At 35.4% G+C, this 115,343-nt stretch carries 98 protein-coding genes, 2 pseudogenes, 1 CRISPR repeat array and 1 other annotated feature; of the genes and pseudogenes, 72 read left to right on the top strand and 28 right to left on the bottom strand.

All coding sequences use genetic code 11. The features are described 5' to 3' along the window. Positions 1-163: 163 nt before the first annotated feature. Positions 164-778: a TetR/AcrR family transcriptional regulator gene (locus FFX44_RS06930; RefSeq protein WP_289979216.1), complete on the bottom strand. Its 615-nt coding sequence runs from the start codon at positions 776-778 to the stop codon at positions 164-166. A 150-nt stretch (positions 779-928) separates the two neighbouring features. Here FFX44_RS06930 and FFX44_RS06925 point away from each other — a divergent pair, with 150 nt between their 5' ends. The 5 genes from FFX44_RS06925 to FFX44_RS06905 all read left to right on the top strand — a co-directional run bounded on the left by FFX44_RS06925 (position 929) and on the right by FFX44_RS06905 (position 6,019). Further along, a complete protein-coding gene (locus FFX44_RS06925; protein ID WP_289979215.1) occupies positions 929-3,742 on the top strand; it encodes a YhgE/Pip domain-containing protein in 2,814 nt (937 codons plus the stop codon). A gap of 364 nt (positions 3,743-4,106) precedes the next feature. After that, positions 4,107-4,697, top strand: a complete 591-nt coding sequence (locus FFX44_RS06920) for a sugar O-acetyltransferase (protein WP_289979214.1) — start codon at positions 4,107-4,109, stop codon at positions 4,695-4,697. Between the two features lie 23 nt (positions 4,698-4,720). After that, positions 4,721-5,335 (top strand): sugar O-acetyltransferase, encoded by a 615-nt coding sequence (locus FFX44_RS06915; protein WP_289979212.1) that lies wholly within the window; start codon positions 4,721-4,723, stop codon positions 5,333-5,335. An 82-nt stretch (positions 5,336-5,417) separates the two neighbouring features. Further along, on the top strand, positions 5,418-5,705 hold the full coding sequence (locus tag FFX44_RS06910) for a transposase (protein WP_289979209.1): 288 nt from the start codon (positions 5,418-5,420) through the stop codon (positions 5,703-5,705). Further along, the gene (locus FFX44_RS06905; RefSeq protein WP_289979207.1) at positions 5,696-6,019 is read left to right on the top strand and encodes a hypothetical protein; all 324 of its coding nucleotides are present in this window, start codon (positions 5,696-5,698) and stop codon (positions 6,017-6,019) included. Before FFX44_RS06910 ends, FFX44_RS06905 begins: the two co-directional genes overlap by 10 nt. Positions 6,020-6,293: 274 nt before the next feature. Here the strand turns inward: FFX44_RS06905 and FFX44_RS06900 are convergent, their stop codons facing one another. Next, a complete protein-coding gene (locus FFX44_RS06900) occupies positions 6,294-6,497 on the bottom strand; it encodes a hypothetical protein (RefSeq protein WP_289979206.1) in 204 nt (67 codons plus the stop codon). A gap of 306 nt (positions 6,498-6,803) precedes the next feature. Next, positions 6,804-6,890: pseudogene (locus FFX44_RS06895) on the bottom strand (transposase); the annotation flags it as partial. A gap of 441 nt (positions 6,891-7,331) precedes the next feature. Between FFX44_RS06895 and FFX44_RS06890 the strand changes: the two are divergent. Genes FFX44_RS06890 through FFX44_RS06860 form a run of 7 tightly spaced genes read left to right on the top strand, consistent with a single transcriptional unit; the run spans position 7,332 to position 12,458 of the window. Then, positions 7,332-8,051 carry a ThiF family adenylyltransferase gene (locus FFX44_RS06890; protein ID WP_289979204.1) on the top strand — a complete coding sequence of 240 codons (720 nt, stop codon included), beginning with the start codon at positions 7,332-7,334 and terminating at the stop codon, positions 8,049-8,051. 32 nt (positions 8,052-8,083) lie between these two features. Next, complete coding sequence (locus FFX44_RS06885; protein ID WP_289979202.1) at positions 8,084-8,386, top strand: hypothetical protein; 303 nt, start codon at positions 8,084-8,086, stop codon at positions 8,384-8,386. Positions 8,387-8,409: 23 nt separating this feature from the next. Further along, a complete protein-coding gene (locus FFX44_RS06880) occupies positions 8,410-9,336 on the top strand; it encodes an ABC transporter ATP-binding protein (protein ID WP_289979201.1) in 927 nt (308 codons plus the stop codon). After that, positions 9,323-10,093 (top strand): ABC transporter permease, encoded by a 771-nt coding sequence (locus tag FFX44_RS06875; protein WP_289979200.1) that lies wholly within the window; start codon positions 9,323-9,325, stop codon positions 10,091-10,093. The genes FFX44_RS06880 and FFX44_RS06875 overlap by 14 nt, the downstream gene beginning before the upstream one ends. A gap of 7 nt (positions 10,094-10,100) precedes the next feature. Next, positions 10,101-10,826: an ABC transporter ATP-binding protein gene (locus tag FFX44_RS06870; RefSeq protein WP_289979198.1), complete on the top strand. Its 726-nt coding sequence runs from the start codon at positions 10,101-10,103 to the stop codon at positions 10,824-10,826. 40 nt (positions 10,827-10,866) lie between these two features. Then, positions 10,867-11,568, top strand: coding sequence for a hypothetical protein (locus FFX44_RS06865; protein ID WP_289979196.1), 702 nt, complete (start codon positions 10,867-10,869; stop codon positions 11,566-11,568). A gap of 26 nt (positions 11,569-11,594) precedes the next feature. Beyond that, positions 11,595-12,458 carry a type II CAAX endopeptidase family protein gene (locus FFX44_RS06860; protein ID WP_289979195.1) on the top strand — a complete coding sequence of 288 codons (864 nt, stop codon included), beginning with the start codon at positions 11,595-11,597 and terminating at the stop codon, positions 12,456-12,458. Positions 12,459-12,537: 79 nt separating this feature from the next. Here the strand turns inward: FFX44_RS06860 and FFX44_RS06855 are convergent, their stop codons facing one another. After that, the gene (locus tag FFX44_RS06855; protein WP_289979194.1) at positions 12,538-13,824 is read right to left on the bottom strand and encodes a GHKL domain-containing protein; all 1,287 of its coding nucleotides are present in this window, start codon (positions 13,822-13,824) and stop codon (positions 12,538-12,540) included. Continuing rightward, positions 13,821-14,528 (bottom strand): LytTR family DNA-binding domain-containing protein, encoded by a 708-nt coding sequence (locus tag FFX44_RS06850; RefSeq protein WP_289979193.1) that lies wholly within the window; start codon positions 14,526-14,528, stop codon positions 13,821-13,823. Before FFX44_RS06850 ends, FFX44_RS06855 begins: the two co-directional genes overlap by 4 nt. A gap of 433 nt (positions 14,529-14,961) precedes the next feature. Between FFX44_RS06850 and FFX44_RS06845 the strand changes: the two genes are divergently transcribed. Continuing rightward, a complete protein-coding gene (locus FFX44_RS06845) occupies positions 14,962-16,332 on the top strand; it encodes an NAD-dependent succinate-semialdehyde dehydrogenase (RefSeq protein WP_289979191.1) in 1,371 nt (456 codons plus the stop codon). A 219-nt stretch (positions 16,333-16,551) separates the two neighbouring features. On the opposite strand, the gene FFX44_RS06840 is transcribed toward FFX44_RS06845, so the two are convergent. The 8 genes from FFX44_RS06840 to FFX44_RS06805 all read right to left on the bottom strand — a co-directional run bounded on the left by FFX44_RS06840 (position 16,552) and on the right by FFX44_RS06805 (position 25,694). Continuing rightward, positions 16,552-18,234 carry an alpha-glucosidase gene (locus FFX44_RS06840; protein WP_289979189.1) on the bottom strand — a complete coding sequence of 561 codons (1,683 nt, stop codon included), beginning with the start codon at positions 18,232-18,234 and terminating at the stop codon, positions 16,552-16,554. Between the two features lie 14 nt (positions 18,235-18,248). Further along, positions 18,249-19,070, bottom strand: coding sequence for a PTS system mannose/fructose/sorbose family transporter subunit IID (locus FFX44_RS06835; RefSeq protein ID WP_289979187.1), 822 nt, complete (start codon positions 19,068-19,070; stop codon positions 18,249-18,251). Between the two features lie 14 nt (positions 19,071-19,084). Then, on the bottom strand, positions 19,085-19,924 hold the full coding sequence (locus tag FFX44_RS06830) for a PTS sugar transporter subunit IIC (RefSeq protein ID WP_289979186.1): 840 nt from the start codon (positions 19,922-19,924) through the stop codon (positions 19,085-19,087). A gap of 13 nt (positions 19,925-19,937) precedes the next feature. Beyond that, positions 19,938-20,429 carry a PTS sugar transporter subunit IIB gene (locus FFX44_RS06825; RefSeq protein WP_289979183.1) on the bottom strand — a complete coding sequence of 164 codons (492 nt, stop codon included), beginning with the start codon at positions 20,427-20,429 and terminating at the stop codon, positions 19,938-19,940. Between the two features lie 36 nt (positions 20,430-20,465). Then, positions 20,466-20,888 carry a PTS sugar transporter subunit IIA gene (locus FFX44_RS06820; protein ID WP_289979180.1) on the bottom strand — a complete coding sequence of 141 codons (423 nt, stop codon included), beginning with the start codon at positions 20,886-20,888 and terminating at the stop codon, positions 20,466-20,468. A gap of 141 nt (positions 20,889-21,029) precedes the next feature. Continuing rightward, positions 21,030-23,636 (bottom strand): sigma 54-interacting transcriptional regulator, encoded by a 2,607-nt coding sequence (locus tag FFX44_RS06815; RefSeq protein ID WP_289979178.1) that lies wholly within the window; start codon positions 23,634-23,636, stop codon positions 21,030-21,032. Between the two features lie 300 nt (positions 23,637-23,936). Then, entirely contained in the window at positions 23,937-24,626 is a 690-nt protein-coding gene (locus tag FFX44_RS06810) for an MmcQ protein (protein WP_289979175.1), read from the bottom strand. A gap of 252 nt (positions 24,627-24,878) precedes the next feature. Next, complete coding sequence (locus FFX44_RS06805) at positions 24,879-25,694, bottom strand: MerR family transcriptional regulator (protein ID WP_289979173.1); 816 nt, start codon at positions 25,692-25,694, stop codon at positions 24,879-24,881. A 97-nt stretch (positions 25,695-25,791) separates the two neighbouring features. Here FFX44_RS06805 and FFX44_RS06800 point away from each other — a divergent pair, with 97 nt between their 5' ends. The 7 genes from FFX44_RS06800 to FFX44_RS06770 all read left to right on the top strand — a co-directional run bounded on the left by FFX44_RS06800 (position 25,792) and on the right by FFX44_RS06770 (position 35,917). Continuing rightward, complete coding sequence (locus FFX44_RS06800) at positions 25,792-27,111, top strand: replication-associated recombination protein A (RefSeq protein WP_289979171.1); 1,320 nt, start codon at positions 25,792-25,794, stop codon at positions 27,109-27,111. Positions 27,112-27,343: 232 nt separating this feature from the next. After that, positions 27,344-27,874, top strand: a complete 531-nt coding sequence (locus FFX44_RS06795; protein ID WP_289979170.1) for an NAD(P)H-dependent oxidoreductase — start codon at positions 27,344-27,346, stop codon at positions 27,872-27,874. A gap of 91 nt (positions 27,875-27,965) precedes the next feature. Then, positions 27,966-30,506, top strand: a complete 2,541-nt coding sequence (locus FFX44_RS06790) for an AAA family ATPase (protein WP_289979169.1) — start codon at positions 27,966-27,968, stop codon at positions 30,504-30,506. A gap of 323 nt (positions 30,507-30,829) precedes the next feature. After that, positions 30,830-31,462 (top strand): superoxide dismutase, encoded by a 633-nt coding sequence (locus FFX44_RS06785; RefSeq protein ID WP_289979167.1) that lies wholly within the window; start codon positions 30,830-30,832, stop codon positions 31,460-31,462. A 179-nt stretch (positions 31,463-31,641) separates the two neighbouring features. Further along, positions 31,642-32,496, top strand: coding sequence for a BglG family transcription antiterminator LicT (licT, locus tag FFX44_RS06780; protein WP_289979165.1), 855 nt, complete (start codon positions 31,642-31,644; stop codon positions 32,494-32,496). Between the two features lie 121 nt (positions 32,497-32,617). Beyond that, positions 32,618-34,432, top strand: coding sequence for a beta-glucoside-specific PTS transporter subunit IIABC (locus FFX44_RS06775; protein ID WP_289979163.1), 1,815 nt, complete (start codon positions 32,618-32,620; stop codon positions 34,430-34,432). A 27-nt stretch (positions 34,433-34,459) separates the two neighbouring features. Further along, positions 34,460-35,917 (top strand): glycoside hydrolase family 1 protein, encoded by a 1,458-nt coding sequence (locus FFX44_RS06770; protein ID WP_289979160.1) that lies wholly within the window; start codon positions 34,460-34,462, stop codon positions 35,915-35,917. A gap of 122 nt (positions 35,918-36,039) precedes the next feature. On the opposite strand, the gene FFX44_RS06765 is transcribed toward FFX44_RS06770, so the two are convergent. Both FFX44_RS06765 and FFX44_RS06760 read right to left on the bottom strand, forming a co-directional pair. Continuing rightward, a complete protein-coding gene (locus tag FFX44_RS06765) occupies positions 36,040-36,612 on the bottom strand; it encodes a hypothetical protein (protein ID WP_289979158.1) in 573 nt (190 codons plus the stop codon). Between the two features lie 271 nt (positions 36,613-36,883). Further along, entirely contained in the window at positions 36,884-39,664 is a 2,781-nt protein-coding gene (locus FFX44_RS06760) for a cation-transporting P-type ATPase (RefSeq protein ID WP_289979154.1), read from the bottom strand. A 471-nt stretch (positions 39,665-40,135) separates the two neighbouring features. Here FFX44_RS06760 and cas9 point away from each other — a divergent pair, with 471 nt between their 5' ends. The 9 genes from cas9 (at position 40,136) to FFX44_RS06715 (ending at position 54,144) form a co-directional block, all read left to right on the top strand. Further along, positions 40,136-43,654 (top strand): type II CRISPR RNA-guided endonuclease Cas9, encoded by a 3,519-nt coding sequence (cas9, locus tag FFX44_RS06755; RefSeq protein WP_289979153.1) that lies wholly within the window; start codon positions 40,136-40,138, stop codon positions 43,652-43,654. Between the two features lie 233 nt (positions 43,655-43,887). Further along, positions 43,888-44,775 (top strand): type II CRISPR-associated endonuclease Cas1, encoded by an 888-nt coding sequence (gene cas1 / locus FFX44_RS06750; RefSeq protein WP_289979152.1) that lies wholly within the window; start codon positions 43,888-43,890, stop codon positions 44,773-44,775. After that, positions 44,765-45,085, top strand: coding sequence for a CRISPR-associated endonuclease Cas2 (gene cas2 / locus FFX44_RS06745; RefSeq protein WP_289979150.1), 321 nt, complete (start codon positions 44,765-44,767; stop codon positions 45,083-45,085). The genes cas1 and cas2 overlap by 11 nt, the downstream gene beginning before the upstream one ends. After that, positions 45,082-46,113 carry a CRISPR-associated protein Csn2-St gene (gene csn2-St / locus FFX44_RS06740; protein WP_289979148.1) on the top strand — a complete coding sequence of 344 codons (1,032 nt, stop codon included), beginning with the start codon at positions 45,082-45,084 and terminating at the stop codon, positions 46,111-46,113. The genes cas2 and csn2-St overlap by 4 nt, the downstream gene beginning before the upstream one ends. A 70-nt stretch (positions 46,114-46,183) precedes the next feature. Next, positions 46,184-47,011: a CRISPR direct-repeat array (repeat unit 36 nt; unit sequence GTTTTTGCACTCTCAACATTTTCCTATCAGTAAAAC). 116 nt (positions 47,012-47,127) lie between these two features. Then, a complete protein-coding gene (locus FFX44_RS06735; protein ID WP_289979147.1) occupies positions 47,128-48,936 on the top strand; it encodes a sigma-54-dependent Fis family transcriptional regulator in 1,809 nt (602 codons plus the stop codon). 528 nt (positions 48,937-49,464) lie between these two features. Next, the gene (gene lpdA, locus FFX44_RS06730; protein ID WP_289979146.1) at positions 49,465-50,805 is read left to right on the top strand and encodes a dihydrolipoyl dehydrogenase; all 1,341 of its coding nucleotides are present in this window, start codon (positions 49,465-49,467) and stop codon (positions 50,803-50,805) included. A 73-nt stretch (positions 50,806-50,878) separates the two neighbouring features. Then, positions 50,879-51,847 (top strand): thiamine pyrophosphate-dependent dehydrogenase E1 component subunit alpha, encoded by a 969-nt coding sequence (locus FFX44_RS06725; protein ID WP_289979145.1) that lies wholly within the window; start codon positions 50,879-50,881, stop codon positions 51,845-51,847. A 25-nt stretch (positions 51,848-51,872) separates the two neighbouring features. Beyond that, a complete protein-coding gene (locus FFX44_RS06720; protein WP_289979144.1) occupies positions 51,873-52,904 on the top strand; it encodes an alpha-ketoacid dehydrogenase subunit beta in 1,032 nt (343 codons plus the stop codon). Positions 52,905-52,917: 13 nt separating this feature from the next. Continuing rightward, positions 52,918-54,144, top strand: a complete 1,227-nt coding sequence (locus FFX44_RS06715) for a dihydrolipoamide acetyltransferase family protein (RefSeq protein ID WP_289979143.1) — start codon at positions 52,918-52,920, stop codon at positions 54,142-54,144. 296 nt (positions 54,145-54,440) lie between these two features. Here the strand turns inward: FFX44_RS06715 and FFX44_RS06710 are convergent, their stop codons facing one another. Further along, on the bottom strand, positions 54,441-55,355 hold the full coding sequence (locus FFX44_RS06710) for a cation transporter (RefSeq protein WP_289979142.1): 915 nt from the start codon (positions 55,353-55,355) through the stop codon (positions 54,441-54,443). 195 nt (positions 55,356-55,550) lie between these two features. Between FFX44_RS06710 and FFX44_RS06705 the strand changes: the two genes are divergently transcribed. Together FFX44_RS06705 and FFX44_RS06700 are read left to right on the top strand one after the other, a co-directional pair. Further along, positions 55,551-56,087 (top strand): TetR/AcrR family transcriptional regulator, encoded by a 537-nt coding sequence (locus tag FFX44_RS06705; RefSeq protein WP_289979141.1) that lies wholly within the window; start codon positions 55,551-55,553, stop codon positions 56,085-56,087. A gap of 156 nt (positions 56,088-56,243) precedes the next feature. Beyond that, entirely contained in the window at positions 56,244-57,200 is a 957-nt protein-coding gene (locus FFX44_RS06700) for a sugar-binding domain-containing protein (protein ID WP_289979140.1), read from the top strand. 33 nt (positions 57,201-57,233) lie between these two features. On the opposite strand, the gene FFX44_RS06695 is transcribed toward FFX44_RS06700, so the two are convergent. Further along, a complete protein-coding gene (locus tag FFX44_RS06695) occupies positions 57,234-57,983 on the bottom strand; it encodes a DeoR/GlpR family DNA-binding transcription regulator (RefSeq protein ID WP_289979139.1) in 750 nt (249 codons plus the stop codon). A gap of 156 nt (positions 57,984-58,139) precedes the next feature. On the opposite strand from FFX44_RS06695, the gene FFX44_RS06690 reads away from it, so the two are divergent. The 11 genes from FFX44_RS06690 to FFX44_RS06640 all read left to right on the top strand — a co-directional run bounded on the left by FFX44_RS06690 (position 58,140) and on the right by FFX44_RS06640 (position 69,712). Next, the gene (locus FFX44_RS06690) at positions 58,140-58,961 is read left to right on the top strand and encodes a glycyl-radical enzyme activating protein (protein WP_289979138.1); all 822 of its coding nucleotides are present in this window, start codon (positions 58,140-58,142) and stop codon (positions 58,959-58,961) included. Between the two features lie 340 nt (positions 58,962-59,301). Next, positions 59,302-61,755: a glycyl radical protein gene (locus FFX44_RS06685; protein ID WP_289979137.1), complete on the top strand. Its 2,454-nt coding sequence runs from the start codon at positions 59,302-59,304 to the stop codon at positions 61,753-61,755. Positions 61,756-61,777: 22 nt separating this feature from the next. Further along, a complete protein-coding gene (locus tag FFX44_RS06680) occupies positions 61,778-62,464 on the top strand; it encodes a fructose-6-phosphate aldolase (RefSeq protein WP_289979136.1) in 687 nt (228 codons plus the stop codon). Between the two features lie 232 nt (positions 62,465-62,696). After that, positions 62,697-62,973, top strand: a binding site (T-box leader). A 55-nt stretch (positions 62,974-63,028) separates the two neighbouring features. After that, positions 63,029-63,529 carry a GAF domain-containing protein gene (locus tag FFX44_RS06675; RefSeq protein ID WP_289979135.1) on the top strand — a complete coding sequence of 167 codons (501 nt, stop codon included), beginning with the start codon at positions 63,029-63,031 and terminating at the stop codon, positions 63,527-63,529. Continuing rightward, on the top strand, positions 63,516-63,989 hold the full coding sequence (locus FFX44_RS06670; protein WP_289979133.1) for an S-ribosylhomocysteine lyase: 474 nt from the start codon (positions 63,516-63,518) through the stop codon (positions 63,987-63,989). Before FFX44_RS06675 ends, FFX44_RS06670 begins: the two co-directional genes overlap by 14 nt. Positions 63,990-64,010: 21 nt before the next feature. Beyond that, positions 64,011-64,781 carry an acetoin reductase gene (locus FFX44_RS06665; protein ID WP_289979132.1) on the top strand — a complete coding sequence of 257 codons (771 nt, stop codon included), beginning with the start codon at positions 64,011-64,013 and terminating at the stop codon, positions 64,779-64,781. 53 nt (positions 64,782-64,834) lie between these two features. Further along, positions 64,835-65,995, top strand: a complete 1,161-nt coding sequence (locus FFX44_RS06660) for an aminotransferase class I/II-fold pyridoxal phosphate-dependent enzyme (RefSeq protein WP_289979131.1) — start codon at positions 64,835-64,837, stop codon at positions 65,993-65,995. 28 nt (positions 65,996-66,023) lie between these two features. Further along, positions 66,024-67,076, top strand: coding sequence for a methionine ABC transporter ATP-binding protein (locus FFX44_RS06655; protein WP_289979129.1), 1,053 nt, complete (start codon positions 66,024-66,026; stop codon positions 67,074-67,076). Beyond that, positions 67,066-67,737: a methionine ABC transporter permease gene (locus tag FFX44_RS06650; RefSeq protein ID WP_289979128.1), complete on the top strand. Its 672-nt coding sequence runs from the start codon at positions 67,066-67,068 to the stop codon at positions 67,735-67,737. The genes FFX44_RS06655 and FFX44_RS06650 overlap by 11 nt, the downstream gene beginning before the upstream one ends. 13 nt (positions 67,738-67,750) lie before the next feature. Next, the gene (locus FFX44_RS06645; RefSeq protein WP_289979127.1) at positions 67,751-68,605 is read left to right on the top strand and encodes a MetQ/NlpA family ABC transporter substrate-binding protein; all 855 of its coding nucleotides are present in this window, start codon (positions 67,751-67,753) and stop codon (positions 68,603-68,605) included. A 12-nt stretch (positions 68,606-68,617) separates the two neighbouring features. Further along, complete coding sequence (locus tag FFX44_RS06640; RefSeq protein WP_289979126.1) at positions 68,618-69,712, top strand: iron-containing alcohol dehydrogenase family protein; 1,095 nt, start codon at positions 68,618-68,620, stop codon at positions 69,710-69,712. 180 nt (positions 69,713-69,892) lie between these two features. Here FFX44_RS06640 and FFX44_RS06635 read toward each other — a convergent pair whose 3' ends face one another. From FFX44_RS06635 to FFX44_RS06620, 4 genes are all read right to left on the bottom strand, one after another. Further along, a complete protein-coding gene (locus tag FFX44_RS06635; protein ID WP_289979125.1) occupies positions 69,893-70,531 on the bottom strand; it encodes a TetR/AcrR family transcriptional regulator in 639 nt (212 codons plus the stop codon). A gap of 46 nt (positions 70,532-70,577) precedes the next feature. Further along, positions 70,578-72,185 carry an ABC transporter permease gene (locus tag FFX44_RS06630; RefSeq protein ID WP_289979122.1) on the bottom strand — a complete coding sequence of 536 codons (1,608 nt, stop codon included), beginning with the start codon at positions 72,183-72,185 and terminating at the stop codon, positions 70,578-70,580. A gap of 1 nt (position 72,186) precedes the next feature. Next, positions 72,187-73,107: an ABC transporter ATP-binding protein gene (locus tag FFX44_RS06625; protein WP_289979119.1), complete on the bottom strand. Its 921-nt coding sequence runs from the start codon at positions 73,105-73,107 to the stop codon at positions 72,187-72,189. A 518-nt stretch (positions 73,108-73,625) separates the two neighbouring features. Then, a complete protein-coding gene (locus FFX44_RS06620) occupies positions 73,626-74,519 on the bottom strand; it encodes an aldo/keto reductase (RefSeq protein ID WP_289979117.1) in 894 nt (297 codons plus the stop codon). 414 nt (positions 74,520-74,933) lie between these two features. On the opposite strand from FFX44_RS06620, the gene FFX44_RS06615 reads away from it, so the two are divergent. The 15 genes from FFX44_RS06615 (at position 74,934) to FFX44_RS06545 (ending at position 89,228) form a co-directional block, all read left to right on the top strand. Beyond that, positions 74,934-75,425: a PTS sugar transporter subunit IIA gene (locus tag FFX44_RS06615; protein ID WP_289979115.1), complete on the top strand. Its 492-nt coding sequence runs from the start codon at positions 74,934-74,936 to the stop codon at positions 75,423-75,425. 193 nt (positions 75,426-75,618) lie between these two features. Continuing rightward, positions 75,619-75,924: a PTS fructose transporter subunit IIB gene (locus tag FFX44_RS06610; protein WP_289979112.1), complete on the top strand. Its 306-nt coding sequence runs from the start codon at positions 75,619-75,621 to the stop codon at positions 75,922-75,924. A gap of 39 nt (positions 75,925-75,963) precedes the next feature. Next, positions 75,964-77,376, top strand: a complete 1,413-nt coding sequence (locus FFX44_RS06605; RefSeq protein ID WP_289979111.1) for a PTS transporter subunit IIC — start codon at positions 75,964-75,966, stop codon at positions 77,374-77,376. Positions 77,377-77,699: 323 nt separating this feature from the next. Next, positions 77,700-78,461: a DeoR/GlpR family DNA-binding transcription regulator gene (locus tag FFX44_RS06600; RefSeq protein ID WP_289979110.1), complete on the top strand. Its 762-nt coding sequence runs from the start codon at positions 77,700-77,702 to the stop codon at positions 78,459-78,461. 25 nt (positions 78,462-78,486) lie between these two features. Beyond that, the gene (gene lacA / locus FFX44_RS06595; protein ID WP_289979109.1) at positions 78,487-78,915 is read left to right on the top strand and encodes a galactose-6-phosphate isomerase subunit LacA; all 429 of its coding nucleotides are present in this window, start codon (positions 78,487-78,489) and stop codon (positions 78,913-78,915) included. 33 nt (positions 78,916-78,948) lie between these two features. Further along, positions 78,949-79,467, top strand: a complete 519-nt coding sequence (gene lacB / locus FFX44_RS06590; protein WP_289979108.1) for a galactose-6-phosphate isomerase subunit LacB — start codon at positions 78,949-78,951, stop codon at positions 79,465-79,467. 13 nt (positions 79,468-79,480) lie between these two features. Continuing rightward, positions 79,481-80,482: a tagatose-bisphosphate aldolase gene (lacD, locus tag FFX44_RS06585; protein WP_289979106.1), complete on the top strand. Its 1,002-nt coding sequence runs from the start codon at positions 79,481-79,483 to the stop codon at positions 80,480-80,482. A gap of 113 nt (positions 80,483-80,595) precedes the next feature. Beyond that, complete coding sequence (locus FFX44_RS06580) at positions 80,596-81,477, top strand: aldose 1-epimerase family protein (protein WP_289979103.1); 882 nt, start codon at positions 80,596-80,598, stop codon at positions 81,475-81,477. A gap of 17 nt (positions 81,478-81,494) precedes the next feature. Then, a complete protein-coding gene (locus FFX44_RS06575; RefSeq protein ID WP_289979101.1) occupies positions 81,495-82,175 on the top strand; it encodes a DUF4867 family protein in 681 nt (226 codons plus the stop codon). 21 nt (positions 82,176-82,196) lie between these two features. Then, complete coding sequence (locus FFX44_RS06570; protein WP_289979099.1) at positions 82,197-83,138, top strand: hexose kinase; 942 nt, start codon at positions 82,197-82,199, stop codon at positions 83,136-83,138. Positions 83,139-83,487: 349 nt separating this feature from the next. After that, a complete protein-coding gene (locus FFX44_RS06565) occupies positions 83,488-84,810 on the top strand; it encodes a Sapep family Mn(2+)-dependent dipeptidase (RefSeq protein WP_289979098.1) in 1,323 nt (440 codons plus the stop codon). 102 nt (positions 84,811-84,912) lie between these two features. Then, a complete protein-coding gene (locus FFX44_RS06560; RefSeq protein ID WP_289979097.1) occupies positions 84,913-86,559 on the top strand; it encodes a peptide ABC transporter substrate-binding protein in 1,647 nt (548 codons plus the stop codon). 22 nt (positions 86,560-86,581) lie between these two features. Further along, positions 86,582-87,496 (top strand): ROK family protein, encoded by a 915-nt coding sequence (locus tag FFX44_RS06555; RefSeq protein WP_289979095.1) that lies wholly within the window; start codon positions 86,582-86,584, stop codon positions 87,494-87,496. A gap of 15 nt (positions 87,497-87,511) precedes the next feature. Next, entirely contained in the window at positions 87,512-88,477 is a 966-nt protein-coding gene (locus tag FFX44_RS06550) for a N(4)-(beta-N-acetylglucosaminyl)-L-asparaginase (protein WP_289979093.1), read from the top strand. Between the two features lie 7 nt (positions 88,478-88,484). Next, entirely contained in the window at positions 88,485-89,228 is a 744-nt protein-coding gene (locus FFX44_RS06545) for a copper homeostasis protein CutC (RefSeq protein WP_354669251.1), read from the top strand. A 951-nt stretch (positions 89,229-90,179) separates the two neighbouring features. Here FFX44_RS06545 and FFX44_RS06540 read toward each other — a convergent pair. The 4 genes from FFX44_RS06540 to FFX44_RS06525 all read right to left on the bottom strand — a co-directional run bounded on the left by FFX44_RS06540 (position 90,180) and on the right by FFX44_RS06525 (position 94,567). Continuing rightward, the gene (locus FFX44_RS06540; protein ID WP_289979091.1) at positions 90,180-91,097 is read right to left on the bottom strand and encodes an aldose 1-epimerase family protein; all 918 of its coding nucleotides are present in this window, start codon (positions 91,095-91,097) and stop codon (positions 90,180-90,182) included. A gap of 90 nt (positions 91,098-91,187) precedes the next feature. Then, positions 91,188-91,964 carry a DeoR/GlpR family DNA-binding transcription regulator gene (locus tag FFX44_RS06535; protein WP_289979090.1) on the bottom strand — a complete coding sequence of 259 codons (777 nt, stop codon included), beginning with the start codon at positions 91,962-91,964 and terminating at the stop codon, positions 91,188-91,190. A gap of 262 nt (positions 91,965-92,226) precedes the next feature. After that, the gene (locus FFX44_RS06530) at positions 92,227-93,066 is read right to left on the bottom strand and encodes a class II fructose-bisphosphate aldolase (protein ID WP_289979089.1); all 840 of its coding nucleotides are present in this window, start codon (positions 93,064-93,066) and stop codon (positions 92,227-92,229) included. A 100-nt stretch (positions 93,067-93,166) separates the two neighbouring features. After that, positions 93,167-94,567 (bottom strand): MFS transporter, encoded by a 1,401-nt coding sequence (locus FFX44_RS06525; protein ID WP_289979088.1) that lies wholly within the window; start codon positions 94,565-94,567, stop codon positions 93,167-93,169. Between the two features lie 412 nt (positions 94,568-94,979). Between FFX44_RS06525 and FFX44_RS06520 the strand changes: the two genes are divergently transcribed. The 5 genes from FFX44_RS06520 to FFX44_RS06500 all read left to right on the top strand — a co-directional run bounded on the left by FFX44_RS06520 (position 94,980) and on the right by FFX44_RS06500 (position 100,724). Next, positions 94,980-96,407, top strand: a complete 1,428-nt coding sequence (locus tag FFX44_RS06520) for an MFS transporter (RefSeq protein WP_289979086.1) — start codon at positions 94,980-94,982, stop codon at positions 96,405-96,407. Continuing rightward, positions 96,400-97,452, top strand: coding sequence for an NAD(P)-dependent alcohol dehydrogenase (locus FFX44_RS06515; protein ID WP_289979085.1), 1,053 nt, complete (start codon positions 96,400-96,402; stop codon positions 97,450-97,452). Before FFX44_RS06520 ends, FFX44_RS06515 begins: the two co-directional genes overlap by 8 nt. Before the next feature lie 20 nt (positions 97,453-97,472). Next, on the top strand, positions 97,473-98,432 hold the full coding sequence (locus FFX44_RS06510; protein WP_289979084.1) for a sugar kinase: 960 nt from the start codon (positions 97,473-97,475) through the stop codon (positions 98,430-98,432). An 8-nt stretch (positions 98,433-98,440) separates the two neighbouring features. Beyond that, positions 98,441-99,412, top strand: a complete 972-nt coding sequence (locus FFX44_RS06505) for an aldo/keto reductase (RefSeq protein WP_289979083.1) — start codon at positions 98,441-98,443, stop codon at positions 99,410-99,412. A gap of 214 nt (positions 99,413-99,626) precedes the next feature. Then, complete coding sequence (locus FFX44_RS06500; RefSeq protein WP_289979081.1) at positions 99,627-100,724, top strand: zinc-binding dehydrogenase; 1,098 nt, start codon at positions 99,627-99,629, stop codon at positions 100,722-100,724. 240 nt (positions 100,725-100,964) lie between these two features. On the opposite strand, the gene FFX44_RS06495 is transcribed toward FFX44_RS06500, so the two are convergent. Both FFX44_RS06495 and FFX44_RS06490 read right to left on the bottom strand, forming a co-directional pair. Next, positions 100,965-101,801, bottom strand: a complete 837-nt coding sequence (locus tag FFX44_RS06495) for a dihydrodipicolinate synthase family protein (RefSeq protein ID WP_289979080.1) — start codon at positions 101,799-101,801, stop codon at positions 100,965-100,967. Between the two features lie 273 nt (positions 101,802-102,074). After that, on the bottom strand, positions 102,075-103,262 hold the full coding sequence (locus FFX44_RS06490) for an NADH-dependent flavin oxidoreductase (RefSeq protein ID WP_289979079.1): 1,188 nt from the start codon (positions 103,260-103,262) through the stop codon (positions 102,075-102,077). A 146-nt stretch (positions 103,263-103,408) separates the two neighbouring features. Between FFX44_RS06490 and FFX44_RS06485 the strand changes: the two genes are divergently transcribed. The 3 genes and pseudogenes from FFX44_RS06485 to FFX44_RS06475 form a co-directional block, all read left to right on the top strand. After that, positions 103,409-103,783, top strand: coding sequence for a helix-turn-helix domain-containing protein (locus tag FFX44_RS06485; RefSeq protein ID WP_289979078.1), 375 nt, complete (start codon positions 103,409-103,411; stop codon positions 103,781-103,783). Positions 103,784-104,118: 335 nt separating this feature from the next. Beyond that, positions 104,119-104,253 (top strand): hypothetical protein, encoded by a 135-nt coding sequence (locus FFX44_RS06480; RefSeq protein ID WP_289979077.1) that lies wholly within the window; start codon positions 104,119-104,121, stop codon positions 104,251-104,253. A gap of 354 nt (positions 104,254-104,607) precedes the next feature. Continuing rightward, positions 104,608-104,816 (top strand): annotated as a pseudogene (locus FFX44_RS06475) (IS110 family transposase); the annotation flags it as partial. Between the two features lie 317 nt (positions 104,817-105,133). On the opposite strand, the gene FFX44_RS06470 reads toward FFX44_RS06475, so the two are convergent. Continuing rightward, positions 105,134-105,889, bottom strand: a complete 756-nt coding sequence (locus FFX44_RS06470) for a MurR/RpiR family transcriptional regulator (protein ID WP_289979076.1) — start codon at positions 105,887-105,889, stop codon at positions 105,134-105,136. A 169-nt stretch (positions 105,890-106,058) separates the two neighbouring features. Here FFX44_RS06470 and FFX44_RS06465 point away from each other — a divergent pair, with 169 nt between their 5' ends. From FFX44_RS06465 to FFX44_RS06435, 7 genes are all read left to right on the top strand, one after another. Next, entirely contained in the window at positions 106,059-107,909 is a 1,851-nt protein-coding gene (locus tag FFX44_RS06465) for a glucose PTS transporter subunit IIA (protein ID WP_289979075.1), read from the top strand. Between the two features lie 31 nt (positions 107,910-107,940). Beyond that, positions 107,941-109,419, top strand: a complete 1,479-nt coding sequence (locus FFX44_RS06460; RefSeq protein ID WP_289979074.1) for a family 1 glycosylhydrolase — start codon at positions 107,941-107,943, stop codon at positions 109,417-109,419. Between the two features lie 236 nt (positions 109,420-109,655). Continuing rightward, complete coding sequence (locus tag FFX44_RS06455; RefSeq protein ID WP_289979073.1) at positions 109,656-109,961, top strand: PTS sugar transporter subunit IIB; 306 nt, start codon at positions 109,656-109,658, stop codon at positions 109,959-109,961. A gap of 29 nt (positions 109,962-109,990) precedes the next feature. Beyond that, entirely contained in the window at positions 109,991-111,223 is a 1,233-nt protein-coding gene (locus FFX44_RS06450; protein ID WP_289979072.1) for a PTS transporter subunit EIIC, read from the top strand. Between the two features lie 49 nt (positions 111,224-111,272). Beyond that, positions 111,273-111,602 (top strand): PTS lactose/cellobiose transporter subunit IIA, encoded by a 330-nt coding sequence (locus FFX44_RS06445; RefSeq protein ID WP_289979071.1) that lies wholly within the window; start codon positions 111,273-111,275, stop codon positions 111,600-111,602. A 20-nt stretch (positions 111,603-111,622) separates the two neighbouring features. Next, positions 111,623-113,080, top strand: coding sequence for a glycoside hydrolase family 1 protein (locus tag FFX44_RS06440; RefSeq protein ID WP_289979070.1), 1,458 nt, complete (start codon positions 111,623-111,625; stop codon positions 113,078-113,080). A 107-nt stretch (positions 113,081-113,187) separates the two neighbouring features. Then, positions 113,188-115,053, top strand: a complete 1,866-nt coding sequence (locus tag FFX44_RS06435) for a PRD domain-containing protein (RefSeq protein ID WP_289979069.1) — start codon at positions 113,188-113,190, stop codon at positions 115,051-115,053. The last annotated feature ends 290 nt before the right edge of the window (positions 115,054-115,343 follow it).

Raw genomic sequence — 115,343 nt, 5'->3', positions numbered from 1 at the left:
CAAAAAAGGAATGTTAAATAGCATAATTTGAATGAATCGAATAACCCCGTATGACTCATTTATTGAAATTAACAATAAAAATTGAGAATTATGCTTTATAACTTTAAAAGAATTATTACAATTGATAGATTTTATGATACACATAACAGAATGTATTTTAAGATTAACTACCTTTTAAATTTATCATTTTATAAGGAGCTAAAAATCTACTCTTATTTATTATTTTAATAAGCTCAGAAATAGGTTCAGGATTACTTTTTCCTATCCAATATTGAAAAATATGAAAAAGCCCAGAAATAATGATCTCTTCTGCATAATCAGCTGGAATTTCATCAGAAAAACTAATATTTCGTTTGTCCATTGTACTCAATATTTGTTCTGAGAGGATCTCCTTTAGGCGTAAACCGAATTTAGGATCTCCTTTTTTTGATAAGAGTACTTTTAAAGTCTTCTTTTCCGTACCTAAATAATCTAAGGTTTGTATAAAAATACGATAGGGTTCATTTTTGGCAGCTTTAATGTCCTTGTCTGTCCATTTCATTATGTCATTAGAATTGATTTCTAAAATTTTTTTGAATTCTTCAGAAATTTCATTTTCAATCTTAGATAATAAATCAAACTTGTCTGTATAGTGAATATAGAAAGTACCTCGACTGATTGCAGCTTCACGGGTAATATTGGATACAGTTAATCTATCGAAACTATAAGATTCAATTAGGTTAATAAAAGTATTTTTAATTTTTTGTTTAGTTGCCAAAGTTCTAATAGTATTTTTCATTATTTTTTACTCCTTCGAAAGAATATGAACACTTTTCCAATTTTTGAATATTGTAATCAAAAATGATTGTGGTTAGTATATTATATGCGAAACAAATAATCAACGTGTTCATTATTTTTGTAAAATGCTTTATATAGGGAGTGTGTAATTTTGATTAGAGCTGAATGGTCTTACTTAAAACAGCATAAATTTATGCTAGTTGTATTGGTAGCAATTATGCTAATACCTTCAATTTACGCGGTTACTTTTTTAAGTTCCATGTGGGATCCGTATGGTAAAGTTAAAGACTTACCCGTTGTGATAATAAATAACGATAAAGCCGTTAATTATCAGGGTCAAAAAATGTCAATTGGGAAATCGTTGGAGAAAAATTTAAAAAAATCTAATGCTATGGATTTTCAATTTCCAACACAAGCTGCAGCAAAGAAGGGATTAAAGAATGGAAAATATTACATGATTTTGACTATTCCTAAAAACTTCTCGAAAGATGCAACCACGTTATTAAAGAACAAGCCCCAAAAAATGCGACTTAGATATCAAACAAGTTCGGGGCATAGTTTTATTGCAGGAAAGCTTTCTCAATCAGCCGCAAGAAATATAGCTCAATCGGTATCTACAGAGGTAACAAGAACTTATTCCAAAACAATGTTTACTCAAATTAAAAAGCTTGGGAAAGGTATGACAACAGCCTCTAAAGGGAATGCTAAATTAGCTACTAGGACTAAAAAAATAAAAAGTGGAAATCCGACAATTACTAGTGGTTTAAATACACTTGTTAAGAGTAGTCTTACTGTTAGTGATGGTGCCAAAAGTTTGCAACAAGGAGTAAATCAATATATTAATGGTGTTACTCAGCTTAAGTCTGGTAGTGTGAAAATAACAAATGGGTTGAATAAAGCGACCACTCAATTGCCAAGTCTTGTTGATGGTGTAAATAAGTTGACTACTGGTTCAAGTACTCTTAGCCAAGGATTGAATACGTATACCGCAGGGGTTAGCAAGGTTAATTCTGGAACAGTTTCTCTTAATTCTGGAGCTCAAAAATTAGCCACTGCTGGTGGTACTCTTTCTACGGGCGTTTCCCAACTCGCACAAGGTTCCACCACATTGAATACAGGAGTGCAAAGCTATACAACTGGTGTTGGTAATGCTTATACAGGTAGTGAAAAAATTTCAAGTGGTCTTTCAAGAATTAATTCAGCACTTAATGATAATGATACAAAAACAAAGTTAAATCAGCTGAAAAGTGGTTTAAACAGTTTTAAAACAGGCTTGGATCAATTAAAAGATGCAACTGATAGCAGTCAAAGCACTTTCTCAACTAGTGAATTGACAACGGCAATGAAAAGTCTGTCTACTGAATTGGCAACAATGACAGAGTATGAATCAACTTTTAATAGCAAATTACAAAGTGTTGCCAAGGCCCAAAATTTAACGAGCACGCAGACTAGTGCTATAGCAAACGCATTGGCTCCCAATGATAGTTTTTCAGTAAGCGTTAAAGAGGCAACAACTTCTTTAAATCAACTTCAAACACAGTTAACTACACTTTCAAATAATAGTGAAAGTTCTGTTGCAAAATTGCAGACTGGAATTGCGAGTCTGCAAAGCAGCTATGGTACAAGTACAGATACTGCCGATTCTAATACAATTTATGGAGGAATAAATGCTATTACTAGTTCCTTGGGAACTGTAACTACAGGAATCACAGAGTTGAGTAGTGGCTCAAGTACTTTGACTAATGGATTAGCTACTTTAAATAAACAATCTTCTAACTTAGTCAGTGGAACAACACAATTAAACAATGGTTTAATAAAGCTTAATAATAGCGCACCAACATTAGTTAATGGAATTAACTCATTAGCAAACGGAAGCAGCCAATTAGCAAGTGGGACTAGTACACTTGTAAATAGTGGCTCACGTTTGACTGAAGGGGCAAGCACACTAGCTACTGGATTGGGAACATTAAATACCAAAGTACCAACATTAAGTTCTGGTATTTCACAGTTAGCAGATGGGAGTCAACAAATTACAACTGGTTTGACTAAGTTAAGCAGTAATGGTTCAAAGCTGTCTAGTGGAACAGCTGAACTTGCTAATGGAGCAACTAAAATTAGCAGCGGCTCAAGCAAACTTGGTAGTGGTTCTAGTAAATTAGGGACAGCTTTAAGCAAAGTACTTGCAGGTAATGAGACCTTGTCTACTAAGCTAGGAACGGCAGGCAAAAAAGTCAATAAAATTAATCCAACTAACTTGACATATAATCAAGTTGCCAAGCCTGTTACAACTAAACATGTTGAAAATGATACTGTGCCAAATAATGGAACTGGAATGGCTCCATATATGTTCTCAGTTGCATTGTTTGTAGGTTGCCTTGCATTAAACTTGATGTACGATACCTATACACCTAGAAAGTATCCGAAAACCGGATTTAGCTGGTGGGCTGCAAAAATGTCAGTGGTAGGTGTATTTGCAATCTTACAGGCACTAGCCATGGATGCATTTATGACATTATTTGTTAATCTAAGTCCTGTAAATTCTTTCTTAACAATAATTACACTCATTATCTCTTCGTTTGCCTTTATAAGTTTAGTAACATTTTTGAACTTGGCATTTGGGAAAGTTGGAGCCTTTCTAACAATGATCTTCCTAGTGCTGCAATTAGGCGGATCTGCTGGAACGTATCCAATTCAATTGTCAAATTCATTTTTCCAAGCAATTCATCCGTTTCTTCCAATCACCTATTCTGTGGATGCACTACGAGAAACTTTGATGATCGGCAATTCTCCTTGGCCTGACTTATTCGTACTTTTAGGTATTGCTGCTTTATTTAGCATATTGATTATATTATTTTTCCAAGCATATCATGGTCGCATGAAAGAAATTGATTTTAAGAATATTGATATGAAAGAAGTTGCTGCGACAAGGAAGCAATCATCAAAGAGAGAAGATACTTCAATATAATACTATGAAAAAAACGAACACATTTTTGAGAAAGTAGTTTACTATTTTTTCAAAAAATGTGTTTTTTAGTCTAAAAATTTAGATGGGAATAGTATTTGATTTCGTCTGATATCAGCCAGAATGGAGAATTTCAATTAAAAAGACTATTGAAGAAATTAGTTTTTTGATATTTTATGTGGCTTTAGATCTAATAAAAGAAATTATATTATAGAGTATATATTTAGTGAACCATGTGTTTTCGAACCAATAGTCTTTAATAATAATAATTTCTTGATTATAATGAATATGTTTACACGTTTTTGTAGAAAATATTTTGTATTAATGATTGGAAATTCTATACAATCTTTGGAGGGAGAAGTACAAAATGAATTTAAAAGAAAAGTTTGCTTATATGGCTACTGGAAGACCATATAATGATCTAGATCCATTGCTAATAAAGGCTCGAGAACAATCACAGTACATGACTAATAAAATTAATCATGAAGGAGATCCTCAAAAAAAGGAGTCTTTAATTTACAAATTATTTGGCAGTGCAAAAACATCTCCAGTAGTTAGTCCTAATTTTCGTTGTGAATTTGGATGTAATATTTACGTAGGTGAGTACTTTTATGCCAATTATGATTGCACCATTTTAGATGGAGCAAAAGTTACAATAGGTGATCGGGTTCTTTTTGGACCGAAAGTAGGTCTTTATACTGCCAATCATTTATTTAATGCTCAAGAACGTGAAGCGGGTGGCTGTATTGCTAGGCCTATCACGATAGGAAATCGTTGCTGGTTGGCAGCTAATGTAACTGTTCTTCCCGGTGTTACAATTGGCAATGATACTATCATTGGTGCTGGCAGTGTCGTTACCCATAATATACCTAATAATGTAATTGCTGTTGGTAATCCTTGCAAGGTGCTAAGAAAGATAACAGATCAAGACAAAACTAATTTTAAAGGTCAGTTTTAATTTAAGATTGCGAGGAATTGATTATGGGAATTCAAAAAGAGCGTATGATTAACCAAGAATTATATTTAGCAGATGATGATGAGCTAAAAAAAGCTAGAAAAAAGGCCAAAGTTCTTATTAGAAAATTCAATTCAGCCGATGAAGAGCATAAAAAGTATCGTTTACAATTAATCAAAGAACTTTTTAAGAATACAGGGAAAAATTACTATATTGAGCCCCCATTTCGGGTAGACTATGGTTTCAATATGTCAATTGGAGAAAACTTTTATGCTAATTATGATTGTATCTTTCTAGATATTGCTCCCATCAAGATTGGAGATAATGTTCTTTTGGGTCCAAGAGTTGGCTTGTATACTGCGGGGCACCCCATTGACTCAGTAATCAGAAACCAAGGCTTTGAATATGGAAAATCAATTTCAATTGGCAATAATGTTTGGATAGGCGGTAATGCCATTATAAATCCAGGAGTTAGTATTGGAAATAATGTGATTATTGGATCAGGAAGTATCGTTACAAAAAACATTCCAAATAATGTCATTGCGGTTGGGAACCCGTGTCATGTACTTCGAAAAATAACAGTTGAGGATAAGAAATATTGGGAACACACAAGGAATAGATATCTTTCGGATGTAGAATAAATATAGGGTATTGTGGGAGTGTGCCATAAGTGAAGTGCCTTACAAAACTTGGACGTGTAAATCAAGTTTTGGAGGTGCTTTTTTGACACGTAATTATACCTACAGTTTTAAGCTGAAAGTTGTTAAAGAATATTTAAATGGTGAAAATTCATTACACACACTGTGTTTGAAGTATAAGATGCCAAGTGATACACCGTTAGTAATTTGGGTGTCGCGTTATAAAGCCTTTGGCCCCGCCGGACTTAAACAGCTTAAACGACGTCGCTATTCTAATGACTTCAAGGTAGCGGTTATTACCTATTACTTGAACCACTCTACCAGTATTCAAAAAACAGTCATACACTTAGAAATTCAATACAGTTGTTATTAAGTAACAAGGCTGTCAAGTTCTTTTTTATCATCAATGGTAGTGTTGAATTTAAAAACTTAAAGAGAATCGAACAACTTAGAAACATTATCGAACTTTATCAAAACGAAAAAATATCTGACTCTGAAAAGGTAGATATTTTATCATCAAAAGGGGTTAAGTATGATGATAATCCAAGCTTAGTAAAATACTCAAAAATTTCCAAAAAGTTTGAAGAGTTGCTAAGAATCGAAATAAAAGAGTTAAAATCGAGTAATGAGAAAAAAAATTTAGAAGAAAGTGAACCTGAACAGCTTTCATTTAAGTTGTTTGGATAATATTATCAAAGCGCATTAACTATGCAGTTAGTGCGTTTTCTCTACTTTTGAACACCTCTACCTAAAATAACACAATGATATTTTAGGGTAAAATTTTGGTCTGCAATCAAAGCAAATTTTCAAATAATCTGTATGAGCAAGTGAAAAACTGTTTTTCGCTACAACGCCATCAAAATTCACTAACAAACCTACTTTTACAAACTTTCCAATGAAATTTGTAAAAGTACCTCAAGCAATTTAACATTGTATCAGCGGCAACCTCTAAATAGAGCCTCTATATAAATACAGGCATTAGCTTGGTATACTCACTGCCTGAATCAATTGATTCAGGCAGTTGAAGTGGATAAAAGTTTCCACTCAATGAAAATTCACTTTCAGCTTGCTGTGCTTTTTGTTGATATTGGCTAGACATAATAACTAATCCAGCTGAGGAAATTATTAATATTCCCAATAAGGCTGACAAAACTTTATTAGTCATCCTAATCACAGCCCTTCCATTTATACATATTAAAATTTATATACTACTTGATTGAGCGATAATAGTACATTCTTTGATGATACTTAACTATGCAATCTTTGAATTAATGTGTTTTAGTTCAAAAATCAGAGAATTTATATACTAAATTAGAAGCTTTTTCACGTATTAATGAGCAAGACAATTTATTTTATTTTTAGTCACCTCATTTTTGAAGACGTAATTGAGTATTTTAGTGGAAGCTCAAAATTTAGACTCCCGCTTGTAACAAGGAATTGACGGAAAAAAAGCACTCTAGCGTGTGTGTGAATTACCACGTTTATTAATATGATCTTGCCGTTGATAACTACCAGACTGGTATCGTTTTATATCAATTCCAACGTAAGCATTAATTTGATTTGCTGTTTAGTATGTATATCTTTTTTTAGGTATTTGTTAATAGGATGTTGCAGAATAAATTTAATATGCCAAGTGCACAAGGTACTTAAAAAATAGTGAATGTCATTCGTTACATTAAATTGGTCAATTGTGACAGTTTGCACAATGCTTGAAAAATAAAGACTATTATGCACTTGTACCAAATGTTTGAGGCATATTCGAAGATATTCATCAAAATACTTAGGTAAAAGGAGCAAAGCTTAATCACAGTTTTGTGTGAGAAGAGTGGAAACCATGAAGAACATTATTACAGTACGTAAAGCAGACAAAGTTGATGCAACAGCATGGTGGATCGTTATCTAATTACTACTAAGTTTGATTGTTGGCGAGGTTATCTTAAAGATGATCCTGCCAATTTTTAATTTAAGAGGTAAGAACATATATTACGAGGAGGAGACTATGGAATATAATAGACCGCGAATTAAGCCGATTTATCCTCTGTATCGACTTAATAAAACTTATTTTCGAATCGGCGCACAGCTAGGTATCACTGTTGAGTTTGGAGATCCAGAAGGGCAACTATATAGCCTTGCCTCTAAGCTAAATGGACAAAAAATTAGTAAAATAATAGTAGAAATGCAAAAAGAATTTCCTGAGTTAACTGTAAATGAAATTATATCTGGGATTGACTTGCTAGATAAGAATGGTGTTCTTGAAGAGACATTGGCAGAAGAAACTGATAGTGAGCGCTATCTACCAAATATTAGTTACTTTAGCCGATTTGTTGGTGTTGAGGGGAACCGCTTTGAAGTGCAAAGAAAAATACATGAAAGTACAATTCTTATACTTGGATTGGGTGGTGGCGGATCTAACATATTAACTTTGTTAGCTGGCCTAGGTCCAAAGAAGATTATTATTGTTGATTATGATCGTGTTGAAATGGGAAATCTTGGTCGTCAATTTCTGTTTCGTGAGGATGATGTGGGTAAACTAAAAACAGAAGTGGCTAAAAAAGCAATTAATGAAATGAATTCTGATATTGAAATTGAGGTGCATGACCAGAAAATTCATAATCCGAAAGATGTACTGCAATACACAGATGGTGTTGATTTAGTAATTTGTGCAATTGATGAACCGCCGTTCATTATCCACAGAGTTGTTAACAAAGCGGTTGTTTAGGTAGAACTACAGCTATATCCGCTGGAGTGGTAATGGATCTTTTTGAACTAGCAATTTTGTCAGGATTTTGGTTGTATTCTAACATATGGTTTTTACCAATAGCATGTTCTGTTTTATGGCCCAGGATTCTTTGGCAGTTCAGAATTCATAAGCGAACAGATGGACAACTATTAATCGCTATGATATTTGATAATCCAACCATGCTTGATGACTTAAAAAATAAAAGGACGGCAGGAATTGCAATAATTAAGATTATAGGAAGAACGGTGACAATAATAATTGTATTAGCTTGGTTATTGCCGCTAATTGTTCATATCTATCAATTAATAGTTTAGGTGGTGGAAGGGAGGTTGAGTATTTGAAGTCAAATTTAGGAATTCATTCGATCACTAAAAGGTTTAAGCATGGTCAAGTGATTGCAAATGATAATATATCAACGCAGTTTTCTCCAGGTATAATTACTGCCCTAACTGGACATAATGGTGCAGGTAAAACCACATTGCTCAAGCAGATTATGGGTATTACTAGACCGGACAAAGGCTCTATCACTTTTGCGGGTCATTCGTTTATTCAAGAACCAGCAGTGGCTCGCAACATGATTTCGATGATGCCACAACTTCATGCACCCCTGACAGGTGTGACGCTACGACAATCTGTTGCAGCTATTCTCAGAGTTCGTGGTTGTTTTGGCACTGACCTTAGAACTGAACTTGATGAGGTTCTCGACAACTTAAGAATTAGTGATTGGGCAAATACCCCAGGAGAAAAGCTATCTGGTGGATTACAGCGATTAACCTCGTTTGCTATGACCGTCGTATCACCAGCGCCAATCCTCTTATTTGATGAACCAACCAATGATGTTGATCCAGTGCGTCGCAAATTAATCTGGCACTATCTAAGCAAGTTAGCCAAATCTGGGCACATTGTTATTGTGGTTACCCATAATCTAGTTGAGGTTGATCAGTATGCCGATCGCTATCTGTTATTAGATCACGGACATTTAGTTAGAGACGAGTCGACAAAGCTAGTTGTGGGTAACCTTCTGGACGAGAATATATTAACTATTACTACTAAGCATCCTTTTGATTCAAGGGATTTTCCAGAATCATTTAAAGTTAAATCCAATAATGATCTGCGATATAAGATATTTTTGAAACATGGGCAGATTATTACGGCTGTTCAGTGGTTACAACAGCGTATGGATGCATCTGAAATTGCGACCTATAGTCTTGCGCCTAATTCACTAGATTCAATGTATGGAGGTCTGACGGATGGGGATAAATAGTGAACAATTAATTGATTGCTCCTTAAGAACGAAATTGCGTAAATTCGGAGGCCTGATTTGGTGGAGTTTAGTCAGACATAAAGTATTATTACCAACTTTTAGTATTACACAAGCAGTATTGGCACTCGCCATTGTATATGGACTAGCGCTCTTAATGCCTAATATGAGCCATCAAGATATTCTGTACCTGTCATCAGGTGCCATTACGATCGGTATTATTGCGGTGGGTTGTGTCCTAGCAGCTCAAATTGTTGGGACTGCCAAACAAGATGGAATTGTTGATTACCAGAAAACATTGCCAGTTGATAGAACAGGGATTATTTTAGCTGACGTAATTATCTGGAGCCTGGCATCTTTACCTGGTGTGCTTATGTCATGTATAGCGGCTGTAATTCGATTTCATGTCCATTTGTATGTCTCATCACTGAGTATAGTCATCGTTTTATTAGCACAGGTAACGATGGTTTTGCTTGGCTTTTCCTTAGCCTATTGGTTATCAGCAAATATTATGGCTTTGGCAACTCAGGTGATTATGATTGGCGGCCTGCTCTTTTCACCTATTACCTATCCAGCGGATCGAATTCCCAACTGGCTAGCATCCGTTTATAATTTGCTCCCATTTGTACCAACGAGTGATTTAATTCGAGCGACATTATTTCATTCAGGAACGTTATCAATTTTTAATCTAATAGTTCTGATGCTGTGGATGGTGATCGCTTTTGTACTATCACTATTTGCGCTAACCAAAAGGGGGTAACTATATTTTGACACAACTGAAAATTAATCACATTACTAAATCTATCAATGACAGAAATATTCTGTGTATCGATAATTTGAACTTTGAAAGCAATGGTATTTATGGACTAGTTGGACCTAATGGTGCCGGAAAAACCACATTACTCAAGTGTGTTTGTGGCCTGCTAGTACCAAGCACTGGTGAGATTAGCATTGATGATTTGCTGCTCAGCCAGAGCACACGAAACGTCTTTCTTAAAAAAATTGGTTCAGTTTTTGCACAATCTGACAGCATTTTTGATTTATCAATTAGAGAGTTGCTGGAAGAGCACTACTACTTTTTCGGTTTAAATGCACCGAAGCAATGGGCAATGGTTTTAGAAAACGTTGGCCTGGATGTTTCCGAGAAACAAATGATTGGCAGCATGTCACTAGGTATGCGCCAGCGGCTGCTATTGGCAGTTGCTATCTCGCACGCACCGGAAATTTTGATTCTTGATGAACCGTTTAACGGTCTGGATCCAGACGGTGTGGTGTTGACCAAAGATTTGATCAAACAACTGTCTCAAGACAAGATTGTGATTATTACTAGTCATTCGTTTGCTGATTTAAATGATGTTATTACGGACGCAGTGGTAATGTCTAAAGGGCAGACAAGTTACCGTAAAACCATTGCAGAGATTAACGCAGAGTTTACCGATGGACTAATGGGTTTTTATCACAGTTTTATTAATAGCACAGCATCGTTGAATTAGTAATGAAATACGTATCAAATTGGATCAGGAGGTCTTGATTGTGAAGCATTTTGATTTTGAATTTTCACGAATGAAAAAAATGCTATTACCCCTTGGCTTAACAACTGGGGTTTTACAGCTATTGTTTCTGTACTTTTTTGCACTGGTGGGACGCTTTGATCATAGCGATTCGAATAGTGTATTAACAAATTACAGTGCTATATTGGGCCTAGCAACGACTGGGACTATGTGTGTTCTATCAATTTATGGAACAGTGCTAGCCAGCAAAATGTTGGTTCGTGATTATGTAGGCATGAACAAAAGTAAAACGTACTTGCTACCAATTAGCCGTAAAGAACTTTTTTACACCAAAACAAAGGCGTTCTCTGCCGTAATTAGTTTACCAATGCTCATTGGCTTACTGGCATCAAATCTGTTATTCATGGTAATGGAGGTGATCATGCCGTTAACTACTGATCAATCGATTACACACATTACCAACATTTTGGTATCATCGATTACCTGTATTTGTTTGACACTAGCGATTGTCTTATTTTCCAGCTTTATTGGGATCAAGCTCAACTCGACTGTAAAAGGAATCATTGCTAGTATCGTGTTTGTAGTATTTTTATCAAACCTTTCTGCAATTATGCTAATGTCGTATGAGTTTGTATCATTATTGGTTGCGGTTGCACTGATTGTTCTAATCACAGTTGTTGGTATCAGTATGGGACATAATATTGACAAAAATGAGGCGCTTTAAGGTATAAGAGTGGAAGGTGAACTGCCTTGATAACAAATGAAATTATGAATATCACAACTAATGAACGCAGAACATGGTTTGGACTACAATTTGTAATGGTTATTTTGCTTCAAAACATCTCACAATTGGTATACCTAAGTCTGTATGCTTTATTTTCGGGTAGAGGTTTTACCGTTGATTTTGCCAGTAAAGTTTTTTTGGTGAGTGAACTGTTTAGCACGGCACTGACAATTTTAATCTTTTTGGTCTATGCATTGTTTGTTGAGAAACGAAGCCTTGTTTCCTTAGGATTTAATTATAAAAGATTTTTATTTGAGGGTTTCAAAGGCTGGTTGTTGGGGTCAACTTGTATTTACTTGATTGTGACAATCGTTGATAAGTTAGTACGTGCTCAACTTGTTTTTACAGATAATATTGATGTCGGGTTAATAATTCTCTATCTAATTGGTTTTATAATCCAAGGATTAAGTGAAGAAGTGATTTTTAGAGGATATTTGATGAATGGCCTTGCTACAAGACTAAAACCTTTTACTGCAATTGTAATTAGCTCATTTATTTTTGCATTGGTGCACATTCTGAATGGTCACTTTTTTGTATGGAACTTCTTATCATTGTTATTTCTTGGTCTACTTCTTGGTCTACTATTCTATGAGCGGCAGAACATTTGGTTTGTGGCCGGTCTGCATGCTGGCTGGAATTTTACTCTCGGAGTTATCTTTGGTAGTAATATCAGTAGTATTGACCTTGGTATATCAGTGTTCAAGACAAACTTTTATTCTAAAAGCCCAATACTAAGCGGCGGGCATTTTGGATTGGAGGGGAGCTTTATTGCAACAATTGTACTTGTGATGGGGTGTCTTATTTATTATGTTCATTTTATAAGGTCGTGAATTATATTCAAATCAATGAAAAAGCAACTCTAAATTAGTGGCATATCGATGAATATGTGGTCTGATTATAGGTTGCTTTTCAATTTATATTTAACAGAATAATGCTTACACAGTACTCGGTTCCTTCAGTCCATTGTTTGTATAGACCGTTGTAGTTAGAAACAATTCTCTTGATGTTACTAGTGCCAAGTCCATCATATTTACGTCTACGCCGTGTAACTGCTTCCCCAGGATCATAGTGGTTTTTAATGTCAATTAGTAGTTTATCTTCAAACTGTTTAATTACCAAGGATATTGCTGTGGTATCATTACGCTTTGATAATCGTTTAGATGCTTCTAACGCATTATCGATTAAATTACCAATTAAAACAGCAAGGATATCGTTATCAATGCTAATTTGTTCTGATAATAGTACCTTAATCTCAAACTTAATGTTTGCTTGACTGGCTAGCTCTTTCTTATCATTTAGTAAATAGTTCAAAATGATGTCACGCGTATAGAATTTCTGCTGAATGTTTAGTTGATCAGTTGATTTCTGCAGGTATTCCTTGGCCGCATCAACCTTTTCATGTTCTAATAGTCCGCGAAAAACTATAAATTTGTTTTTGAGATCGTGGCGGATAGAAGCCAATCGTTCTTGCGCCTTTTTTAATTCAGAAATATATTTTAGTTCATATGAAAGAGCCTTATTTTGCAGTGTAATTTGGTTAAGTTGATGAAGATGTTTGGTTAAACTGCTGTATAAATAAAGAATGCAAAGATTCATATACAGTACACCAAATGCTACTAGCAGTCCAAAATATGTGGATTGAATGGTGACGTTGACTTTAGCGAGTAAAAAGCTAAACAAAATGACTATTGATACCACAGGGATTGAAGTTAAAGCGACTAATGATGGAAAATTTAATGATTCAAGGATGATATGATTTCGGAAAAATATTAACTTAAATGATAAGAATATCAAAATTTCAACAGTCATTGTGATGCTGGTTGTGATAACAACAAAAAGTAAGCTTTGAACATCATATTGTGAAGACAAGAGCGCATCAAAAATTGCCAATGAAATTGACTCGCTAATAAAGTCAATGGCTAATAGAATCACGACCCAAAAGAACATGTCTTTACTCGGCACATTGTACTGACTAGCAATGGTAATCATCGCAATTAAGGTAACAACGATATTGATAAATGGTTCAATATTTGATGAGGCAAAGAAAGCGGCAAACGAAACAACACACGTTAGTCCTAATATTACTAAAAAACGTTTGAGTGATAAACGGCTAGAAGCCGCCCAGCTTGAAAAAAAGAAATTTAGTAGAAAGGCATATACAAGAAAACTAAACAATCTGATTACGGTATCGGTCATAGTTTGCTTCTCATTTTCATAATGATAGCATCTCTAGCCCGTAATTTGAATTTACGACTCATTGGTATTTCAATGGAAATAGTATTCCCCATTAGAATAATGTAATTAGTTCCGACCTCTTTAATAAACTTAGTGTTCACGATGTACGAGGTATGCACTTGTACGAAATTATCATTCAATTTTTCCAGTAATTCTTGTGTTGACATAATGGCCTGGAAATCTTCTTGTGTTGTATGGATAATAACAATCCTTTTTTGTTTTTCAAAGCATACAATGTTTGAAAGCTTTAAATTGTACGCAATTCTTTTATAGTCGAATGAGAGGTAATTATCCTCCAAATCCAAATATTTGATGATTTTATTAACAACTGGAAACAGTTTTTCTTTTGTTACCGGTTTTAAGATATAGTCGAATGTTTGGACTTGGAATACATCCTCCATGTATTCATTGAAATTTGTGAGAAAGACGATAGGCACATTTAAATCTTGTTTACGAATTTCTTTTGCAATGTTTATTCCTGAGGACGATGGTAATTCAATATCGAGAATAAAGAAATCATATTGGGTATTCTTTATGGAGGAGATAAATTTTTCTGCGGTAAAGAATATAGATATATCAAACAATGTGGGATTATATGATTCAAGAATCCGTTCAATTTCACTTGTCATTTCTGGAATATCATCACAAATTGCTACCCTAATCATTTCAACACCTCCTTGAATAGTGTAAGTATTGTTGTTAATGATAATGCTAAATATGTTTACCTTTTGATTGCAAATTTTATAATCAAGTTAGTTCTAGGAAATAAAAAAACACCATAGCAAAAAATCGTGTATTACTTGGGTTTCAACACCAAACTAATAAGTAAATTTTTTCACTATACCTTATCAAAATTTTATCACACTTCGCTGTAAAGGTCAGCACTTGACCGAACTTACCTGAATCAACTTTTTTATAATTTTTAATTAATGCAAATTTTCAAATGTTTGCAAACCATAAATTAAGAACATAAATTTCATAAAAATTGTTTCAAACAAATATGCTTTGAGATAACTCTCAAGGGGGATTGATTTTATTAGCAATTGTTTACTATAATAATGATGTATTATCTCTAAAGGAGAAAGGGGAAGATTTTTAATGTCATATCGTGTAGTTAGCCCATATAATGGGAAACTGATCAAAGAATTTCCTGCAGCAACAGATGCAGAAGTTGAACAAACTTTAACAAATGCAAATAACTTTTATCAACAAGCTAAGGAGCAGTCAATTGAACAACGAGCAGAGCAACTATCTGCTTTAGCCGATGAATTTACTAAAAGGACTGATTATTATGCTAAATTTTTAACCACTAACATGGGTAAATTGATTAGCGAAGCTCGGGGGGAAGTCAAAAAGACAGTTGCCTTTGCGCGCTATTATGTTGATAAGGGTGCAGCAGCTTTGGAAGATCAAGATTATACTGCCATGGCTGGCGGTCGCAAAGCCCATCTTGAATTCAGTTCGATTGGTGCGATTGTTGCCGTTGAGCCTTGGAATTTTCCATATACTCAAGTTATGCGTGTCTTTGCACCCAATTTTATTCTTGGCAATCCAGTAATTCTTAAGCATGCTAGTATTGTTCCAGAATGTGCCCAGGCATTTGATGAGGCTTGCCAAGCTGCAGGTCTGCCAACAGGGGCTTTTAAAAATTTATTTGTGACTTATGATCAGGTCAATCAGATGATCAGTGATCCACGGGTCCAAGGTGTGGCTTTGACTGGTTCGGGAAAAGCGGGCAAGTTGATAGCGGCTGAAGCTGGGCATAATTTGAAAAAATCAACAATGGAACTCGGTGGCACAGATGTATGCATTGTTTTAAATGATGCTGATTTGAAAAAGGCTGTCGCTGGTGCTGTTAGTGGACGTTTACGTAATTCTGGGCAGGCTTGTACATCAGCTAAACGTTACCTAGTCCAAAGTGGAATCTACGATGAATTTTTAACAGCTATCAAGAAGGAATTTGCCAAGTATCAGCTTGGTGATCCTTTGAATGAAAAAACAACGTTTGCTCCATTATCTTCAAAAAGTGCTCAGCAGCATCTGCAAGAACAGGTCAAGGCAGTTTTAGCTGGTGGCGCTAAAGTTTTGTGGGGTGACCCAACGCCAGTTGAGGGTCCAGGGGCATTCTTTAATCCTTTGATTATTAGCGGAATGACATATGACAATCCAATGTATGATCACGAGTTATTTGGACCAGTTGCTCAACTTTACAGAGTTGACGATGAAAAGCAAATCGTTGAGCTGGCAAACCATTCGAATTATGGTCTGGGTGGTGCGATTTATTCTGAAGATCTAAATAATGCTCGTAAATTAGCTTCAAAAATCGAAACGGGCCAAATTGCTGTTAATCAACCTTTATCTTCATTGCCAGAATTACCATTTGGTGGCATTAAAAAGTCTGGTTATGGTCGCGAGCTAAGCAACCTAGGAATCAGAGAATTTGCTAATACTAAAACAGTTTTAGGATGATGATTTAATAGATTCAATATTTTGCGAAATTATGCCACAGTTTCTCTTTTCTATACACCATTGCTAGTTAACGTAAAACTAATAACAAGAAGTAATAAATAGCGGAGGTAGGTCAAAAGTTAATTTTGACTCACCTCCGCTATTTATTAGAAATAATCTTGACTTATGTTACACTTTTGTTTTTATTGAAAAAATTTTAAAATTTGTAATGTTATGATATTAGGAAAGCTCTAAAATCATGCTTTCCCATGGCCTTAAAATACCTGCTGCATTAGTTCGATCTAGATAATTAGCGAGAATTATCTGAGAGTCTTTCTCTGTTTCTTGTGGTAAGTAATCATGTATTTTTAACTGCTTATCACTAAGATTGGCAATAACCAGCCAAGACTTTTCAGCTAATGTTCGTTTGTATGCAAAGACATTTGAATCCTCTGGATAAAGCAATTCGTAAGCACCTTCTATTAAAATATCATCTTCATGGCGAAGTTTGATCAAAGCTTGATAGTATTTAAATACAGAATTTTCTTTTGTTTGGTCATTTGCTACATTAACTTCTTCATAATCGGGATTAACCTTAAACCAAGGTGTCCCATTGGTAAAGCCTGCATTCTTAGCATTACTCCACTGCATAGGTGTGCGTGCATGATCACGACTTATTTTATGAGCTGCTTTGAGAAAGTCGGCCTTTGAGATTGTCTTTTGTTCCAAAACAAGTTCACGATAATTATCTGTAAGTTCAATGTCTTCATAGTCTTCAATTCCAAAATTAGAATTTGTCATGCCTATTTCTTCACCCTGATAAACAAATGGTGTGCCTTGAAGTCCATGTAGTATTGTTGCGAAAGCTGTAGCACTTTCATAACGATATTGCTTGTCATTTCCCCAACGTGAAGTAGTTCGCGCCCGATCATGATTTTCAAAGTACAGTGCATTCCATCCATGATTTCTCAAATTCAGCTGCCAAGAAGACAAGATCCTTTTTAGCTTTACCAAATCCATTTGTTGAAGATCCCACCGACCATTCATCCCGTTTTTTGCACGATCAACATGCATATGTTCAAAAGTAAAAATCATATCCAATTCTTCACGATCGGGATCAACTAGTAATTGTGCATCCTCACTAGTTGAATCAGGTGATTCACCCACACTCATTATTGAAAATGGCTTCAGAACTTCTTGATTCATTTCATGGATAAATTCGTGCATTCGTGGACCATTATTTTGGTTTCCAATGACAAACGGTTTTTTATGTGGATTAGGATTGTTTGGGAAGTTCTGATCTTTAGAAATAGATGTTACTACATCCATCCGCCAGCCATCAACACCTTTTGCTTTCCAAAAGCGCATCATATCGTAAATATACTGCCGCACTCGTGGGTTTTCCCAATTCAAATCAGGTTGTTGCTTTGCATAGTAGTGCAGGTAGTATTGTTTTCGACTTTGATCCCATTCCCACGCAGAGCCGCCAAAGTTCGACCCCCAGTTATTAGGTTCACTGCCATCGTCTTTAGCATCGCGCCAGATATAAAAATCACTAAAAAAATTGTCCTTAGATTTCCGGCTTTCTTTGAACCAGACACTTTGTTCTGAGGTATGATTAGCAACCATGTCCATAATAATTTTTATTCCATGCTTATGTGCTTTATTAATTAAGTGATAGATATCTTGATTTTCGCCAAACATTGGATCGATCTTACGATAATCTGTAATATCATAACCATTATCAACTTGTGGAGATAAGTAAACTGGACTAATCCAAATCCCATCAACACCTAATTCTACAAGATAATCTAATTTTTCTTCAATTCCTTTAATGTCACCTATCCCATCGCCATTAGTGTCTAGAAAGCTCTTGGGATAAACTTGGTAAATAATTGCGTTTTTCCACCAATCTTTTCTCAATTATTATGCACCTCCTAAGCAATTCCTAGCAATGATACAACTATTCCTAAAATTATTATTCCGAAAATCAAATAGTTAATTGAAACATTCTTCTTCTTTAATAAGTAAAAACATAATAGAGTAATCACCAACGGAATTACACCTTTGAAAATCTGGTCCAACATCACTTGTGTCTTTAAAACCGTCTTTCCAGCCATCATCATATTCCATTTTACGCTAAACAGTACCATTTTATCCGTCATGGCTCCAACCATGATTAGTCCTACAATACTTGCAGCTTTAGTCAAAATATTAATAAGTCCATTTTCATAAAGCTTTGAAATATATGTTGAGCCCAGTGTGTAACCCAGCTTCCCACCATACCAACGAACAGCCTGTACTGGTATATTAAAAATCAGCAAGAAAATAATTGGTGCAAGAAAATTACCTGATTTTGCCAAACCAATAGCAACACCAGCAGCAATTGCTTTTAATACACCCCAGAATACTGAATCACCAATTCCAGCTAATGGACCCATCAAACTAGTTTTTATTGCGTTAATAGAATCAGCATTAAAATCTTTCTTGGTTGCATTTTCTTTTTCCATTGATGCAGTAATTCCCATGATAAACGGACTCATAGCCAAATTAGTGTTGAAATACGACATTTGCCGCACCATAGCTTCTTTTTTATTTTCTGGATCTTTATAAAAATGATTAATAAACGGAAGCATTGCATATTCAAAACCTGAAGCACCTTGTTTTGCTGGTGTTACAGATGAATACAACATAAAGGAACGCCAGTACATTTGACGTAATAATTTTTGCTCATCTTTATTTAAAGTAGTATTTGCCATCTTTTTTCCCTCCATTACTCAAAAAAGTCATCATCTTCTACATTGGTTGCTTCACCAGCTACACTTGTACTGCGGACATTTGCGGCTAATGTTTTTTGCTCGGATATTTTTTTATTCATTTTATGCATCTCAAAATCACGCTGCCCAGTTACAACTCCAATTACAATTGCCATAACGGCTACTGCTATCAATGGAACATTGAAGTATGCAACTATTAGAAAGCCTAAGAAGTAATATACTGAAATGTTATTCTGCCATAAAATTTTCATTAGCATAGCCATCCCGACAGCAGGTAGAAGATTTCCGGCAACCGTAAGGCCGTTGACAATTGTTTTCGGAATCATATTTAAAATTTCCTGTGTGGCCGTTGACCCAAAAAGAATAGCGAAAAATGGAATTAAAGAATAGATAAACCACTGTGATGCCCATAGTCCATAATGGAGTACAACTATTTGTTTTTGGTTACCTTGCTTAGCCAATGTATCAAATCTGCTGGCAAAAGGACCAACAAATAGCACATAAATTAACGTCTTAATCTGTAATCCTATAATTCCAATTGGAATTGCGATAGGCAAGGCAACACCTAATCCTCCGTGAAGATTAATTGCAAAAGCCACTGCTAGGGCGCTTGCTAACCCTGGCTCGGCTGAACTTGCACCTCCAATGTTAACAACACCCATAAAAATTGTTTCAAGTGCTGCGCCCAATAATAAACCTGTCTGTAAGTCGCCCAATGCTAAGCCAACAAGAGGGCCAATCACAATTGGTCTACCTAACTGGGTGAAACCTAACAATTCTTGACCACCAACTGTTAACCATACTATCAAAGCAACCACTATAGCTTGATACAACATATTTGCTTCCTCCTTACAAATTCAATTTTTTCAAAACATTACTTGCCAATTCCTTTTTATCATCTGGTAAATTTTGAAGTGCAGCATTTGGATAAATTTCTACTAATTCCTTAAGACTTTCTATTTCTTGATCTGTTAGCATCACAAATTGAGTCAATGTTTTTTTATCTCCGTGCACTGATTTACCAACATTCCCAATATTGACATAATTAATATCCGCTATATTTTCAGCTAATGTTTTTGCATCCGCAATTGTTCTAACCAAAACCAGTAATTTCATTTTTTGGGCCCGGGGATCATTCAGTAAGTTAATTGCTCCATCCACTGTTTTGATAATAACCTTAATTCCTGTAGGAACAGCCATCTCAAGGGCCATTTTTTGCGTCTCATTTCCAGCAGTTTCGTCATTAGCGACCACAATACCATCTAAGTCAAGTGCTCTTGACCAGACCATCGCAATTTGTCCATGAATAAGTCTCTCATCTACTCGTAAAGCTTGAATCATATTAATCTCTCCTTTAGTTTTTTTCTGTTTGCTTACCTAGTTGAAAAAGTCTTGGTCATTTTCACTAAAATCTGATTGTAACTGCACCAGTTTTAAGTTGTCTTTTCCTTTTTTAATTACACTTTCAATAAAACTTTGTGTAATTTTTTCTTGTGAAAGTACTGTTTCTAAAATAACAGGCAAATTAAATCCGGCAATAATAAAGATATTTTTGTGTTCACTAGCCATAACACTGACCTTTTGATTGACACTGCCACCATATAAGTCAGTAAAAATCACTGCGCTATCTTCAATGTTTAGTTTATCGAAAAAATTATATAATTCATCACCCAATTCTTTTGTTTCATCTGTATATGCAGAAACATAACTGATGGGTTGTCCTTGACCAGCAAAAAGTTCAATCGTACTTTGAATTCCCTTTGCCAATTCGCCATGTGTTGCAATCAAATACTTGTTCATAAAAACCATTCCTTTCTATTCTTCCTTCTCACACTTAATACTTAGCAATTTCCGTGCCAACTTTTGCAAAAGGCTACACTCTAGGCGTTCTAAGAATAAAAAAAAAGTAAATGCTCTTTTTTAAGCACTTACTTAAACACATTAATCAACCACAAGCGGTCGTAATAACTCATACATTAACGATATTTCATAATCATTTACTGTAATATTGTATTTTGTTTCAACATCATGAAAAATATTCTTTGAAACTGAATAAAACTCTAATTGTGTTTCTGACATCTGTTCACGGATAGTGTGACCTTTGTTATTAGAATTACTTGAAACCAATGTTCTTTCCAACATTAAAGAAATATGCATATACAAATTCAGCTTTATTTTCCCACTTAAGCTTAAATGATAGTATTTTCCATATTTACTAGTAATTTTTTGAACTTCCTTTATCACAACTTCTGGATTTAAAAACTCTAATCGATCCCCGATTCCTTCAATTGTGAAGAATTTCAACAGTTCTTCAATCAAGGCGTTTATACTTTGATCGCTTTCTCCAAGTTCTTTTAGTAACTCTCCAAGTTTTTTAGTGCCCGGTTTATCCATAATGTCGTAGATGTTGATAATTGGAGTTAATGTATATTGTGGAATATCAGTAGTAGTGAGAATTATCTTTGTATTTCGAAAGTATTCGTGATCATGATTATCCAAAGAATTTTTCAAGTCTTTATAATCCATCGTTATAATATCGGTATCCGTTTGAGAAACTTTCTTTATAATTTTTTTAATTTCTTTGGAAAGTCCCTCTCCTGACATACACGAGATAATTATATTTTGTTTTTGCGATATTCCTTCATAATATTGAGTACTGATAACATCTCGATATGCTTCTGTTTTTTCAGCAATTTCTTTGAATTGGCTATTTTGCTGTATCTGAAGCCCAATATCTAATGCGGTTGCAGTTGTCACATTATTAATAACTAACAAATCTGAGGAAAGAAGGGGCTTTATCTCCTTGTACATTTGACTCAAAGATCCCATATCGAACATCAAAATGGTCCCCTTGTATGCTTGAGATTGTTGGCTGATAAAATTCCCTATTTCTTTGCTGATATCCATCATTGAAGTTTCAATTGGCATATCAAAACTCTCAAAAATGTAATTACAACATAAATTATTAACAACACTTTGAATACTGGCTGCCATTGTTTCTCCATGTGATACTATAATCGCAAGCATATCTATTTTTTCAATCGCACTTACCTTAGGTGCAAAAATTAAGAAAACAAGCGCTAAAACGACTAGACTTTGTGATAATTCCTTAAAATCCAATTTCTGTGCAGCAAGCATTGCCAGATATGTTGTTCGCGGATATCTTTTTTTGATAGATTGCAGCAAAACTTCACTATCTTTTAAATTAAGCTGTTCAGAAAAATATAATAGTATATCTAAAAAGTATATTAAATTCTTTATATCATTATCTGTAATATCAATTGTCTGCCCATAACGATGTCTTAAGAACACAATTATTTTTTTTACTCTGCTTGTCATTATGTTGGTAATCTTTTCATCCAAATCGATATTAAGAACCAGTTGTCTAGTATCATGTAAAAAACTTTGAATTTCTAAAACACTATCCGAAATAGGCGCTTTTTGATGTTCATTTTTTTTCAAAATATTGATAAGGTTTAAAACCGATTGCTTGTCATCTAGAGACATTAGCGGTTCAAAATTCTCGATTTTCTGATACTCAAGATAAATATAGTCTTCTAAAAAGGTTTGTTTATCGTCAATCATTATATAACGTCCGCTACTAGTATCATTCCTGTATGCATCTGCGCACATCAATTTTACTTTATTTTGAATGGTGCCAATATTTCCGCCCGACGAAATTGCAACTAATGATTTAAGAACGCTGTACGCAATTTTCAAGTCTCGTTGAATGGAAATCGCTTCCTGATAAAAAAAATGAAGTATGATTTGATATCTCTCAAATAATGGCCTTTTCGAAAAGGATGGCAATTCAAGATTTAAAGGGACACGCCGCCTAAATGTTTGTAAGAGGTAATTGTCTAGTTGCTCTGTCGTTGCAAAAATGAAGCGGATATTAACTTTTAGCGCATCTTTATTTTCTCCAAGTGGATAATAGTAGCCTGTATCAAGCAGTGTAAATAATTTTTCTTGACTTTCTATTGGCAAGCGATGAATCTCGTCTAAGAAAAGATAACCGCCATCTGCTTGTTTAACCAATCCAGTGGTATCCTTATCAGCTCCTGTAAAAGCACCTCTTTTATAGCCAAATAAGACTGAGGAAAGAAGTTCTGGATTATTAGCATAATCAGCGCAGTTTAGAACAACAAATTTTGCTGATTCGGTAATAACATGCTGCTGATGTGCATATTTATATAGGAGAGATGCAAGATAGCTTTTTCCTGTACCCGAAGGACCTGTAATAATTAAAGGAAAACCATTAGGTGGGTACACAACTGATGACTTCGCTGATTCAATAACTTTTTTTAAACTACCAGACGAACCTATAAATCTAGAGAAAACATCTGTATTCTCTTTTATTTTCCAATAAACAGGTTTAGTACCGTATTTAATAACCAAGCCATCTTTACGTAATTGAGATAAGTATGAACTAGTCACTCCACGTGTAAGTTCTGCAGCTTTAGCGATTTCTTCCGTTGATATATCTTTAAGGCCACTATTGAGTAATTCTTTCAATACATCTCTAACTTTAAAACGAGCTTTTTTCATGAACTGATCCTCCTAAAGTGATTAATTACATTTAAGCACATCATTGCAGGTAAGACCATATTAATTTTAATCACAAAGAATTTTTCATGTGTTTAATATATGGTTCTAAACTAATCAAGCTGTATAGAAGATATCGAAGCAATTAAAGCAACTACTCAAAGAGGAATATATTCTGAGCGCTCGGATTAAATTGAAATTCATGATATTAAAAAAATATGGATGTCACTGGGGTTCCAATATTCAACGCAGGAAAAACTATTTAGATGGTAAAAAAGTGTCTAGGTTACACGATTTTAATTACTAGTTAACGGGTTTACTGTTTTGGGCTAATTCATTGGTCAAAGCTTTTGTAGCACGTCTTGGACCACGAATTGCTTTAATACCATACTTCTTTAGATTGTTAAAACTATATTTTCTGGTATTCAAACTTTCAATACGACGTAGTTGCATAACATGATCTATTTTTAGGTTTTGATCCTGATAATAATAAGGTTGATTAATAGCTGTTACTAAACATTTGTATTTTAGAGCTGATACAGGTGCTGCTACATACAAATAAACAATATCACCAATTCTGATATGAGTAGATTGTTTCCAACTAATTGTTTGGTTTAATTTAAATGCCTGATCAATATCGAAGTATCTAGGATTGGCTGGGACTATCCATTCTTGACCAGTAACTACCAAATCAAAGATAAAACAGTCATCTGCAATTTTGTGTAGCAATGTTTGATATTTATCCTTAATACTAGCTGCAAAACTTCCTATTAAATTTGAGGAACGAAAATTTATATACTCTTCATTAAAATTTGTATCAATAACTTGTCCTACTAATCGTTGGTTATCCTTAATTTCTACTTTTATTACAAGATCAGTATCTGGAATTGTTTGGATGAAAACTAAACTATTGGTTGTTTTTTTAAAACCAAACATAATTAGTTTTCGATAATCTGGTTTTAAATTAGTGAAAATCTCACTTTCTAAACTCATAATTTTACTCCCTTTTATTTTTAATTGATGATTTGTGTTTAAGAGAGGGGTCAAAAGTTAAATTTTGATTCAGTTCCTCTATTTATTCCGTATAAACGTGTTTCATAAGTCAAAACTCTCCATCTAACTTCGAATTACTCATAGCAAAGTACTCGCTATGTTCGTAATTTCGAGTTAATACTCAAATTTTCCCGACTTATGGTATAGCTTTCTGTATTGGTTTTACAATAATGATTGTAAGTGCAGAATTATTCAGTCTTGTTTATTGAGAACTGCAAATTCAAGCCAACCATATTTAGAAGATCCTGTCTCAATAAGATTATTACCTGCATTAATTTGCCAAAGGTAATCTTCGGTCACTATTTTATTTTTTTTGCAAAAAATTTTCAACTCAGTTAAACCTTGATCAATACCAACCACATTGTTCTCAACGAGTGTGCAAACATACCTACCCGCATTTTTTTCAATTGTCGGAACAGGAACCTTATGTTCACCGTTAATAACCTCTTTAATTACGCGAAAGGAGGCTTCAGCGTAACCATTTGGTTTATCGACTGTCAAGTTGGTTAAAAAGCCGGATTTAGTTGTATCCATAACAGCTAATGAATCAAGCTGTTTATAAAATGCAGCAAATAATTGTGCAACTTCTTCCTCGGTGCAGCTAACAGATCTCTGTGAACACCAAAAAATCTTTTTTTGCCTCCGCTGAATTGAAGGTTGATAAAGCATATCTTTGTCAACAACAGATTGATTACCAATTTTTTTATTGATGATTTCTCGAATTTTAACTAGCTCATTGATTTTATTATCAATTTGATTTTGAGTGCTTATCAATTGTTCATTAGGAACATCCTGAGACTTAGTTCCTATTTTTCTTATCTCATCCAAGGGGATATCTAAACCGCGCAACCCTAATATGAACATCAAATCATATAATTGGCTATAATCATAGTAGCGATAACCTGCTGGAGATCTATCTATGGGTTTAAAGATATTTTCTTGATCGTAAAATATTAATGTACGGCGAGTTGTGTTGGCTAGTTTAGCCATTTCACTTATCTTTAACATAAAGTGTTCCTCCTGTTGACTGTAACGTAACGTTATAGGACACAATGAATTATAGCACGCAATTGGTGCATTATTAAAAGAAAGGCGGTGTAGACCTATGAAACAGGAATCACTATTTTCTAGTCAACCGGAAAATACACCTTTAGCTAACCGTGTTCGTCCAGAAAGTTTAGATCAATTTGTTGGGCAACAACATTTACTAGGTACTGGCAAGATTTTACGGGAAATTATTGAGAGTGATCAAGTTTCCTCAATGATTTTTTGGGGGCCACCTGGAGTTGGAAAGACAACACTGGCTGAAATAATTGCCAAGCAAACACAATCAACCTTTTTAAGTTTTAGTGCGGTGGATAGTAGCATTAGTAAGATCAAAAAAATCATGAAGCAAGCAGAAACTGATCGTGAAATTGGGCAAAAAACTATTGTTTTTGTCGATGAAATCCACCGCTTTAACAAAGCACAGCAAGATGTTTTTTTGCCATACGTAGAACGTGGAAGTATTATCTTAATTGGAGCTACAACTGAAAATCCATCATTTGAAATTAATTCAGCATTACTATCACGTTGCAAAGTTTTTGTACTAAAAGCGCTTAAGCAATCCGATATTATTAGATTACTTAAGCGTACACTTAGCAACCCTGATGGTTTTGCAAAACAAATAATTCATATTGGTGATGATGAGATCAAGGCTATCGCAAATTTTGCCGATGGTGATGCTAGGAGGGCTCTAAATACTTTAGAAATGGCTGTTCTTAATGGCGAAAAAAGTGGGAACGTTATCACAATAACTATTGAGAATCTTAGCCAGTTAATAAATAAAAAATTTGTTCTTTATGATAAGAACGGTGAAGAGCATTATAATATTATCTCTGCTTTGCATAAATCGATGCGTAATAGTGATGTTGATGCAGCAATTTATTGGTTATCACGAATGTTAGAGGGGGGAGAGGACCCTATCTATATTGCTAGGAGATTAGTACGTTTTGCTAGTGAGGATATTGGATTAGCCGATACTAATGCGCTTAATCTCACCATTAATGTATTTCAAGCCTGCCAGTTTATTGGTATGCCAGAGTGTGATGTGCATCTAGTTGAAGCAGTAACTTATTTATCGTTAGCACCTAAATCTAATGCTATTTATAAAGCAAGATTAGCAGCGGCCAAAGATGTTAAAGAAACTGCAAATGACCCTGTTCCTCTGCAAATACGTAATGCACCAACCAAGCTAATGAAGGACTTGGGTTATGGTAAAGATTATAAACTAGCACATTATGCTAAAGATAAACTAACCACTATGAAAACTATGCCACTTTCAGTAGCTGGTCATGAATATTATCTTCCGACAACCGAAGGAAATGAAAAGCGTTTTAAGGAACGTTTATTGCAAATTAAAGCTTGGCATAAGCAACATCGATAATAAAAATTTTTGACTTATGAAACATATTTATTCGTATTGGAAAGAAGAACCCAGGTTAAAAGTAGTTATTATTTTTATTGACTGTAACGTTAATATACAGTTTAGAATGATTTTATGTATAAGGCAACTAATCGATGAATTTAATCAAATAAATAATTTTGTATTTTCAATGTAATGATATTGATGCAATGTTTTATCTTACAAAAAGATTGAATAAAGTATGGTGTAATACGTGAAAAATAAGTTGAATCAGAAAATAAAAACAACAGTATTCTTATTTCATCCTGATATTAAATCTTCAAAAGTTAATTATGCATTGAAATCAGGCACCGGTGGAGACATCGTTGTTCGAGATATCTACGCATTATATCCAGATGAAAGAATAAATATTAGGGAGGAACAAAAACATTTAAATCAAAGTGATAGGATAGTTTTCCAATTTCCAATTTACTGGTATAGTTCACCAGCATTACTAAAAAAATGGGAGGATCAAGTGTTAGAACATGGTTGGGCATATGGGAGTCATGGGAATGCATTAGCGGGGAAGGAATTATTAATTGCAGCAACTTTTGGTTCCACTAGCTATGGAGTTGGAAAGGAAACAAAATATACCTATGACGAATTGCTATATCCGTATCATGCACTAGCTGACTATGTTGGGATGAATTATATGAATCCATTTATACTCTCTGGAACAATTGGAATTAGAGGAGCAAAGTTAAGGGAAAAGGTGAAAGAATACTATGATTATCTTCACAGTTAGAGCAAAAATAGTATTGTGTCAATTGCTGACAAGAGGGCAGAAAAATAACTTTTATAAACAAAAGAGCTTACTTTACTAAGAAGGTAAATACATGACAAAACAAAAAAATAAGATTCAACAAATTGAAGTTCGGGGTGGAAATGTACATAATTTAAAAAATATTAATATAAATATTCCATTGAATAAGTTTGTAGCAATTTCAGGCCCTTCAGGATCAGGCAAGAGTTCTTTGGCTATGGGAATTTTATATGCTGAAGGTTCCCGCCGATACCTGGAAGCCTTGTCGACATATACAAGACGTCGAATTAATCAAAATAAACGCTCTCAGGTACAAGAAGTAAAGCATATTCCATCGGCAATTGCATTGCGTCAACGTCCAAATGTACCATCAGAACGTTCAACGGTGGGCTCAATGAGTGAACTATTTAATGTCGTTAGACTGATATTTTCACGTTTAGGATCAACTGTATGTCCCAATGGGCACCGAATTCAACCCAGCTTAAAGATTGCTCAATCAATGGATTTACCAGGAGGACCAGAAAGTCGTATGGGTATTATCGCTTGTCCAACCTGTGGGGTAGAGTTCATGGCAAAATCGGCTGAAGATTTTGCCTTCAATTCTGGTGGTGCTTGTCCCGAATGCCATGGTACTGGGAGAGTGCGCGAACTCGATGAGAGTAAATTGATTGGTAATAAGGATTTAACCCTTGAAGAAGGCGTTGTGGCTTCTTGGCATTTGCCAGGTCGTAACTTTATGCCAACTGTAGCTGCAACGCTGGGTGTTCGCACTGATGTACCTTATAAAAATCTGACAGAGCATGAAAAAGATATCGTTTTACATGGTGAGAAAAAACAGTATCCAGTTGATTTTCGTACCTCAACAGGTCGTGTTTTCCATACTGACAAGACATTATATGAAAATGCCTACGAAGCAGTTTATGATTCACTCAAAACAGTTAAAAGTGACCGTGCTATTAACAAAGTGAATCAATTTTTCCATTTCTCAGTCTGCCCGAATTGTCATGGGACTAGGTTAAATCCAGATTTGTTAACTCAAATGGTTGGTGATTCAAATATTGCCGAGGTTTCAAGTCTTTCACTTGGAAAACTATCGGTTTGGGAAAAGCGAACTAAAGTTGGATTACCCCATGAGATGCAAGCAATGGCCACAGTTCTATTTAAAAGTCTAACAAACACATTACAACCGTTGTTAGAATTAGGATTGGATTACTTGGCACTATCTCGAAATGGTAATACATTATCAACTGGAGAATTACAGCGGTTACAGCTTGCTAAAACAATACGAACTGAGACAACTGGTGTTTTGTATGTATTGGACGAGCCCTCTATTGGGTTACATCCAGATAATGTTAAGGGGTTGATTAATGTTTTTAGAGCATTAATTGCTCAAGGAAACTCACTCGTTGTGGTCGATCATGAAGTTGCTGTCATTGAAGCTGCTGATTGGGTAATTGAAGTTGGTCCTGGATCTGGTGATACAGGGGGTAATATCATTGCGGTCGGTAAACCACAAGACTTAATTAATCAACCACAATCATTAATTGGCCCGTATATTTCAGGCAAAGCCAACATTATGCATGACAAAGTTGCAACAACAAAACACGCAACTGCTTTGACAACGCATGTATCGGTTGAAAAATATTTTAATTTGCAAAATATTTCAGTCACTATTCCGGGTAATCAAATAACGGCTGTAACTGGATTCTCTGGTGCTGGTAAAACAAGTTTAATCTTAGACAGCTTAGTACCTGCTATAAAAGCTTTAAATCACAAAGTTCCATTACCTAAGCAAGTTAAAACACTCACAACTATTTTTACTGATGTTGTGAGTGTTGATGCCAAACCTGTCGGTAAAAATTCACGATCAAGTCTAGCAACTTACACAACAATTATGGATAATTTGAGGCGGATATTTGCTGATTTACCAGTGGCTAAAGCTAAAAAATATGGTCTTTCCTATTTTTCATATAATAATAAACAAGGTGCATGTGAGCATTGTGGAGGTGTGGGCACAATTACGTTGGATATTCAATATTTACCGGATATGGAAGAAGTTTGTCCTTATTGCCATGGCGCACGCTATAAGGATGATATTCAAAAAATATATTGGCATGATTATAATATTGTTGACTTACTTAATTTATCGGTTAAAGATGCTTTGGAGGTCTTTCAAGATGTTCCTAAAATTGAAAAACAGCTCAGATTACTCAGTGATATTGGTTTGGATTATTTGCATTTGGGTGAAAGCACACCTAGTTTGTCTGGTGGTGAGGCGCAACGCCTAAAATTAGTTAATCATCTGAATAAAAAACAAAATAAAACGCTCTTTGTTTTTGATGAACCATCTGTAGGACTACATCCAAATGATGTCCAGACATTGCTTGGTGTGATTAATAAATTGAAAGAAAAAGGTGCCACAGTTATTATTATCACACATGATCTCGATTTAATGGCTAATGCCGACTATATGATTGATTTAGGGCCTAAGGGTGGATTAGCTGGTGGTGAGTTAATGGCTAGTGGAGATCCATGGCAATTAATAAGGAACCCAATTAGTTTAACTCTTAGGTATCTCAGGGAACATTTTAGCCATTTTGGCTTAATTAAATAATTGGAGAAAATTATTTGTTAACAGCACTTTTTTAACTTTTAAGATTATATTTGAAAGAAATGGTTTCTGCGTTTTTTCTACAAATGTAGATAGTATAATGAAAGTAAAATTCTAGCTAGTATAAGTGCTGGAATCATGTTTAGTATAAAAAATACTAAGATAAAAATTTAGGAGAGTTATATGCTGAATAATATGCTTTAAAAGCCACATAAAAATAATATCCAAATATATAAAAAGCATAAGCATCTTCTTGGATTTTTATACTTCAGTAGGTTAAAATTAAATAAGAATAAAGCCCTTACAAACGAAAGGAGATCAATACCATGGCGTATATACTTCCAAATTTACCGTATGATTATAGTGCATTAGAACCTTATATTGATGAGCAAACAATGCGATTACATCATGATATGCATCATCAAACCTATATTAATAATTTGAATGCAGCTTTGAAAGATCATCCTAAATTGTCTGAACTTCCAATAGAAGAGTTGATGGGGCAAATAGACAAGGTACCTAAGGATATTAAGAAGGCTGTACGTAATAGTGGTGGCGGACATGCCAATCATTCGCTTTTTTGGAAACTTCTTTCGCCACATTTTGATGCTAGGCCAGAAGGATCTTTGCGTGATGCAATTGATAGTGAATTCGGTAGTCTTGAAAAATTTAAGAAGCAGTTTACTGAAATTTCCTTAAGTGTTTTTGGTTCAGGTTGGACATGGCTTGTGAAGGATGATGCTGGAAAATTAAGAATTATGACAACAGCGAATCAAGATTCTCCGATTTCTGATGGATTAACACCTATCTTGGGGTTGGACGTTTGGGAACATGCGTATTATTTAAAATATCAAAATCGTAGACCGAAATACGTTGAAGCATTCTGGCACATTGTGAACTGGCAAGAAGCTGCAGGTCGATTTGATAGTGAGTTGGCAGGAGTCGGGTCAGAAAGTTAAATAAAGCACTTGCAAAAGTATTTAAAAAGTAGTAAGATTTTAGTTGTCGAAGGATTGTTACCGCTATCATAAGCGGGCAAAACCTGTCGCAAATTGGATGTATAGGCTAGTAATAGTTTACATCACGGTTTGTGTGCAGGTTTTTTTACATCATTATCTAAGAAATCTGGGGAGAATCTATGAAGGTCAAACAGGTTTTTAATAACAATGTTCTTTTAGCAAATCAAGGTGATCAGGAAGTAGTGCTAGTTGGTCGTGGAATAGGGTTTAAGCAGAAACCGGGAATGCTTGTTGAAAAAAATAAAGTGAGTCAGGTTTTTGCGCCAACTGATGATAAATGGTTCACGTTATTTCATGATTTGATTCAAAATATTTCACCAGAATATCTTGAGTTATCTGCTCGAATAATTCAGCAAGCAAGTGAAATGCTCCACGCAAAATTCAATGATTATTTATTAATATCGCTAACAGATCATCTTGATTTTGCAGTTACTAGATACAAGCGAGGTATTCAGATTCATAATGAGATTTTATGGGAAATAAAAAATTATTATCCTAATGAATATCAAGTTGCTAGTGTGGCACTTGAAACTGTCAATCAGCAAATAGGAATAAAGCTGCCGGAAGATGAAGCCGGATTCATTGCAATGAAATTGCTTGATAGCAGTGTTGATCATCTCCAAAGTGGTGATACGGTTAAAATGACTAAGCTGATAGGAGATATCGTTCAAATTGTCCAGTATCAATTACAGATCAAGCTTGATCCGGATACGATGAGCTATCGTCGCTTTTTAGTTCATCTGAGGTTTTTGGCTGAACGTATTTTGCAAAAGAAAATTAATGATTCTGGAAGTGATGATGATTTTTTGTTTCAGCATTTGGTTAAAAAGTATCCAACATCATTTGAATGTACCAACAAAGTAACAACTTTTATCAGCGGGCAGCTACAGATTGATCTTTCAATAAATGAGCAAATTTATTTAACAATACATGTACAGCGTATCTTAGATGATCTTAATAAGAAAAACGAATAAGCGGGATTGTAACTATTAAATTAGGCAAAACCCAAGTCAATATGAAATCCAGACCTTTTTAGTCTGAGTCTGATATTGACTTGGGTTTTTGTTTTAAAAATAACTTTAGGGGTGAGATAGTATGGATTACGAAAAATTAGCATCAGATATTGTGAAAGATATCGGAGGAAAAGATAATATCAATACAGCGTGGCATTGCGCAACGCGGCTTAGATTTAAGTTGAAAGACGAAGCAAAGGCAGATACACAAAAAATTGAGGATTTAGATGGTGTAATCACAGTTGTCCGATCCGCAGGTCAATATCAAATTGTTGTTGGGAATGCTGTGGCAAATGTCTTCAATGCTTTAGCCAAACAAACCGGTTTGGAAAATGAAGAACAGAGTGCTCAACCGCAAGAGAAAGAAAAAAATATTGTTAACCGTTTTATAGCATTTATTTCAGGGACTTTTACGCCATTCTTGGGTGCTTTGGCAGGAGCCGGAATCTTAAAGGGACTGCTTGCGCTGTTTGTGGCGTTGAATTGGATGAATACCACAAGTGGAACTTACGAGATCCTATATGCTGCTGGTGATGCATTATTCACCTTTTTACCAATTTTTCTTGCATTCACAGCATCTAAGCGATTAAATGTCAATCAATTTGTAGCGGTTGCTCTTGCATCTGCATTAGTGTATCCGACACTTGTTGCAACTGCTACTAAAGCACAGACTCTTCATTTTATCGGTATTCCGGTTGTTCCAACCACATATACATCATCAGTTATTCCGATTCTTTTGGCTGTTTGGGTTTTGTCATTTATCGAACCGGTATTAAATAAAATTTTTCCTGAAGCAGTCAGGAACATCTTCACACCGCTATTTTCATTGGTAATTATGGTTCCACTAACGATGATTGTCGTTGGACCACTTGGGTCATCTGTGGGGAATATTTTATCATCGCTAGTTTCATCAGTTTATAATTTTGCACCAGCTTTAGCGGGTGCAATCATGGGTGCTTTCTGGCAAGTATTTGTTATTTTTGGAGTACATTGGACCTTTGTCCCTGTGATGATGAACAATCTTAGCAAAATGGGTTACGACCCGCTGCTGCCGATTTTATGTGCTGCCGTTATTTCTCAGGCAGGTGCAGCACTAGGAATTTTTTTGAAAACAAAGAACAAAAAACAAAAAGCATTAGCTGGTTCAGGGGTCATCACTGGGATCTTCGGAATTACCGAACCAATTATTTATGGTTTGACCTTAAAGCTGAAACGTCCATTTATCTGTGCAGTTATTGCTGGTGGCATCGGTGGAGCAATAATTGGTGGTTTTCAGGTTAGGGCCAGCTCCTTCACACTTCCTAGTTTATTGGCTATTCCAACCTATGTTGGTAAAGGATTTGTTGGTTCCTTGATTGGAATTGCAGTATCATTTGTTCTGGGTGCAGTTCTAACATATTTATTTGGAATGGGCAAAGCAGACATACAAGAGAGTGACCAAAATTTAGATGAATTGTCTGCACCTGTAAACGGTACGATTATTCCATTAACAAGCGTTAAAGATGAAGTCTTTGCATCAGAAGCTATGGGTAAGGGTATTGCAATTGTTCCAACAAATGATAAGGTTACTTCACCTGCCAGTGGAACAATTAGTGCAGTTTATCCAACTGGACATGCAATTGGAATTATTTCAGATCAAGGCGCGGAAATATTGATCCATATTGGAATAGATACTGTAAAATTAAATGGAAAATATTTTGAAACGAAAGTTAAGCAAGGGCAGCATGTCGATCAAGGAGAAGAATTGATCTTGTTTGATTCTGAAAAGATTAAGGCAAGTGGATATGATAATACCGTTATGATGATTATCACGAATACTAAACAGTATGAAGTGGAGACTACTAAAGATACAGAAGCAGATCAAAATACGGTCCTAACACTGCAGCTGACAAAATAAATTTTTTTGACAAAAGGAGATATATAAATGTATAAAGCAGATTTTCCAAAAGAATTTCCCCAAAATTTTTTGTGGGGTGGTGCGACTGCTGCTAATCAGATCGAAGGGGCTTGGAATATTGACGGAAAGGGCTTAACAACGGCAGAAGTTGTAAGAAAAGCGAATGATCGAAAAAAAATGTCGATGAATATAGTTGATGCTGAATCAATTAAAGAAGCCATCAATGATACGACAACAATCAATTATCCTAAGCGACGTGGAATTGATTTCTATCACCACTATAAAGAAGACATCAAACTTTTTGCAGAAATGGGTTTTAAAGTATTTCGTTTTTCAATTGCATGGGCACGTATTTTTCCGAAGGGCAATGAACAGCAGGTAAATGAAAAAGGGTTAGCGTTTTATGACCGTGTTTTAGATGAGCTGGAAAAATATGATATCGAACCATTAATTACACTTTCGCATTATGAAATGCCACTCGCACTTACACAAAGACAAAACGGTTGGCTGGATCGTAAAACGATTGCGGATTTTACCCATTATACTGAAACTGTTTTTAAACGTTATCGTGGGCGTGTTCGTTATTGGCTGACTTTTAACGAGATTAATACGGGAACTTGGGGTTTTCATGAAACTGGTGTCGTGGATAGTCATTTAAAGAAACAAGAACAAGAGAACATTCGTTACCAAGCGCTTCACCATCAGTTAGTAGCCAGTGCTATAGCGACTAAACAACTACATGAAATTGATCCAGAAGCAAAAATGGGTTGTATGCTAGCCAGAATGCAGACATATGCGGCGACATGTAAACCAGAAGATGTTCGTGCAGCACAATTAGAAGATCAGAAAAACTTATTTTTTACTGATGTGCAAGCACGTGGTGAGTATCCGGAGTTCATGAACAGATATTTTTCCGAAAATGGAATTCAGATTAAAATGTCTACAGATGATCAGGAAGTTCTGGCGGAATCACCAGTTGATTTTGTGAGCATCAGTTATTATATGACAACGGTCACCAGTGCTGATACAGGGGAGGAAGTCAATGGTAATATGGCAACAGGCGGCCGTAACAAGTACCTTGAAGAGTCTGACTGGGGCTGGCAGATTGATCCTGTTGGCTTGCGGATTACTTTGAATGAGATGTGGGATCGTTATCGAAAGCCATTATTTGTCGTTGAAAATGGCCTCGGCGCTTTAGATAAGCTTGAAGCTGATGCAGTCCATGATAATTATCGAATTGATTATTTGAGAAAGCATATTGAGCAAATGAAGCAGGCCATCAAGGATGGTGTTCAACTTATGGGCTATACGATGTGGGGACCAATTGACCTTATTAGTTTTTCAACTTCAGAAATGTCCAAGCGATATGGATTTATTTATGTTGATCAGAATGATGATGGGAATGGGTCATTGGAACGAATTAAAAAGGATTCTTTTTATTGGTATAAAAAAGTTATTTTTTCGAATGGAGAAGACTTAGAATAAAAAAATTTATATTATTGAATATTCAAATTAATTTTTTACCGAGGCAACTTTTGCTTCGGTTTTTTTATTGGAAAGGTTTGTTGGAGGAGAGATAGGGTTTATTTTAATAATCACTACTAGCGCTAATAATTGTTCATTAAAATAAATTGTACTACTGTGTCACAAATCATAGAAAGGTTTAAAAGCTCAAAGGCATACAGTGTGTTATACGTGATTTTTTTATTCAATAGTGCAATTCCTTGATCAAATTCCAAAATCAACTCAGCTTTTTCACTATCTATAAGGAAATTATTTGTTTTAAAATTATTTTTTAGAAAAAAATTAGTATCATGCTTTTTTAAAAATAAATAGTATACGGGCAGTAATAGTGCAGCGTTGATGAAAAGGACAAAAAATATTATTATTATGTAAAGAGGGGCTTTAAGGATAATTACAGCTAAAAAGACAAGCGTTGGAATCATGTTCAAAATCAGTATTTTTCGTAAAGACTTTGCAGGGTGATAGGTGGTAGTTGACGTACCACTTATGTTAATATTATGTATTTTTTTATATTGTTCCGTTTTTCTTTTAAAGATTACTATTTTTTTATGTAAGCTTTTTCGCATTTTAATCATTTGAAATAAAAGCACAAAAAAAATAATAGCAAAGATACACATTAAACCTAGAAGAGTAAAAATTAGTTGAACTAATGACATCACAAACGCCCCATTTATTATTTGAATTCAGTATAGCAAACGAATTTTAATTTTGCATTAGTTTTTGTTCCAATTCATTCCTGATAAAAGTTATTATTTAATAATTAGTGACAAGTATCAGAATTAAAATCATACTAAAAAATAACATTAATGAAAAATTATGGTATGCTTTCAAACAAAAAGAGTGATGAGTCATGATTTAACTTTTGACCCAGCACTCTAATAACACTATCTTCAAGTTAAAAACCTATGAGATAGAATTTTCTTAAAATTAATTGCGATTGTTAATTTTTCGAACAAAGAATTTTCGCAATTCTTCAAGTAAGAATAATGGAAGTGGAATGCAGAATAAGAAAAACCATTCGACAAGGTCTAACGGCTTGGTGTTGAAGACTTCTTGTAGAAATGGGGTGTACATCAGCACTGCAAATAACACAATCTCAGCAATAATTCCCAGCCAAATTCGCCGGTTACTGAAAAGGCCAACCGAAAAGACGGATGAAATTTGTGTTCGACAGTTCATTGCTGCTGCAATTTGGCAGAAAATAATGGCACCTAAAGTCATTGTAGTTGCTTCAGCATACCCTGTTCCAGAAGAAATGAGAGCAATAGACGGCCACCCATGAATATAGTTGACGAAGAAATAAGCACAGGTAGAAATAACTGAAGCAACTAATCCATATAATGCAAAGGCTTTTATGACAATCGATTTATTAAGTAAATGACTATCTTTGGGCCGCGGTGGGAGATCCATAATCCCCGGTTCGCTTTTTTCGGTTCCAAGGCCTAATGCTGGTAAAAGATCAGTTCCCAAGTCAACCGTTAAGATTTGCATAACCGTTAGGGGCAGAGGTACCAACCCTCTGGTTAGTAAAAATACAATAGAAGGTGCCGCCTCAGGTACATTGCTGTTAAGAATATATAATAGGAATTTTTGCAGATTGTTGTAAACCGTCCGTCCTTCCTCAATTGCACTCACAATTGAAGCAAAGTTGTCATCTGTTAAAATCATATCCGCTGCATCTTTTGCAACGTCTGTTCCTGTTACTCCCATCGCAATTCCGATATCAGCCCTCTTCAAAGCTGGAGCATCATTGACACCGTCACCCGTTGAAGCGACAATTTCTCCATTTTTTTGACACATGGATACAATTCTAAACTTATGTTCAGGTGCAACTCTAGCAAAAATAACTTCATCTTTAACTGCCTTTTGAAGGTCGTCATCAGATAGTTGATCCAACTCACTTCCCGTAATAATTCGAGCTTTATCTGATGTAATGCCGATCTTTGTTGCAATACTTTTAGCAGTGATGGGGCTATCACCTGTTACCATAATGATTCGAATACTGGCACGATGGCATTTTTTAACAGCATCAAAAATTTCTGGACGCGGTGGATCAGACATCGTTACTAAGCCAACGAAGACCATATGTGTTTCGACATTTTTGATAGTATAGCTATCAATTTTCTGACCTGCAAGGGGATCTTGACTAGTTACTTTGCGAAAAGAAAAGGCGAGTGAGCGTAATCCTGCACGAGAATATTTTTCATCGACTTCATGTATTTTTTGCCGATCTTCTTCAGTAATTGTTCGAATCTGCCCAGCATCAAGAATTTGATCACAAATTTGGAGTTCACTGCCTAATGCTCCTTTGGTATATATTATTGGATTTTCTGCCTGTGTTTTTGCAATTACTGACATTAATTTTCGATTCGAATCAAAAGGTAATTCTTTTAAACGTGGAGATTTTTGACTTTCATACTGACCATTAATTCCAACTTTTCTGGTCAAGATTATTAGTGCAGCTTCTGTAGGTGTTCCTAAAATCTTAGACTTCTCGTTTACCTTTCCTTCTGTTACTTCCGTATCATTATCAAGTGTTGCAATTTGAAGGAGTCTTTTTAAATCAGTTTCTTCCGCAAGATCGATATTTTTTCCTGCCAATGTCACATTACCATTCGTAAAATAGCCAGTTCCACTTACTTCATATTGTTTGGAAATCAACCAGACGTGGTTAACCGTCATTTGATTTTGAGTGAGAGTTCCTGTTTTATCGGAGCAAATAACGGTTGTTTCACCAAGAGTTTCAACACTATTCAAGTCTTTTAACAGCGCATGATGTTTCGCCATTCTCTGTGTTCCTTGAGCAAGTGATAGCGTAACGGTTGGTAGTAATCCTTCTGGAATAAAGGCCACAATCATGCCAAGTGCAAAAATAAATGAAGATGCAATCGGGGAATGAACAAAGAAGATTGCTAGCAAAAAGAAAGCGATGCCAATTAAAACTGCAATCACTGTCAGTTGTCTGGTTAGTTGGTTCAGTTCTCGCTGCAGTGGATATATAACCTTTTTCTGGTTTTGTGTGAGTTGAGCAATCCTCCCAAATTCGGTTGTCATACCTGTTGCAAAAACAATCCCACTGGCGGTTCCACTTGTCACTGTTGTACCGGCAAAAACGATATTATTTTGAGCAAATTTACCATCACCATGTTGGTACTGGTCTCCCTTATCTACGGGCAGTGATTCTCCAGTTAATGAGGATTCATCTATTTGCAGGTTCGAACAATTAAATATTCTGGCATCTGCCGGAATAGCGTCACCGGCTTGAAGTGCAAACAAATCTCCTGGGACTAATTCCTCTTCTCGAATCTGTTTGATGCTTCCATTTCGGGTAACTTTTACATAAGAAGGCAGCATTTTTTTTAAAGAATCAGTTGCTTTTTGAGCTGCATGTTGTTGCCAATATGAAAAGCACCCATTAATAATGTTAACTGCCCAGATGGCGATTCCCAACTCGAGCATTCCTGCAAAAGTTGCAATAATACCTGAAATCCAAAGAAGAATAGCCATCATTGATGTAAAATTCGCAACAAAAACTAATATCTCTGAACGCTTCTTGGCTGTTTGAATGGTATTCTCACCATACTTTTTAAGTCGCTTATCAGCATCAGTTTGTGTTAATCCCTGAGTCGTTGTTTGATAATTGGTCATCAAAGCTGCTAGACTTTCCTTAGCAGCATCATTCACTTTAGTAGATTCATTATTTTTCATAATTAATTCACCTCCGTCACAGGTTATGCAATTTATTGGAATCATAAACAAGTTAAGTATAGCGCTTTTTTTATAATTATGCGCAAAAATAATGGTATTGAGATGCAGGAGAAATTGTTAAAAAGGTTCGCATATTTTTTCATCTGCACTTTATTGGGGCTGGGTCAAAAGTTAAATTTTGATTCAGTTCCTCTACTTATTCCGTATAAACGTGTTTCATAAGTCAAAATTCTCCGTCTAACTTCGAATTACTCATGGCAAAAAAGCACCTCCAAAACTTGATTTACACGTCCAAGTTTTGTAAGGCACTTCACTTATGGCACACTCCCATAATTATTTTATACCTATAAAGTTATTGAAAATAATTAAGAATAAAAATTGAGAAAATTTATTTTTAATTATTTAAATTAATAATCATTATTTCAACAAAATATGATAAAATATATTAAAAATGTGGTGGAGGGATAAACTGTGGCAAAGTATAGTGTGGGATTGGATATAGGTATTGCATCTGTAGGATGGTCGATTGTTGATGCTGAAAAAAAAGAAATTGTTGATTTAGGTAGTCGTATATTTTCATCAGGGAATGCAGCAGCTAATCAAGAACGACGTAGCTTTAGGGGGACAAGACGGCTGATTAGACGACGAAAAAATAGATTAGCAGATGTAATGAACTTTTTGGGAGAAAAAAATTTTGTAGATACCAAAGTAGTAGATAGAAGTGGACACACACATTATGAAATTTCAGTAAATAATACTGAAGTCCCTTATAAAACCCGCGTTAAAGGCTTGTCCGAAAGGCTAACAAAGCAGGAACTTGTTATTGCACTTTATCATATTGTCAAACATCGGGGGATTTCTTATGATTTAGGTGATTTGGAAGATGATGGAACAAGTGGTGTGACTGATTATAAGGCTTCAATCAATATTAATCGCCAATTGTTAACTAAAGAAACAATTGGTCAAATACAACTGGAAAGATTAAATGAATTCGGTAAAGTCCGTGGACAGGTAAAAAAAGATGAAAATGTAACTTTACTAAATGTCTTTCCTTCATCGGCATATGTCAAAGAAGCTACACAAATTTTGACAAAGCAAAGAGAATTTTATCCAGAAATTACTGATGATTTTATTGCAAAGTTTATGACATTTATTACCCGTAAGAGAGATTATTTTGTTGGACCTGGAAATGAAAAATCCCGTACAGATTATGGAATTTATAAAAAAGATGGGAGAACACTAGATAATCTTTTTGATGAGCTTATAGGAACAGATAAGACCAACGGAGAAAAAAGAGCATCAGCATCAAGTGTAACTGCGCAGATATATAATATGCTTAATGATCTGAATAATTTAACAGTACCAAATACAGAAGATGGGAAGCTGACAACTCAAACAAAAAAAGAAATCCTTGAAACAGCTAAAATTACAAATGGTTTGTTTGGAATAACTCAAATTTGTAAAATCATAGGTTGCAAAAAAGATGATATTAAAGGGTTTCGAATTGAAAAAGCTGAAAAGCCAATTATGCATACACTCTCTGGTTATCGAAAATTTCGTAAAGAACTTGCTAAGGTTAATATAGAAGCAAATGATTTGGATATTAATTTAGTTAACAGGGTCGCTGATGTTTTGACACTTAATACTGAAAAAGCTGAAATTCGCAAGCAATTAGAAAAAAGTAATGTGGTGAACATCCCTAATGAGATAAAAGAAATTATTATCAACAAAAATAAGGAATTTCTAGTAGATGGTCGGGCAACATGGCATAGTTTTTCCTATAAAACACTTAATTTACTTATACCAGAATTATTGAATACATCTGAAGAACAGATGACTATTTTGACACGTTTGGGACTGGTAAAGCCCAATAATGAAAAATATAAAGGCCTCAAGAATATCCCTGCGCGAAGAATTACAGAAGATATATATAACCCTGTAGTTGCTAAAGCTACTCGTGAAGCTGTTAATGTTTTTAACGCAATTACTAAGCAAATAGGTCGCAATAATATTAAGGATGTCGTTATTGAACTACCACGTGAAGATAACGAGGCAGATATCAAAAAGGGTATTGTCAAAAGGCAGAAGCAAAATGAAGTAGAAAAAGAAGCTGCTGATGCATTAGTTAAACAACAGATGACGATATCAGATAGTGCATTAGTTGCACAGTATCATAAAATCAGGGGACTATCACAGAAAGTACGATACTGGTATCAACAGGACACAGTTTGCCCTTATTGTGGCAAGAAAATTGAGGCTGTCCAATTAATCAACAATAATGATAGTTTTGAAGTTGATCATGTTGTACCAATCTCGGTTAGTTTTGATGATTCTCAAAACAATAAAGCTTTGGTACATAGTCAGTGCAACCAGGCAAAAGGGAAACAAACACCACTCGGTTGGTTAAATAATGGCGGTGGCTTCGGACAAAATAAAACTGAGTATATTGCTAGGGTAAGAGCAAATAAGAATTATGCAAAAAATAAAATTGATAATCTATTGAATGACGCAGATCTTAATGATATTAGTACACAGCGCGGCTTCATCCAGCGTAATCTTAACGATACACGATATGCTTCACGGATTGTACTTGATGAACTTTATTCATTTTTTAAATCAAACAACCTACCAACAAAAGTTAAAGTAGTACGTGGTAAATGGACATCACAGATGCGTAAGAAATGGAACGGAGTAGGTGGATTGAAGAAAACGCGTGACACATATCATCATCATGCGATTGATGCTAGTATTATTGCTAGTTTTCCATTATTAAAGGTATTTGATAAGGCTGTAAAGTTAATTGATATTGATAGGGAAACAGGAGAAATTCTGCAAGATAAAGAAGCAATCAAAATCGCACAGGAAGCTAAGTTATTAGAGAAAATAGCAGTCATTCAAAATGGAAAATTTGAAGAGCTTATTGATGAACTTTATGATTTTCCACTCTTTAAACAAGTGGAGTTAGCAAATGATATTACTAATCCAGAGAATCCTGTAAAATTCAGTCATCATGTTGACAAAAAAGCTAATCGTACAGTTGCAAATCAGACAATTTATGGTACTCGAATTAAAGAAAAAGAAATAAATAAACGTGGCAAAATGGAAAAAAAACAAGAGAGATATATTTTAGGTACAATTAAGAATATTTATGATATTGCTAGTTTTACAAGTTTTAAGAAGTTATACGACAAGATGAGTAAAAACGGTGATATCAAGTTTTTAATGCAGAAAAACGATCCGAAGACATGGGAAAAATTAGTTGATGTACTCAATTCTTATCCTGATTCAGAAGAAGTTACGCAAGTGGATGGAAAAGTCAAGAGAGTTACAGTTTCACCGTTTGAGCTTTATCGTCGTGAGAATGGTTTTATCACAAAATATGCTAAGCATAATGATGGACCTAAAGTAGTAAGTATAAGATATTATGATTCAAAGATTGGAAGTCATATTGATATTACGCCTAAAAATGCGAAAAATAATGTTGTTTTGCAAAGCCTAAAGCCGTGGAGAACAGATGTCTATTTTAATTCAGAAACTCAGCAATATGAGTTACTGGGGTTAAAATATTCAGATCTAAAATTCACAAATGGTACTTATGGGATTACTGATGATGCATATGAGAAATTAAAGAATAGTGTAAGCGAAGATGGTGAAACAGCGTGGAAACCAATCGGTAAAAATAGTGAATTTAGATTTAGTTTGTATCGAAATAATCGAGTAAGGGTTGTTGATGAAAAAGGGGAATCAATCGAATTATTATTTGCCTCTAGAACAACAAGTAATGAGGGATATGTTGAATTGAAACCAATTCATAAGGCTAAATTTGATAGTAAGGAAGAAGTTGGCTTCTATGGTCAAATGGCTCCAAGTGGCCAATTCGTTAAAAAAATGGCTAGAGCGGAATATAAACTCTATAAAGTAAATACAGATGTTCTTGGAAATTTATATTACGTTACAAAAGAGTCAGATAAGCCGAAGTTAAATTTATAGAGAAAAAATATTTTGTAACAATTGTAAAAGTTTATTTATTATGTTAGAATTGACTTGCAGTTGACGAACTGCTGTACTCGACGGAGTGCATATTCAATTGTTTTATTGATAGGAAAATGATTGAGAATCTGCAAAGATAAGGCTTTATGCCGAAATTACTGCCTTTTTGGCAGTTTTTTTTTACTTAAATTATAAGAAACAAGAAAGGAGTTAAAATGACTTGGAGAAACATAATGGTGAAGGATGGAGATTATCTTCGTCTGAAGTTAGATAATTTACAAATTGAAAAGGCTGGGCAAAAATATATTGTACCACTCTCTGATATTGCTACTGTCACGTTGGAAGGTAAGATTTTAACATTGACGACTAGATTATTATCAAAGTTTGCACAGTATAATATAGCTGTGATTGTTTGCGATAATAAGTATGTTCCTTGTGGAATCTACATGGGTTTTGGACAATATCACAGAACTGCAAAAAGAAATTTGGAACAAGTGGCATGGAGCAGTGAATTACGAAAAAAAGCATGGACAAAAATAATCGAACAAAAGCTGATTAATCAGAGAACTGTTCTGAGTGCATACGAGGTTGATACAGATAGAGTTGATAAAATGCAGGAATTAATTGAGAACATTCAGTTTGCAGATATCACTAATCGTGAAGGTCACGCTGCTAAAGTTTATTTTAATAGTCTATATGGTAAAGATTTTACTCGTGAAAGAGATTGTTTAGAAAATGGTGCAATGAATTATGGCTATACAATAATTAGAGCTTATATGGCGAGGTTGGTATCAAGCTTAGGGTTGATTCCAACTCTAGGTGTTTTTCATCGTAATGAATTTAATTCGTTTAATTTAGTAGATGATTTAATGGAACCATTTAGACCTTTGATGGATTGGTATATTTTAGACAAAATTCTACCTAATTACCCGAAATATCTTAGTTGGGAAATACGATGTGAGCTAATTAATTTTTTGAATCAGCCCTATATTCATAAGGGAAGAAAAACAACGATTGATTTAGTTATGTTGGATTATGTTAATTCGTTTATTAAGATGATGCAAGGAAAGAACAAAGAATTATTGGTAATAACATTGGAGGGAATGAGAGGTGTACAATAAATTGCGATTAATTTGTTTTTTTGATTTACCAATGGTATCAAAAGTAGAGTTGAGACGCTATCGAGTATTTCGTAAGCGGTTAATTGAGTTAGGCTTTGTGATGCTTCAAGAATCTGTTTATGTACGTACGCTACCTAATAGAAGTCAACTTAAAAAATATGAAGATCAACTAAAAAAGGTCACTCCTTATAATGGATTAGTTGAATTAATGTATGTTTCTGAGAAGCAATTTAATGATCGCTGCTTTTTAACCGGGGAAAAAGCTCCGCAAGAAGTAGCAGTTGGCAATAATAAGATGGTAATTATATGAAAGTAGAGATTGAAGATAATAAATTTATTGAGTTTGATGAAGCTGACATATTGTTCTTTTATGGTCAGAATCAGAAGATGGCCCAAGATTTTGTTAGAAGTTTGAAAAGATTTGCAAATAAAAAAGCTTTGACAGATTTGGAAGAACTAGTCTATGGTGAAAATGGAATTGAAATTTATCGAAACAATCAACTTCTGAAAGCAGGTTCTATTAATATTCATTTCTTAAAAGACGGTTCTTCACTCTTCGAAGAAGTAAGTTTTGAGAAAAATAGTTTAATGACAGAGTATCTGGCGACTCTAGCTGAAAATATGGATATAAATATTGAACTTCAGAAAATTGAAAACCATTTATTGAAAATTGAGTCCATATTTAATCAACATCTCGAAAAAGTATCGAATAATATTTCTTCAAATTTATCCAGTTTGACATACACAGAGTTATTGAAGAATAATATATTTTTATCTTATGCATCCGGAAGTCATAATTTTCCGCTAGAAATGATGGATGCCAATGAGTTTGTAGATGAGTACTTAGCCTTGTTAGAGAAAAACTTAGAAAATACGCCTAAGGAAACTTGGATTACTTTAGTTAACTTGGCAAGCTTCTTAACAGTTGAAAAAATTCAAGTATTGATAGATGGATTGATACGGTTGGCAGAAGAAACAAGGCTAATTCACATATTTATAATTAGTCAGATACCATTAAGGATAAATTATCGACCGGATGATATTTCCAATACGATTATTTTGGCAGATGAATTGTGTCAGATGCCTGATTTTGATAGTTTTAGAAATAGCATAGAAAGTCACTATCCTGGGAATATAGATATAACTGATAATCAACTTTGTCAAAATTTTTACGAGATTGCGGCATATATTGGTAAGAATTGTATTATAACTGGAAAATCTTATCAAGATATTGTATTGTTAAAGGTGCTAAATGAAATTTTGGGATTCGAGGTGTCTGGTCTTACTTATAACCTCAAAGAGCTTACAAATGCAGAACGTGCCTATCTTGATTCTTGAAAATTGACGAATTTTTAGGAATAGAAGATACAGTTTTGTAAGACAAAAAAGTAATAATTTTCAATTTGAGGTTTTTGCACTCTCAACATTTTCCTATCAGTAAAACTCAATCAGAACTTAAGGCTCCTAAAAATCAGTTTTTGCACTCTCAACATTTTCCTATCAGTAAAACATTGTGAAGTGTAGAATTGAAGAGCCGTCAGTTTTTGCACTCTCAACATTTTCCTATCAGTAAAACATCTTATCAAGACATATTCCAATGAGGGAGGTTTTTGCACTCTCAACATTTTCCTATCAGTAAAACATCACAGCTAGTTAGTTCAAATCTAGGATGGTTTTTGCACTCTCAACATTTTCCTATCAGTAAAACAATATCAATAGCCTTACAGGTTTACCCGCTGTTTTTGCACTCTCAACATTTTCCTATCAGTAAAACTTCGATTCCTCCAAGCTCCATTGAAATGAGGTTTTTGCACTCTCAACATTTTCCTATCAGTAAAACAATGAACCCAAAGACTGAACTTAATCCACTGTTTTTGCACTCTCAACATTTTCCTATCAGTAAAACCTATAAAGAAAATATCTCTTTCCCTGATATGTTTTTGCACTCTCAACATTTTCCTATCAGTAAAACGTTGGATATTGTAAATGTTAAAACGATAGCGTTTTTGCACTCTCAACATTTTCCTATCAGTAAAACACATCTCTCTAGCAATGTTTTGAGTGGTAAGTTTTTGCACTCTCAACATTTTCCTATCAGTAAAACTAATGGATTAATTGATTTACCAATCCGAGTGTTTTTGCACTCTCAACATTTTCCTATCAGTAAAACTTGCCTCCCGTTTTCCTTGTGGCTCATATAGTTTTTGCACTCTCAACATTTTCCTATCAGTAAAACTTCTGATCCACCGCTGGAAATAAGCTTAATCATAAAAATCTAAAAAGTAGTAATAAAAGCGGTTTCATATATAATGTAGGTGAGAATTCTTTTTTGTTTTGAATAGGGGTGAGCATATGCAGAACCAACAGTTATGGGAAAATTTTATTACGGGAAATCAATTGGCTGCCGACACATTAGATACTAAGATTGCAGAATCATGGAAATCTTGCTTGCAAGCAGAGGTTGATCCGTATCTTATTAAGCCGCAAAAGATTCTTTCAGCGGCAGAGTTGTTTAATAAGCAGCAGCAATACGGCAAACTGATTGAAGTGGTCAGAGAACAGATCAAAATGGTTGAGGTTAATTTTATCCTAGAGAAGCCAGTCTTTATTTTGACCGACGAAACGGGGAATATTTTATGGCGTGCTGGTAATTTGCAAGCCCAAGAACATGCAAATGAGTTCTATTTTAGAGAAGGAACAATGTGGACAGAACTCAATGTTGGAACGAATGCAATTGGAATTGCCATACGTACTAAACGAGATGAGCATGTTACTTCAGATGAACATTATGCTTATGCTTCAAGACAATGGAGTTGCTCTGCATCCCCCATTCTAGACGAAGAAGGCAACGTTCTAGGTGTTTTAGATATTTCAACGTTACACAATGATTCAGCCAAGGATGCTTTATTATTGCTGACACTACTGACGCAACGGATATCAAACATTTTGATTCGTGAAGAACTCGAACGACGCAAAGAGCTGTTACAATATTGTGTATTACATCAGCCTAATGAGCTTTTATGTGATACGCATTTCAAACTCGTCAGTATACCTGAAAAAGATAGTGAACACTTTGAACTTGGAAGTGATATTCATAATTATATTGATGCAAAAACAATTTATAAAAGTGAGAAGATATGTTTTAAGAACAGACTAATTGGTTATAAAATGCATATTTTTACCAAATCACCGCAGTCAAACAAGGCCTATTATCCCGGTGTACCGACTGCCAACAAAGCCTATAGCCAGTTTTTGAAACGTGTTTTGAAATTCGCAGGCAGTAATTTACCAATTCATCTTTTTGGTGAGTCTGGTACGGGAAAAGAAGTATTGGCGCGGACAATCCATTATAACAGTGCCATTGAAGATGGCCCGTTAGTAGCTATTAACTGTGGAGCCTTAAATCAGGATTTGCTTGAAAGCGAGCTTTTTGGTTATGCTCCGGGGGCATTTACGGGTTCTAACGCTAAGGGTCAGAAGGGAAAGATTGAACAAGCAGATGGTGGAACATTGTTTTTAGATGAAATTGAAAGTATGTCTATGAGAATGCAGACTGCCTTATTGCGTGTTATTGAAGAGAAGAGAATCATACCAATTAATGGGGAATCACGTAAAGTTTCTTTTCGTTTAGTAACTGCTAGTAACCGTGATTTACGGGTTTTGGTTCAGCAAAAGAAGTTTCGCGAGGATCTCTTTTACCGAATTTACGTCTGTCCAGTCCAGATTCCGCCTTTACGTGAGCGAAAGGAAGATATTAGACAGTTAATTGCGGCTTTTTGTAAGAAAAAGAAATGGGAACTAAGCTGGCAAGACGAGCTGTATAGTATCAGTTGTACCTACTCTTGGGATGGAAATATCCGAGAGTTTAACAATTTTTTGGAAAGGCTGTATCTTTTTTATGAATTACAGCAGCCAACGGACACACAAATCAGGCAGCTGATAGAAGCGGGGATGCTATTCTCTGGTATTCAAGGAAAAGCAGCAGATACTTTTTTGGGTACTGCTAAGCATGGTCTGTCACTTAAAAGCAAATCAGAGGAAGCACAAAAATTACAGCAGGTGTTGGAGCAGAATCATTATCATGTTAGTAAAACAGCGGCTGAATTATGTATCTCACGGACAACTTTATATCGTAAGATGAAAAAATATGGGCTTAGGTAGTGAACAGAGTGATTGAAGCAATAGTTACAAAACGTTTCATTTATAACACTATGTTCAATAATATTGATACAACGATTAGTGGCAGTAATAATTGAAAATCAGGCAAGTTTAAGCAGTCATACATTTTCTAGTAAATTATCTATATTTAAACTCAAAAGAAGAGGCGGGATCAAAAATAAAATTTTGATCTGGTCTTTTTTTGATTCCGAATAAATGTATCCCATAAGTCAAAAATAACTACTTAACTCCAAATTACGCATAGTAAATTCTATGCGATGTTCGTAATTTGTGTTAGCACACCACTTTTACCACCTGATATCAGATTCTTTTAAAAGTAAAAACAGCAGTTTTAGGCAAAGTAGTTAGCGTATTAAGTCAAAATTAAAATAAAAAGATAATGGTAATTTTTAGTACTAATACTAATTTAATTATCCAGTGAATGAGATAGCCACACGGAAATTATTGGCATGAAATTTGCTTATAAATAAGTGAGAGTCAAGAAATTTTTTGTAAAGGGGGAAACATTTTATGGCAAGTTATGATGTTGCAGTTGTTGGAGCAGGCCCAGGCGGTTACATTGCAGCGATCCATGCTGCTCAACTAGGCAAGAAAGTAGTTGTAATTGAGAAGAAAGATATTGGTGGTGTTTGTTTAAACGTTGGCTGTATTCCATCCAAGAGTTACTTGAAACACAGCCATTGGGCACTGGCTGCTAAGGAGGCCAGCCGATTTGGAATGGCAATGGAAATAAAGGAAGTTGATTTTCCTAAATTAGTTAAACGCAAAGATCGTGTAGTAACAACTTTGCAAGGCGGAATTAGACAGTTATTTAAGGCAAATCGAATTACGTATGTTGAGGGGGAAGCTTCGTTAACTAAGGAACACCAGCTAAGTGTTGATGGCAAGACAATCGCTGCAAAAGATATTCTTCTAGCGACAGGCGGGCATCCCTTTGTTCCACCGATTAATGGAATTGACAAAGTAAAGTATCTAACCACTGATACCTTTTTTCAGATGACTGCTCTTCCGCAAAAACTGGTTATTATTGGCGGCGGAATTATTGCAGTTGAGCTTGCGTTTGCAATGCAACCATTGGGTGTTGCGGTCACGCTGCTTGAGGTCGCACCAGATATTTTATTGACTGAAGATGAAGAGGCACGGGCAATCATTAAACAAAAATTACAGAAGATGGGAATTACTGTTAAGGCAGGCGTTACGATCAAGCAAGTTATGTCTAAAGAAGTTCAGTTGACTGACGGCACTTATGAGTTCGATCAGTTGCTAGTTGCAACTGGTCGCAGAGCCAACCTTGAGTTAGCCAAAAGGGGCGGAATTGCATTAGATGAAGGCCAGCGTTTTGTCAAAGTCGACTACCATTACCAAACAAGTCTGCCGCACATTTATGCAATTGGTGATTTGATTGGTGGGTATCAGTTAGCACATGCAGCTAGTGCGGAAGGTCTCAGCGCGGTGGATGCAATCTGTGGTAAGAAACAAGTATCGATAGCACAGCGCTACATTCCACGCTGTCTGTATACGGATCCTGAAGTTGCAAGCTTTGGGCTGAGTGAGGCACAAGCTGTAGAAAAGGGATTTGATGTTGTTGTCAAGAGTGCGCCATATGCGAGTAATGGCAAGGCAATTGCCAGTGAAGAAACAGCAGGTTTTGTGAAAATCATCAGTGAAAAGAAATATCATGAAATTCTTGGGGCAGTTATCGTTGGCGGTAATGCGACTGAAATGATTCATACTATTTTAGCTGTTAGCAAAGCAGAAGGGACAGTTGATGAGTTGGACGACGTTGTTTTTGCCCACCCAACTCTTTCAGAACTAACAGGTGAAGTTGCTCACGCGTTGGAAAACAGTTAAGAAAAAGATTTTGGAGACGAGAAGGTTTAAGGCAAAGTCAATCTTACTTTAATGACATGAGGAGGCAATAAAAATGGAGAAATTATCAAAGGAACGTGCAGAATGGATCTATAAGAAAATGAACGATATTCGTAACTTTGAAGATGAGGTGCATCGGATTTTTTCAACAGGTTCTATTCCAGGCTTTGTGCATTTGTACGCGGGCGAAGAAGCAATTGCAACAGGTGTTTGCGCACATTTGACGGATAAGGACTACATTACCAGTACTCATCGTGGACATGGACATTGTATTGCAAAGGGCTGTGATTTAGATAAAATGATGGCTGAAATTTACGGAAAAGAAACAGGATTGTGCAAAGGCAAGGGTGGGTCAATGCATATTGCCGATATTGACAAGGGAATGTTAGGCGCTAACGGAATGGTTGGCGGTGGTTTTCCAATTGCGATTGGGGCCGCTTTGCGTAACAAATATTTAAAGACGAATGATGTTGCCGTTTGTTTCTTCGGCGATGGGGCTGCTAATGAGGGTACTTTCCATGAGAGTATTAATATGGCGTCTATCTGGAAGCTACCCGTTGTGTTTGTAAATGAAAATAATTCATATGGTGAGGCTACTCCGCAGATTTATTCTTCGGGTTCTAAGAGAATTGCTGATCGTGCACCAGCTTATGGCATTCCAGGAGAAACAATTGATGGGAAAGACTTAGTGGCTGTTTACGAGGCAGCAGGTAAAGCAATTGATCGTGCACGTAGGGGTGAAGGACCGACATTGATTGAGTGCATAACTTACCGTAATTATGGACACTTTGAAGGCGATGAGCAGAAGTACAAAGCCAAAGAGGGACCAGAAAAAGCATTGGCAGAGCGTGACAGCCTTCCAGAATTTCGGGAATATGCAACTGCCGAGAAACTATTGAGTGCTCAAAAAGCAGATCAAATTGAACAGACTTCAATTCAAGACATTGAACATGCAATCAAGTTCGCTGAGGAGAGTCCTATTCCAAAACCTGAATCCTTGTACGAAAATGTTTTTGTTGATTAAACAGAAATAGGAAGGAGAATGCAATATGGCTAGACGAATAACATTTATGAAAGCAATCAATGAAGGCTTGGACATGGCAATGGAAAAGGATGATCGGGTTATCCTTTTAGGTGAAGACATTGCAGGTGGAGCTAAAGTTGAGCATTTAGCAAAGGAAAATGAAGATGCTTGGGGTGGCGTGTTTGGTGTAACCAAAGGCCTGATGCCTAAATATGGACGTGAACGAGTGATTGATACACCAATTTCTGAAATGGGATATATGGGAGCTACAGTCGGAGCTGCAGCAACCGGTTTACGACCTGTTCCAGAATTAATGTTCAATGATTTCATTGGTTTTTGTTTAGATACTCTTTTGGCACAGGGGTCTAAGATGCGCTACATGTTCGGTGGCAAAGCTAAGATTCCAATGACGATCCGGACCTGTCATGGGGCAGGCGCGAGTGCAGCTGCACAACACTCAGGTTCTTATTATGGAATACTGGCTTCAATTCCAGGAATCAAGGTAGTTGTTCCTTCTAATCCGTATGATGCAAAGGGATTACTGATAGCTGCAATTGAGGATGATAATGTGGTTGTTTTCTCGGAAGACAAAACACTTTATGGCATCAAGGATGAGGTACCAGAAGAATATTATAAAGTTGAAATTGGTAAAGCAAAAATTAAGCGTGAAGGAACAGACTTGACGATTGTAACGATTGGTAAAATGCTCTATGTTGCCTTAGAAGTTGCGGATCGATTGGCTAAGGATGGAGTTGAAGTCGAAGTAATTGATCTTATTACAGTTGCGCCTTGGGACCAAGAAACAGTTATTAATTCGGTTAAGAAAACAGGACGTTTGATAATAATTGATGAAGCTAATCCACACAACAACACAGCAACGGATATTGCCTCAGTTGTAGGAGACCAAGCATTTGATTATTTAGATGGACCAATCAAAAAGGTTTGTGCACCAAATACACCGGTCCCATTTGCAACTAATTTGGAACAATTATATTTGCCTAATGCAGATCGGGTAATTGAGACAGCAGCAGAGTTGATCGACGATTTGAAGAAATGAAGGGGGTGTTAGCATGGCAACAGAGATCATAATGCCAAAACTTGGTCTGACTATGACAGAAGGAACAGTCTATGAATGGGTCAAAAATGAGGGTGATGAAGTCAAGAAAGGCGATATCGTTGCGTCAATTAATTCTGAAAAACTGACTGCCGATGTTGATGCTCCTGTTGACGGAACACTGATCAAAATAGTGGTGCATGAGGGTGAGGATGCAAAGTGTAAGGACCCAATTGGTTATATTGGAGTTACTGGAGAAAAAGTTGGTGAGGAAGAAGCAACAGCAAAAGTTCCAGCAGAAGCAGAAGCTAAGGATGCAAAACAGGATGAACAGGTACAGGTCAATGAACAGCCTGTAACAGTACAACAGAACAACAACGATAAAGGACGTGTTTTTGTCACACCACTGGCACGTAAAATAGCTGCAGAAAAAGGCTTTGATTACCATCAGGTCAAGGAAACTGGCGGCAATGGGCGAGTAACCAGACGAGACGTTGAAAATTATGTTCCGACACAACAGCCAGCCGGAGCAAGTATTGTGACACATGCGACAGCAGGAGTTGGATTAACAGGAATGCGTCAAATTATTGCTCAGCGGATGATGAGCAGTCTGCAGAATACAGCACAGGTTACCTTGCAACTTAAAGCGGATATTACAAATCTAATGTCTTTCAGGAAAGATTTGCAACAGAAGGTAAATCGGCCTTTAGTTGATGGTCAGTTAAGCTTGACAACACTTGTAACTAAAGCTGTCATTTTGGCATTGAAGGATACGCCGGAAATGAATGCTTGGTATCATGATGGTCAATACGAGAAAGTGACAGCTGTTAACATCGGAATGGCAGTTGCTGTTGCTAATGGGTTGGTAGTGCCAGTAGTTAAATCAGCAGATTCAATGACATTAACAGAATTAGGCAGATCCTTGAACACGGTAATAACTGATGCACGTGAAGGTACATTGGGAAGCAGTGCTTACAGTGATGGGACATTTACAATCAGTAATTTAGGCAAGAGCGGAGTTGAGTACTTTACACCAGTTATTAATCAGCCAGAGATTGGTATCTTGGGAGTAGGAACATTACTGAAAGAACTTGCTCTTGGTGATGATGATCAGATCAAGCAACTGCTTAAATTACCATTAAGTCTAACCTTTGATCATCAAATCATTGATGGGGCACCAGCTGCAGACTTTTTGGCAAAAATCGTTTCTTATTTAGAAGACCCATATACGTTGATATTGTAACTAAAATGATAGAGAAACAAAGAATAACTTGTGGATCATAATGTAACAAAAAAGTTAGCTGCATTATATTTTGGCTTTAGATGATGATAGGGCTGGATCAAAAGTTAAATTTTGATTCGGTTCCTCTATTTATTCCGTATAAACGTGTTTCATAAGTCAAAACTCTCCGTCTAACTTCAAATTACTCATAGCAAAGTCCTGCTATGTTCGTAATTTCGAGTTAGTACTTAAATTTTCATGGTTTTGGACTGTCTTTTGAGATGTTACTATGGGATTTTTTTGCCTAAGTGTTCAAATTAATTAATGTCTATTAAAAAATTGACATCAACTATGTGAAAAATATTTGTTAGTTGTGTCCTTATTTTATTTGCTGTGTTAGTAAACTTTGTAGTTCTTAAGAAGATATGAGGTGGGATTAAAATATCAACCTGTAAATGAAGTCCCTGTTTAAAGACAGAAACCTTATGATGAGTATGAGTAGGGAAGTCTGAGAATTCTTTATCCACAATTTGTTCGACTTTCTGTTTGATGGAACCGTGAATTAATGCTGTATCCAAGAGTTCATGGAATGACTGGGTAATGCCTATTATTGGTTGTTTGATGCATAGCAAAACAAGGGTAATCGTGACGAAAAAGTCTCCCGTATATAGTAGAAATGACCACTGGGATGTTCTTGAAATAAACATTAGAAGAAGAGATATTACGCCAATTCCGGAAGATATGATAATATCTATTAGTGAATTTTGGGACTCAATGGATAGTAATTCACTTGATTGATCTATTAATTTATTGCTGTGGTAATAGGTATTAAATAATATTGTTCCAAGAAAGACCATTGCAATTGAATAAACCAAAATAGGAAGAGGTTTAATCACAGTACCTTGGCCTGTAGAAAAATAAATATAGGCTTGGTAGCTAACACTCCAAGAAGTTAGGCTGAGTAGAATGATTACCCAGATGGATTTAAAAAGGACATAAAGGGGCTCTAATTTGAAACGTCCTTTAGGAAATTTTTTTGTCTTTTTAGGGCTACTTTTGGATACAATAACAGCGATTATACCTGAAATAACTTCTATAAATACAAAAGAGGCATCAAGAAATAGAACTGCTAGATGAGTTGTAAGAAAAGCAAGTATTCCTAAACAAGTCATAAAAAAATTTATGACTATTCCCCTTTTTAAACTTAATTTTTCTATTTTTTTTGCATTCATAATATGTACCATCCTATATTGAATTTATTAGTCTGATTATTTTACCAGTAGTTGCAGGCATACAAGGATCATAGTCAAATAAGCTTTTATATAGTGCTATTATTATCTGTGTGGGTAATATTTCCAAGCACAGTTATGGGCAAAATGTATTTTAATGGACAAATTATTAAATATTGATTAGTAGGTGATTTTATAATGGATGACAAGAGAAAACAAAAAACACGAAAAAATATTGAAACTACATTCATTGAAATTCTTGAAAAAAGGAAAGTAAATACAATTACGGTTGCTGAAATCGTCAGAAAGTCGAATATATCTAGAAGTACTTTTTACCTGCACTATGATGATATTTATGATTTGTATGATGAAGTTAGATTGGGTTTTCTGAACTGTTTACTGGATAATTTAAATAATTATTATCCATATAATAGGGCTACTAGCTATTTGGAACTCATCCAAAATTTAATTTTTTTTGTTGAAAAAAATCAGCAATTATTCTTGATTTTTATTAAAGAAGATGGAAGTGCGACATTTGATAAATTAACCACAATTCTTGTTGAAAAAATAATTGAATTTGAAAAAATTGATTCAACCGATTTGCAGGGATATTATGAAATTTCATGGTCTGTTCGAGGAACGTTAGGCATAATTGTTAGCTGGGTTCAAAATGGTATGCAGCCGCCCAAAAAAGAGTTTATTGAAATCATAAGGTCAATTTTAGATAAATTATAAGAAATACAAGGGTTGATTGTTAGTAATTGTTCTTCTATAAAAAAAGAAAATGGCCGTAAATAATAAATACAGATAAAAGTTTGACTTTTGTAGTAGACTTGAACCAAAAATTTGTTAACTTCAGTTGATTTAAGAATGTAATTAGGGAGCGAAATGATGGATAACAATCGGTACCATTTGTTAGAAAAAGTGGCATATCTTTATTATACCAATGGCTATACTCAAAAAGAAATTGCGATGTTTTTGGGTATTGAACGTACTACTATTAGTCGGATGCTTAAAAAAGCAGGTACATTGGGAATTGTAAAAACCGAAGTTCAAATTGATAATTTGGAACAATTGCAGCTAGAATTAGCTTTACAGGAAAAATTTAATTTGAAAAATGTGATGATTGCTGCAAAAGAGCCGCAAAGAAAAGTTAGTACTGAGCTTGAAGTTGTGCAAGCAGCCGCGGCGTATCTTAAACAGCTAATCAAACCAGGTTCAACAATCGGTTTTGCATGGGGAACGTTACTTTCAAAAATGGTTGATCAATTTAGGGGGGCCGGGAATAATCTGGGAACAACTTTTGTACCCCTAGTTGGCAGTCCTAGTCTTTCAAATAAGCAATATCACGCAAACCAGATTGTTTATAATGCTGCCAAACAATTTGGTGGGAAAAGTTTATTTATAGATGAAAAAGCAATCCAGGCTCGACCAATTACCACTGTATTGAACAGAAATAGCTTCCAAAAAATTCTCGCGGCATGGAAACAATTAGACATTGCGGTTGTTGGTGTCGGGGGTTCTTTGACTGATGAAAGCAGCAGCTGGCGGGACATGCTCTCGGAAGAAGACCGCATACAACTAAAAAAGCAGCATGCCATTGGTGATTGCTGCTGCACTTTTTTTGATCAGGAAGGGGAAATAATAGGTGGACAGTTATTGGAACGAACAATCGCAATTCCACTCTCAGAATTGCGTAATATTAAAAATTGCGTGGCTGTGGTAATCTCACCTGAAAAGGCACTAGCTATATTAGCCTTACTCAAAATGGGATTTTTAACTGCTTTGATTACCGATGAAGAAACAGCACGCCAAGTTTTGAGAGTTGCTCATTCCTCAATGCAATAAACAACAACAGACATAAAAAACAGTTTTTATAAATCAAACCAAATGCAACTGAATATTATTGCTTTCTAAACCTGTTTTAATTGCCGGTGGGACTTCCTTATCCGTATAGATTTGATTAACTTCAGCCAAAGTGAATTGGCGAATTGACCCCATCTTTTGGAATTTACTAGAATCTGTTAAAATGATTAATTCACTTGCTTTTTCTGCCATTGATTGTACTGTTTCAGTGCGCATAATATCATTACCAAAGAAACCCATTTGCAAGTCAAACCCATCCGTTCCAATAAACAGTTGTTGCACACGAAACTCTTGAAGTGTCTGTCGTACTAAGGGACCGACAACAACCTGTGAACTTGGCTGATATGCACCTCCTAAGACGATAACATTTAAATTTTCATATGCAGCAACATAGTTTGCAATAAAATACGAGATGGTAATAATCGTAACTTTTTTCCCTTGTTTGCCTAATTGCTGAGCCAGCAGTGCGCATGTTGATCCAGATTCAATCATGATAATAGATTGATCTTTGACAAGTTCAGCCGCCTTTTTAGCAATCTCTAATTTGACTTGATAATTTTGCGCTAAACGATAGCTTAAATCGTCTGGGTTGTTAATAATTGCATACCCATGCTGACGTTGCAATAGTCCCTTCTCTTCCAACGCATTTAAATCCTTACGAACGGTTACTCGCGAAACTTTAAGTATCTCAGCCAGTTTAGTAACTTCGATTTTACGTTTTTGATTGACTATCTCCAATAAATCATCTGTTCGTGAACGATTCATTAATTTACCTCCTGCTAAATACAATTCTACCTCTTACAGTAATTATAACTTTTTAAATTCTAAAATCTAGTTTCATATGAAATTAATTATGGTTGCGTTGAAAATTAAGTGTGCTATAATTTAGCCGAAATAAATAATGTAAGAAGGAGTGATTATATGCAATCTGAATTATCACAGCAAAAACATCCTCTCCCGCAAGTAAAAACCGGTTTGATTTTTAATATTCAGAAATTCAGCCTAAATGATGGGCCAGGTATTCGAACGGTCATTTTTTTCAAAGGATGTCCATTGCGGTGTGCGTGGTGTTCTAACCCTGAATCGCAACTACGACGTCCTGAACAAATGTACGATGAAAATAAAAAAAAGAATATTACCGTTGGAAAATATTGGACTGTTGCGGAGTTAATGGATGTTATTTTGCAAGATCGTCCTTTCTATGAAGAATCTGGTGGAGGAGTTACTTTTTCAGGTGGTGAAGTTCTTTTTCAGGCTCCTTTTGCCATTGAACTAGCCAAAGCCATCAAGAAGGCTGGACTCCACTTGGCGTGTGAAACAACTGGTGATTGCAGTTCACGTATTTTTAAAGAATTCATGCAGTACATTGACTTTATGTATTATGACTGCAAACAGTGGAATGCTCGTAAACACCGAATTGGAACGAGTGGTGATAATAAAAGAATTCTAACCAACCTTGAATTGGCAATCGCATTTGAAGTCAATATCCATATTCGCATCCCCATTATTCCGGGATTTAATTATAATTTAGATGATGCAGTTCATTTTGGTGAACTCTTTAATAAAATCGGAATAACAGCTGTTGAATTGTTACCCTTCCATCAATTTGGATTAAAAAAATATCGAGATTTGAACCGTGAATACCCTCTAAAAAAGCAAGCACAATTGCATGCGGAAGATCTAGTAGATTATCAAAAAGTATTGGAACAGGCAGGTATTCGTACAACAATTAATGGTTGGTAAATAAAAAAAGATAGTTAACAGGTTTGAGATGGTCAAGCGAATTTCTTCGAAGCTTTTTTGAAATTCGCTTTTTTGAGTTGAGTTATTTAAAGTAAGTGCACAAAAGTGCATTCTTGAACAATTATTCATTGTCATAGAAGCCAATATTTCCTGCAAAAGAACTTCACATTAGTGTTTTGTGCCTTGCCATGGCGAATGTTAAGTTAGATTAGTGACAAGTAATGAGCTTTACAGTACTTTTGTAAGTAATTTTATGGCTTGACTTGCAACATATAATTGTTATTATTGCTTCGTAAGTAATAATTTATGATTACGTTCGAAGTAAAGGAGGGACTTTAAAATGTCAAAAACAATAGTTAGCCAAGAAACTTTAACAAAGACTCACACTGAGAATCATTTTGGAAAATTAACTCCCAGAATGAATCGTTATCGGGAATCAATTCTTAATGCTAAACCTTATGTGGATCCAGAACGAGCAGTTTTAACAACTGAGGCTTATAAGAATCATCAGCAAGAACAAATCGATGTTCTTCGTGCAAATGTTTTGAAACACATTTTAGAAAAAATGACCATCTACATTGAACCTGATACTTTACTGGTCGGCAACCAAGCACAAGAAAATCGCTGGGCGCCTGTTTTTCCAGAGTATTCAATGAATTGGGTCATTGATGAACTCAATACATTTGAAAAGCGTCCAGGTGATGTTTTCCATATTACCGAAGATACTAAGCAAAAGTTATGTGAGATTGCGCCGTTTTGGAAAAACAATACCCTTGAAGATCGCGGATTAGCAGCATTTCCACCTGAAGGTAGAGTGTTTTATGACTTAGGCATTATTGGTGCTGATGGAAATATCACTTCTGGTGATGGACATATTGCTGTTGACTATCAAGCACTGTTGCAACATGGATTGAAATGGTATGAGAAACGTGTAAAAAATGCAATGCACAAGTTAGAACTGACTGATTATGAGCAACAGAAAAAACTATATTTCTATCAATCAAGTTTGATTGTGATTGATGCTGTTAAAGATTTTGCACAACGATATGTTGTACTAGCTCTAAATGAGGCAGCGAAAACAACTGATGCTGCTCGTAAAAAAGAATTGCAGTTGATTGCAGATATCATGGGTCGTGTTCCTTATGAACCGGCAGTTACTTTCCGTGAGGCAGTACAGTCAGTTTGGTTTATCCATAATATTCTTCAAATTGAATCAAATGGTCACTCTGTATCATATGGTCGTATGGATCAATATCTAAATCCGTATTATGAAGAGGATCTGGCAGAAGGGCGAATTACAGAAAAACAGGCAACAGAATTGTTAACTAATCTTTGCTTGAAAACTTTGACCATCAATAAAATCCGTTCATGGGCCCATACTGAATTTTCTGCCGGAAGTCCGTTATACCAAAATATTACGATTGGTGGACAGAATGAATCTGGTGAAGATGCTACAAATGATGCTTCTTATCTAATTCTAAAAGCTATCGTTCAAGCACATCTTCCACAGCCCAACTTAACGGTGCGTTATTTTCATGGGCTAAGTAATCACTTCATGCGCGAGTGTGTTGAAGTAATTAAGCAAGGACTGGGGATGCCGGCATTCAATAATGATGAGATTATCATACCTTCTTTCATTGCGCGTGGGGTAAAGAAAGAAGATGCATATAACTACAGTGCTATCGGGTGTGTCGAGACTGCTGTTCCTGGTAAATGGGGGTATCGCTGTACAGGAATGAGCTTTGTTAATTTCCCACGAACCTTATTAATTGTCATGAACGGCGGGGTTGATCCTGAATCAGGAAAGAGATTACTTCCAGACTACGGACATTTTACGGCGATGACATCATATAAGCAGTTAATGACAGCTTGGGATAAGTCTTTGCGCGAGATCACACGGCAAAGTGTCATTATCGAAAATACTTGTGATATGGTTCTTGAACAAGGTTATCCCGACATTCTTTGTTCCACTTTGACTGCTGATTGTATTGGGCGCGGAAAAACTATTAAGGAAGGTGGAGCTGTATATGACTTCATTAGCGGCCTGCAGGTAGGCATTGCCAATCTGGCAGATTCTTTAGCAGCCATTAAACAATTGGTTTTCGAAAAACAGCGAATTACGTCGCAAGAATTATGGGATGTTCTGCAAAATAACTTTGCAGGTGAACATGGAAAACGAATTCGTCAGATGTTATTAGACGATGTTGCTAAGTATGGTAATGACGACGATCAAGTTGATGAACTAGTGGTTCAAGCCTACCAGCCATATATTGATGAAATTAGTAAATATCATAATACGCGTTATGGCCGTGGCCCAAATGGCGGACTCCGTTATGCTGGCACAAGTTCAATTTCAGCCAATGTTGGACAAGGACATAGTACACTGGCAACCCCAGATGGCAGGTTAGCTAGATCACCGCTAGCCGAAGGATGTTCACCTGAACACGCAATGGATACTAATGGACCGACTGCTGTCTTTAAGAGTGTCTCCAAGCTGCACACTGCTGATATTACAGGCGGAGTTTTATTAAATCAAAAAATGTCGCCGCAAATTTTACGCAATGAAGAAAATTGCATGAAATTAGTTGCATTACTACGTACATTTTTTAATCGTCTTCATGGATATCATGTGCAATATAATATTGTTTCGCGCGATACTTTAATTGCTGCACAGAAGCATCCTAAAGAATATCGTGACTTAATTGTTCGGGTTGCAGGATACTCAGCTTTCTTTGTAGGTTTATCTAAGGAAACACAAGACGACATTATTGAACGAACTGAACAGAGCTTATAATTTGGAAAGGCAGGTCATTGTCATGGAATTTTTATTAGACACTATTGATCTAGATTGTATTGAAAAATATACTAAGGCATTACCGGTAGCAGGGGTAACTTCTAATCCAAGTATTGTAAAAAAACAGGGGAAAATTGATTTTTTTAATCACATGAAGCAAATCCGACAAATAATTGGTCCCAGTGCTACCTTGCACATCCAGTTGGTTGGCCAAACTATTAGCGAAATGCTTGCTGATGCGCAGACAATTTTTGAACAAGTTGGTCCTGAAACCTATGTTAAGGTTCCGACAACATTAATTGGATTAGAGGTCATCAAAAGACTGAAGCAAGAAGGTCATAATGTAACGGCCACTGCTATTTATACTAAGTTACAAGGACTCTTAGCAATTTCAGCTGGTGCCGATTATATTGCACCTTATTATAACCGCATGCAAAACATGGGAATTAACGCTCCGGAGGTCATCAAGGAATTCGCAGCTGCGATAACAAGCAATGGGACTCAAACTAAAATTCTTGCTGCTAGTTTTCACAATGTTGATCAAATTACAACGGCGTTAGCCAATGGCGCGCAAGCAGTTACTGTTGATCCAGCTTTAATTGCCACAGGGTTGAATCATCCCGCTATTCAACAAGCCGTTAATGATTTTACCAATGATTGGGAAGCGACTTTCGGTGTAGGTCAAACAATCACTAGTCTTTTAAGTTAGTTTAAAAGACTAGTCTAGTGCTTAGGTCTCACCCTTCAATTTCAAATTTACAAGAATTATTTTTGAAGGAGATACAAATATTTCACCATGTAAAAATTCATAAATGTTAGGTATATTTTATTGATAACCGACTGGATTTATTAATTTAAAATGAAAAACAACTCATTTAATTATAAAATAGATATTGACAATTATTATTTGATGAGACATAATACTGGAAAGAAATTAATAAAGTTAATGAACGTAGAGATGAGTAAGTTGGGATGTTGTTATAATAGAGAGTCGTCATATGGTGAAAGACGGTAGCAACGAAGAACTGAAGATGGTCTTAAGATGAGTTTGCACTATTGAGCATAAGCTAGGTAGTGTCGGGTACTCCCGTTACAGGGTTAGGGTATGAATTTTCAGTAATATTTTTTTATTATTGTGTTTGAGTACCTGAAGTGAGGCGGTTCATGAGAACTGCTTAAATTAAGGTGGTACCGCGGAAAAGCACTTTCGTCCTTTATCTATTAAAGATAGATAATTGACGAAAGTGCTTTTTTGTTGCGGAAAGGAGATTTTATGGAGAATCGGGTAAAAGACTATCAACTATTAGTCAAACAGGCTCAAGAATTGTTAACTGGGGAAGAAGATTTGATTGCCAATATGAGTAACATGGTTTCATTAATTTTTAACAGTTTGCATAAAATAAATGGAGTTACCTATTACCGCTTTATCAATAATGAATTAATCTTAGGTCCGTTCCAAGGTAAACCTGCATGTATGCACATTGAAATTGGAGCTGGTGTTTGCGGAACTGTTGCTAAGATTAAAAAAACAGTAATTGTACCTAATGTTCATGAATTTAAAGGACACATAGCTTGTGATAAGTCATCAAAATCAGAGATTGTTGTGCCAGTTTTTAAGGAAAATATATTTTGGGGTGTTTTAGATTTAGATAGCCCTGAATTTAATACATTCAATGAAATTGATCAAAAATATTTAGAACAAATTGCACCCTTTATTTTTGGAGTGAAAACAGTGGATGAAGAAACGGAGAGAAAAATTAATGGCAAAAGTTGAAAGTTTTACATTAGATCATACAAAGGTTAAGGCACCATACGTTCGATTAATTGCAGAAGAAGTTGGTCAAAATGAAGATATTATTAGCAATTTTGATTTACGACTAGTACAGCCAAACGAGAACGCTATTCCTACAGCGGGGCTACATACAATCGAGCACTTGTTAGCTGGGTTGTTGAGAGACCAACTAACGGGAGTTATTGATTGTTCCCCATTTGGTTGCAGAACAGGCTTTCATTTAATTACTTGGGGTGAACATTCAACAGTTGAAGTTGCTCAGGCACTAAAAAATGCCTTATCTGAGATAGCAACTAATATTACTTGGGAAGATGTACAAGGAACAGATATTTATAGCTGTGGCAATTATCGAGATCATTCATTATTTTCAGCTAAGGAATGGGCAAAAAAAATTTTAGAAGAAGGCATCAGCAGTGATCCTTTCGTAAGAAAAGTTATTTAAAAATAAGGAGGTAATTTAAATATGGCAGGGTTAGCAATTATTACAGGTGCAGGGCAAGGAATTGGTGAAGGAATTGCATATCGATTGGCTAAGGAAGGATATGCAATTGCAGTTGCTGATATTAATCAGCAAAAAGCAGATCAAGTAGTCAATAATTTGATTACTCAGGGTTTTCCAAGTAAGGCTTACTACTTAGATGTAGCTCATCGTGATGAGGTATTTAATCTAGTTAATTTAGCAGTAAGCGATTTTGGAGACTTGAAAGTATTTATTAACAATGCTGGAGTAGCGTTTATTGAGAAATTCGTAGATACAGTACCTGAAGATTTTGAACGTCTAATTGATGTGAATTTAAAGGGCACCTATTGGGGAATTCAAGCCGCTGCTAAACAATTTTTGAAGCAAGGTAAAGGAGGAAGAATTGTTAATGCTGCTTCTCTAGCTGGGGTTGAGGCTTCTGCACTTCAAAGTGCATATTCAGCTTCTAAATTTGGAATTCGAGGATTAACTCAATCGGCTGCCAAGGAACTAGCCAAAGATCATATAACAGTTAATGCCTATAACCCTGGAATCGTGCGTACTCCTTTGCGAGATGGTATTGATAAGAAAACTTCTAAGATCAAGCATATAAGTGTTGCTGAACAGCAAGCAAGATGTCTAACAGAAATTGCTAATGGTCGTGAGGCTACACCGGCAGACGTTGCAGATGTTGTAGCATGGTTTGTCTCGCCAGGAGCTGAATATATTACGGGACAATCAATTATGGTTGATGGTGGCATGAGATATCTTTGACCTTTTAAGTTCAAGAATATAATATGTTGTCCTCATTAAGGAGGGTCTAAGGAATGCAATTCTTGACATCCAATAAAATGGCAGATATTGTGCCTAATTTTTTTGAACAATTGGATAAAAAAATTAGTCAAATAGAGGATAAAGGTTCAATGATTGATCTAGCGAAAGGAAACCCAGACCAACCAACACCAGAATTTATTATTGAAAGTCTGAAAAAAGCGGTGGACTTAAAAACTAATCACGGGTATACCCCTTTCAATGGTAAACAAAATTTTTTAGATGCAATTGCACGATATTACCAAAGAATTTATAACATCGAAATAGAAACGAAAAGTGAAATACTAACTTTTAATGGTTCAGTAATTGGTATATCAGCAATACCGCAAGTTATTTTAAATCCAGGAGACTATGTTATTACCACAGATCCTTGCTATCCGGAATATTATACTGCTGTGTCATTAGCAGGTGGAAAATTATATCAATTACCGCTTACTAGGCAGAATCACTATTTACCAGATTTAAGCAAAATTCCACATGAAATTGTCAAACAAGCTAAAATATTATTACTTAATTACCCTAATAATCCCACAGGTGCTACCGCAACTGAAGAATTTTTTAAACAGGCAATTGAATTTGGTAAAAAAAATAAAATTTTAGTAGTAAACGATTTTGCGTATGCAGCTATTGCATATGATCAGCGACCTGTAAGCTTGTTACAGATTGAAGGTGCTAAAGATTATGCAGTTGAATTGAACACTTTATCTAAGACTTACGATATGGCTGGTTGGCGTGTGGGATATGTATTAGGCAATGAATCAGTTGTCACAGCACTCAAGAAGTATCATTCACATGTGTATAGCACTATATTTGGTGCAATTCAGGATGCAGCAGTTGCTGGGCTTGATTCGGATCAAGAAGCCGTAAATCATATTAGAGATACTTACCAAAAAAGACGAGATGTGTTAGTTGCTGGATTAAGAAATCTTGGTTGGGATGTTGAAGAACCTCAAGGAACATTCTTTGTATGGATAAAAACTCCAGCTGAGTATGGTGGTCAAAAGTTTGCAGAGTTGATTTTGAAACAAGCAAATGTTGTAGTAGCCCCTGGAATTGGTTTCGGGCCGAGTGGTAAAAATTATATCAGATTAAGTCTAACGCATGATGAAAAAATACTGAAAGAAGTGATTAAGCGATTTTCAGTACTTGAGTATTAATTATCTTGAACGAGAAGAGGTGTAGCCTTTGACAACACAAAAAATTGTTAGTTTTGATCATGTCAGTAAGGAATTTGAGGGTAATAATAAGAGTTCTAAAATACAGGTTTTGAAAGATGTTAATCTATCAATAAATGAAGGCAGTATTTTTGGAATTATTGGATACAGTGGAGCTGGTAAGTCAACATTAATTCGTTGTATTAATGGGATTGAGAGCCCTACAAAAGGAGATATTTATTTCAAGAAAACAGTAATTAATCGAATATCAAATGTTGAATTAAGAAAACGAAGAAAAGAAATTGGAATGATTTTTCAGCAATTTAATCTAATGCCCTCACGAACGGTTTTTGAAAATATTGAATTACCTATCAAGTACAGTGGTAAATCAAAAGCGGAAATAAAGCAAAAAGTGAATAAATTACTTGAATTGGTCGGACTGCCCGAGAAAATCAATACTTATCCAGCAAATTTATCCGGAGGCCAAAAGCAACGAGTTGCAATTGCAAGAGCATTAGTCAATGATCCACAGATTCTGCTATGTGATGAGGCAACAAGTGCGCTGGATCCACAAACGACGGCGGATATTTTAGAACTATTAAAAAAGTTAAATGAAAATTTAGGAATCACTATTATTGTTGTAACTCATGAAATGCATGTAATTGAAGACCTCTGTGAATATGTAGCTGTACTAGATAAAGGACGAATTGTTGAACAGGGGGAAGTCTATTCGATCTTCTCCAATCCACATAATGAATTAACAAAGAATTTTATTGCAACTACTTCTAAATTGAATTTACCAGATGAAGTGTTGCATAGCGATTTGTTGGCACTGTCAGGAAACAAATTATTAATTAAGATTACTTACGTTGATAGTGAGGCAGTCGAGCCACTAATTTCTTATGTTTCAAGAAAATTTGAGGTAGATGCAAATATTATTGTTGGTGATATTAAGATTCTTCAGCAAAAGCCATTAGGTGGTTTAGTAATTATTCTAGACGGTACGAAGGCGCATATAAAAGAAACAATTGACTACATTAAAGGACAAAACATCAGGTTGGAGGTGTTGGAACATGCCAAGTAAACTATTTCCAAATGTTGTTTTAAACTATTCGATATTTAAGCTAGCTATTTTGCAAACGCTAGAAATGCTTGTAATTACAGCAGTAATTTCTTTTTGTATCAGTATAATTTTTGGAATTATTCTAGTAGTTACCAAAAAAAATGGAATTTTAATGAACACTGTCATTTGGAATGTTTTCGATAAAATAATAAATTTATTCAGATCAATTCCGTTTATTATCTTGATTGCAGCATTGATTCCTTTAACTAGGCTTATTTCAGGAACTGCAATTGGAGTAAAAGGAACTATTTTTCCATTGATTGTTGGGATAGTTCCCTTCTTCTCACGACAAATTGAAGCCGCTTTGAATGAATTAGATGGAGGACTGGTCGAAGCCGGTCAAGTTATGGGATTATCACCTTTTCAAATTATTTATTCAATCTACTTGAAAGAAAGTATTGGGAGTATTGCTAGGGTAACAACAATCACAATTATTTCATTAATCGGGTTGACTGCAATTGTTGGAGTTGTAGGTGGTGGTGGAATTGGAGATTTTGCTATTCAGTACGGATATCAACAAAATCAGCAGGATGCAACAATTGCTTGTATATTAGTGTTGTTAATTATTGTTTCAATAGTTCAAGTTATTGGAACTTTAATAAGTCGAAGAGTTGAACATTAGGGGAGGAATAGATATGAAAAAAAATTGGGGGATAGGACTTTTCCGTCCATTAATAATTATATTAATATTTGTTGGAATTTCTGGGATATTAACTGGATGCAGCGGTAAATCGTCTAGTACTAAAACAGTTAAGGTTGGTGTTGTTGGGACAACAGATAATCCAATTTGGAAACAAGTAAATAAGAATTTAAAGGGACAAGGTATTAAAGTGAAGCTAGTATCTTTTTCTGATGGAATTTTGGCAAATCAGGCACTTAACAACAAGGAATTAGACATGGTAGCTTTTCAACATTATGCTTTTTTACATCAAGAAGAGAAAGAAAAAAATTATAAATTTTCTGTAATTGCACAAACATATTTAACACCAATGAATATTTTCTCTGATAAGATTAAGAGTGTTAAGGATATTAAAAAGGGTGATAAGATATCTATTCCTAATAATGTGACAAATGCTGGCAGAGCTCTAACAGTTCTTCAACAAGCGGGATTAATTAAATTGGATGCAAAAGCAGGTGATATGCCCGCTATAAAAGATATTACTGAGAATAAATTGAATTTAAAAATTTTGCAACAAGATCCAGCAAAAATTATGAATCTTTTGCCAGATGTCACGGCAGGTATTACTAATAGTAATTTTGTCAAAGTAGCACATAAGGATCCAATTGATGATGCCATCTATAAAGAATCTTTTAGTTATTCAAATAAAGCTAATAAACCATGGATTAATGTGATTGCGGTTAGATCAAGTGACAAAAATAATGCAACCTACAAAAAAGTTGTTAAGGCATATCACAAGAAAAATGTAATTAAAGTTTATCATACAAAATTCAAGCACATGTATGTACCTGCTTTTAAGGCTGAAAAATAAAAAGGAGAGAGAATGATTTCACAAGGAGGACCGCAGCGTTATATATCCGATACAGAGGCATATCAGGAATTACCATTATTTATACAGGATTTGCAGGTAAAGCGCATATTGTTTTTACATGGAAGTAAGTCATTAGCAGTAGCAAAACCCTTTTTACCTTCTTTTGGTGATAATATTGAAGTAATTGATATTTTGTTTAGTGGTGAGTGTACGTACGACGAAATTAAAAGAGTCCAAGAAATTGCATTTTTGCATAAAGTTCAAATGGTTGTAGCTCTTGGAGGAGGTAAAGTACTTGATACTGCTAAAAGCGTGACAACGGGAACATTAATGTATTTGGTATTAATCCCGACTTTAGCAAGTAATTGTGCACCATGGTCGGCATTAAGTGTGCATTATAAGGAAAATGGTGAGCATTTTGATCACAAAGTTTATAAGGAAACTGCTAATTTAATGTTACTAAATCCTGAAGTAATCATGAATTCTCCTGTAAAATATTTTGTGGCGGGAATTGCTGATACATTGGCTAAATTTTATGAATCTCAACTAATTTTTGAAAAGCTACCGGAAGAAGAATATACGGTTGCACTTGAAATTTCGCAACAAATGGCACTTAAATGTAAAGAGACTCTACTTAAACAGGCAATTCCTGCAGTTGAAGATATGAAGGCAGGTAGACTCTCACATATTTGGAGAAATGTTGCAGAAACAATTATTGTCACTGCAGGAACAGTTGGTGGATGGGGAGATGCTTTTGCTAGATCAACAGGTGCCCATGCAGTGCATGATGCATTAACGTTATTCCCACAAACGATTGATTTATTACATGGAGAAAAAGTTGGCTATGGAATATTAGTTCAACTTGCAATCGAAAAGAGATTTACGGAAATAAAAAAACTAATGCCTTTTTACCGTAAACTTGGCATCCCTACAAATTTTTCTGATTTGAACTTGGCTAATCTTAGTGAAACGGATATTAATAAAATTGCTGAAGCTTCTGCAGATAAAGGAACAACTATGACATTAATTCCACTACCAATTGATGCATTGCAGGTAAAACAAGCAATGCTGCAGTTAGAAAAAATTACAAGGGAAACTGAGGAATAGATATTTCTTTTAAAAATCTGTTGAATGACGGGAAAATTTGAGCCTTAAAATCTTTAATTCAGTACATGTGGTAACAACATGATTTCAATTACAAAACAAGAGTGGTTAACCAGATAGTCGAGGTTTAGATATCTGATTAACCACTCTTTATTTTGTAATTTAGTTACTTTTTGCCAGATATTATTTTTTTACAATTCCATATTCGATCATATCCATATAGCTTTTAACCTCGGCAATAATATCTGTCATATCTTCTATTCGTTGTATTTCTGGATGTTTTTCAAAATAAGACTGAATTTTTTTTGAAATTTCTTGAATCATGATGGACAAATAGTTTTTTACTGTTTCTTTATTAAGCCCAGGGCGCAACTCTAACTTATCAACAACTGAATTTACAATTATACTTTGTGTTTTCTCTGCCCACTTATTAAATGTTAAGAACACCTCATTTCTAAGTTGTTCAGGCATATTGATGTCGTGTGCGTATACTCTTGTTAACAGGCCGAATTCGTGCGGATATTTATGTGATAATCCGGTTTTGTACTTGGTTGCACGAATAATCATGTTTACTAAGTCAGTAGAATCAGTCCAAACATTGAAATCTACAACTGAAATCAGGGTGTTCATTGCTTGGTGGACTGCTGCTACATACAATTTTTTCTTATTATCAAAATATCTAAAAACAGACCCTTTTGATACACCAGCCGCTTTGGCTATCGTATCAGTACTTGCTTGAAAACCATCAGTTCCAAAAGCCATAACAGCTGCAGCAAGGATGGCCTTCTCTTTTTGTGGATCTCTTGTTAGGCGCTTTGCCATTATTAATCTCCTTTAGAATTTATCCATTCTTATTGTGATAGCTATGCTAACTCTCAATGTCCCTGCGATTATATCCAACGAAGCCAAGCACAAGCATCACAAGTGCAATCCCAGTCATCCAAGTTACTGGGACAACGTCAATGTGCTCCAATGGAACTTTTCTAAACCAATAGAAGGGCGATAACTTCATTGCCCAAGCTGGTAAATCAATTAATCTGCCAAAGTAGGAAATTACAAATGAACCACCGAGAGCGACCCAAACAGCTGCACGCCATTTTGGCACAAACCCAATTAATGCAACCAAAATTCCAGTAAAGAGCGCTAAAATGGGTAACATTGCAATGAATATTTGCCAGAAATATTTAAATGCTAACGGTTGTCTTAGAACTGAATTACCAGCTTCCATGGTAGCTATCAAAGCTGCAAATAAAATAATTACTGAAAGAACAAAGCCGTAAGCCATGTATGCTGCCAGTAATTTGGATCGACTTTGAGGCTTTGTACTAATTATCTGCAAGTATCCCTGACGTTCTTCAGTATAAAGATGACTAGTCACCATTGCACCACCAACAACTGCAAGAACACTAAAGATAACTCCTAAGATACTAACGAAAGACAAGATTTGGTTCTGTTCCAAATGGCGCATACCATTTTGACCAAGGACTTGGCGCACGACAGGTGAATCATTTGCAATTTTACTAATACTATTGAAGACTGATCCATAGCTGGCACCTAAAACAGCCATACCAATAATCCAAAAAAGACTGCTTGTTTTTTGGTTCCAAAACAATAGTGTTCCAGAGCCGCGAAGAAAGCGACTTGTTCGTTTACCACCACGAACTTGAATAATTCCGGAATCAATATCACGATTGCCATTTAAAAGGACGGCGACAGCAAAACCGATTATTCCCAGTCCAAGCAGCAAGATGACTGGCAACCAATTGTTTTTCGTGTAGATATCAGCTTTTTCAATCCATCCAAATGGTGAGAGCCAAGTATAGTCTGGATTGGAAACATCGGTCATCATCCGTACTAAATATGTTATTCCAAAGAATGCATAATTATAGATAGTGACATTATGACTATCAGCAACCAATTGCGCAAAAATAAGTGAAATTAACCCAAAGCTTAAACCGACAGCACCTAGTGTAATTGCAAACAACCAATTCCCATTTTCATCACTTTCAGGCATGTTTGCGGCCATCATTCCAGCTCCTGTTGCAATAACAAATACACTATTAGCAATCACTAATTCCAAGCAGGCTGCTGCAAGTGGTGCTAATCTGCCAACTGGATGACCGCCCAAAACCATTTCAGTTAGACCAGATTCTTCTTGACCACGGGTTATGCCAACTGAAAGTGAAAAGTTGAAGATCACTATGAAGATGCCCCAAAAAACCATCATCTCGACTGCAAAAATAATGGCGGTGTTTAAATGATTTGTTGTCAGTGGGCCGAATAATGACACCATTGCTTGAGACTTCAATGTTTGTGCAATTGCTGAAACCTGTTTAGTTGTTCCATAAATACTCTTGAACTTTGCGGCTACTGCAACGAACATCCCTACCAGTACAATTAACCAAATAGTCATTTTTAGCCAATCGCGCTTTAAATTCGCTTTTAAAAGTGTAAATGTCTGAGTATATTGTGTCATGTTACTCGCCACCTTTTTGTTCATCAGCAGATTGGTAATAACGCAAGAAAAGATCCTCTAGCGTTGGGGGTGTTGTTTTCAACTGGAGAATGATTTTTGCCGAAAGCAAAGTCATAATATTTCCAATCTGGTCCGAATCAGCACTAAACTCAGCAGTTGTTCTAGCTGAATCACTGAACTTTAATTGATAAACACCATCAATTTTTTGTAACTCATCAAGTGGCTCTTTTGTGCGAACAGCCACAGTATTACGCGTTAGATGCTGCATTGACTCCAGCGAACCAGTTTCGATTACATTTCCTTCACGAATAATGGCAATCGTGTCACACATTTTTTCAACTTCTGAAAGAATATGGCTTGAAAGCAAAATACTTTTGCCGTTCTTTTTAAGTTCAGCAATGTGATGTTGAAAAATCACTTCATTTAGCGGATCCAGTCCCGAAGTTGGTTCATCAAAAATATATAATGAAACAGCAGTCGAAAATGCCGCTATTAGTGCAACCTTTTGCCGGTTTCCTTTTGAATAGGTACGATTTTTCTTACTAGTATCCAATTTGAACTCTTTGATTAAGTCATCTGTTTTAGTCGTATGCTTTTGTCCAGACATATGCAGCAGTAAATCAATTGTCTGCCCGCCAGTTAAATTAGGCCACAGATAAACATCTCCTGGCACGTAAGACAGATTCTTATGAACAGCAACGGAGTCTTTCCAAACATCTTTGCCAAAAACTGCTGCTGAACCACCCGTTGCTTTAATTAGTCCCAGAATCACACGAATTGTTGTAGACTTTCCTGCACCATTTGGGCCAATAAAGCCTAATACTTCACCCTTATGGAGCTTTAGATTAACATTTCGCAATGCTTGAAACTTTCCAAAGGATTTCTTTAAATTTTTTGTCTCTAAAATAATTTCATCATCCATTGCTAATACCTCCCATACCCCAGAATGAGTTGTTTCTTTTATTTCACTCATAGTATATATAGTGATGACTGATCAGTCAATAACTTGGTAGTCATTATTTAAAAAGGGTTTTCTAGTCAGCAAAATGTCTTGATACTGAGGGCTTATGACGGTCATTGTGTAGAAGGGTTATTGAAATAAAACATTATAATTTGGTTGTTAATTAATAAATGCAGAAGAGGGAGCATGACATAAGACGGGAAAAATTGAGTACTGATTTGAAGGTAGATGGAGAATTTTGATTTATGAAACATGTTTATTCGTAACAATATAGAAGGAGTAGTCAAAAGTTGACTTTTATACCGAACACCAAAAAGCTCTGAAAGTGTGACTCAAGTCGATAAAACTTAACTTTTGTCTCAACTTCAGAGGAATATTTTTATATTTGCATTTTGAATAGTGAACTTTAACGATTAACGAGATAATGACTGGTCTGAAATGTAAACAAAATAGCTCATTTTAAAAATCAAATTTGTCTATTACTTTTTAGTGTCTGGCCATTGATCTATGCCATTAGCAAATGCACCTTTTGGATTATGCCATTGAAAGTTATCATACCAAAGATCACGTTTTCCTTGATCAAGCGCATTAAGCTGTTGAACATCTTCAGCACTTAATGAGAAGTCAAAGATCTGGCTGTTTTGAATAATTCGTTTTTCATGGACAGATTTAACAACGGTGATAATATTTCGCTGCCATTCCCATCGTAAAATAATCTGAGCAGCTGAGCGATCATACTTTTTAGCTAAGGCAGTAATGACCGGATTCGTCAAAGACGCACCGCCGCCAAGTGGTGACCACGCTGTCATTTCAATTTTATGGCTTTGATCATATTCCAAAATTCCATGTTCCTGATTAGTTGGATTGAATTCCATTTGATTAACGGCTGGTATGATTTCAGCTTCATCAAGCAGCTTTTTCATCCGGTCATTATCAAAATTAGAAACACCAATGGCTCGAATCTTACCTTCACGATACAATCGTTCCATTGCATGATAGCTTTCAATGTAGGTCTTATCTACCGGCCAGTGTATCAAATAAAGATCGACATAATCGAGCCCTAAGTCTTTCAGTTGGTTTTCAAATGCACTAGAAACTTGAGCATAGTCTCCTTGCTCACCATTATCAAGCTTAGTTGTAACAAAAAGATCAGACCGCTTTAACCCTGTCTGTTCCAAACCAAGCTTAATCCCGGCACCAGTACCCTGCTCATTACCATACTGTCGGGCAGTATCAATTCCCCGGTAGCCATTTCGAATTGCAGTTGCAACGGAATCGCGAGACGTCTGGTTATCGGTTTTCCAAACTCCCAAACCAAAACGCAGCATTTTAACGCCGTTATTCAAGGTAATTGTTGAATGTAATCCGTCCATTATGAAACATCTCCAATCATTTTATGAACCACCTAAAGAATAACACACCAATTAATACGATACCAAACGAAGAAGATGGAAGTAATGCATAGAAAAATAATAAAGAAGCTTCTGAAAATCACTGGAGTTTACTAAAAACATGAATACTTAATTCAAACAAAAGAAGCGGATTAATAAGATTGAAGTGTATATTCAAAAATTGAATACAAAATCTCCAAATTATTTGGCAGACATAGTTTGATGATATGTTGCATCTGGATTGATAATTCAATATATAAATTAAAATTATCGATTGTGTACAATCTTAAAGATAGAAAATGTGCTTGACATCTTTTTTGAAAGCGCTTATTATTGCCTTGTAAACAAAAATAAACAAAAGTAGTTCAAAAACAAACATAAAAAGAAGGTGAGAAATTGTCTTTACTAGAAAAGAAAGAACTTTTTGTAGTAAAAGATACTTTTGTTTCAGATCAAAAGAATAAGGAGGATGTTTTTAAAGAGGTTTTTAGCAAATTAAGTGCTGAAGGGTTGGTAAAACCAGAATTTTTGGAAAATTTGTTATTACGGGAAAAAAATTTTCCTACTGGTATTGATTTGTCTGTAGTAGATCCTGATTTACCAAACGTTGCAATTCCGCACACTGAGGGAAAATTCGTGAATGTGTGTCAAGTGATTCCAATTAAATGTAAAAACCCAATAACTTTTTACAATATGATTGAACCGCAAAAAAAGATAGAAGTAAGTTTTTTGTTTATGATTTTAAATAATGATCCAGAAGGACAATCCAATATTTTGGCTCAAATCATGGATTTTTTAACAACAACATCAAAGAATTCGCTCAAAGCATTCTTTAAAGCAGATGAAGATATAGTAATTTTTAATTTTTTAAATAATAATTTCAGTTAGGCGCTAGTGTTTGTCTTTTTGAGACAAACTAAAATTCAAAGGGCATATTTATGTATTACCTTTATTCGATTAGTTAGGAGGATATCTGAATAAAACTATACTTTTTAAATTTTTAGACAGAAAGTTGAAAACTCAGCAATTTATAAAAGATTTGACTGAAAGGGTAAATCTAATAATACGAGGAGGGAATATTATGATTAAAATTTTAGCAGCTTGTGGAGCTGGAGTTAACTCAAGCCATCAAATTAAAGATGCAATTGAAACTGAATTTAAGAATCGTGGATATAATGTGAAAGCTGATGCAGTTATGGTAAAAGACATCACAGAGGATATGGTTACACATTATGATATTTTCACGCCAATAGCTAAAACTGATTTGGGATTTACACTTGAAATACCTGTAATTGACGCGGGACCAATTTTGTACAGAATTCCGGCAATGGCCCAGCCGGTTTACGATAAGATTGAAGCAATTATTAAAGAGAAAGGCCTTAAATGAATTTTGATTTGAAATTTACTGAAAAAGGAAGGTGGAATAATGTTACACACAATAATTCAAGTGTCCAACACAATTTTTAAACCAATTATAAATCTAGGTGCTGCTCCAATTATGTTAATCGTATTAACAATAATTGCGTTAGCGTTTGGAGTTAAATGGACACGAGCTCTTGAAGGCGGGATAAAGCTCGCAATTGCTTTGACAGCTATCAGTGACATTATAAATATTTTAACTACCGCATATCAGGTGCCTCTGGATGCATTTGTTAAGTCAACAGGTATTTCGCTAAAAATAATTGACGTTGGGTGGGCTCCACTTGCGACAATTACTTGGGGTTCAGCATATACTCTATTCTTCTTATTAATAATGATTATAGTCAATGTTGTTATGTTATTTTTGAAAAAAACCAATACTTTGGATGTTGATATTTTTGATATTTGGCATTTATCATTTACAGCATTAATGGCAATGTACTTTGGAGCAAATTTATTTGTTGCGACAATTTTGATTATCTATGTTGGGGTTTTAAAAATTATAAATTCAGATTTAATGAAACCAACTTTTAATGATTTATTAGACGCACCAGATGATAATCCTATGACCACTACTCATTTGAATTACATGATGAATCCAATAATAATGGTTTTTGACAAAATATTTGATAAATTATTTCCTTGGCTCGATAAATATGATTTTGATTCAGCGGAGTTGAATAAACGAATTGGTTTTTGGGGAAGTCATTTTGCAATTGGCTGTTATCTAGGTGTCTTTGTTGGATTAATTGGACGACAAGATCCAAAAGAAATCTTTACATTAGCTTTCACAGGTGGGGTCTGTTTAGAGTTGTTTAGTCAAATTGGTTCTTGGTTTATTGCAGCTGTAGAGCCGTTATCACAAGGCATTTCTACTTTTGCTACTAAAAGATTAAAAGGCCGTCGTTTCAATATTGGGCTTGACTGGCCCTTCGTTGCTGGTCGTGCTGAGGTTTGGGCAGCAGCCAACTTTTTGGCTCCAATTTTGTTAATTGAAGCATTGGTTCTCCCAGGTAATCACATCATGCCTTTAGGATCAATTATTGCAATGGGAGTTACTCCAGCGTTATTAGTTGTCACTCGTGGGAAAATTATTAGAATGATTGTTATTGGTGCAATAGAAATGCCAATTTTTCTTTGGGCGGGAACCTTATCTTCACCGTTTATAACACAAGTTGCTAAACAAGTGGGAGCGTTTCCATCGGGTGCTGCAGGGCATCAAATTGCGGAGGCAACTAAAGAGGGACCAATTGAACAGTATCTTGCTTATTTAGTAGGAAAAGCATCAACTGGCGAGATAACATTTTTGTTGTACGCAGTCTTGGCATTAATAGCTTATGGATTAATCTTTTGGTGGTATGCGGGCCAAATGAAGAAACGTAATACAGAATATGCAGCAATATCCAAGGAGAATAATTAGTTAGAGGGGTGATTGCAGTGGAGTATTCCAAAGAATTAAACCGAGTATTGAGGTGGTCAGGGATTGTTATATCAATAAATACAGTAGCTGCTATTTTTCCAAATACGGTTATGAAAACTATTGTTACCCTAGTAACTTTGTATTGTTGCTATAAAGCAGTTGGAATAAAACATAAATTTTAAGTGAATAAAGCTAGATTAAAGTTCAAGTTAAAACAGGAATAAACATTATTAGAAATGCATTACCCTTATTTAGGTGATTTTATGTGCTACAATAAACAAAAACAAACATAAAATGCGTAAAAATGAAAGGGATGCAAGTAATTGTTAAAAAAAGAAAGATTGTTAACTATTTTAGAAACTGTCAATCAAAGGGGAATTGTAACAGTTACTGATTTAATCGAAAATTTAAAAGTATCAGATATGACAATCAGAAGAGATTTGGATGAGTTGACTAAGAGTGGCAAACTTATTAGAATCCATGGCGGAGCACAGAGTATCCAAAGTGATGCTTCAACTGAACTTTCGCATAATGAAAAAAAAGAAATTCATATTCAGGAAAAAATTGCGATTGCACAAAAAGCAGCAACTTTAATGAAGAATAAAGATACTATTTATGTTGGACCAGGAACGACGCTAGAGTTAATGTGCAAGTATATTGAAGGTGTACAGGATTTAAGAATCGTGACGAACAGTTTGCCCATTTTTGAAACATTGAAAGATAATGAACAAGTTGACTTGATATTAATTGGAGGGGCTTATCGGGAACGTTCAGGAGCGTTTATTGGTGGTTTGACTAACACAATGCTATCGCAGTTTAAATTTGATTATGCATTCATCGGAGTAAATGGGATTCACAGTGATAGCATAATGACCGCAAATTTGGAAGAAGGTGATTCTCAAAGAATTGCTTTAAATAATGCACAGCAGAAAATAATTGTGGCTGATTACCATAAGCTTAATAAAGATGATTTTTATAAATTTTATGATTTATACGATATTGACTGTTTAATCACAAACAAAGAAATCGGCAAGGAAAAGCTTAAACATTATCAACAGTTTACGACAATAGTTGTTACTGATTAATTATAGACATGGGAGGATTTAGCAAATGAAAATTGCATTAGCAGCAGACAAAGATGGCTTTACTTTAAAAGAACATATTAAAACTTTTTTGAGACAAAAAGATTATGAGATTTTAGATTTATCAGAAAAACCAGCAAATGATTTTATTGATTCATCTGTGGAACTTGCACATATTATTTTGGATAAAAAAGCTGATCGTGGTGTGATGTTTGATGAATATGGACTAGGGTCAGCAATGGCAAGTAATAAAGTTCATGGTATGGTGACTGCAAATGTTAGCGAAGAAAATACCGCACATATGACAACGCAGCATAATGGAGCAAAGGCAATTGCAATTGGGGCAGGGATTGTTGGTGAAAGGCTTGCTGAACAAATTGTTACTGCATATTTAAGTGTTGATTATGCAGGTGGTAGACACCAAATTAGGCTTGATATGCTAGAAAAAATGTATTAAAAAATTTGTAGTTTATTTAGGAGGGATAGAACTATGATTATTGCACTTGGAAACGATCACATTGTTACAGATGTTAAAATGCAAATTTCGGATTTCTTAAAAGCAAGTGGACACCAAATAATTGATGTTGGTACTTATGATAATACGAGAACACATTATCCAATTTATGGGTTAAAAGTAGCTGATTTAGTTCGGGATGGCAGAGCTGATCTCGGGGTAGTTCTTTGCGGCACAGGTGTTGGAATTTCTACTGCGGCCGATAAAAATATTGGCATTCGGGCTGCATTAGTAGGTGATGTAGCATCTGCAAAGTACGCAAAAGAGAAATTAAATGCAAATGTGATTTCCTTTGGTGGAGCGGTTGTAGGGGAGCATTTGGCAGAAGATATTGTGGCAGCATTTATAAAGACTGAATATCAAGCAACAGCAGAGAATAGAAAGCTGGTAGAAAAAATCAATCAGGTTGAACAAGACAATACGGATCAACATGATAATCCACATTTTTTTGATCATGAAATGAATTTATGGTCTGAAGGATATTATCATGACTGAGGGGGGATACTAGTTGAATACTTTAATTAATAGTAGTGGAGAAAAGAAAATGAGGTTAGAACATATTACAAATGAAAACGGTATCATTTCAGCGTTAGCTATTGATCAGCGTGGTTCATTGAAAAAAATGTTGGCTTCAGCTGCAGGAGAAACAAGTAATGAAACGGATATTGTAGAATTTAAGGAATTGATTTCGAGTGAATTAACCCCATATGCTTCTGCAATTTTGTTAGATCCAGAGTATGGATTACCAGCAGCAGAAAAACGTGCTGAAAATGCAGGATTGTTAATTGCCTATGAAAAAACGGGGTATGATATAACTGCTCCTGGTAGAATGCCCGATTTATTAGCGGATTGGTCTGCTTTGAAATTAAAAGAGGCTGGGGCAGATGCAGTTAAGTTTATGCTCTACTATGATGTCGATGAAGATAATGAGATAAATCGTCAAAAACAAGCATTTGTTGAACGTATTGGGGCAGAGAGTGCTTCTGTAAATTTGCCTTTCTTCTTAGAATTAATGTCTTATGATACCAAAATTTTGAATACAAAGAGTCAAGCGTATGCAAAAATCAAGCCACATAAAGTTAATGAAATGATTAAGGAATTTTCCCAAGAACGGTATCAAGTAGATGTTTTAAAGGTGGAAGTTCCAGTTGATATGACATTTGTGGAAGGATTTAATGAAAACAATAAAAGTGTTTATTCTAAAAGAGAGGCAGCTTTATTTTTCAAAAAACAGGCGGAACTAACAAATAATATACCGTTTATTTTTCTGAGTGCAGGGGTTAGTGCACAATTATTTCGAGATACATTGAATTTTGCGGCTCAATCAGGTTCAACTTTTAATGGGGTTCTTTGTGGTCGAGCTACTTGGAGAGGTGCAGTTGATCCTTTTGCCAAAGAAGGTAATGAATCTGGAAAGCGCTGGTTAGATACTGTGGGACGTAAAAATATTGAGGAGTTAAATAAAGTGTTGCAGGAAACTGCTAATTCAGTGTTTGAAAAGCTTAAGTAGTTGCCGTTGCCCAGTAAGAGAAGCAAACGTGTATTTTATCGGGGGCTTCTCTTACTTTTTTTGCATTAAAAATTTGTTGGAAATAATTAATACCAGTTTAGGAGATGAAATATATGATTGTCACAATTGAAAATCAAAATTTTCAAGCGATAATTGATTCCGTGGGAGCCCAGCTTATCCATCTGTATGAAAAACAAGAGGATTTTGATTATATTTGGAATAATGAGAGTTGGAATAAACATGCGCCAGTGTTATTTCCCGCAATTGGTCGTTCAAATCAAGACAAATATTTACTTAATAATAAAGAATATAAAATGCCTCAACATGGTTTTATAGCAAATCAAGAATTTAAAATTATAACTCATACAAAAAATACAGTAACTTTTGCGGTTAGTGAAAATACGGAAACTTACAAATTATATCCGTTTGCTTTCAATCTAATGATAACTTTTGTTCTTTTATCTAGTGGGTTATCTATCTCGTTTTCTGTGAAAAATAATACTACTATACAGATGCCCTTTTCGCTGGGATCGCATCCAGCGTTTAACGTTCCATTAGATGGGAAAGGAAAATTCGATGATTATTTTTTAGAATTTGATGGTGATTTTCAATTACCACTGGAAAGTTATGAAATTATAAAAAATCCTGTACCGTATAGAACCGGGAAGGCCGAATTTTTCTCTGAAAATAAAAAAATCAAATTAAGTTATAAATTATTTGAAAAAGGACTACGAATTATTTCAAATTCTAATGTCAAAAAAGTGAAATTATTTTCAGTGTATTCTGACCATTTTGTGATAATTAATTTAGAAGATTTTGCGAATATCTGTTTGTGGACGAAGGAAACGGAAAATATAGCATTTGTGTGTATTGAACCATTTAATGGATTACCAGACGTTATCGGTAATCCTGTTGACTGGAATAAAAAAGAATCAGGTTATAAATTAGCTCCTGGAAAAACGAAAACGATGAAGTATGAAATTTCTTTGAAATAGTAAAGTGAGGTAATTAGATGCAAGAGAAACAAATGTTACTAAAATTGCAACAAAGAAATCCTGAATATCAAATTAAAAAAATTGATCAAAATGGGTTTAATGATTATGGAAATTTATTACAAGAATATGATTTAACGGATATAAAAAAATTCTTTGGAAAAAAAATATGTTGTGCAAAAAATGGAAATTTTTATAATCCATCAAATAATTATTTAGAGAATATGGAAACAATTGAGAAAATTGGATATGATATCTACGCAGGAATGAATTTCACGGCTGGAGAATGTACCGGACAAACTCAAAGCTTTTCAGCAGTTGAGTATCATCAAGGAAGTGAAATCAATATTATGCTAACGGATGTCGTAATGGTTTTAGGAAAGAGAAATCAAATCATAAATGGGTTCTTTAATGCGGCGAAAGATGCAACTTTATTCTTCATTCCAGCAGGAACAGTAATTGAAATGTATGGTGATACACTGCACTATAGTCCCATAAAGGTTCATCAAGAAGGATTTAAGGCGGTTGTAATGGTATTACAAGGAACTAATCAAGCTTTACCAAATAATTTCTGCTCAGAGAATACATGGATTGTTAAGAAAAATAAGTTTCAAGCAGCACATGCCATTAGAAAAGATAAAATTGCAAAAGGAGTTATTGTGGGAGTTTCAGGAGAACTAATTAAATTGAAACAAATTTAATTATTAAAGGGGATGAATTGAATGATTTTGACAGTAACAATGAATCCATCAATTGATATGGCCTATGATTTATCAAGCTTACAGCTAAACAAAGTCAATCGAGCCATTGCAGTTCATAAAACAGCTGGAGGCAAGGGGCTAAATGTAACACGAGTAATAGGTCAAATGAATCAGCCTGTAATGGCTACTGGAATATTGGGTGGACGTTTTGGAGAATATATTTCCGATAAATTAGCAGAAGAAAAAATTGAAAGTCAGTTTACAAATACTGCAGGAGAAACACGTAATTCAATCGCATTATTACATGATGGAAATCTACAGACAGAAATATTAGAAAAAGGACCAATAATTACTGAAGAAGAGCAAAAAATATTTCTGGAAAATTTTAATTATTTACTAGGAAAAGTTAATTTAGTAACAATTTCTGGAAGCTTACCAAAAGGTACTAAAGCTAATTTTTATGCTGAATTAATAAAGGCTGCTGCTAAGAAACATGTGGATGTAATATTAGACACATCGGGTCAATCATTAGTTGATGCAATTAATGGGAAGCAATTGCCATTATTGATAAAGCCAAATGCTGCAGAATTAGGAATACTGATTCATCAAGAAGTTACAGACCATGATACTGAGAAAGTTATTAAGGCATTAAAAGCAAAGATCTTCTCTAGACTAACCTGGGTTTCAACTTCATTGGGAAGCAATGGAGCAATTGTAAAGTGTCGCGACGTTTTATATCGTGCGGAAATTCCTAAAGTAAAAGCAATTAATCCTGTTGGATCTGGAGATGCTTCTTTAGCAGGATTAGCAATAGGGATAACATTAGGAAAAAGTCCAAGTGATATTATTAAAACTTCTATGGCACTGGGCATTTTAAATGCGCTGGAACCAGAAACCGGTAAAATTAATGCTAATAATTTTAAAAAATATTTTGATCTAGTTAAGGTGTATAGAATAAATTAATTGTGAACTAAATAATTCTTAATTTAATAATTAAAGCAGTGAAGTTTCTTGATCAGAGTATCTCTTTATTTTTAGTAATTAGATGGAAAGGATTTCACTCAAACTATGTGTTTGTTCTAAATCGTAAGTAATTTTCAATTATAATTTTCGAGAATATTGTCATAAGCAATCTTATTAATTCCCTTCAACCGGAAATGATGAAATTGCTTTTTTAATACACCAATAATATTGAACCTTTAAGAGTGAGAATTAGCGAATAGATGCTTTTATTAGAAAACAATAATTTTTGCAGTAAAATATATGTTAATATTAAAATTGTCTAATAAAATCTTTGATAGGGGTGCAAAAAATGAAGTTAGAGGACTTAAGGAACAAAATTGATAAAAACATGGTTTATTATCAGACATTGTTGAAGAAGGTTATTAAAATTCCCAGTGTTAAAGGGGAACCCCTTGCTCAGGCACCGTTTGGTAAACAACCGCGCAAGGTTTTGCAGCAAGTTTTAATAATTGCAGAACAATTAGGGCTTAAAACGAAACAGTTAAACGATCAAGTTGGGTGGGCAGAATTAACTGGAGAAAGTGTTGATTATGTTGCAGCTTTAGGACATTTAGATGTAGTAGCAGCTCCAGCACAAGGATGGAAGACAGATCCTTTTGATTTGGCGATAAAGGATGATTACATGTATGGGCGAGGAGTATTGGATAACAAAGGGCCAATCATGGGGGCATTATTTGCTTTAGCGTTATTGAAAGAAGAAGGATTCAAGCCCAAACAGAGTATTAGAGTTATTTTTGGAACGGATGAAGAATCGGGCAGTAGGGATATGAAAACTTATAATTTAAGCGAAAACCCTCCTATTGCGGGCTTTACTCCAGATGGTAAATATCCAGTTGTCTATGCAGAAAGAGGCATGCTTGGTTTGTCACTAACGACTGACATCAGTGATAACAGTGACGTAAATTTGTCAGAAGTTAGTGGCGATTTTTCAGCGAGCTACATTCCAGATAAAGCTAAAATTAAATTTTCATCTGGAGAAATTAAGGATTATTTTGGGAAAAAATCGCCTAGTAATGCACCAGACTTGGGAGAAAATGCTTTATTGAAGTTGGCAGTAGAACAGCAATCTTTATCAGGACAATTGGGTGAAGTAATGAATTGGTTATACCGAGCAACTGCAGACACATCTGGGAAGAAAATAAATATTAGTTTCACTGGTAAATCTTCTGGAAAATTACAATGTAGTGTTTATGGGATGCTTTTTAGTAAACATCAAAGCAAAATTTGTTTTTCGATTCGATATCCCATTGAGTTAACCAAGCAGAAGTTATTGGATAGATTAAAAAAGCAGATGCCAAGTGAAAGTCAGTTGACTATTGTACGTGAAGTTGCACCACTTTATCATTCACCTAATATGCTGATGATTAAAATAATGCAGCAGGTTTATGAAGATGTTACTGGGCAAGATGGCTCGCCTGTGACTACGACAGGGATTACGTACGCACGCTTTTTATCAAATATTGTCGCTTTTGGTCCGTCTTTTCCGGGTCAGCGTGGGATAGCGCACAAGGAGAATGAATGGTTAAAAATATCGGATTGGAAGAAGATAATTACCATGGAGTATTTAACATTGAGAGCATTAGCTGAGCGAGAAGACAAAGATTTTTATTAGAAAATGGGAAAATTATAAATTTAAGTTGCTTTTATTCTAATTATAATTTAATATATTAAAAGTAGATTAAATTACAATTAATATTATTGGGGGCTAGTTTTTATGATAACGAAGAAACGTTTTGGGGCTTTATTAGGAACTTTGGTAGTATGTACAGGGTTACTAGCAGCTTGTGGTAACAAGAGCACGCAAACCAAGCATGTCTTGAATTTAGCTGTAAGCAGTGATCTTACAACAATGGATCCAGCACATGCATCTGATACAACTAGCATGCAAATGCTAGAAAATACAGGTGAAGGTTTTTTGCAATTAGGTAAAGACAGCAAAATTGAGAAGGAATTAGCAACTAAAATTTCTACTTCGAAAGATGGTTTAGTGTACACCTTTACGTTGCGAAAGAATGCTAAATGGAGTAATGGAAAGGCAGTTACTGCAAAAGATTTTGTTTATGGTTGGCAAAGAACGGTTAATCCTAAGACAGCTTCAGAGTATGCTTATCTTTATTCGGGAATCAAAAATGCCGATGCAATTATGAATGGTAAGCAAAACTATAAGACGTTAGGGATTCAAGCATTAGGTAAATATAAAGTTCAAGTAACTTTGGAACATCGGATTTCTTATTTCAAATTATTGATGGCGATGCCTGTATTTTATCCACAAAATCAGCAATCAGTTGAAAAATATGGTTCTAAGTATGGGACCAACTCAACCAAAACCATTTCGAATGGACCTTTTATTTTGAAAAATTGGAAGGGAACAAATGAAAAATGGAAATTAGAAAAAAATAGCAACTATTGGGATAAAAAAGCGGTTCATCTTACAGCTATCAACTTCCAAGTAGTTAAGTCACCATCAACCGGTTTAAACTTGTTTCAAACAGGGAAATTGGATCAAACTCAATTATTGGGTAATCAAGTTGCGAATAAAAAGAAATCCAAGAATTATGTTTTAAATAAATCTGCAACATCTATCTATCTGCAGTTTAATCTTAAAAATCCAACAGACAGTGATCTGAAAGCTGCATTCAACAATGTTAATATTCGTAAAGCCCTTTCATTGGTTTTAGATCGTAATCAGCTCACTAAAAAAGTTTTGGCTGACGGTTCATTATCTGCTAAGGGATTCGTAACAGCTGATTTATCTAAGAATCCAAAAACAGGTGCGGATTTTGCCAGTCAAGCATATGTTAAGAGTGGTGTATCCTATAACAAGACACTTGCTAAAAAATATTGGGAAAAAGGGCTGAAACAACTTGGAGTTTCTAAGCTGAAAGTTGGACTTTTGAGTGATGATGATGATTCTTCAAAACAAACGGCTGCATTTATTCAAAGCAAATGGGAGAGTCTCCTTCCAGGATTATCGGTAGATGTTCAGAGTATCCCTAAGGCAGTGAGAATTTCTCGCTCAGAAAAAGGTAACTTTGATATTGTTATATCCGGTTGGGGAGCTGACTTTTCAGATCCAATCACATTTTTAAATCTTTATCAGGCTGGAAATTCAGGTAATGCTGGCGGATATGATAATTCAAGTTATAATAAACTAATTGATGACATTAATAACAATCCATCAAATAATGAGGTAGTTCGCTGGGACAATATGGTTAAAGCAGAAAAAATATTGATGAATGATCAGGTAATGATTCCACTGTATCAAAGATCTAATTCCTTTTTGCAAAGTAATAAAATTAAAGATTTGATTGTAAATACAGCTGGACCTGCTCATAATTATAAGGGAGTATATCTTAAATAATTAGCCATTGGAGGACCACAAGTTGAATTTTCTATCAATAGACATTGGGGGAACAAACCTTAAATATGCATTGGTTAATGAGTTTGGTCAGATTATTATCAAGGGGACCAATGCAATTAATACACAAGATGAGATCCAATTTTTAAAATCTCTATATAAAATTATTGATTTGCATGGACAAGATATTCAAGGCATTGGATTTAGTTTACCGGGGGTTGTTGATCCCTTGGCTAAGAAGCTTCTTTCATCAGCTCGTTTGTCCTTTTTAGAAAAAAGTGAGTTCTTTAACGAGCTGCAAACAAAGTATGGAATGCCAGTTACCATTGAAAATGATAGTAATTGTGCTGCTTTAGCTGAAAAATGGCAGGGGAGTATTGCTGATGAAAATAATGCAGCAATGATTGTTTTAGGAACTGGAATTGGATCCTCAATCTTTTTGAATGGTCAATTAATTAGAGGAAATCACTTTGCTGCAAGTGAACCTAGTTTTATGGTTATTGATAAGAGCAAGACAGGTGTTAACCAAACCGCAGCGTTCTTATCAGCTGTTGGGATGATTGAAGATATTGGAACGCATCTGAGCTTGCCTAACGTAAAAGATGGTAGACGTGTCTTTGCTGCAATTATGGCTGGTGAAGAATATGCTTGGAAGACATTTGTTGACTTTTGTGATCAAGCAGCACTCCTAATGTATAACATTCAAAGTATTCTTGACTTGAACAAATTCGTGATTGGTGGGGGAATTAGCAGTCAACCAATTTTAATCAAACAATTACGAGTTTCGTTTGAAAAATGGCATAAAGTAACATTATTATCTGAACGAACAATTACGATTCCAGAAATAGTCAGTGCTCATTTCTATAATGACGCTAACTTGATAGGGGGAATTGTTCCTTTGATAAGGCAAATTAAAGAACAAAAAAGTGATGTACAGTAACGAGAGGAATTTAATATGTGGGGAATTATAGCTACATGGAGCATGTCGTTAGATAGTATTAAAAATGTTAGTCAAAAATTAAGTTTTAATGAAACAGCTGCTGATATGGTGGTATCGGCTGTTAAGCAAATTGAGGATTTTCCTTTTTATAAATCAGTTGGGTATGGTGGATTACCGAATGAAGAACAAGAGGTCGAATTAGATGCGTCATACATGGATGGGGATACTTTGTCAATTGGGGCAATTGGGGCAGTCAAGGATTTTGCCAACCCTGTGTTGATTGCTAAAAGCCTATCTCAAAGAAAAGTTAATAATTTTCTTGTTGGAACTGGTGCAGAAAAATATGCCAGCATTAATGGATTTCAAAGAAAAAATATGCTGACTAAAAGGGCTAAAGCTTTTTATGAAAAGAGAATTAAGCAAGAAGCAGAGGAGATTAAACCATACGCTGGTCATGATACAGTTGGAATGGTTTGCCTTGATGCTATGGGTTCGATGTCTTCTGCCACATCGACAAGCGGTCTTTTTATGAAGAAGGCTGGACGAGTGGGAGATTCACCGATTCCTGGCTCTGGATTTTATGTGGATAGTCAAGTTGGTGGTGCTAGTGCCACGGGTTTGGGTGAAGACATTATGAAGGGATGCTTGTCCTATGAAATAGTTCGGTTGATGAAAGAAGGAAAGAGTCCTCAGATTGCTTGTGACCAAGCAGTCTTTCAATTAGATAAGCAATTGAGAGAGCGGCAGTTAGTAGCGGGTGATATTTCGGTAGTGGCCATGAATAAAAAGGGTGGTTGGGGTTGTGCAACAAATATTAAAGATTTTTCATTTGTTGTCGCAACTGCAGCTAATCCTAAACCGGTAGTATACGTGGCAAATGAATCTGATGGGCACACAAAAATCGAACCAGCGTCATCCAAGTGGTTGCAAGAGTATTTTGCGACACGTGGTATGCAAGCGAATGATTGCTTGAAGGGGTGAGGAGAAAATAAATATCTTAGAAGTTTGTTGTGGAGGATATGAAGACGCACTAAATGCTTCTGCTGCAGGAGCTGAACGAATTGAATTAAATAGTGCTCTTTTCTTAGGTGGTTTAACACCAACTTTAAGTTCTCTACGTTTAATTAAACAAAATACGAATTTAAAAGTTATTTGCATGGTTCGACCGCGGGGTTCTGGTTTTTGTTATAGTGAAGTAGAATTCCAAGAAATTCAAAATTCAGCAAGAATGTTGCTGGAAAATGGTGCAGATGGTTTATCTTTTGGATTTTTAACTAAGAATGCAGAAATTGACTTAGAAAAGACTAGAAAAATAGTTGAGCTGGTTCATTCATATAATAGGGAAGCGGTTTTTCACCGAGCATTTGATTGCTCAACTGCAGCAATGCAGAGTATTTATAAATTGGTTGATTTAAAGGTAGATCGCTTATTAACAAGTGGTCTCCATACTACCGCTTTTGAGGGTCGGCGATATTTACAACAGATGCAAACTGTATTTGGGCAGCAAATAGAAATTTTAGCTGGGAGTGGAATTAATCCAGCTAATGTTCTTCAAATAATGAATGAGACGGGTATTAAACAAGTTCATGCTTCCTGTACAGAATTAATTTCTGATCAAACAGCTCAAGGTAATCAAGCAGATTTTTCTTACTGGCCCATGCAGCCAAAAGGCAGTCACGAAGTGGTTTCGGAGTTTAAGGTAGAACAGCTATTGTCTGCTATTAATAAATAATAGGTGGTATTTGAATAATCTAAATCAAAAATATGAGCTTTGACAGCTCTGTTCGGCAAGGCTTTTATTTAAAGTAACTAATTAATAGCAACATTTATAGTTTTAAGTCTAAGAAAGCTTAGTAATTTATTGCTAAAATTAATTAGATGGTATATAATTAAATAAAGTATGAATAGCGAAAACCAAGCTAGAATATACTTACTAGATTGGAATTAAGAGCTAGAACTAAAATATAAAGCAACGCAATGGTTTGGGCTAAACCTTAGTAAAATAGAGTAAACCGCTGTCGAATACTGAAATGTATAAGATAAGTTATGCTTGTTCCTAGAAGCTCGGTACTTTAGTGCCGACGTAAGTCACAGAGACTTGGGTCAAAAATTAAATTTTGATCCAGTCTTTTTTGATTTTAAGAATATTTTTACTGTGCAAATTTTAGGAAGAATTTTCCATAATCTCACTTTGTTTTTAGGACTATAAAGTGAGATTAGTAATGAAGGTGATGTTTTAGAATGGTTCTTTAGTTCAACATTAGAATGAGGTTCTATTAAAGCACAGAAAGATGCCGTTAAAGTACAGCAAATTTAAGAAAATGTAATTGTAAGGTAAACTTAAAGACACGAAGTAAAGACCATGAATAGCATGCTACTTCGTTAAACAAATAACTGAGATTAAAATTCTTTGTTTAATTTTTGTAATGTATATTTATAATTATTAAGAAGAAAAGAAGCTGGTTAATTCAACCTAACAAAATGACAAATTGTCAGAATGTTGGAGATTGCACCAGCTTCTTTATATTGAATTGAGAAAATTTGCTCTATTAGCACCAAATATTACAGAACCGTCTTTTATAATAATTTATTTCGTCAGTAATGCTTGATAAAGAACTTAAAATTGCGTTTATCAAAGCAACCATTGAAGAGGATTAGTTATAAACTCATGTTCTTAAAAAAGCTATTTGCTAAAACTATTCAGAGAAGACGCCAATACATCAAAGCGAAATACCTTAGTTTTTTCAGGGGCTAAGAAATTATTAGCTTCTTTGTGTGACCAATCAACAGGATTGCCATAGATATCAGGTAAACCCTCAAATGGTTCCAGGCAGAGCAAGGAATGCTTAGTATTTTCCTTAGTCCATAAACATAGATAGCGGAAATCTTTAATATTTAATTGAATCTTTCGCTGAGTTTGAGAAGAAGCTAAAGTGACTGAATCAATTCCCTTATTTTCAATAATGACCAGCCCCTCAGCAAACATTGCGTAATTCAAATGTAGCTTTCCTTGACTGTAGTTAGGAACAGTAGCGAGGTCACCACGGCGAAACGGATATGGTTTCTTAATAATTTTGTAATATGATAATTTTGCTGGTGCAGGATCAAATGACAAGGTATAGTCAGTAAACTCACCCTGATGGTTAATTGGGACATTGAATCCGGGATGATTACCAAGTGAAAAGGGCATTACTTCTTTTCCACAGTTTTTCACTTCGAATTTCCAATGCAAACCATTGTCATCGATTGTTGCTAAGACGGTTAATTCAAAAGTAAATGGATACATTTTTTTAGTTTTTTCATCAGCAGAAAGAGTCATGATTACCTTGTCATGCGACTTAGCAACGATTGTAAAGACGAAATCTGATGCAAAGCCATGTTGTGGCATAGAATACGTCTTTCCGTGATAAACATAACTGTCCTGATTAGAGCGTCCAATAGCTGGGAATAAGATACCGGGGAAAGTAACTGGTTTATCTGACTTATGGAGAGCATTATCCCACACATAATCGTAACCGCTTGCTCGATCAATTAGATGAACTAATCGAACTCCAATCTCGTCAATATTAGCAATGAACTTGGTACTTTCAATAGTTTGCATAATCCACATCTCCTCGTTTTTGAAAACGAATATTTTTGATGAATATTGCCGATGATATGAAGTATGTTTAATGCCTGCTTTAATTGTAGTTTATGATATTGTTACTTGTGGATAATGCACGCTAATACCCAATTTAGTAAAGAAATCAAGCCAAATTGGTGAGGGCTTCTGATCAGTAATGATATCTGTAACTACATTAAAGTCACCAAGCTTCACAAAAGCTTTTTTATCAAATTTTGATAGATCTGCTAGTAAAATAACTAAATCAGCTTGATCAATCATTAATCGCTTTAAACGCGCTTGAGTCTCATTGGTATCAGTAATTCCTGTTAACATATCAATCCCCTTACAGCTTATGACAGCAGCTTCAGTGTTATAACGACGAACTGAACTCTCTGCAAGCTCACCTTCATAACTAAGAGATTGCTTATTTAGCATACCACCGGTTGAAACAACATTAACTTTTGAAATGAAAAGTTCGCGACTCATTTCAGCTGAATTACTTACAATTGTCAAATCGTTCCGTTCTTTTAACAATTTAACCGTTTCCATTACTGTCGAACTAGAATCGGCAAAAATTGTGTGTTTATCCCTCAAAATTTTTGCAGCAGTAATTGCAATCTGCTTTTTCTCTTCTACTTTCTCAGAAGCCCGCTTAAAAAATGGAATGTTTGAAACGGTTTGAACGCTGTTAAGCACAGCTCCACCATATGTGCGAGTAATGAAGCCCTCTGCCTCGAATTTGTCTAAGTCACGCCTAATAGTCTCTTCTGTTACCCCAAAACGTGCGCTCAAATCTGATATAACAACTTTTTTATCATTCAACAGCATCTGTTTGATTATTGGATGTCGATTTTTACTGGTCATAACTTCACCCCCTAACAATTGTTGATATAGTTACTAATTGTGAACTAATAAATATCAGTTTATTATACCATTAAAAAGCAGCCAATACGCTTGCTTTATCTCATCGGATAGTGCATTTTGAACAGTTTTATAAAAAAAGCGGGGTTGAGTCAAAAGTTAAATTGTGACCCAGCTCCCCTAATTTATTACGGATAAACGTGTTTCATAAGTCAAACTTCTCCGACTTATGTCACACTCACATTGATTCAAGTTTTAGAAGCGATTAATCTTCTTCTTTATCCTGATCACCCATTAATACAATTTTTTCCATTGCACGTTGTTTAACAGCTTCACGAACATATTTTTGTAATTCTAAGTATGGCAAGGTTTCGTGCTCACGAATTGAATCGCTGGCTGCCAAACCTAGTTCAGTGTGGATGTTAACTTTGCAGATTCCTAAAGAAACGGCTTTTTTAACATCATCATCAGGAATACCGGAAGCACCATGTAATACTAATGGAACCTCAACAGCATTGCGGACTGACTTCAAGACATCAAAGGCAATTTTTGGCTTTGCAGAATATACACCGTGAACATTACCAATCGCAACTGCTAATGAGTCACAACCTGTTCGTTCAACAAATTCAGCAGCTTTGTCTGCTTCAGTGTAGTGATACTGTGCTAAAGCATCCTCGTAAACTTTTTCACGACCAACATGTCCTAATTCTGCTTCAACAGGAACACCAAGTGGATGGAAGTAATCGACGACTTCTTTAGTTTCACTAACGTTTTCTTCGAATGGTAATGCAGATGCATCACGCATAACTGAGTTCATTCCATAATTGTATCCATTCTTAACAATATCCATGCTCCGACCATGATCCCAGTGAGTAATCACATGAACATGAGCATGTTTAGCCATCGAAACCATCATGCTGGCGTATTCTTCAAAAATTGTATTATCAATGAAACCGGTACCGAAAGAGATAATAATTGGAGCGTTCTTTTCTTCAGCTGCCTCCATAACACCTTCGAGCATTTCAACGTTCCAAACATTAAAATGAGGAATGGCGAATCCACCTTTTTGTGCTTTCTTTTCCCAATAATCGATATTTGCTAACATAATTATGATCTCCTTATAAAATATTTTTAAAATTTATTACCAGAATAATTAATTGAAACTTTCTTTCACTTCACCAGTTAATCAGATTCTCAAACACTACTTATTTGGTAGTAACTTTGCCGTCCATATCGGCTTTACCAATATCTTCAACGGATTCATTCCGAGTTTCAATACCTAAAGCCATGATAATAACTGCAGTGATTAATGATATGGCACCCAAAAAGATAAACACACCAGTCACACCCGTGGTAGTTAACAGATAGGCCACGGCATATGGAGCTAAAATACCACTAATCCGGCCAACTGAATTGGCTAAACCTGAACCTCTTAGTTTTGCAGCAGTTGGCCAAATTTCTGGAACATAGACAGCAGAGGCATAACAAACATACATATATACAAAGATAATGAGAAAGAAACCTAGTACAGAAATCATCGTCATGCTCTTCTGGAGGGAGTAAAGATAGCCAAGTATAGCAATGATGATCAGTAAGCCGCTTCCCATTATTTTTCGCGGAATTCGATCAATGATCAATACGGCAATGAAAATTCCAATGGGGGCACCAAACATACTCATAGTGTTTAGCAGCACTGAATTTTTTAAATTGATTCCCTGACTCAAGAAAATTGTTGGTAACCAGTTGATTAAGGTATATTGAACGACATTCATCGAAACCAAAATAAGTGAACCCAAGATAACTCGCTTGAAAAGTTCACCCCTGAATAAATCACTGTAAGGAATCTGGATGACTTTTGGTTTTGCTTCGGCAAGAGTGTCATCAGCGATTTTTTCTAATTTTTTTCCAGTTGAACTTTCAACATTCTTTTCGATTTTATCTAAGATTACATTTGCTTCCGCATAACGACCCTTTGCCTCCAACCAACGAGGTGATTCTGGAAATTTGCGCCAAACTACCAAACATACAACGGTAGATAATATGGCAGGGATTACAAGTTGGATTCGCCAATTCATATTTGGTGTAACGAGTGGTGTAATAAACATGGCGATTAATGAACAAATTGGATAGGACCAGTTTCCGATGAAAGAGGCCCGTGAAGACCAAGTACCACGTATGCGAGATGGGACATATTCTGTGTAGCAAGCAAACAGTACAGTTAATAATGCACCAAGTGCAAACCCCATAACTATGCGAGTGATAATTAAAAAGGTCATGTTCGGTGATACGGCCCCCACTAGCATTGAACAAATATGCAGTGCAATGAAAAGTAGATAACTATTACGACGGCCAAATTTGTCACCGACAATTCCGCCAAGCAAGGCCCCAAAGAACATCCCAGCAGTGGTCAGTGACGAGAAAATTGCAGTTAATGTATTGTTCGTCCAACCAATTTCAGCCAACTGGGCTAACATTATTCCACCAATTGCATTACTCCAATTCACCAATAGTCCAAAAGCAACCATAGCGAATATTTGCCAATGAAATCTAGATGTTGGTAATCTATCTAATCGCTTACCAGCATGTGGTTGAGCATTATTATTCATTTTAAACCTCCTTAAATGGAAATCTTTGAAATCAACATCTTAACTTGAAGCGCTTTCAAATTATGATAAACATCTCCGCTGTCTATCAATAAAACTCAGTTTAGAACTCTAAATGTTGTTTGTCAACAATAAATATAAAAAACACAGATATTTTTGCAAACTTATTATTAGTTAATCATTTATCAATTAATTGCTATATATACAGTGATTAGGTTGATTAACTTTTAATAAATCAAATTTATTATGGAGTAAATAGATACTTAATAAGAGTTTTACAGCCCTGTTTTAACATTTTAGTCACAAATAAATCTTTTTTTCTGACATTTTTTGATAAAACTATTGACTTTGTGTAACAGTTTGGCTAGAATCAAGTTGTCTTTGAAAACGCATACATAAAATGGAGGTGATCTTTTTGAATCAGAATGAATTATCCAAATTAGATCAATTACCGATTTCTAAGTGGCATTGGAAAATGTTTTTTCTCTTGGGACTAGGGCTGCAATTTAATGGTTTTTTAAATTCTTCAGGAAGTTCAATTTTAGCTGATTTAGTATCACGAGGTTGGTCAAATAATTATTATAATGCAATGTTCCAATCAGCTATGATGGTGGGTTTCTTTATTGGTTCATTACTTGGAGGGGCATTAGGTGATCGTATTGGCCGAAAATATGCATATGAGATTAGTATTGGTATCTTCGGTATTTTGGCACTAGTTGCGTCATTTTCACCAAATATCTTCTTTTTAATTACTTGTCGAGCTTTGATGGGAATTGGAATGGGGATGGGAATTGTGCTTGGATATGGTACCTTTACGGAATTAATGCCTGCTCATGTACGAGGTAAATGGTCTGCACGGATTTCATTTTTGGGGAATTTATCACCTTTACTTGCTACTTTAGTTGGCTTTTTGGTTATTCCAAGAACAAGCTGGCGAATGATGTTTGTAATTGGCGGTATTTTGGCACTTGGTATTTTAATATTTATTGCGAAGTTTTTAGAAGAATCTCCTCGCTGGTATTTTAAAAACGGACGTGAAGCTGAAGGAAAAGCTGTCTTGAATAACATTGTCAAATCAATTGAAACTGAGCGTGGTGAAAAGCTACACTTTGATTTGTCTATGGCAAGGCTAGAAAAAATTACCCATGAAACTGAGGAGCATGAAGAAAGAATTCGATTTAGAGACTTCTTCCATGGTACTCTGGGGCGTCGAACTTTAGTTTCTTCAGTGACTTTAATCGCAATGAACTTGTCCCTTTATACAATCACTGTATGGATTCCCATCATTTTTGTGGATAATGGTATCAATATTTTAAGATCATTATTAATGTCAACTCTCATTATGGTGGGGGCACCGGTTGGGGTTTTTGTTTCTTCACTAATAATGGATAAAATTCCACGTAAATGGTTCGGTGTCGGTTTTATTCTTGCCATTGCAGTGTTGGGATACGTTTATGCAAATCAGCGCACAGATATTGGGATTGTTACTATTGGTGTATTGTTAACGTTTATTCTGTATATCTATAATAGTTTTTCATCAGCCGTATACGCACCTGAGGTTTGGCCAACTCGTGAAAAAATGCGTGGACTAGGTATCGCTGATGCGATAGGGCGCTTAGCTTCAATTGTAAGCCCATTCCTGATTGCCTGGCTATTAACTGATTTTGGTGCAAAAATTGTTTTCTTAATCGTCGGTTTATTACTTGCAATTTGTGCTTTGATTCTTGCGATTTTTGGGATTGAAACGCGGGACAAATCTTGTGAAGAAATCGATGATCTCTTAAAAAAGGGTAACGATAGTTCAAAAAAAAATATTGATAAAGGAGAAATGAATTATGGATAATACCGTTGCAGTATTAGAAAAGCCCGGGAAGATGGTTATAAAGTCAATACCGGTGGTAGAACCAAAAAATGACGAATTATTAATTAAAATTGCTCAAGTTAGCATTTGCGGTTCGGACATGCATGGCTTTCAATTTGGCCCTTATTTACCTCCGAAGGATCCAAACACAATTGTTGAATTAGGCCATGAAGCTGCAGGCATTGTTATCAAGGTCGGTAGTAATGTAAAAAACTTCAAAGAAGGTGATCGAGTTGCTGTAGAGCCTGGTATTCCATGTGGTAAGTGCGAATTTTGCCGAACGGGTCATTACAATGTCTGTCCAAATGTCGATTTCATGGCAACTGCACCTAATTATAAAGGGGCACTTACTAATTACATTACACATCCTGCTGAATGGACCCATCATCTACCAGATAGCATGAGTTTAGTCGAAGGCGCTCTAGTAGAACCGGCATCTGTTGGTGTTCATGCAATTGAAGCTGGTGGTAATGTTGTTGGAAAAAGCATTGTTATTCTTGGTTCTGGTGCTGTCGGTTTATTTGCAACAATGGTTGCTCGTCTAAGCGGTGCTAATAAGATTGTCGTAATTGATGTTCTTGAAAATCGTTTGAAAAAAGCTAGAGAAGTAGGTGCTACGGCAACTTTTGATGGCCGTGACAAAGACATTGTTGAGAAAGTCAAAAAAATTGTTGGTCCTTATGGTGCTGATTTAGTTTATGAAACTGCTGGTGCAGTACCAACTGCAAAATTAGGTTTACAACTGGTTAAGTGGACTGGTACTTTCTTCATCGTTGGAACAATTCCAGATGAGGTTTCAGTTGATTTCTTAAAAATTAACCGCGAAGTCACGGTTCGTACTTTATTCCGTTATTGTAATGATTATGAAAAGACTATCAATTTGATTGAAAGCGGCAAATTAAATGTGCTTGGTATCACCGATAAATATTTCGATTACAAAAATATTCAAGAAGCATTTGATTTCGCTGTTAACCATAAATCTGATTTTCTAAAAGGTGTTATTACTGTTGATGGAAGCTTGAAATAGGGACTGGTGGGTGAGTAACAATGTCTAAATTTGATGTAATTTGTGTTGGCACTGCGATTGTTGATATTCCTTTATATCCGGTTAATCCTGATATTTTGGATCAAGTGTCCTTTCCCTTGGAAGATATCTCAATGAAAATTGGTGGGGATGCTATCAATGAAGCTACAATTATTGCCCGTTTGGGTAATCAAGTTGCTTTAATAAGTGCTGTCGGAAATGATAGTTCGGGAGACTTTATTGTTAATTCTGCAAAAGAAAATGACATAAATGTTGACCATTTAAAACAAAGTGATGATTTAACAACATCAATCAACATTGGATTGATCCATTCTGATGGTGAACGAACATTTCTAAATAATCGAAATGGCAGCCTTTGGAAAATGAGTATCAATGACATTGATGTTGATAGTATCAAGGATGCAAAAATTTTATCACTGGCTAGCATCTTCAATAATCCATTGCTCAATAATCGAGCACTAGTTAAGATTTTCAGACAAGCCAAGAGTCAAGGAATGATTATCTGCGCTGACATGGTTGCAAGTCGTTTGCATGAAAGATTAAACGATATTGCTGAGGCACTGAACTATGTTGACTATTTTTTCCCTAACTATGATGAAGCTTCAATGTTAACCGGTCTCACAGATTTAGATGAAATTGCAGATAAATTTATGTCTCTTGGTGTTAAGCATGTCGTAATTAAGATTGGTAAAAAAGGTGCATTCATTAAGAGTAAGAATGTGAGAACTATTGTTCCTGCTTTTCTTAATAAAGGAGCTATTCACATTGATACTACTGGCGCCGGTGATAATTTTGCTGCTGGTTTTATTTCTGAACTTGTTCAGGATAAGTCTTTTGAAGAATGTGCTCGTTTTGCTAGTGCTGTTGCTGCAGTTTCTGTGGAAGGTTTAGGAGCAACTGCAGGTGTAAAGAGTAAGCAACAAGTTAATCAAATGATTGCAAATTATAGTGTGAAAGGTTGATAGATAATATGAAATTAGGAAAAACAGGACTTAACGTATCAAAGATTGGTCTAGGTACTTGGGCGATTGGTGGCGGACCAGCATTTAAGGATACTGATGACAAAGCGGTTTCAATTGCAACTATCCAAGCTGCCTTAAAGAACGGAATTAATTTCATTGATACTGCTCCTGGTTATAATTTTGGGAACAGTGAAAAAATTGTCGGTGAAGCTATTAAAGGCAACCGCGAGGAATATACTATTATCACTAAATGTGGAATTACTTGGGAACGTAAAGGTGCTCTATTCAATAAGGTTGGAGATCGTCAACTTTATAAGAATTTATCACCAGAATCAATTGCACTTGAATTAAAGGATAGTTTAAAACGATTGCAAACTGACTACATTGATATCTATATGACCCATTGGCCATCAGTTGAACCATATAAAACTTCAGTCAAAGAGACAATGACATATTTGATGGGTCTGAAGAAAAAAGGAATTATCAAGGGTATTGGTGCAGCTAATGTCAATGCAGATGATGTTCGTGAATATCTTAGGTATGGCGAACTAGATATTGTACAAGCTAAATATAGTATTTTAGATCGTGAAGTTGAAGGTGATTTATTGCCATTATGTAAGAAAAATGACATTGTTCTCCAGGCGTACTCTCCCTTAGCTATGGGTATCTTATCTGGTACCATTGGCCGAGATTATGTTCCAGCTAAAGGATCTGCACAGAATGGTAAAAAGTGGTTTGAACCGAAAAAACTAGCTGCGATTAACGATATGTTAGACGCGTGGGCTTCACTGACAGATAAATACAATTGTAGTTTGGCAAACTTAGCGATTGCATGGGTTTTAGCTCAAGGTAACAATGTAAACGTACTCAGTGGTTCTACCACTCCGGAACAACTGGATGAAAATAGTAAAGCAATGCACATCAATTTAGCTCCTGCTGATGCGGCTGATATGTTGGAAATGGCCAAAAAAATTGATTAATTGTATTGCTATTACATTTGTACCAATTAACATTTTGAAGCAAGTATTATTTTCAACTTAGCAAGTACATCAATTTCTCCCGAATATGGTGTGAAATGTTACACACTTTCCTAGGGTAGTTAATGAAGAGAATTAGTCTGTTAGCTGACATAGGTGAGAATAACAGCTTGTTTGTCAAAAAATTGAGAAAAAATATTGAAAGAGGGCAATAACAATGAAAGCATTAGCACGTTATGGTAAAGAATTTGGTGGCTATCGAATGATCGATGTTCCCGTTCCTAAAATTGGATCTGAAGACATTTTGCTTCGTGTTTGTGCTGCTACAATCTGTGGCGCGGATATGAAGCATTATAAAGTAGACAATGGGTCAGACGAATTTAATTCAATTCGTGGACATGAATTTGCTGGTGAAATTGTTAAGGTTGGCAAGGATGTTACTGACTGGCGTGTTGGTCAGAGAATTGTTTCAGACAACAGTGGACATGTCTGCGGTTATTGTCGCGCAGATGATCAAGGTGATTTTCTAAACTGTATTCACAAGGTGAATCTTGGTTTGGATAACAACCGATGGGGCGGTGGTTTTTCCAAGTATGTTTTAATTCCCGGTGAAATTCTTCGGATTCATAAGCATGCTATTTGGGAAATTCCAGACAATGTAAAATATGAAGAAGCGTCTTCATTGGATCCCATATGTAATGCTTATAAAGCTGTTGCTCAACAATCGAGTTTACTACCTGGGGAGGATGTTGTTGTCTTTGGTGCAGGTCCACTTGGCCTTTATTCTGTTCAGATTGCTAAGTTGATGGGTGCAAGTCATATTGTATTAGTTGGTATGCAAGAAGACACCGTTTCTCGCTTTGATATTGCTAGGAAATTAGGTGCCACTGAGACTATTAATGGCTCGACAGAGGATGTTGTTGCACGATGCAAAGAGATTTGTGGTGAAGATAATCTTGGCTTGGTAATTGAATGTTCTGGTGCCAATCCAGCATTAAAACAGGCTATTGAAATGGTCCGTCCAAATGCCGAAATAGTTCGGGTTGGAATGGGCTTTAAGCCATTGAATTTCTCTATTAACCGGATAACTGAATGGAACATCAGTATTCTTGGACATATGGCCTATGACTCAATTACTTGGCGCAATGCAATTGAATTGTTGAAGACTGGTAAAATCCAAGTTGAACCAATGATCACGCATCGTTTTGGTTTATCTCATTGGGAAGAAGGCTTCCAAGCAATGGCTGATAAAAAAGCCATCAAGGTCGTTTTAACATATGATTATCCTGATGCCACTGATACCAGCGATTTTTAGCTACAGATAGCGTGAAATAATATAATAAAATATGAGTATTAGCTCAAAACTACAAGTGAATATAGTTCTATTCTTTGCTATGAGACTTCGAAGTTAGACGGATAGTCTTGACTAAACGTAGGAGAGAGGGTAGGTCAAAATTTAATTTGATCCACTCTCTTTTTGTACACAATAAAGTTTTAAACAGTATTAAGTTATTTTATTTAACACTCATAATTAGTGCAATTAAAAGTAATCAAACTAATTTCCTAAAGGTTTACGACAGATACCCATAGAAATATTTTCTTTTTTAGAAATTTCTTGTTTAATAAAAGGGAGAAGACTGTTTTTACTGCCTGATAACATTGTGGTTGTCACAGTATCAGGTAAAGTGGCTTTTTTTCCGTCAGATAGATCGTTAAACCAGTTCTTGATTTCCTCTGGATATAGATTTCCCCATATTGATGATATCCGATTAAAGCCAAGAGAAATATTTTCTTCTAAGTTATTTTCACCGCCAGCATAAATATAAAATTCTTTTTTATTTTGAGGTAATCGCTGCAGTATTTTTTTAATTTTTTTAGGATCACCAGCCTCTTTGATGCCAATCACTCGTGGATCATGCGATATCTCAATTATACTGTCAATACTTAAATCGAATCCTGTTCGTCTGGGGTTGTTATAAATAATCGCTGGTTTATCGGCCAGATTAACAATACTCTTGAAATATTGTATGGCTTCTTTTTGAGTTGGTAGTACATAAGGTGAGAAACCCACTAGAGTAGCTTTAACAATGTCAGTGTTGTGAACTAAGCCAGCTAATAATTCTGCCTTTTTTTGGCGAATATTTGAAATACCAAAAATTATTTCAAAATCATTTTTAAATTCATCAATACGATTAAGATTTAAAAGTAATTCTTCTTTTTCATAATTTGATAAACTGTGTTGCTCCCCCGTTGAGCCTGATACAAGAACGGAATGAATTCCTCTTTTTTGCAGATTAATAATATGCTGAATAGTTGCTTCGACGTTCAACGATTCATCAGTATTGAATGCTGTTGGTACTGCGATATGGAATGACTCGTTTAAAGTTGACATCTGACATACCTCTTTTCTATAGTGAACAAAGTATAACATTTAAAAATTAATAAAAAAGTAAATTTAGGTAAGGATATCTATTAATAGTCTTATTCCATGATAAAAAAACAATATTTTTAGAATTTACAGTGCTTTTTGAGTTCAACATGAAGTTGTTAGTATTTTGAAAACTTATTGGACGATTAAGATTTAAAAAGGTAAGAAAATAGTACTTATAAAAAATACCTGACACAAACTATCTTTTAGCTGTGTCAGGTACTCTTTTAAGATGATTTAAAGTTTCTTTTCAAAGCCCTCCATTGGTGCTAAAGAATTTTGATAATCCGTGCTAAGTTCTGGATCATCTGTAAAATGCATGACGGAATAAAAGGATTCTCTTAAATAGGTCTGCATTACTGGTGGAATAGCTAATTCATCCATATCCGATGGACTAATTTGAGTTCGGATACTACTTAAATCATTATTAGCAACTTTTTGAACCCACTGTGGTTCCCTAATAAATTCACGACCGATAGCAACTAAATCGGCACCATCAGCCATTGCTGCAGTGACATCTTCTGGTGTCTCAACAGACCCAATTCCAATGAGCGGAATAATTCCATGTGTGTGTTGGGCAAATTGAGAAATTAAGGTTTTTTTATTGCTTGGGTCATTTAGTGATGTGCGTTTATAACTACCAATGGAAAGATGAAGATAATCAACCTTATCCTTGATCTTATCAACAAGGTATAGAGAGTCTTCTAAACTAATTCCGGGTGTTTCAATTTCTTCTGGTGAAATTCGGTACCCTACTAAGAAGGGTCTATTTGCATACTTCTTAACAACTTCATTTGCAGTTTCAATGACGGCTAATGGAAACTTTAGCCGGTTTTCTCTGGAGCCGCCCCATTCATCTATTCGCTGATTTGAATTTTCAGAATAAAATTGTTGCAGTAAATATGTGTTGGCGCCATGAAGCTCAATGCCGTCAAAACCAGCTTTGATAGCTCGCTTAGTAGCTTCACCGAAATCAGAAATAATTTGAAGAATTTCGCTGTTCTTTAGTGCCCGTGGAGTTTCAGAATTTGCTGGATAGTTAGCAGAAATTGCACTAGCACTGACCGGTTTTTCACCGCGAAGAATGGAGCTGTTTGATTTTCGACCAGCATGAAAAATTTGTAAGATGGCTTTAGTATCGTTTTTACGAATGGCTTTAGCTAGCTTAGTTAGGCCAGGCAGCATTTCATCATGAGCGACGGATAATTCCCCTTCAAATCCCTTACCACTATCACTGACATTAGCAACACCAGTCAGCATCATTCCAGGTCCGCCAGCCCGTGCTGCATAGTAATTGAGTTCATCGGTCGTAATCATGCCATTATAAAAGCTGGTCATCGTTGTCATAGGCGACATCACGATATGATTTTTGATTTCTAGGCCATTGTTGAATTTAAATGGTAATAAGAATGCTTTTTTTGCCATCAATTAATTCCTCCTAATATTACTAGATTTTATAAACTATATATAGTATAGTAATCGCGGATATTAAAACAAGTACGCACTAAAAAGTTACATAGGCACTAAAAAGTACTTAATGTGATATATCTGAAATAATAAGGAGATTAATAATGAAAAAAAGTTATCATATTGGTGTTGAAGTGACCTTAGATGTAATTGGCGGTAAGTGGAAACCAATCATTCTATGCCATTTAGGCAACGGTCCGCTTAGAACTGGCGAGCTTCGCCGGCGAATCCCCAATATTACTCAAAAAATGTTAACTCAGCAACTACGTGAATTAGAAGAGGATCAGATTATTACCCGCAAAGTCTATAAGCAGGTGCCTCCTAAGGTTGAGTATTATTTATCTGATGAGGGGAAAACACTACGTCAATTATTGGTTACGATGTCTATTTGGGGTGAGAGACGGGTTAAACGGCTCCAAGCAGAGAATCAACCAATCGAATTATTAAGTAAGGATCATAATGGTTATTTGAATTTTTAGCTATGGGAGTATGCCATAAGTGAAGTGCCTTACAAAATTTGGGTACTAACTCGAAGTTACAAACATAGCGAGGACTTTGCTATGAGTAATTCGAAGTTAGACGGAGAGTTTTGACTTAGAAACACGTTTATACGAAATAAATAGAGAAACTGAATCAAAATTTAACTTTTGACTCAGCCCCTTAGAATTTCAGAGTACAAAAGAAAATTAAAATTTTACGGCAACTCAATTGCTTATTTAAGTTTTATGTATTAAAATAATAAATTAGGGAAGCCTAAAAATGATTTAGATTACCTTTGCGAACTTTCTTGCAACAGCTTAAGGAGGTGATTGAAATGACAACAGCAGAAAAAAAGTTAATTTGTATAAGAATCGACGATATTAAGAGTGTTCTAGAAGAAAGACATGTATCTCCAACAGATTTTTCCAATATCTTAAATGCCTTGAAAAATGATATTAATTCAATTTAGCTTTTATTAAAGCGAGCAAATTAGTACTCGGTTGGAGTCCAGTCAATACGTTGTACCCCATGCAAGCGGTAATTTGTTCACTTTTTACTAATACATTGAAAAACTTACAACATAAGCAGGGAATTAAAATAGATATGATTTATATAATAAGGTAAATAGTGTAAGTAAAAAAGAATCTTAAAATTAAGAAGCAATAAATAGTAAACAATCCAAGATTAGTTCTGGTATTAATTGGTGAAAATCAGTTAATACCAGAACTTTTTGTTTTACACTGAAAGTGAAGCTAAGGTCGACTATAGCCCCTGGAACTTCGAGTCCGTATTTTAAAATGACTTCCTTTACTTTCTATGCACAAATATGATTCGGCAAAAGGCTGCCATGCCTAATCACATTGTTGATTACTATTACTGCTTAAAAAAGCGACCTCTCCCTAAACGAAATAAAGTCGCGATTATTGCCTGTATGAACAGGACTTTAAAGTGTCTTTTCGCCATGGCTCTATAGCCAACACCAAGTATGTTTACGCATACGCGGACTCGAAGTCCATTAAAAGTGAAAATTAGCTTACTCCCAACTGCATAATAGCTCTTTCTGCAATTTTTTTAAAGCAATATTTTGCGGTTGTTTTCTTGTACTTAAATTTTGATTCAGCACCTCTATTTATTCCATATAAACGTATTTCATAATTCAAAATTCTCCGTCTAACTCATAGCAAAATACTCACGATGTTCGCAATTTCTAGTTGGTACTCAAATATTCCTGTGCATTTTGTACACGGTCTTCGTTTTTTTTGAAGTTGAGCTGGTGAAAATGGGAAGTAACTAACCTAAAAATAAGCAAGTTTGGTATACATTTAACAAATTATTTTTAATAAGGGATCTTACTGTTTATCATGAATCATATTCAATAAAACCTCAACAAGCATCATAGGTATAGTTTGTATATCGACGACCGAGCGATTTGAAAAACTGTAACCAGGTAAAACAATAGTTTGAGTAAAGAAAGTATTCAATTCTGCCTTAGGATTCATGGTGATAAGAAATGAATTTTTAGGCATATTGGAAGTTACTGATGATAAGAAATTAGTGAAGTTTTGCTTGCTTCCACTTATGGAGAAAAGGACGATTGTATCTTCATCTTTTAAAGTATTTGTTAAATGCGAAGCACTGATATAGTCATTTGCATACAAGGATATTATGCCCAGATCTTCCAACCCAAGAAAAAGTCCCTTGGCAGGTAAGGCTGAAAAGTGTACTCCGACTATATAATTAGTGGTTGGACTCATCAGGGCAACTACTAAATTTTTTAATAGTTCTTGATCTAACTGTTCAAGCTGATTAATGGAATCAATATAATAATTAAAAAATTGTGAATTATTATAGTTCTTATCTGTACTTAGATGGCGCATTGTTCGTAAAGAGGAGATGAGTTCAAAACGAAAGTCCTTGTAACCCTTAAATCCCATGCTTTGACAAAAACGAAGTACAGCGGAAGTTGATGTTCCTGATCGATCTGCAAGCTTTGTAATTGTGAAGGTTTCAATATGATCTAAATTTTTAAGGATATAGTTGCTGACTGCTAATTCGGTTTTGGAAAAATCTGGTTGGTGTTTTTTTATAGTTTCAATAATTTCCATAGAGTATTTTCCTTGTATAGAGTTTAACAATAGTCTAGAGCGTTTTGGCAAAATTGTCAAAAAATATAAAATAATATTGACAGCGCTTTCCTAGGGTGATAGAATTCATTTGTTAACAAAATTGCCATTATATATTGACAAAACTATCAAAAGAATAGGATGGGTGATTATGGACTACAAAAAATTATCTTCTGACATTGTAAAAAATGTCGGAGGTGCGGAAAATATCCAAGTGGTTAACCATTGTATGACTAGGCTTAGATTTAAGTTAAAAGATGTTTCAAAAGCAGATAAGGAGGCACTTGAAAATCTTCCAGGTGTCTTAGGAGTCATATATGCAGGTGAGCAGTATATGGTGATACTTGGGCAACATTTACTTCCGACTTATGAAGCTCTGATTAAAGATTTGGGTATAAGTGGTGGGGAAACTATCAATGAAAATCTGGATGACTTATCTGGGAGTAAAGAAAAATTGACTTGGAAAACGGCAGGCAATAAATTTATTGGTTATATTTCTGCTTCAGTGACACCATTAATTCCGGGGTTGGTAGCTGGTGGAATGTTAAAAGTGGTGTTACTTTTAATTGTTACCTTTGTCAATACTGCATATACGAAGAGTAGTTCGTACATGTTACTCTCAGCTATTGCAGATGCCCCTTTTTATTTCATGCCGATTATTGTAGCATATGGTGCCGCTACAAAATTAGGTGGAACACCAGTCTATTCAATGATTGCCGCGGCAGCATTACTTCATGGAAACTATACTGCGTTAGTCACAGCTGGCAAGTCAATTGATTTATTTGGAATAAATGTTCCGTTGTTATCGTATGGAACGAGTTTGTTACCTGCATTGTTGCTTGCCTTTGTGGCCTATCACTTAGAACGTTTCTTTAACAAAATCGTTCCTGGTATTTTTAGATCGGTTTTTGTTGGAATGGGGACAATTTTAGTATCTGGGATATTAGGATATATTGCATTAGGACCGCTGGGTAATATTTTAGGTGAGGGCATTGCGAATTTCTTCATGTTTCTGAATGGAAGTATGGGCCCGCTTGCTGTAGGTACATTGGCTGCCTGCCTTCCATGGATGGTTATGGCTGGGATGCATACTGCTCTGGCACCTTTTATGGCGCAACTCTTAACCAATCCTGGATATGATACGATATTGAGACCTGCATTTATTTTGCATAATATGGCAGAAGGAGGATCCAGCTTAGGGGTTGCTGCGCGTATCAAGAATAAACAACTTAGAAGTGAGTATATTTCTATTGCAATTGGCTGTATTGTGGCAGGGGTTGCCGAGCCTGCAATTTACGGCGTCAATTTGAAATACAAAAGGCCAATGTATGGTGTTATGGCGGGAGGCTTTGTTGGGGGAGCAATAGCTAGCTTATTAGGGGCAAAAGTATATATTATGGGATACTCAAATATTTTAGCTCTTCCAATTTTCAAAGAAACTATTTTAGCAATTGTTATAGCTATTGTGGCAGCGATTATAACATCTTGTGCTGTAACTTTTATTTTGGGAATTGAGCAAAAAGAGAAACCAAGCGTAACGAAACCTGTTCAAAAGGTATATCAAGATGACGCAATTGTTGCAATTAGTGATGGAACTCTAATGGATTTGAAAAAAGTAAATGATGAAACTTTTGCTAACAAAATGTTGGGTGATGGTATTGCGCTAAAACTTGAAAATGATTTCATTTGTTCTCCAGCTAATGGAACTTTAACAACACTATTCCCAACAGGTCACGCTTTTGGGGTCCTAACAGAAGAAGGAGTTGAGCTTTTGGTCCACATTGGGATTGACACGGTGAATTTGAAGGGGGAGGGATTTGATGTTTTAGTCAAACAAGGAGATAGAGTTCGAGCGGGAGAACCAATCGTAAGAGTAGATCGTTCCAAGATTGAAAAAATGGGATATGATTTAACGACTATGCTTATTGTTACAAACGACAATGGTAAGACTATTCAATTAGCAAATCTTGGGCAGGTTAAAAACGGAACCATATTAAATTAATAAAAGGTATTGAATTGAAAGAGGAGAGAAAATGAAAAAATTAAATACTAAATTCCCTGAAGACTTTCTTTGGGGAGGAGCAACTGCTGATTTCCAATATGAAGGTGGATTTAACGAAGGTGGACGTGGTATTTTGTCACACGATTATGAGACAGCAGGCTCAAATGAGACCCCCCGGCATCATACTTTAAGAAATAAGGATAGAAAACTAATAACACCGAATAGTTCTTTCATATTGGCTGAAGATGTTTCAAATGATGTTGAACCTGTCTTCTTAGAGAATGAATACTATCCAAGCCATCAAGCGGTAGACTTTTATCATCGTTACAAAGAAGATATTAAGCTCATGGCTGGTATGGGTTTTAACATATTTCGTTTCTCTGTTTGCTGGAGCCGAATTTTCCCAACAGGTGAAGAAACAGAGCCGAATGAAGAAGGACTACAATTCTATGATGATGTAATTAGTGAAATGGCAAAATATAACATGGAACCACTTATTACAATTTGCCATGATGAGCTTCCAATGAACTTGGTTTTAAAATATAACGGATGGACTTCCAGAAAGGTTATAGATGCTTACGTTAAATATGCTGAAGTCCTATTCAAAAGATATGGCAAGCGTTGTAGATATTGGTTAACTTTTAACGAAATAAATGCAGTTCGAGGATTCGGCCCAACTGGAGTAAGAAAGGCAAGTGGAAAAGACCGTTATCAAGCTGCACATAATATGTTTGTGGCCTCAGCAAAAGCGGTTAAGCTAGCTCATCGGATTTCTTCAGACAGTCAAGTGGGAGCGATGTACGCAATGAGTGAACAATATCCAGCAACATGCAAACCAGAAGATATCTTTCATCATATGCAGGCTAGACGCGAGAACTGGTATTTTGTAGATATTATGGGGAGAGGATATTATCCAAGTTATGCCCAGAACTTGTGGCAACGACATGGATTTGATCGGCTAGATATTACACTGGAGGATACACAAATACTAAAAGAGGGACAGCTTGACTACATTGCTTTTAGCTATTACCGATCTAATATTACAAAAGCTGGTGATGCATGGCGCAATGTTGGGGGTGATACTAACCCTTATTTGGAAGTTACTCCATGGGGATGGCCGATTGATCCATTAGGTTTAAGATATTGTATGAACGAGATATACGATCGAATTCAAAAACCAGTATTTATTGTTGAAAATGGAATGGGTGCGGTTGATGAACCAGATGAAAATGGTTATGTAGCTGATGATTATCGAATTGATTTTCTAAAAAAGCATCTTACAGCTATGGCAGACGCAATCAACATTGATAAAGTTCCCTGTTTAGGATATACAATGTGGGGACCAATTGATTTAGTCTCATTATCAACTGGAGAAATGAAAAAAAGATATGGATTTGTCTATGTTGATATGGATGACCGTGGTAAGGGTTCTTTAGATCGAACTCCTAAGAAATCTTATACATGGATGAAGAATGTTATCGCTACAAATGGAGAAGTGTTAATAGACTAGCAAACGAACTAATATTGAGAGTTAGATGACAGATTTAACATGGTAAGTAAAGGATTCTTTAAGATTAAGCAAAGCTCAAGCAGATAAGGTTCAGTTCTCCTATGAGGCTGATTCTTATTTGTTTGAGCTTTTGCGTTATTATTTTGCACCATGCCGTGCAAAAATAAAATTTATCCTTTGATGAAAGCGCATTATTATATAGATGTAGAAAAAATTAAATCAAGGGAGAGGTTATTATGAGCTTAAAAGTCTTATTGATTTGTGGATCAGGAGCATCATCAGGATTTATGGCAGCAAACATGCGTAAGGCAGCAAAAAAAGAGAATTTGGATTATATTATCAAGGCTCGCAGTGAGGCGGAACTTTCCGACTATTCTAGTGATATTGATGTGTTGTTAGTTGGACCGCATTTGAAAGCAGAGTTTGATGCGTTGAAAGAACAAGTTCCCTCCAACGTGACAACAATTCTTATGAGAGCGGATTATTATTCAATATTAGACGGAGCTGCTGCAATCAACCACATTAAATCTGAAATTGAATAAAACCTATTGCTAAGAAGGAGGTCAATGGTATGAATAAGTTTATGAGTGTACTGAACAATGATTTTGCACCAAAAGCCCAGAAGATTGCCAGTAATGGATGGATAGTTACCATTAAAAATTCCATTTTGCAGGTTCTACCATTTATTTTTGTTGGCTCACTGATTACGTTACTTGATATCCCACAGAATTTTTGGAAGTGGTGGCCTGATTTATCACCAATCAGCAGTTTTACATTTGGATTAGCATCGATTTTTATTTCATTTTTGTTTCCATTTAATTTTATGGAATACCGAAAGTTAAATAAACAAAGAATTATTGCTGGTTTATCATCAGTTGCCTTGTTCTTGATGTTGGCTAATCCAACATGGAATGAATCTGGTTCTGTGATTTCTTACAAGTTTTCAGAATTAGGCGCCGGTGGGATGTTTGTTGCATTAGTCGTTGGAATTTTTGTTGCCTTGATTATGGAGCTTTTCGGTAAATTTAGTTTCTTTAGTGAGGATACCGCACTACCAGACTTTGTTACTTCTTGGTTTGATTCTATGCTACCAATTATTATAGTAATTGGAACTGGGTGGATCTTATCATATATTTTGAATTTTGATTTATATCAAGTTGTTATTGCTATTTTTTCACCGTTATCGCATTCACTAGACACTTGGTGGGGATTTTCACTCTTTTTGTTTTTTGAATGTTTTATTTACTCAATGGGGATTTCAGGCTGGGTTTTAGCTGCAATCAGTCAGCCAATCATGTTGGCAGGAATTGCAGCTAATGTTCAAGAATATGCACATGGGGAAGCTTTGACGCATATTTTTACTAGTGAACTGATTTATAGCTTTCCATGGATTGGCGGAGTAGGTTGTACATTGCCATTAGTCTTGATGATGATGTTTTGGACAAAGTCAAACCGCTTGAAGGTTCTTGGAAGAGCATGTATCTTGCCATCACTTTTTAACATCAATGAGCCTGTCGTATTTGGAACAATTGTCTGGAACCCATATTTGATGTTGCCGCTATGGATTAATGGCTTTATTTTGCCATTAATTACAGCAGTATGGTTTAAAGCTGGTTGGTCAGTAATACCGCACGCATTAATGCAGATGTGGTACATCCCATATCCATTTTTGACCTGGATTGTCAGTCCTTCAATCAGTGCGATTGTTTTGATGCTGATTCTTTTCTTTATCGGCGGAATGATCTATTATCCATTTTTAAAAGTTTATGATGGTCAGCTGATTAAAGAAGAGCAAGAAAAATAACAATGTCAGTTAGTTATTGAGTTGCAGTACAAGGAGAGGAAGATAACGTATGAATAATGAAGAAACATCTAATAAAGCAGTTAAATCTACAATGGAGATTATCATCAATGCGGGTGATGCTCGAGATTTTATTTCTAAAGCATTAGATCAGGTTGCGGATAGTAATTATGTAGCAGCAAAGGACCTGATGGAACAAGCTAATCAAAAACTGGTCATTGCACATCGAATTCAAACTAGAGAGCTACAAAAAGAAGCAGAGGGTAGTACGGTTGAATACTCAGTTTTATTTACCCATGCACAAGATACGATCATGACAATCATGAGTGAATATAATTTGACCAAAAAATTGATCAATATTTTTGAAAAGAAAGAGCAATAAAAAAAGAGGAGCTATATATTATGAGAAAAAATGAATATCCGTTTTTTCCTCCTGATTTTTTATGGGGAGGGGCCCAGGCCGCTAGCCAGGCAGATGGAGCATATCAAGCAAATGGAAAGGGATTAAATTCCTCAGATGTTCAGCCATTTCTTAAGGGATTGACAAATATAGAGATTCAACAGCTTGAAAAAGAGGGAATGACACTTGATGCAGTCAAAAATGCGGTGACAGATACAAGACACTATTATCCTAAACGATACGGAATTGATTTTTATCATACCTACGAGAGGGATATTGATTTGTTAGCCGAAATGGGATTCAAATCTTTTCGCACGTCCCTAGACTGGGCACGTATTTTTCCAAATGGTGATGATGAACAACCAAACGAGAAAGCTTTAAAGCATTATGAAAAAATGATTGATTATTTGCTTGCTAAAAAAATTGAACCGATTATTACGATGAACCACTATGAGACGCCATTGAACATTACTCTTAAATATGGAGGCTGGCCGAATAAAAAAGTTATCGCAATGTTTGTCAAATTTGGAAAAACATTGTTGGATTGGTTTGGTGGCAAGGTTAAATATTGGATTGTAGTCAATCAAATCAATATGGTGCAGATTGAACCATGGCTATCAGTCGGAGTGACATCAGACCAATATGATAATATGGAGCAGGCATTGTATCAGGCAACCCACAATCAAATGGTAGCTGCAGCAAAAATCAAAGAATATGCTCGAACACTACAGAATTCGAATCTTAATATTGGAACCATGGTCGCGGATGGAACAGTTTATCCCGCATCAAGTAAACCAGATGACGTGATTTTAGCAATGCAGCAAAATAGAATGCAATATTTGTTCACAGATGTTCAGTTTAAAGGTGCATACCCGCAATTTGCGTGCAATTACTTTGCAGATCATCAGATTAAATTAGCAATTACCGCAGATGAAATGAAAGTAATTTGTGATAATCATATGGATTTTCTAGGGATTTCCTATTATTATTCTAAGATGGTTGATTCTACTAAAAATAAGTATGAGGTCAATGACACCTCAAGTAATCCAAATTTAGATGCGAATCCATGGGGATGGGCAATTGATCCGCAGGGATTGTATAACACACTATCCCAGTATGCGGACCGGTACAATGTGCCAATCATTATCGCCGAAAACGGAATCGGAATGTATGATAAGTTAGAAGCGAATCAAGTTGTCCATGATGATTATCGTGTGAATTATTTGGGGGAACATATTGAACAGGTTGGTCGTGCACTACATGATGGAGCAGATATCATTGCATATTGCGCTTGGGGTCCAATTGACCTAGTTTCATGTTCGTCACAGCAGATGTCAAAACGCTATGGTTTTGTCTATGTTAACTTAGATGATAATGGGCAAGGAAACGGGAATCGTTATAAAAAAGATAGCTTTTATTGGTATCAAAAAGTTATTTTGTCCAATGGAAAACAGATTTGATGAAAAAACATGTCAATTTTCCTAGGGCGGTATAAGGTTGGCAAAGTTAGATGGAGAATGTTGGCTTATGGAACACGTTTATTCGTAACAAACAGGGGGGAGTCAAAATGAGCGAGAAAAAGAAACTCATGTTAGATTATTTGGTCGATAATTCTGGTTGGCATAGTGTCGCTGAACTTGCCATATATTTGGATATCTCTCCTCGAACCGTCAAAAACTATTATAAATCTTTGTCCAATAACAGTTACCTTAGAACATCTAAATTAGGATATAGGTATCAAAAATATATTAATAATGACGATTTACAAAATAAAACTACCTTTCCTAATAATGAAAATGAGCGAATATTTTTATTATTGAATAAGCTGTTAAACAACACGCAGAGGTTAAATATCTATGACTTAGCTGCAGAATTTTTTGTTAGTGAATCAACGTTAAAGAACGTAGTGCATGCTGCAATCAATTATACGCAGAAATTTCATATTACAATTAAAACAAATGGTGATTTTTTTAGTATAAAAGGTAAGGAAAGCGATAAAAGACATATGCTGTCTGACATGTTGTACAAGGAAAGCGAAGGAAACTTTATTAATCAAATGACACTTAATGAGAATTTTCCGACGATTAATATTGATCAATTATTTGTAATCACAAAAAATTGTGCGACAAGTAGTAATGTTTATTTGAATACTTTTGACTTGAGCAATATTATTTTACATATTGCTATTGCGATTCAGCGAGTCGCGGATGGTTATGATCTTCAAGAAAATGATGTTTCTAGGTTAAAGGTGCAGAATAGCCAGTTTGCTGATAATTTGTTAAAAAGTATTGAAAACTCCCACATACACAGGGTATTTCAAATAGATGATTTGAAGCAATTGGGTCTGATCATTGATGGTTCAGTTTCTCGCTGGAGTTCTGATATTCTTAATAATTTACCAGAAGAATCTTTGCTTTTGATCGAATCAATTTTAGCGTATATTAAGAAAATATATCGAATTGATTTAAAAAATTCAGGTTATATCAACCAATTCACCATTCACGTTAGTCGCTTGATTCAGCGTTTGCAGAATGAGCAGATTATTCATAACCCGATCGCATCTTCAATCAAGGTACAAAGCCCAACTATTTACGAATGTGCGGTTTTGATTTCTCATAAAATATCTGACTACGTTGGGGTGGATGTTCCGGAAAATGAAATTGCATATATTGCAATGCATATTGGTAATGCAATTGCTGAGCAGATTGAAGACAAACGACAAAGTAAGGTGATAATTGTTGCACCAGATTATCAGGGGGATTTGTTAGCAATTGCTAATCGCATTGAGCATAATTTTAGTGGGGAAGTGGAAATTATAAATGTTGTTACGAGTGAAGAGGATATTGGTGATGTTGACATTATTATTGCTATCAATAAAAAAATCCAAACCAAAGTTCCAATTGTCTATATTTCACCTTTTTTGACTGCCAAAGATATTATTGCAATTAGAGATAAAATCCAAGAAACTACGGAACTGAAGGAAAGACTGAGCTTTAATGATCAACTATTTAATTTTTTTGATGCAAAATTCTTTTTAATAGACTCAACTATGCATTCCAAGGAAGAAGTAATTAACTATATTACGACTAAATTTTATCAGGGAGGGGTTACTAAAGCAGATTACCGCGCTAATTTGCTCCAAAGAGAAAGCATGTCTTCAACCGCATTTGGTAAGATTGCAATTCCACATTCACTGAGAATGGAGTCTAATGAGACGAAGGGATTTGTGTATATTAACCAAAAGGGAATCAGCTGGGATCAAGACAAAGTTTATCTGGTAATTGCATTAGCCGTACGGGAGAACGATTCTAAAATATTCAGGAACATATTTGATAAGTTTTCAGATATTATGACAGAAGAAAAAAAGGTTACCACTATTGTTTTGAGCAAGAGCTATAATGACTTTTTAGATAACTTGAAATTAATGGAATGATTAAAAATATAAATTATCCGTATATTTTTCTTATTATTGGTAGATGAAATAGAGCTGGGTCAAAAGTTAAATTTTGATTCAGTTTCTCTATTTATTCCGTATAAACGTGTTTCATAAGTCAAAATTCTCCGTCTAACTTCGAATTACTCATAGCAAAGTACTCGCTATGTTCGTAATTTCGAGTTAGTACTCAAATTTTCCCGACTTTGTACTGCCTTAAAAAAGTTGGACATGTTTATTTTAATTGTTAGCTAGATACTGTTTACGATATTCGACTGGAGTTAATCCAT

The organism is Lactobacillus sp. UCMA15818 (assembly GCF_030400225.1).
Taxonomy (GTDB): domain Bacteria; phylum Bacillota; class Bacilli; order Lactobacillales; family Lactobacillaceae; genus Liquorilactobacillus.
Note: the sequence above shows the minus strand (reverse complement) of the source record. Positions and strands in the feature narration are given on the sequence as shown.

Excerpts from the sequence above, each read along its gene's own strand:
- FFX44_RS06775 (WP_289979163.1), top strand. The coding sequence starts at position 32,618 with ATGGATTACGAAAAATTAGCATCAGATATTGTGAAAGATATCGGAGGA.
- FFX44_RS06820 (WP_289979180.1), bottom strand. The coding sequence starts at position 20,888 with ATGAACAAGTATTTGATTGCAACACATGGCGAATTGGCAAAGGGAATT.
- FFX44_RS06445 (WP_289979071.1), top strand. The coding sequence starts at position 111,273 with ATGAATAATGAAGAAACATCTAATAAAGCAGTTAAATCTACAATGGAG.
- FFX44_RS06660 (WP_289979131.1), top strand. The coding sequence starts at position 64,835 with ATGCAATTCTTGACATCCAATAAAATGGCAGATATTGTGCCTAATTTT.
- FFX44_RS06635 (WP_289979125.1), bottom strand. The coding sequence starts at position 70,531 with ATGGCAAAGCGCCTAACAAGAGATCCACAAAAAGAGAAGGCCATCCTT.
- FFX44_RS06630 (WP_289979122.1), bottom strand. The coding sequence starts at position 72,185 with ATGACACAATATACTCAGACATTTACACTTTTAAAAGCGAATTTAAAG.
- FFX44_RS06920 (WP_289979214.1), top strand. The coding sequence starts at position 4,107 with ATGAATTTAAAAGAAAAGTTTGCTTATATGGCTACTGGAAGACCATAT.
- FFX44_RS06690 (WP_289979138.1), top strand. The coding sequence starts at position 58,140 with ATGCAATCTGAATTATCACAGCAAAAACATCCTCTCCCGCAAGTAAAA.
- FFX44_RS06710 (WP_289979142.1), bottom strand. The coding sequence starts at position 55,355 with ATGAATGCAAAAAAAATAGAAAAATTAAGTTTAAAAAGGGGAATAGTC.
- FFX44_RS06570 (WP_289979099.1), top strand. The coding sequence starts at position 82,197 with ATGATTTTGACAGTAACAATGAATCCATCAATTGATATGGCCTATGAT.
- FFX44_RS06790 (WP_289979169.1), top strand. The coding sequence starts at position 27,966 with ATGACAAAACAAAAAAATAAGATTCAACAAATTGAAGTTCGGGGTGGA.
- csn2-St (WP_289979148.1), top strand. The coding sequence starts at position 45,082 with ATGAAAGTAGAGATTGAAGATAATAAATTTATTGAGTTTGATGAAGCT.
- FFX44_RS06665 (WP_289979132.1), top strand. The coding sequence starts at position 64,011 with ATGGCAGGGTTAGCAATTATTACAGGTGCAGGGCAAGGAATTGGTGAA.
- FFX44_RS06605 (WP_289979111.1), top strand. The coding sequence starts at position 75,964 with ATGTTACACACAATAATTCAAGTGTCCAACACAATTTTTAAACCAATT.
- cas1 (WP_289979152.1), top strand. The coding sequence starts at position 43,888 with ATGGTGAAGGATGGAGATTATCTTCGTCTGAAGTTAGATAATTTACAA.
- FFX44_RS06575 (WP_289979101.1), top strand. The coding sequence starts at position 81,495 with ATGCAAGAGAAACAAATGTTACTAAAATTGCAACAAAGAAATCCTGAA.
- FFX44_RS06725 (WP_289979145.1), top strand. The coding sequence starts at position 50,879 with ATGGAGAAATTATCAAAGGAACGTGCAGAATGGATCTATAAGAAAATG.
- FFX44_RS06505 (WP_289979083.1), top strand. The coding sequence starts at position 98,441 with ATGAAATTAGGAAAAACAGGACTTAACGTATCAAAGATTGGTCTAGGT.
- FFX44_RS06900 (WP_289979206.1), bottom strand. The coding sequence starts at position 6,497 with ATGACTAATAAAGTTTTGTCAGCCTTATTGGGAATATTAATAATTTCC.
- FFX44_RS06540 (WP_289979091.1), bottom strand. The coding sequence starts at position 91,097 with ATGCAAACTATTGAAAGTACCAAGTTCATTGCTAATATTGACGAGATT.
- FFX44_RS06850 (WP_289979193.1), bottom strand. The coding sequence starts at position 14,528 with ATGATTAGGGTAGCAATTTGTGATGATATTCCAGAAATGACAAGTGAA.
- FFX44_RS06450 (WP_289979072.1), top strand. The coding sequence starts at position 109,991 with ATGAATAAGTTTATGAGTGTACTGAACAATGATTTTGCACCAAAAGCC.
- lpdA (WP_289979146.1), top strand. The coding sequence starts at position 49,465 with ATGGCAAGTTATGATGTTGCAGTTGTTGGAGCAGGCCCAGGCGGTTAC.
- FFX44_RS06815 (WP_289979178.1), bottom strand. The coding sequence starts at position 23,636 with ATGAAAAAAGCTCGTTTTAAAGTTAGAGATGTATTGAAAGAATTACTC.
- FFX44_RS06915 (WP_289979212.1), top strand. The coding sequence starts at position 4,721 with ATGGGAATTCAAAAAGAGCGTATGATTAACCAAGAATTATATTTAGCA.
- FFX44_RS06640 (WP_289979126.1), top strand. The coding sequence starts at position 68,618 with ATGATTTCACAAGGAGGACCGCAGCGTTATATATCCGATACAGAGGCA.
- FFX44_RS06680 (WP_289979136.1), top strand. The coding sequence starts at position 61,778 with ATGGAATTTTTATTAGACACTATTGATCTAGATTGTATTGAAAAATAT.
- FFX44_RS06770 (WP_289979160.1), top strand. The coding sequence starts at position 34,460 with ATGTATAAAGCAGATTTTCCAAAAGAATTTCCCCAAAATTTTTTGTGG.
- FFX44_RS06675 (WP_289979135.1), top strand. The coding sequence starts at position 63,029 with ATGGAGAATCGGGTAAAAGACTATCAACTATTAGTCAAACAGGCTCAA.
- FFX44_RS06855 (WP_289979194.1), bottom strand. The coding sequence starts at position 13,824 with ATGACCGATACCGTAATCAGATTGTTTAGTTTTCTTGTATATGCCTTT.
- FFX44_RS06890 (WP_289979204.1), top strand. The coding sequence starts at position 7,332 with ATGGAATATAATAGACCGCGAATTAAGCCGATTTATCCTCTGTATCGA.
- FFX44_RS06885 (WP_289979202.1), top strand. The coding sequence starts at position 8,084 with ATGGATCTTTTTGAACTAGCAATTTTGTCAGGATTTTGGTTGTATTCT.
- FFX44_RS06525 (WP_289979088.1), bottom strand. The coding sequence starts at position 94,567 with ATGAATAATAATGCTCAACCACATGCTGGTAAGCGATTAGATAGATTA.
- FFX44_RS06495 (WP_289979080.1), bottom strand. The coding sequence starts at position 101,801 with ATGTCAACTTTAAACGAGTCATTCCATATCGCAGTACCAACAGCATTC.
- FFX44_RS06800 (WP_289979171.1), top strand. The coding sequence starts at position 25,792 with ATGAAACAGGAATCACTATTTTCTAGTCAACCGGAAAATACACCTTTA.
- FFX44_RS06930 (WP_289979216.1), bottom strand. The coding sequence starts at position 778 with ATGAAAAATACTATTAGAACTTTGGCAACTAAACAAAAAATTAAAAAT.
- FFX44_RS06715 (WP_289979143.1), top strand. The coding sequence starts at position 52,918 with ATGGCAACAGAGATCATAATGCCAAAACTTGGTCTGACTATGACAGAA.
- FFX44_RS06470 (WP_289979076.1), bottom strand. The coding sequence starts at position 105,889 with ATGGAAATTATTGAAACTATAAAAAAACACCAACCAGATTTTTCCAAA.
- FFX44_RS06435 (WP_289979069.1), top strand. The coding sequence starts at position 113,188 with ATGAGCGAGAAAAAGAAACTCATGTTAGATTATTTGGTCGATAATTCT.
- FFX44_RS06490 (WP_289979079.1), bottom strand. The coding sequence starts at position 103,262 with ATGGCAAAAAAAGCATTCTTATTACCATTTAAATTCAACAATGGCCTA.
- FFX44_RS06810 (WP_289979175.1), bottom strand. The coding sequence starts at position 24,626 with ATGAGTTTAGAAAGTGAGATTTTCACTAATTTAAAACCAGATTATCGA.
- FFX44_RS06875 (WP_289979200.1), top strand. The coding sequence starts at position 9,323 with ATGGGGATAAATAGTGAACAATTAATTGATTGCTCCTTAAGAACGAAA.
- FFX44_RS06440 (WP_289979070.1), top strand. The coding sequence starts at position 111,623 with ATGAGAAAAAATGAATATCCGTTTTTTCCTCCTGATTTTTTATGGGGA.
- FFX44_RS06465 (WP_289979075.1), top strand. The coding sequence starts at position 106,059 with ATGGACTACAAAAAATTATCTTCTGACATTGTAAAAAATGTCGGAGGT.
- FFX44_RS06835 (WP_289979187.1), bottom strand. The coding sequence starts at position 19,070 with ATGGCAAATACTACTTTAAATAAAGATGAGCAAAAATTATTACGTCAA.
- FFX44_RS06845 (WP_289979191.1), top strand. The coding sequence starts at position 14,962 with ATGTCATATCGTGTAGTTAGCCCATATAATGGGAAACTGATCAAAGAA.
- lacA (WP_289979109.1), top strand. The coding sequence starts at position 78,487 with ATGAAAATTGCATTAGCAGCAGACAAAGATGGCTTTACTTTAAAAGAA.
- FFX44_RS06480 (WP_289979077.1), top strand. The coding sequence starts at position 104,119 with ATGACAACAGCAGAAAAAAAGTTAATTTGTATAAGAATCGACGATATT.
- FFX44_RS06830 (WP_289979186.1), bottom strand. The coding sequence starts at position 19,924 with ATGTTGTATCAAGCTATAGTGGTTGCTTTGATAGTATGGTTAACAGTT.
- FFX44_RS06825 (WP_289979183.1), bottom strand. The coding sequence starts at position 20,429 with ATGATTCAAGCTTTACGAGTAGATGAGAGACTTATTCATGGACAAATT.
- FFX44_RS06535 (WP_289979090.1), bottom strand. The coding sequence starts at position 91,964 with ATGACCAGTAAAAATCGACATCCAATAATCAAACAGATGCTGTTGAAT.
- licT (WP_289979165.1), top strand. The coding sequence starts at position 31,642 with ATGAAGGTCAAACAGGTTTTTAATAACAATGTTCTTTTAGCAAATCAA.
- FFX44_RS06510 (WP_289979084.1), top strand. The coding sequence starts at position 97,473 with ATGTCTAAATTTGATGTAATTTGTGTTGGCACTGCGATTGTTGATATT.
- FFX44_RS06805 (WP_289979173.1), bottom strand. The coding sequence starts at position 25,694 with ATGTTAAAGATAAGTGAAATGGCTAAACTAGCCAACACAACTCGCCGT.
- FFX44_RS06460 (WP_289979074.1), top strand. The coding sequence starts at position 107,941 with ATGAAAAAATTAAATACTAAATTCCCTGAAGACTTTCTTTGGGGAGGA.
- FFX44_RS06645 (WP_289979127.1), top strand. The coding sequence starts at position 67,751 with ATGAAAAAAAATTGGGGGATAGGACTTTTCCGTCCATTAATAATTATA.
- FFX44_RS06695 (WP_289979139.1), bottom strand. The coding sequence starts at position 57,983 with ATGAATCGTTCACGAACAGATGATTTATTGGAGATAGTCAATCAAAAA.
- FFX44_RS06760 (WP_289979154.1), bottom strand. The coding sequence starts at position 39,664 with ATGAAAAATAATGAATCTACTAAAGTGAATGATGCTGCTAAGGAAAGT.
- FFX44_RS06720 (WP_289979144.1), top strand. The coding sequence starts at position 51,873 with ATGGCTAGACGAATAACATTTATGAAAGCAATCAATGAAGGCTTGGAC.
- FFX44_RS06550 (WP_289979093.1), top strand. The coding sequence starts at position 87,512 with ATGTGGGGAATTATAGCTACATGGAGCATGTCGTTAGATAGTATTAAA.
- FFX44_RS06515 (WP_289979085.1), top strand. The coding sequence starts at position 96,400 with ATGGATAATACCGTTGCAGTATTAGAAAAGCCCGGGAAGATGGTTATA.
- FFX44_RS06455 (WP_289979073.1), top strand. The coding sequence starts at position 109,656 with ATGAGCTTAAAAGTCTTATTGATTTGTGGATCAGGAGCATCATCAGGA.
- FFX44_RS06530 (WP_289979089.1), bottom strand. The coding sequence starts at position 93,066 with ATGTTAGCAAATATCGATTATTGGGAAAAGAAAGCACAAAAAGGTGGA.
- FFX44_RS06650 (WP_289979128.1), top strand. The coding sequence starts at position 67,066 with ATGCCAAGTAAACTATTTCCAAATGTTGTTTTAAACTATTCGATATTT.
- FFX44_RS06610 (WP_289979112.1), top strand. The coding sequence starts at position 75,619 with ATGATTAAAATTTTAGCAGCTTGTGGAGCTGGAGTTAACTCAAGCCAT.
- FFX44_RS06785 (WP_289979167.1), top strand. The coding sequence starts at position 30,830 with ATGGCGTATATACTTCCAAATTTACCGTATGATTATAGTGCATTAGAA.
- FFX44_RS06485 (WP_289979078.1), top strand. The coding sequence starts at position 103,409 with ATGAAAAAAAGTTATCATATTGGTGTTGAAGTGACCTTAGATGTAATT.
- FFX44_RS06500 (WP_289979081.1), top strand. The coding sequence starts at position 99,627 with ATGAAAGCATTAGCACGTTATGGTAAAGAATTTGGTGGCTATCGAATG.
- lacB (WP_289979108.1), top strand. The coding sequence starts at position 78,949 with ATGATTATTGCACTTGGAAACGATCACATTGTTACAGATGTTAAAATG.
- FFX44_RS06765 (WP_289979158.1), bottom strand. The coding sequence starts at position 36,612 with ATGTCATTAGTTCAACTAATTTTTACTCTTCTAGGTTTAATGTGTATC.
- FFX44_RS06580 (WP_289979103.1), top strand. The coding sequence starts at position 80,596 with ATGATTGTCACAATTGAAAATCAAAATTTTCAAGCGATAATTGATTCC.
- FFX44_RS06685 (WP_289979137.1), top strand. The coding sequence starts at position 59,302 with ATGTCAAAAACAATAGTTAGCCAAGAAACTTTAACAAAGACTCACACT.
- FFX44_RS06735 (WP_289979147.1), top strand. The coding sequence starts at position 47,128 with ATGCAGAACCAACAGTTATGGGAAAATTTTATTACGGGAAATCAATTG.
- FFX44_RS06560 (WP_289979097.1), top strand. The coding sequence starts at position 84,913 with ATGATAACGAAGAAACGTTTTGGGGCTTTATTAGGAACTTTGGTAGTA.
- FFX44_RS06670 (WP_289979133.1), top strand. The coding sequence starts at position 63,516 with ATGGCAAAAGTTGAAAGTTTTACATTAGATCATACAAAGGTTAAGGCA.
- FFX44_RS06620 (WP_289979117.1), bottom strand. The coding sequence starts at position 74,519 with ATGGACGGATTACATTCAACAATTACCTTGAATAACGGCGTTAAAATG.
- FFX44_RS06565 (WP_289979098.1), top strand. The coding sequence starts at position 83,488 with ATGAAGTTAGAGGACTTAAGGAACAAAATTGATAAAAACATGGTTTAT.
- FFX44_RS06700 (WP_289979140.1), top strand. The coding sequence starts at position 56,244 with ATGGATAACAATCGGTACCATTTGTTAGAAAAAGTGGCATATCTTTAT.
- FFX44_RS06625 (WP_289979119.1), bottom strand. The coding sequence starts at position 73,107 with ATGGATGATGAAATTATTTTAGAGACAAAAAATTTAAAGAAATCCTTT.
- FFX44_RS06705 (WP_289979141.1), top strand. The coding sequence starts at position 55,551 with ATGGATGACAAGAGAAAACAAAAAACACGAAAAAATATTGAAACTACA.